Here is a 103222-nt window from a genome sequence, read left to right on the forward strand (position 1 = left end):
GCACAGCGCCCCGACATAGACCGGCTCTTTGCCGCCAGCCGCTATGAAGACATCCTCGCCGCCTTGCGCGCGGACGGATCGCAATGGGCGGCCGAGCAACTGGCGGTGCTCGCAACCAAATCGCCGCAGACGATCAAGGTCGCCCTGCGGCAAATGGCCGAGGGCGCTGGCTTCACGGACTTTGCAGCGAACATGCGCAATGAATATCGCATCGCCTGCCATGTCGTCCGCCGCCCCGATTTCATCGAAGGTGTCCGCGCCGTCATATTCGACAAGGACAATGCCCCGCGATGGAACCCAGCAACGCCCGAAGAGGTCACGGATACACTCCTCGACAGCCTCTTTGCGCCCCTGCCTGCGGACAGGGAGTGGACGCCGCTTCCCGAACTGAATACGGGCGTCTAAGGTGCAATCGCACGCGTCCATGCGATTGATACAAAATAGATGGAGAGGAGACCCATTCGATGAAGCGTCTTGCCCTGATCACCCTGGCCCTGGCGATTGCCGCCCCCGCCGCTGCCCAGATGCAGATCACGCCGATCGCCAAGCCGAAGCTCGCCGAAATCCCGCTCTATCCAGCCTCAAAGGACGCGGACAACGAACAATGGGAGCATTACAGCATCCATTATGGTCAGCTGAACATGGAAAATGACATTGTCCGCAATGTCACGCGGCCGACGATCACGCCCTATCTCCCCGATCCGGCAAAGGCGACAGGCGCGGGCGTCGTGGTGGCGCCCGGCGGCGCCTTCCTTCAGCTTTCCATGGTCAGCGAAGGCGAAGAGATCGCTCGCTGGCTCGCCAGCCAGGGCATCGCCGCCTTCGTCCTCAAATATCGCCTGAATGAATCGCCGCGCGATGCGAAGGCGTACAGCAAATTCATGGGCCAGCGCATGGCACAGGCGACCCAGCCGGGCGCCGTCGACAAGATCAAGGAGCCCCGCGCGACGCAGGACGCATTGACGGCGCTCGCAATGATCCGCAACCGCGCCAACGAATTTCGCGTCGATCCCGCCCGCCTCGGCATGATCGGATTTTCCGCCGGAGCCATGACGGCGCTCAGCGCCGCGCTGGAGGGCCAAGGGGACGCGCGTCCCGCCTTCATCGGCTATATCTACGGCCCCATGACCGCCGTCACCGTTCCCGCCGACGCCCCGCCGATGTTCGCCGCCATCGCCATGGATGACAGCCTTTTCAAGAAGCAGGGCTTCGCCATTGCCGACGCATGGCGCAACGCCCGCCGCCCTGTCGAACTGCACGCTTATGAACGCGGCGAGCACGGCTTCGGTGCGGGACGCCCCGGCACCACCACAACCGGGCTGCTGCCCCAGTTCGCCGACTGGATGCGCATGCATGGCTGGCTGAAATCCTCCGCGACGCCAACGCATTGATCCAAACCGATGAAGATAGGCGCCTCGATTTCGCACTACATTCCCTCTCCCCTTCAGGGGTCGGCCAGAGGCGCGTGACTCTGGCCGAGGTGCCGAGCGCAGCGAAGGCGGGAGAGGGGACCGCCTTCATCTCCCTCGCAAACGTTCAAACAAGGCACGTAACTCGTCTGAAGGACCAGAGCGGCGAGCTTAATCAAACCGCCCAAACCCCACTTGCCGCTGCATCCCGCGCATAATCAACGAACCGCCGCGGCTTTCGTCCCAGCACCCGTTCGACGTCATCGGTCAAATAGGCAAGCTTGCCATCCGCGATCCCGGAGTAGGTATAGGCATATTCCTCGGGCAACCCGCTCGCCACTATGCCCTCGCGATAGGCATCCAGGCTGATCGGGACAAAGCTGATCTTCCGCCCCGTTGCTTCTGAAAGCGCCCTCGCAGCCTCCTCAAAGCCCAGCAGCTCAGGGCCGGTCAGCTCATAAATCTGCCCGGCATGCCGCCCGTCCAACAAAGCCGCCACCGCCACGGCGGCGACATCTTCGACATCGATGAACGGCTCCGTCGCGTCCCCCACGGGCAAAACCAGTTCGCCCGCCAACACGCCGTCGACAAAGAACATCTCGGAAAAATTCTGCATGAACCAGGCCGGGCGCAGGATGGTCCAGTCAGCCCCGCTGGCCCTGAACCCAGCCTCGACCGTATCCATGAAGCCTACATCGGCGCGCCCGGACAGCAGCACCTGCCGCTTCGCACCGCCATCCCGCGCCACCTTCGCCAACCGGCCGATCTGCGCGCCCGCGTCAGGATGCGTGTTGTCGGGATGGGCGATATAGACGCCATCCACACCGTCCAGCAGGGGTTGCCAGCTGGCCTCTTCCTCCCAGACGAAAGGCGGCTCCGCCTGCCGCGATCCGATGCGGACCTCATGACCCAGCCCCGTCAGCCGATCCGCCACGCGGCGGCCCGTCTTACCGGTCGCGCCGATGACGGCAATGGTCGATTTCTGGCTCATTCCTGTCCCCTTGTCCAACGTCAGCGCTCAGCAGAGCCGCTGATCTTTCGATGGGGATATTCTGTCCAAGCCAACCCCGCGTCACAAGGGCAGTCCCACATAATTCTCCGCGATCGCCGTCTGCGCCGCTCGCGAGGCGACTGGCGCGCTACGCGGTGACAGGCTATCAGTCCGCCATGAGCGAGGATATCCGCCACATTCTCGATCGCCTGCGCACGCCGCTTGACAACCCCGTCGCCCGCGCCCGCCGCATGGTCGAGGCCTATGTGCCCGAGCATCGCCGCGGCCCAGGCTGGGACCGCCACTGGCGCGAGCTAGAAGCCTATATCGAACTGCCAGGCCGCTGGATCGGCGGAGAAAAAGCCGAAGATGACGTCTGACAAGATCATCGACCTGCTGGTCGCCCGACTGGTCCGCGACCATGGCCGCAGCAAGCATCACTGGCGCAAGGTGCTGGGCGCGGTCCGCCTTTACAGCCGCCACACCCACCCCCATTGCAACTGGACGATCACTCCCACCGGCACCAGTCACGAAATCTCGGTAATCGAAGGTCTGATGGACGACCTGCGGATGAGGCATCCTACGCTCAGCAGCTAAGCTTGGCCCGTTTCGAGCGAAGTCCTGCCTCAGCTTCCAGCTTGCGTATTCACCGGTGGCGCGAGCGGATTGGCGTCATCGACCTCGCCTTTCTCGATCTTTTCCTCAGCCTCGCCGCTTTGCTGATCGCTGCCGTCCTCGGGCGATCCCCGTTCGGGCGGCGGGATGTCGTTGCTGCCCTCTGCCGGTTCATCTGGCGATTGGCCGCGTTGCCTGTCCTGCTGCATGAAAATTTCCTCTGTTGCTATCTTGGTCCAACGCTGCCGTGGCCGCAGGTTTCCCTGCGTCGAGCCTACCGCTAACATGGATGAGCCCGTCGACATGGCACCCCCGGCCATCAGGAGCGTTCAGCTCCAATGGCACGCGCGCTAAAGGTTTATCGCACTCCGATCGGGTTCCATGACGCCTATGTCGCGGCCCCCAGCCAAAAGGCCGCGCTCGAAGCCTGGGGCACCGACGCCAATCTTTTCGCTCGAGGGTCAGCAGAACAGGTCACCCAGCCGGACCTGATCCGGGAGCCGATGGCGCACCCCGGCACCGTCATCAAACGGCCACGGGGTAGCGAAGCGGAACATCTCGCCTCCCTTTCCAAATCTCAGCAGGCGCAAGGACGCAAGGCGCCCCGCAGCAAGACGCCCGCCCAAACCAGGCAGCAAGCGCAGAAGCGCACCCCTCCCCCTCGCCCTCGGCCCAGTCGCGACGCCCTGAACGCAGCAGAAGAGGCGCTCGCCCGGCAGGCGGCCGAGGCCAAGGCCGAACTGAAACCGCTCGAGGAGGAACAGGCCCGCCTGCGCGCGCAGATCGAAAGCCTGCGTAAAAGGCAGCAGAAAGCGAATGACCAGCTCGAACGCCGCGCCGCCGCCGAACGCCGCAAATATGATGCAGCCCTCGAACGCTGGCGCGCCTCATGACCAGTCATCTTTCAGTGGGATGTGACGGATTTTTGCCATTCCGGCACAATAGCTTGGCACCAGATCCGCTTTGCATCGTTATCGACAGTCAGGAGGGGTCTTGAATGGACACCCGTGACGACATTGTCGCAATAGGCCTTTTGACGCAGAATGATATTCAGCGGCTCGGTGACAGTTTTTCCCGCCTCTTTCCGCTACCGCGCGATGGCGCGTTCGAGGATTTGATCAAGGCGATCGACGAAGCGGATCGCGAGCGGGAGCAGCGTTCAAAACCCTGATCGGTCACCAGCATCTCATGATCACATCGCGGCCGAATTGGGCCCGGCTGTAAATCGTCGACCTTCATCATGGTCGGGGCAGCCGGGCCCGGTTCCGCAAGCTTGGGGGTATCTTGCGGACGCCGCAGGCTCCCCGAGCACCAGCGACTGAGGGCATTGTACCGTTGAGAAGACCCGCAGGCACTGACGCTTAATGCTGCCCGGCCGACGATTAGGGACGAAGCCGCGTCTCCTTTAGGAGAATTGAACAGGAGCCGCGCTATCCCCATGGAATCGTGACTAGCTATCCGGATAGCCGCCGCGCTTGAGATCGCCTCCGCAGTGGCATTATGACGATAAAATGTTATCTCTTCATCGTGCCATAGCAGTGCTGCCTCTGCTCCTGACCGGTTGCGCATCCTACCAACCCGTATCCGACACCCCGGTCCGCATCGGACCACCCTACACGGTGCGCGGCGTCACCTACGTCCCGGCTCCGCAGCCAGGCTATGACGAGGTCGGCTATGCCAGCTGGTATGGCAATGAATCCGGCAACCGGACCGCGCGGGGAGAGAAATTCCGGGCCAAGGGGATCAGCGCTGCTCACGCCACATTGCCGCTGCCCTCCTATGTCGAAGTGACGGAGCTTGGCAGTGGACGCACCCTGCTGGTCCGCGTCAATGATCGCGGGCCTTTCTCACGGGGGCGGATCATCGACCTGTCTCGCGGGGCGGCCCAAGCACTGGGGATACGCGCTGCGGGCCAAAGCGCCGTGCGCGTGCGCCTGGTCGATCCGAGCGAGAAAGATCGCAAGCGCTTGCGCAAGGGCAAGGTCGCCAGCGAACGGCGGCCGCTGACGGGCGACGCACTCGAAGCGCAGCGCAACCGGCTTCCCCTGCCCCGCTGATCCGACTCCAGGCACGTACAACTCCAATTTCCCCATCGCCATGGCTGGGAAGCGCTGTATAGCGGCATATATATCTCCGGCTTTGGACAGCATATGCGTCGCCTCCTCTTTTTCCTTCTCATTCTGTCGGTTTTTGCAGGCCGATCCGCTGAAGCCCGTGAGCGCGGCCCTCTTGTTCTGGCTGCGGCCAGCCTTCAGGATTCCTTGACCGCTGCGGCCGACGCATGGACCGCACAGGGGCATGAGAGGCCAATTCTGTCCTTCGCCGCGTCTTCGGCCTTGGCCCGGCAAATCGAAGCAGGAGCGCCCGCCGACCTGTTTCTGTCAGCCGACGAACCCTGGATGGATGCAGTCGCCAAAAAGGGGCTACTACGCCGAGGGACACGTGCCACTCTTCTCACCAACAAGCTCGTCCTGATCGCACCCGCGGAGACCATGAAAGCGATGCCGATCCGGCGCGGCTTCCCGCTCGCCCGCGCGCTCGGCAATGGCCGTTTGGCAATGGCCGACCCCGGCAGCGTTCCCGCTGGCAAATATGGCAAGGCATCGCTCACCGCACTCGGCCTCTGGCCTGCGGTAGCCGCGAAGATCGCTGCGGCGGAAAATGTGCGGGCGGCGCTCGCAATGGTGGAGCGGCGGCAGGTGCCCTTGGGCATCGTCTACGCAACCGATGCGCGCGCCAGCAAGGCGGTGAGGATCGTCGGCGTTTTTTCTGCGGCCAGTCACCCGCCGATCACCTATCCCTTAGCGTTGCTCAGCCGATCGACCCACAGGGAAGCGGCAGGATTTCATCGCTTCCTTCTTTCCGCGCGCGGCAAGGCGATCTTCCGCCGCTATGGCTTCGGCGCGCGGTGACGGCAGCAGCGCTCGGCCCGGAAGAATGGGAGATCGTGATGCTCTCCCTGAAGGTCAGCCTTGCGGCCATGCTCATAACCCTGCCCCTCGCCTTCGCCCTCGCCTGGGTTCTCGCGCGTTGGCGCTTTCCCGGCAAGCTTCTGCTGGATGCGGCCGTGCATCTGCCGCTGGTACTGCCTCCCGTAGTCATCGGATGGATGTTGCTCCTGACCTTCGGGCCAGCCGGTCCAGTGGGCGGCATGTTGGAGCGCTGGCTCGGCCTGTCCGTCATGTTCCGCTGGACGGGCGCTGCCATCGCTGCCGGGATCATGGCGCTCCCCCTGATGGTGCGCGCGATCCGGCTTTCGATCGAAGCCGTCGATCACCGGTTGGAAGAAGCGGCCCAGACCCTCGGCGCCAGTCCTGCCCGGTGCTTTTTCACGATCCTCCTGCCTCTGTCGCTGCCAGGCGTCGCAGCTGCCTTCATCCTCGGCTTTGCCCGATCGCTGGGGGAATTTGGCGCGACCATCACCTTCGTCTCCAACATCCCGGGGGAAACGCGCACCCTGTCTCTCGCCATCTATAGCGCCCTTCAGGTGCCGGGCGCGGACGAGGCCGTCTGGCGATTGGCGCTGATTTCGATCGGCCTTTCCTTGGGCGCGCTTCTCCTCTCGGAAGCTCTGGCCCGACGGACGAGCGCAACGGGAACGCGCCATGTCCTTTGACGTCGATGTCCGTAAAGCCCTTGGCGATCATGTCGTGACCGCGCGCTTCGTGGCGTCCGACGGCATCACGCTGCTCTGGGGTCCATCTGGCGTCGGGAAAACGTCGGTCCTGAACATGATCGCGGGCTTGATGCGCCCCGATCAAGGCCATGTCAGCATCGATGGACAGATGCTGTTCGATGACAGCGCCGCCATAAACCTTCTTCCCCATCGCCGCCGCATCGGCTATGTCTTTCAGGACGGACGTCTTTTCCCCCATCTTCGGGTGCGCGCGAACCTGCTCTATGGCCATCGCCTCGCGGCTCCGGAAAACCGGTGGATGTCATTGCAGGCGGTCATCGACTTCCTCGGCATCGAACATCTGCTCGGTCGCTGGCCTGGCACCCTGTCGGGCGGCGAGGTGCAGCGGGTAGCCATCGGCCGGGCGCTTCTGTCCGGTGCCAGGGCCCTCCTCATGGACGAGCCCCTGGCGTCGATCGACCCCGCCCGCCGGGAAGGCATCATGGACGTCATCCTGCGCATTCGCGACGAGCTTGTGCTCCCGATCGTCTATGTCACGCATAATCCAGCGGAGGCGGACCGGTTGGCGACGCGGAAGATCGAGCTTATGCCTTCATCTCGATAGTCGCGATCAAGCCCCCACCTTCGGCATTCATCAGCCGAACCGACGCATCGAAAGTCATAGCCAGCGACCGGGCGATGGTGAGGCCAATGCCCGTTCCCGGCCGCCCCCCCGGTTGTCCTGAAGCACCACGGGTGAAAGGTTCGAACATCTGGTCGAGTTGATCCGGCGGAATGCCGGGGCCCTTGTCCCTGATGTGGATAAGGACGCGCCCGCCTTGCCGGGAACAGCCGACCTCTGCCTCGCCGCCATATTTGATGGCGTTGCTGACCAGATTGCTGATGCACCGGCTCAGGGCATTGGGCTTCACACGAATGGTGCCCCCGCATCCGCCTGAGAACCGCAAGGGAGCGCCCAGATCCTGCGCATCCTCAACCATGCTCTCCAGCAGGGAGTCGATATCGACGACTGACCATTCCTCCTGTGCTTCCGTGCTGGCAGCCAGGTCCAGCCCTTCCTTGACCAGCGTCTGCATCGCCTGATGGTCCTGCAACAGCCGCGCGCGAAGGTCGTCATTCTCGACAAGTTCGAGCCGCAGCCTCAACCGGGTAAGCGGCGTCTGCAGATCATGGCTGATCGCCGCCAGCAACTGCGTACGCTCGGCAAAACCGGCGCGGGCGCGCCTTTGCATGACATTGAATGTCGATAGCGCCGCCCGCACTTCCTCGGGACCGCTTTCGGGAATTTCCTCAGGATCGAGCGACAATGAAAAGGACTCGGCTGCATGTTTGAGCCGGCGCAAGGGCTCGGCCACGATCCGCGCCACGATGATGGCGAGGCCAGCAGAGGCGATGACGATCAGCAGCATGTAGAGCGGGTTGGCCATCATGCTGGCTGGCCGCTCCATTCGCGGCAGGTTGAGCGCCATGGACCTTCGCGCACCTGTCCTGTCGGTGAAGCGCACGATCCAGCAGGAAGGGCGTGGCGCGTCCACGACGCCTGCCGCACCTACCGAAGGATCATAGCGTTGGCGGGGGAAGCAAAGGCCCGCGGGGACCTGACTGGCCTCCGGGTTAGATCCGCGTCCAAACCTTACCCTGAGCGCTTTGGCCAGCGCCGCGTCCGGTTCGGCTACGGCGATCCCTTCGGGCGCCAGAGCTGCACCCATGATCTGCTGGGACGCCAGCATGGCCTCCACCCTTTTGGGATCGCGTTGCAGGCGATGCGCGATGTCCTCGGCGCTCGCGACGACGCGCTGGATGCGCCAGCTTTGAAAATCCCGGCTGCGGCTATGTTCGGCGACCAGCAAGGCGAGCATCGCGGCCAGGGACATGCCGATCGTCAACAACAGGAATATGCGCCCGGTCAGCGACCGCAAAAAGCTCCGGACGCGATGCCACAGCGGCCGGATCATTCGAAGGATACCGGACGGGCAAGCACATAGCCTTCACCCCGCACCGTCAGGATGAGCTCTTCGCCCCCCGGCATCGCCGCGAGCTTCTGCCTCAACCGGCTGACCTGAAGATCGATGGACCGATCGAAGGCGGCCGTGGCGCGGCGCTCGGGGACGAGGTTCTCGCGGGAGAGCACGACATTGGGTTCATCGATGAAGCGCGACAGAAGACGGAATTCAGCGGACGACAGCATGACGAGGCGGCCATCCTCCGCGATCAACCTGCGCTGAAACAGATCAAGCCGCCAAGGCCCGAAGCTGGCCGTTCGCGCGCTCTTGTCGCGCTGCCGTTCCGGATCGTCGATTTGGGCGCGGCGAAGCAGGTTGCGTATCCTCACCAGCAATTCGCGCGGCTCGAACGGTTTGGTGAGATAGTCATCGGCCCCCAGTTCAAGCCCAAGCACCCGATCGATCGCGCTGCCGCGCGCCGACACCATGATGATGCGAACGTCGCTGCCCTGTGCACGTAATTCCCGGCACAGGTTCAGGCCATCTCCATCGGGCAGGTTGAGGTCCAGCACGATAAGGTCGGCAGAGTGCACGGCAAGCGCGTCCTGAAGCTCCGCCAGGCTACCGGCAGGCACGACATCATAATGTTCCTGCTGAAGCTGCCGGACGATCAGGTCGCGAATATCAGGGTCATCATCAACAACGATCAGGCGTGCTGGGCGGCTGTTCATCTGGTCAGGCATGGCCGCCTTCTAAGGCTTTAGGCAGGAAAAGTCTGCCCATCTCAAAGGGGCTGATACGTGCTGATACATTCCGACATATTGCGATGCACAATGGAACATCATCGGCCTTTTAATGGACCTGCCGAAGAGCGAATAGGAAGCGTCGGAGCATGGCCCGTGACGCTCGTCATCAAGGTCGGCCCGTCCTTCACCCGGCGCTCCCCCCTCCCCCTGCGCCGGGTGAAGTTCTCGCAATTGTTGATTTCCTTATTGGATTTGCCCGCCGCCATGCCGCTGCGCTTCGCTCCCTCATCATTCCCCGGCGTTCAATTGAGCCTAGCACTATGCATGCTCGCGGCCGCCTGCAGCCAGAACAAGCCGCCGGAGAAGAAACAGGTCGAGGTCGGCGTGGTCACGCTCCGCGCTCAGGATGTGACCGTATCAACCGAACTTCCCGGCCGCACAGTTTCAACGATGATGTCGGAAGTACGCCCACAGGTGGCAGGTGTCGTCCAAAAGCGCCTTTTCACCGAAGGCTCATACGTCCGCGCCGGTCAGCCGCTCTATCAGATCGATCCGTCGCTCTATCGCGCGTCCCGCGACGAGGCGCAGGCCGCCCTCGCCAACGCACAGGCTACGGCGGTTGCGGCTCAAGCCAAAGCGCGCCGCTATCAGGCTCTCGGGAAAACCGAGGCTGTAAGCGCTCAGGAACGTGACGATGTGGTCGCCGCTGCCCGGCAAGCGGGAGCGGCGATCCAGCAGGCCCGTGCTTCGCTTCAGACCGCAAACATCAACTTGCGTTTCACGGAAGTCAGGGCGCCGATCAGCGGTCGGATCGGCCGATCCTTGTTCACGCCAGGCGCGCTAGTGACTGCCAGCCAGGCGAGCCCGCTCGCCACCATCCAGCAACTCGACCCCATTTTCGTCGACATCACGCAATCCAGCGCTCAACTGCTCGCGCTGCGGCGTAGCTTGGCTGCCGGCAAGACCCTTCCGGCGAGCGCGACCATCCGTCTGAAGCTGGACGATGGCAGCGAATACCCGCTCGAAGGGCGCGTCGAATTTGCAGAGCCCATCGTGGACCCGAACAGCGGCACGATCACCCTGCGCGCGCGCTTCCCCAATCCCGACAGCCTTCTTCTTCCCGGCATGTTCGTGCGCGTCGTGGCGCCTCAAGCCGTTATCCCGGGAGGCATACTTGCGCCCCAGCAAGGCATCAGCCGTGATCCGAAGGGGAATGCCACGGCATTGATCGTGACCCGCGCGAACAAGGTCGAGCGCCGGACAGTCACCGCGACTCAAGCCATAGGCGACAAGTGGCTGATCACCTCAGGCCTCAAGGCTGGTGAGCGGCTGATCGTCGAGGGGACCGACAAGGTAAAGCCGGGCGACACAGTCCGCGCCGCCACGATCAACCAGGGGCGCTAGGACCTCGAAATGATCAGCCGCTTCTTCATCGATCGCCCGATTTTCGCATGGGTTATCGCCATCGGCATCATGCTCGCCGGTCTGGGCGCCATGCTGTCACTGCCGATCGCACAATATCCCGACATTGCCCCGCCCGCCGTCAATATCCGAGCGAATTACCCGGGCGCTTCGGCGGATACTGTCGAGACCAGCGTTACCCAGGTTATCGAGCAGCAGCTGACCGGCATCGATGGCCTGATGTATTTCTCCTCGACCTCCACGGCCAACGGCCAGTCGCGCATCAACGTCACCTTCAACAAGGGAATGGACCCCGACACCGCGCAGGTGCAAGTTCAGAACAAGGTGCAGCAGGCGCTAAGCCGCTTGCCGAATGCGGTTCAACAGCAAGGCCTGACGGTCACCAAGTCGCAAACCGACTTCCTGATGCTGGTCGCGCTGTACGACCGCACTGATCGATCCACTCAGGCCGACATTTCGGATTACCTCGTCAATAATTTCCAGGATCCCATTTCCCGCCTGGAAGGCATTGGCGACGTTCAGATCTTTGGTTCGCAATATGCCATGCGCATATGGCTGGACCCCTATAAGCTCGCCACCGTCAAATTGATGCCGTCGGACGTGGAAAGCGCCATCCGGTCGCAGAATATCGAGGTCTCCGCTGGGCAGATCGGCGCTGATCCAGCGCCTGCCGGGCAGCAGCTCAATGCTACCGTGCGGGCCCGTTCCCGCCTCCAGACACCAGAGCAATTTCGCAACATCATCGTCAAGACGCAGAATGACGGTTCGGTCGTTCATCTCTCCGATGTCGCCCGGGTTGAACTTGGCAATGAAAGCTACACGTCTTCCGCGACGCTGAATGGGCATCCGGGTTCAGGCATCGCGCTGCAGCTCGCCCCCGGCGCGGATGCGCTGAAAACTGCCGAACTTGTAAAGGCCAAGGTGGAAGAATTGTCCGCCGGACTGCCCTATGGCTACAGCATCGCATTTCCCCGCGACACGACACCTTTCATCCGGCTTTCGGTGAACGAGGTCATCAAGACGCTCATCGAAGCGGTCGGGCTGGTCGTCGTCGTCATGTTCGTCTTTCTGCAAAGCTGGCGCGCGACCCTCATCCCCGCAGTCGCAGTGCCCGTGGTCCTGCTCGGGACCTTCGGTGTGCTTGCGCTCTTCGGCTATTCCATAAACACGCTCACCCTGTTCGGAATGGTGCTGTCGATCGGCCTGTTGGTCGATGATGCCATCGTCGTCGTCGAAAATGTCGAACGCTTGATGCACGACGAGGGGCTGGACGCGCGATCCGCGACGATCAAGTCGATGGAAGAGATTGGCAGCGCCCTGGTCGGCATTGCGCTCGTCCTGTCGGCCGTCCTGTTGCCGATGGCGTTCTTTGGCGGATCGACCGGCGTGATCTACCGGCAATTCTCCATCACCATCGTCTCTTCCATGCTCTTGTCCGTGGTCGTGGCGCTCATTCTTTCGCCTGCCCTGTGCGCCACGCTATTGAAACCGACGAGCGAGGAGCGCCGCCAGCAGGGCTGGGCTGGCAAATTCAACCGCTGGTTCGAACGTGTAACCGGCGGCTACATGCGCCGGTTGGAAAAGGTCATGCATCGGCGTGCCCTCTTCTGGGGTGTTTATGTGCTGATCCTTGGCATCCTTGCCCTGTTGTTCGTTCGCCTTCCGACCAGCTTCCTGCCTGTCGAGGACCAGGGACAGGTCATGGTGCAGATGACGCTTCCCGCAGGCGCTAAGTCAACCCGGACAAGGCAGGCGATCGACAGCGTCCGCAACTATTTTCAAAGCGAGGAAAGCGAAAATGTCGGGAGCGTCTTCATCGCACAAGGTTTCAGTTTCGCTGGGCAAGGCGAGAATACCGCACAAGGCTTCATCAATCTGAAGCCTTGGGAAGATCGATCGGGCAAGGCGAACAGTGCGAGCGAGATTGCGAGCCGCGCCACTAAGCAACTGGCAGCGGTGCGTGACGCAAAAATCCTCGCGATGACGCCGCCTGCCATCCGCGGCCTGGGGCAATCAAATGGCTTCACCTTCGAGTTGCTCAACACGGGCGGTCTCAGCCGCGACGAGTTCCTGGCCTTGAGGAATCAATTGCTTGCTGCGGCTGAGGAAAGCTCCCTTCTTGCCGGTGTCCGCGCAGCAACGCTGGAGGACACGCCACAACTCAAGGTCGATATCGATAGTGAGAAGCTTGCGGTACTCGGACTTACGCAGAGTGATGTCGATGACGTGCTGAGTTCTGCCTGGGGAAGCACCTATATCAACGACTTTATCGATCGCGGCCGTGTGAAGCGGGTCTACATGCAGGCTGATGCGCCATACAGAGCTTTGCCGACCGACATCGACAACTGGCAGGTCCGTTCGGCGGCGACAGGAGAAATGGTTCCTTTCTCAGCCTTCGCGACAACGCATTGGGAGATGGGTCCCACGACCGTGGCTCGCTTCAATGGTCAGTCCTCTTATGAAATACAGGGTCAGGCCGCGCCTGGCGCAAGTTCCGGCGAAGCCATGGACGAAATGGTGAGGTTGCAAAAGCAACTGCCCGCCGGCACGAGCTACGCGTGGAGCGGCCTTTCCTATCAGGAACAATTGTCGGGTGGGCAGGCGCCATTGCTCTATTCCCTTTCGGTGCTCGTCGTGTTTCTCTGCCTCGCCGCGCTGTACGAAAGCTGGTCAGTGCCGCTCGCCGTGCTGTTCGTTATCCCGCTGGGTCTCATCGGTGCAGTCGTTGCGGTATGGGCGCGCGGTCTGGAGAATAATGTGTTTTTCCAGGTTGGGCTGCTCACCACCATGGGGCTCGCCGCGAAAAATGCGATCCTGATCGTCGAGTTCGCCGAATTCGCCTATCGGGGGGGCAAGGACGCCATGAGCGCCGCGATCGAGGCCGCCAAGCTTCGTTTCCGCCCGATCATCATGACGTCACTTGCGTTCATCGCGGGCGTTCTCCCGTTGGCGCTTGCCCATGGCGCTGGCGCACAGAGCCGGGTCGCTATCGGCACGGCAGTGGCGGGGGGCATGCTGACCGGCACGGTGCTGGCCATCTTCTATGTGCCTTTGTTCTTCTTCACCATCGTGCGCCTGTTCACCCGCAAGCGTGCCTCGCCTGCGACCGGTTCGGAGGTGCCAGCATGAAGCGCGTCGTCCTCCTTGGCATTACCGCTGCCCTGACTGCCTGCAATCTCGCGCCAACCTATGAGCGGCCTGCCGCGCCCGTCTCGCCAACCTGGCCTGCTGGAGCAGCCTATCCTGCGGCGATATCCACGGAAGCAGCAGGGCTGCCATGGACGGCGCTGCTGGGCGATCAGCGGCTGCGAACCATCATCGGGCGAGCGCTCGCGAACAACCGCGATCTGCGCATCACGCTAGCAAATCTACTCGCCGCAAGAGCGCAATATCGCATCCAGAGAGCGACGCAGCTGCCCACGGTTACGGCGGATGCAGGCGCTACCTTCTCGCGCCGCAATGATCAACGGCAGGATAGCTACAGCGCCGACATCGGGTTCAGCGCTTTCGAAATCGATCTGTTCGGCCGATTGCGCAACTTGAGTGAATCCGCGCTCCAATCCTATCTGGCGACCGAAGAGGGAGCGAGGGCGGCCCGCATCGCACTCGTCGCGGAAACGGCCAGTGCCTATGCGGTGCTCGCTGCTGATCAACAATTGCTTGCTGTCGCGCGCGACACCCTTGCCAGTGCAGAACGAACGCTGGCGCTCACCAGATCGCTCAACGGCGTAGGCCTTTCCGGTAAGCTCGACGTTCACCAGGCCGAGACCGTTGTCGAGCAGTCGCGTTCCGATGTCGCGGCCGCTGTCACGCAGGTGGCGCAGGACCGCAATGCACTGGACTTGCTCGCCGGAGCCCCGGTCGAAGAAGCACTCCTGCCCCTCTCCCTCTCGTCATTGATCGGAACGACCGCGCAGGTGCCCGCAGGGACTTCATCGGAAGTCCTGCTGCGACGGCCGGATGTGCTCCAGGCTGAGCACCAACTGCAAGCTGCCAATGCCGACATCGGCGCGGCGCGCGCCGCGATGTTCCCCCGGATCAGCCTGACCTCAGCAATCGGCGTGGCGAGTTCTGCCCTATCGTCTCTTTTTACAGGCAATGCCTTCACCTGGTCAGCAGCGCCCTCCGCCAGCCTTCCCATATTCGGTGGCGGCGTCAGGGCCAATGTCGAGTTCAGCAAGGCGCAGCAGCGGGCAGCGGTCGCCAATTATGAAAATGCCATCCAGAGCGCTTTTCGCGAAGTAGCCGATGCCTTGGCCCGCGCTGGCACCATAGGTGAACAACAGCGGGCCCAGCGGGCCTTGGTTGTTTCCAATGAGAACGCCTATGCTCTATCCGAGCAGCGATATCGCGCGGGCATCGACCCGTTCCTGACGACGCTCGTCAATCAGCGATCGCTCTATTCGGCGCGGCGAAGCGCGATCGCCACGGATCTTGAACTGCTGCAAAACCGGATCACCCTCTATCGCGTGATCGGGGCCGATTTTTAGGGTTATTGATAGTCTGCCTCCGGCCTAAAAGCTGAAGTCACTTAATTGCTAATGACTTGCATCATACCTCCATCGCAGTATGAAGGGGGCATGAAAGCGAAGGCTGGACCCCCTGCTCCGAAGCGCTGGAGCCGTATCCTCTTGGCAGGCCCCGGAGCGATCTGCGTCACCGTCATTGTGATGGCGGGCATGACCTTGTGGTTGCCCGGAGGACGGGCGGGGATCGACAATCTGGTCTTGCCGCTTGTGCTCGCGCCATTGATCTGGGCTGTGCTTTTCTTTCACGCATGCCTTGATCGCAGCGTCGGCCGTGTCGCACTCATTGCGCTAGCGCTGCTGCTGACACATGGCGGGCTGCTCGCGCATAAATGGGCCAATTGGCCATCCACAGCCAAGGAGGGAGGCAGATGATCCATCTCCCGAAGAATGAAACCAAGCTGATGGTGGCCGTTCATGGCTGGTCGGGAATATTGCTCGGCCTTGTCCTCTATGCCGTGGTCCTGACTGGCACGGCTGCCGTGTTCGCGGAGGAAATTGGCATTTGGTCTTCGGGCCATATGTCCAGCACATCAGCGTTCGAGCGGCCAGTCGGGCAGAATGTCCAGGCACTAGGAAGCCAGACCCCAACCAAATATCATGAAGGCGTCGATCTCTTTGAGGTTGGCGACCATGATCTTGGCGCCTTCTTCCACCGGCATGAGATTGACCCGGACGGTGAACTGGTAAGCAGGGGCATCTTCTACAGGGTCAACAGCAATGGCCAAGTCATCGATCGTCAAGCCGGCACCAGCGAGGAAGTATTTGGTCCACGCAACGACGATGCGCTCAGCCATTTTCTGGTCGACACCCATGTCCGTTTACATTTGCCCAATCCTTGGGGCCTGCTGCTGACCGGCATACTCGGACTGGCGATGCTGGTGGCGGCGGTGTCTGGCCTGATGATACACCGCCACCTGTTCAAGGACATATTCACCCTGCGGCGAAAGGCAAATCCGGTGCTTTTCAATCGCGACCGGCACAGTGTCGCAGGCACATGGAGCTTGCCCTTCGCCTTCATCCTCGCTTTCACGGGAAGCTTCTTCTCCTTCTTTGGCACGGTAGGCGTTCCGATCGTCGCCATGGCAGCGTTTGGCGGCGACGTTCAGGCTCTCAACAGCAGCGTATTCGGCAATCCGGGGCAAGCGGACCCCCGCCCGGCCCCCACCAGCGGCATTGATAGGATCACGCGCGACGCCATCCAGCGGACCGGCGAAATCCCCACCTTCGTGACGATAGAGAATTTCGGCCGCGCAGATGCCAAGGTCACGACTTTTCACCCGCCGGAGAAAGGCGGCGTCCTGCCCATCAGCCTGCTATATGACGGTGCGGACGGCCGTTTCGAACAGGTGAAGCCGCTGATTGGGACAAAGCCGTCAGCCGGTGGCGCCCTGGCAGGGATCATGTCGCCACTGCACTTTGGCAATTTTGCTGGCATATTGTCGAAAGCGGTCTGGTTCGGGCTTGGCTTTGCGATGTGCTATGTGACCTTGACCGGCCTGCGCCTTTGGGTCGTTCGCCGCGCAAACGAGACTAGGTCATTGGGCTGGCTCGATCGGATGGTTACGATCGTCGGTCTCGGGTTGCCCTTTGCACTGCTTTGTACCGCTGTCGCATTCCTGTGCACCACCTCGTCCGGAAGCGCCCTTTTCTGGACACCGGCTGGTTTCCTGATGGCGTCCGCTCTGGTAATCATAGGCGGAGCATTCATCAGGGACCGGATAAAGCTCAGTATCCTTCTTGAATGCGGCATGGGCATATTGATGCTCATCCTGCCTTCCCTCCGCCTGTTCATGGGCGGTCCGGGATGGGTCATCGCCATGAAAGCAGGTCAGCCCATTATAGCCGCGGTCGATATCGCACTTCTGATCGCAGGCCTCTGGATGCTTGCCCGCCATTTCCCGCAGCGCGCCCCGCGTTCAGGCGAACTTACACTTCAGGCGGCCGAATGATGATCTGGCTTGTCCTCGCCGCAACGGCATTTTCCGTTGGCCTGCTGACCATGCTGGGCCTTGGTGATCCCAAGCGGAGGCGGGCTGCGGGATTGCACGGTGGCCATGGTCAGCCAATGCGCCATCTCTATGTAGTTGGCGCTGTCGTGCCCGGAGTGGTCATCGCCTACACGGGCGATGCCGCGATGTGGTTGATCTGGTTCGGCGGCTCTGCCGTCGCGGGATGGATCGTGGCGCTTTGGCTCGCCCAGTCTGGTGCGGAGCGTCAGGACAAGAGCGCGCGGTAATCGCGGCGCCGGATGCCTTAGATCGTTGGGACGGCTTATGCTGCTAAGGCCTTCGCGGGGTGACGACACGCAGCCGCCGGTATCGGGCTTCCACCAAACTGAACAACCCAAATAGCGCGAGTCCGGCGGCCACGATCAGCAGCAGGATCGGACCCTGATCCTGTTCGCGCACTTGCCTGAGCGCCGCGCCTAGTCCGCCAGCCTCATCAGGATTGCGATGAAGCACGACATTGATCAGAAACCACCCGATCATCGCAAAGACCAATGCGCGCGCAGCATATCCGACCCGGCCGAGCCAGCGCACTTGCACCGGGGCTGGTACGTCGCCTGCCAAGTCATCGAAGCTTGCCTTATAGGCCTTGAGCGCCTGAGCGGCCGCTGTCGCGAAGAATGCTATCGCCACCAGAGCCAGCAAAACCGGCCCGGCGGGCTGTTCGAGCAGCCAGGCGGACCAGCTTTGCGCTGCCTGGTCGCCGGGGCTTCCGCTCGCAGGCGCGGCCTGTCGCATGGCAAGCTTTGCAGCTGCGGCAGCCAGCCCGACATGGATGATCCCGCTCACGGCATAGCCCGCGCGCTCAAACCGGCCTTTCATGTTCTCGCCCCTATGTTCGGGGTCCAAGGCAGCCTCTGTAAGCCGCCAGATAGCATAGCCAGCAAAGCCCAGGGCGCAAAGAACAAGGAGAAGTCGTCCCATCGGCGCTTCCGCGATCGTGCCCATCACCCCCTGATTGTCGCTGGGACGACCTCCATTGAGCGCAGCGTCCATGGCGAACACGCCGATCAACAGATACACAATACCGCGCGCGGCAAAGCCAAGCCGCGCCAACATGGTCAGCCAGTCAGCGGGATCTTCTCTCATCATTTTCATCAGCATCTCCTTCCGCCGCAACGCAGGGGAGCCGCCGAAGTTGCTGCGTTCATGACATCGATCATGCAACCGGATGCTCGAACATACGTTGCGCTAAAGCAACGGATCAGGAGATGCCGATGAAATACCTTGCCTTTCTGATCGCCGTGGCGGGAGGAGCTTCGGTGGTGCAGGCTCAACTTCCAGCGGCAACGCCGGTTCTTACACCGGATGAAACGCTACTCGTCGTAAGCGGCGAAGGGCAGAGCCGGCAGGTGCCCGATCTTGCCGTTTTTTCGGCAGGCGTGGTCACGCAGGGAAAGACTGGAGGCGAGGCTCTGGCGGCCAATGCCACGCGGATGGATGAGGTGATCAAAGCGCTCAAACGTGCGGGTATCGGAGACAGGGATATTCAAACCTCGGCGCTCTCGCTTCAGCCGCAATATTCCAATCCTGAACAGGAGGCGCAGCTGAGGGCGCGAATGGCGCGGGAACCCTATGTCGCGCCCGTTCAGCCAGAGGCTCCGCGCATAATCGGCTATGAAGCGCGCAACAATGTTCAGGTGCGTGTGCGCAAACTGGGCGAGATGGGGCGCATCATCGACACGCTGGTATCGGCAGGCGCCAACCAGGTGGATGGTCCTTCCTTCACGCTGAACGATCCAAAGGCCGCATTGGACGAAGCACGGGTCGCCGCTGTCAAGGATGCTCGCGCTCGCGGCGAGCTGTACGCCCGCGCGGCAGGCCTCAGGATTTCGCGAACCATCTCCATCAGCGAGGGCGGCGGCTACTATCCGGTTCAACCCATCATGGTGACGGGTCGCATGGCAGGAGCGCCTCCTCCCCCGCCTCCACCCAGTCCTGTAGCGCCTGGCGAATTGACTTTGGGTGCGACCGTCTCGGTCCAGTTCGCCTTAACCAGATGAAGTTTGAGCCACGCTGCGCGCTCGCGGCGTGGCTCAATTCAGTTCATGCAGATATCAGGCGCTGACCTGTACTTCGCTTATCAGGGTCAGCACCTGCTCGGCATGTTCCTTCCGGCAGATCAGCAGGTCGGGCAAATACACATCTTCCTGATTATAGATCAGCGGACTGCCGTCGATGCGCGAGCAGTGCAGGCCGTGCGCCTGCGCCACCGCGACCGGGGCCATGCTGTCCCATTCATATTGGCCGCCGGAATGGAGGTAGATGTCCGCCTGACCCAGGATCACGGCCATCGCCTTGGCGCCTGCCGATCCCATCGGCACCAGCTCAGCGTCGAGCCGTTCGGCGACCGCCACCGCTTCCTTCGCGGGGCGGGTGCGCGACACGACCATGCGCAGCTTTTCGGGCGCGGGCGGCAGCGGGCGCGGCTGATCGGACCGCAACACGGTGCCGCCACCGGCGCCGGTGAGGTCGAGGCCCGGCAGCGCGACCGCGCCCAGCACGGCCTCGCCGTCGACAGCCATGCCGACATGAACCGCCCAGTCGGACCGCTCTTCGCCATATTCGCGGGTGCCATCGACCGGATCGACGATCCAGACGCGGCTCTTGGCGAGCCGTTCGGGATTGTCCTTTTCCTCCTCCGACAGGAGGCCGTCTTCGGGACGGACCTCCCGCAGGGCGTGGACGAGGAACTGGTTGGCGGTCTGATCGCCCGCCTTGCCCAGCGCCTTGGGGCTGAACAGCCCCGAAGCCCGCACGTTGATCAGGATCCGGCCCGCGACCTCGGCGAGGTGCGCGGCAAGATCGCCATCGCTCATCGCCTCGCTCATGGGATCAGCCTCGCGATGATGAGGTCGGCCGCCTCGTCCGCCGTCAGCGACGTGGTGTCGATGCGGATTTCCGGATCCTCTGGCGGCTCATAGGGGCTGTCGATGCCGGTGAAGTTCTTGAGTTCACCCGACCGCGCCTTCTTGTAGAGACCCTTGACGTCGCGCGCCTCTGCTTCGGCGAGTGGCGTGTCGATATGCACTTCGACAAACTCGCCCGGCTGCATCATCTGGCGCACCATTTCGCGTTCCGAACGGAAGGGCGAGATGAAGGCGGTGATGACGATCAGACCCGCGTCGGTCATGAGCTTCGCAACCTCGCCAACGCGGCGGATATTTTCCACACGGTCGGCATCGGTGAAGCCCAGGTCCTTGTTGAGGCCATGGCGGACATTGTCCCCGTCGAGCAGGAAGGTGTGGCGGTTCATCCGCGCCAGCTTCTTTTCGACAAGGTTGGCGATGGTCGACTTGCCCGCGCCAGACAGGCCCGTGAACCACAGCACCGCAGGCTTCTGGTTCTTGAGGCCCGCATGGAATTCGCGGGTCACATCGGTCGCCTGCCAGTGGACATTCTGCGCCCGCCGCAGCGAGAAGTGCAGCATGCCGGCAGCCACGGTGGCGTTGGTGATCTTGTCGATCAGGATGAAGCCGCCGAGCGTGCGGTTCTGCTCATAAGGCTCGAACACGATCTGCTTGTCGGTCGACAGGTTCGCGACACCGATGGCGTTCAGGTCCAGCGTCTTGGCCGCCAGATGCTCCATCGTGTTGACGTTCACCTGATATTTGGGTTGCTGCACCGTCGCGGTGACGGTCTGCGTCCCCACCTTCAGCCAATAGGGACGGCCGGGCAGCATTTCCTCGTCCGCCATCCAGACGATGGTCGCTTCGAACTGGTCGGCGGCCTGGGGCGGATTGTCGGCGAGCGCGATGACGTCGCCGCGCGAGCAGTCGATCTCATCGGCGAAGCAGATGGTGACGGACTGACCCGCGACGGCCTGCTCCAGATCGCCATCCAGCGTGACGATGCGGGTGACGGTGCTGGTCTTGCCCGAAGGCAGCACGCGCACGGCGTCGCCCGGCTTCACCGTGCCGGTCGCGATCAGGCCGGAAAAGCCGCGGAAGTCGAGGTTCGGGCGGTTCACCCACTGCACCGGCATGCGGAATGGCTTTTCCGCGTCGGTCGCGCTGTTGACCTCAACGGTCTCCAGATGCGTGATGAGCGACGGACCTTTGTACCAGGGCGTGTTTTCCGAGGGGCCAGTGATATTGTCGCCCTTGAAGCCAGAAATCGGCATGGGCACGAAATGCTGGATGCCGATGGAGCGCGCGAATTCGGTATAGTCCTTGACGATGCCGTCGAAGACCGCCTGGTCATAATCGACCAGATCCATCTTGTTCACCGCCAGCACGATATTCCGGATGCCGATCAGGTGCGCCAGATAGCTGTGACGCTTGGTCTGCGTCAGCACGCCCTTGCGCGCGTCGATCAGGATGACGGCGAGATCAGCGGTCGAAGCGCCGGTGACCATGTTGCGCGTATATTGTTCATGGCCAGGGGTGTCGGCGACGATGAACTTGCGCTTTTCGGTGGCGAAGAAGCGATAGGCGACGTCGATCGTGATGCCCTGTTCACGCTCGGCGGCGAGGCCGTCGACGAGAAGGGCGAAGTCGATCTCCTGCCCCTGCGTGCCTACGCGCTTGCTGTCCGCCTCCAGCGCTGCCAGCTGATCCTCGAAGATCATCTTGCTGTCATAAAGCAGACGGCCGATCAGCGTGGACTTGCCATCGTCCACCGATCCGCAGGTGATGAAACGCAGCATCGTCTTGTGCTCATGCACCTTCAGATATTCGTCGATATCCTCGGCAATGAGGGCGTCGGTCTTGTAAATGGGTTCGTCGAGAGTGTCGGTCATGTCATCTGTCCCGTCATCCCAGTGCAAGCTGGGATCTCGTTGATCTGGTTAAGAGGGTTCACGCGGAGCCGCAGAGACGCAGAGAGGCCGCGCACGCGGCGAAGCCGCATTGCCGGACAAGTCGCAGCATCAGGCCGCACCATGGTCAAAAGGAAAACGCCTGCGGCTTGATGCAGCCCCTCCGCGTCTTCGCGTCTCCGCGTGAGCAAAGATGGGCGCACCGCCGCCATCAGAAGTAGCCTTCCTGCTTCTTCTTCTCCATGCCCGCGCCACCCGCGTCCTTGTCGATGGCGCGGCCCTGGCGTTCGGATGTGGTGGTCAGCAGCGTTTCCTGAATGACTTCCGGCAGCGTCTGCGCGTTGCTCTCCACCGCGCCGGTCAGCGGATAGCAGCCGAGCGTCCGGAAGCGGATCGAGCGCATCACCGGCTCTTCGCCCGGCTTCAGCGGGAAGCGCTCGTCGTCCACCATCAGCAGCATGCCGTCACGCTCGACCGTGGGCCGTTCCTGCGCGAAGTAAAGCGGCACGATCGGCACATTGTTGAGGTGGATATATTGCCAGATATCCAGCTCGGTCCAGTTGCTGATCGGGAAGACGCGGATGCTCTCACCCTTGTTCTTCTTGGCGTTGTAGAGGTTCCACAGTTCAGGACGCTGGTTCTTCGGGTCCCAGCCGTGCGAAGCAGTGCGGAAGGAGAAGATGCGCTCCTTGGCGCGGCTCTTTTCCTCGTCGCGGCGCGCGCCGCCGAAAGCTGCGTCGAAGCCATAGAGGTCGAGCGCCTGCTTCAGACCTTCGGTCTTCCACATGTCGGTGTGCAGCGGGCCGTGGTCGAACGGGTTGATCCCCCGCTCCTTCGCCTCAGGATTTTGATAGACCAGCAGTTCCATGCCGCTCTCCCGCGCCATGCGGTCGCGCAGGTCGTACATCGCCTTGAACTTCCAGGTCGTGTCGACGTGGAGCAAGGGAAATGGCGGCGGCGAAGGATAAAATGCCTTGCGGGCGAGATGCAGCATCACGGCGCTGTCCTTGCCCACGGAATATAGCATGACCGGCTTTTCAGCCTCAGCCACAACCTCTCTCAAAATATGAATGCTCTCCGCTTCCAGGCGCGCCAGGTGGGTGAGCGTGTTATTGTCTGTCATCGTCTTTTCCAGCCTTTCGCCGATCCAGATGACAGAAGGTGCGAATCATCAAACCTCCCAAATGGGAGAGCTTCATTTTCTCTCGCAAAAGTCAGGCCCGGCGCGCTTTTGGCCCCAGGGATTGCAGATCCGCCTCGTAGCCCGAAATGATACGTTCCAATGTAACCCGGTAATCACCGAGGATCGCTGGCAGCGGATCCCATTCATTCTCGTCTTCGGCGATCAGTTGAGCGAGTCCTTCTCTCCGCATCATGCTGATTGCAGCGCCAATCACGACCTGGTTGACTTCGATATATGCGTTAACTGCCAAATTCGCAGGAAGGCCTCTGTTTTCCAGCATCATGAGCACCCTTGCAGAATAGTCGAACGAATGCTGCTCAGGTTCTTTGGCCATCAAATTGGTGATGAGTTGAGGCAGGGATTGAAACAGCCGATAGGTAATCGTGGCATGCTCGCGCAATATTTCTTGCCAACTCTGCCCTTCATCCTTGATCAGTGCCTGCCCGACAAGGCGCTGCGCCACGAGTTCAAGCAGATGCTCGCGGCCACGGACATAGCCATATAATGTTGCGACGCCGGTATTCAGCTTTTCGGCGACCAGACTCATTTCCAGCTTGGCGATGCCCACTTCGCAAGCGGCATCGACAATCGCTTCCAGCGTCAGTCTTCGGGGACGCCCTACCGTCCGTTTCGACTGCCTAGGCATGCCGCTCTCCAACTCCATTTCAGAGCGATTCTAACGCTCCTGCCGATATTGACAACGCTTCCCGTCGGCCCAGACCGAACCGGTTGATCTAAGGATAGATTATATCGATTGCTTCATCCCGCCGGTCTGGCGTGTCTGCACGCCATCGCACAGAACCGGTCGGCCGTTCAAGCCGCCGCCGCACCCGACCTTCATTGCTGCCCTCATGAAATATGTTGACCGCGTCTTCCACCTGCCGGTCGCTAATGGTCATGCGGTCGCGCTGGCGCAGATAGTCGCCCCAAGTCGGACAGTGATAATGTTCCGTCCAAAGCGCAGGATCGGCGATGTCGCGCGCCACTGACCAGCCAAAGGCACCGCTACGCAGGCGAGCACTGCGCAGCTTCTGCACGGCCGCGTAGAAATCGCGAGCCTTGTCAATATCGACCCTGTAATCGATCTCCACGATGATCGGCCCACTTCGCGGCGTCAGCGCCAACCCGACCTGCGGTTGATGGGTGAGGATGCTTTCTTCCAGGCCGTCAGGCAGCGATGGGGCAAGTGGAATGATGAGGCCCAGCAGCGCGCTCAACATCATAGCCGCTCCCGACAACATCATCGCTTCACCAGTGCCGAATGCACTGGCGACCGATCCCCAAATCCACGCCCCCAGCGCGAGCCCGCCCGTCAATGCCGAGCCGTAGCAGGCAAGCGCGCGCGCCGTGACCCAGCGAGGTGCAGACATTTGAACCGCGACGTTGAACTGCGCGACCAGGATCATCCAGGCTGCTCCGGCGATCATCAATGCAGTGCAGGTGAGAAGCGTATTGCCGCTGACTCCCGCGAGGAGGATCATGGCGCCGAGCAGCAGGGACAGAGACCGGGCAGCCTTTTCCGGCCGCAATCTTTGACGGACAAAATCAAGTCCGGCAGCCCCCAACACAGCGCCTACGCCATAGGCGCCCAGCAGCAGTCCATAGGTGCTCGCCGTGCCCTGCAGCAGGTCCTTTGCGATGAGCGGCGTCAGAGCCGACACGGATGCCCCGGCAAGCCCTACGACATGGGTGCGGATGAGCACCACGCGGATGGATGGTGCGTGAAGTGCGTAGCGGACGCCCGATATGATCGCCCGGTCGATCCGCTCCGGCGGCAAGCGCGAAGGCTTATGCTCTCGCTGCCAAAGCAGGAAGGCGATGATCAAGGGGAGGTAGAAGACGGCATTGGCCGCGAAGGCGGCCATCGCTCCAAAGGCAGCCACGATGATGCCGCCGATCGCCGGACCGAAGCTGCGGGCAACATTGTAGCTGATCGTTCCCAGGGCAATGGCTGCAGGAAGATGTTCGCCGCTCACCTGCTCGCCGATCGATGCCTGCCATGCAGGCCCGAACAGAGCGACCCCTGCCCCGATCAGAAAACAGAAGAGCAGCAATGTCCAAGGAGAGAGCAACCCGGCGCCCGCAAGCAGCGTCAGTCCCACGGCCATCAAGGACGCGAATATGAGCCCGGCCAGCGCCACCTTGCGCCGGTCGAACATATCCGCGATCGCCCCAGCGGGGAGCGCCACCAGCATCAGGGGCAGCATGAGGGCGGTCTGCACCAGCGCCACCATCTGTGGCGATGCACTGAGCCGCGTCATCAGCCAGGCAGCACCGACGCCTTGGATCAACTGGCCGAAATTCGAAAAGAGGCTGGCGATCCAGATGGTGCGATAGGTCCGCTGCCGCAGTGGTTCCAGCAGGGTGAAGCGCCCTGCCGGGGTTGGCACTGTATCAGCCATGGTTCCGGCCTTGTCGCTCATCCCTATTCCCGTTTCCTGTGCTGAACCCGGTTCGCATGGCTGCTTGAACGAAATCGCGCTGACCGTCCTGGACTTTTCTAGCGCGGCGCGCGTCCTGCATCTTCGCTATCAGGTCCGGCGGAACTTGGGTGGGCGTTTTTCGAAGAAAGCGGCGAAGGCTTCCTGAGCTTCTTCCGACTCCAGCATCTGCTCGAAAAGCCGCGCTTCCTCGTCGATGCGATCAAGCAACAGCGCCTGATCACCCTTCAACAGACGCCGAGTGGCGGCCAAGGCCAAAGGCGGCTTTTGCATGAGAGCGGATGCCTTTGCGCGAGCATGCTCGACCAGTTCGCTGCCGTTTATGACAGCCGTTACCAAGCCCGCGCGATCTGCCGTTTCGGCGTCCATCGGTTCGCCCAACAACAACATCGCCGCCGCCTTCGCATAGCCCAGGGTGGCAGGCGCGAGCAGGCTTGAGCCTGCTTCCGGCACGATGCCGAGATTGACGAAAGGCATGATGAAACGAGCGTCGGGCGCTGCATAGACAAGGTCGCAGTGGAACAGCATCGTCGTGCCCACGCCCACCGCCAGTCCCTGGACGGCGGCGACCAGCGGCTTGTCGAAGCTTGCGATCGCGCGGATGAAGGCGAATGCCGCGGCGCCGCCCTGCGGGCCTTGCGTGAAGTCTTTAAGGTCATTGCCCGCGCAGAAGGCGTCTCCCTTTCCCGCGATCAGGACCGCGCCGATATCCTTCCGCGCCGACGCATCGGCAAGGGCGGCTGTCATGCTGTTGTACATGGCCGCGGTCAGCGCATTCTTCTTGTCCGGGCGATCGATATGGATTTCCAGGACGCCGTCCCGTTCGATGATACCGATCTCGTCGCTCATGTCAGTCTCCATTTCCAGACTGTCCACTAATCGGCGAATTGGCCCGGCGTCTATTCTTTTCCCGCCAGACTGCCTACAGCCACAGGGATGAGCCGTCTTCGGGAAATTGCCGACCCATTCCTCATGCTGCTGATTGCGATGGTGGCGCTTGCCTCCTTCATGCCCGCGCGGGGAGAGGGCGCGCATGTCGTCGGGATATTTGCGGACGCGGGTATCGTACTCCTGTTCTTCCTGCACGGCGCGAAGCTGTCACGTGACGCGATCTGGAACGGCGCGAAGGCGTGGAAGCTGCATCTGGCGACGCTGGGAACGACATTTGCGCTGTTCCCGCTGATCGGGCTGGCGACGCAGCAGGTGGAGGCGATCCCAGTTCAGATGCGGGCGGGATTGCTGTTCCTGACGCTGCTGCCATCGACGGTGCAGTCGTCGATCGCTTTCACGGCGATTGCCCGCGGGAATGTCGCGGCGGCGGTGGTGAGTGCGTCCTTTTCCAACCTTTTGGGCATCGTGCTGACGCCGTTGCTGGTGGCGCTGTTGATGCAGAAGGCGGCGGGAGGCGCAGGCAGTCTGATTTCCCTGTCGGCGATCGAGGGGATCGTGCTGCAATTGCTCCTGCCCTTCCTGCTCGGTCATCTGGCGCGGCCGTGGATTGGCGGCTTCGTGTCGCGGCACAAGGCTATGCTGGGACGGGTGGATCGGGGATCGATCCTGCTGATCGTCTACTCCGCATTCAGCGCGGCCGTGGTCGAGGGACTGTGGCACAAGGTTTCGCGTGGTGAATTGATGCTGATGGCGCTGTTGTCGATCGCTATTCTGGCAGTGGTGCTGCTGTTTACCTGGGGACTGGGAAAACTGCTGGGACTGTCGCGGGAAGATGCGGTGGTGTTGCAGTTTTGCGGGTCGAAGAAGAGTCTGGCGACGGGGGTGCCAATTGCGGGGGTTCTTTTTCCGGCAAGTGCGGTGGGACCGATATTATTGCCGGTCATGCTGTTCCATCAGATTCAGTTGATGGTTTGCGCGGGATTGGCGCGGCGGTATGGAAGTCGTGAAGGAAGTAGTGAATTAAAAGAGTTTTGAGGAGAACCCTCCCCCCGCCAACCGAGTTGTTGTACATATGTATAAATATGACGCGGTCATTATCGGGGGTGGGCATAACGGGCTGGTCTGCGCATTCTACCTGGCGCGGGCGGGGTACAAGGTGCGGATACTGGAGCGGCGCGGCATAATCGGCGGCGCTGCGGTGACGGAAGAGTTCCACCCCGGCTTCCGCAATTCCGTCGCGAGCTACACCGTCAGCTTGCTGCATCCCAAGGTGATCAAGGACATGGCGCTCGCCGATCACGGCTATCGCGTGATCGAGCGGCCGATCGCCAATTTCCTGCCGCTGCCCGACGGACGCTATCTGAAAGTGGGCGGCGGGCTGGAAAGGACGCAAGGAGAGTTCGCCAAGTTCAGCAAGAAGGATGCGGCCGCCCTTCCCCATTACCAGGCAACGCTGGAGAGGATCGCGGACGTGCTGCGCGGGCTGATGCTGGAGACGCCGCCCAATGCGGGCGACGGGCTGCCGATGCTGATCGCGGCCCTGTCGCAGGGCAAGCGGGTGGCGGCACTGCCGCTGGAGGCACGGCGCGACCTGCTGGACCTGTTCCTGAAATCCGCCCGCGCGTTCCTGGATGGCTGGTTCGAAAGCGATCCGGTCAAGGCGGTCTTCGCCTTCGACGCCGTGGTCGGCAACTACGCGTCCCCCGACACGCCCGGCAGTGCCTATGTCCTGCTGCACCATGTCATGGGACAGGTGAACGGCAAGAAGGGTGCGTGGGGCCATAGCGTCGGCGGCATGGGCGCGATCACGCAGGCGATGGCGCGGGTCGTAAGAGCGATGGGCGTCGAGATCAGCCTGGAAGCGCCGGTCGAGCATGTGCTGGTGGACGGCGGGCGCGCCGTGGGCGTGCGCCTGGAAAGCGGCGAAGAGGTCATGGGCGCGGCGGTGATCGCCAATGTCGGACCCAAGCTGTTGTACGAACAGATGATGAATCCCGCCGACCTGCCGCAAGACTTCCGCAAGCGCATGCGCAACTTTAAAGTGGGGTCGGGCAGTTTCCGCATGAATGTCGCCCTGTCGGCACTGCCCGATTTTTCCTGCCTGCCCGGCAAGGGCGAACATCTGGAAGCCGGGATCATCATCGCGCCGGACATGGACTATATGGACCGCGCCTTTTCGGACGCGAAGACAGACGGATGGTCTCGCGCGCCGATCGTCGAAATGCTGATCCCGTCGATCATCGACGACAACCTTGCCCCGCCGGGATGCCATGTCGCAAGCCTGTTCTGCCAGCAATTTGCGCCGCAATTGCCCTATGGACGAAGCTGGGACGATGCTGGGCAAGCAGCGGCGGACGATGTCATCGCCACGATCGATGATTATGCGCCGGGCTTTGCCGCGTCGGTGATCGCGCGAGACATATTGTCGCCGCTCGACCTTGAGCGGAAGTTCGGCATGGTCGGCGGCGACATCATGCACGGCGCCATGACGCTGGACCAGTTGTGGGCGGCAAGGCCCGTGCTGGGCCAGGGCGCATATCGCGGACCTGTCGAGGGTCTTTACATGTGCGGCGCGGGCACGCATCCGGGCGGAGGCGTGAGCGGCGCGCCGGGACATAATGCGGCGCGCGCCGTGCTGAAGGACAAGGCGCTGGGTGGCCGGCTGTGGCAGCGGCGGAGCATTTGACGCGGCTTGAGGCGATCAGGAGTCGTCCGGGACGCCCGGGAATCACCGTGGCGGAGAGAGGATCGGAAGGTCCGAACGGGCCAGGAGCGCTCTTTAACCCCCGGATTAGGTCGAATCCGGCATGAAAATGTCGGTTAATCGGCAAAAACCCCTCTAGTTGCGGGCGATAAGACAGGTTAAGACCCGTCGTCCACGAAAGGGAGACGATCGATGAACAATACCGAACTCGCCGAAGCAGTTGCAGCCGAGCATGGCCTGACCAAGGCCGACGCCCGCAAATATGTGGACGGCGTGTTTGCCGCTATCGCTGGCGCCGCTGCCAAGGGTGACGAAGTTTCGCTGAGCGGCTTTGGGAAGTTCAAGGTCAAGGACCAGCCGGCTCGTGAAGGCCGCAATCCTTCGACTGGCGCGACCATCCAGATCGCAGCGTCGAAGAAGCTGACCTTCACCCCCGCCAAGGCGGTCAAGGATCAGCTGAACGGCTAATAGGCCAGGCACTCGTCCGGACAGGATGCGTGCCGGATATGTTACGATTGCATGACTTGCAATCGAACTGCCGATCTAAACAATTGTCAGGAGGGGGCCGCGGCGGCAAATGCCGCCCTGCCTTTCAGGCATCCTCTCCTAAAAACTCATTAGGCCGGTCCTTCGGGATCGGCCCTTTTTTTTGCCGTCTTCGGGAAAAGCGGGATCATTGTCCCGCCAATAGGGTTTAGCCGCGATAGACCGAACGGCACCGCGTAATGCTTCCGCTGTTCGATCCTGGGGGATGCTCGCCCAAGTTATTGCAGGCCGTAAACCATTCCGCGCAGCCGGAAATCAGAGGCGCTTCCCGTGCAGCAATGCATAGGATGATTACAGGCCCAATTCTAAGCTGAAGCATGTTCAATCACTATGCTTGCTTGCCGCGTCAACAATTCGGCGGGCAAGATGAGCAGTCTTGTGAGGCGGCCATGGGCGCAAAACATCTGAATCGTCCATCATAGGGACAGATATCGTGAGACTAAAAGAGCAAAGCTTATTTACATTTGAATTGAAAGCGCGCAGAAGGTCGCCCCAGTTATTCGGTGTGGAGAAGCGTACCAATGTCTGAAGAATCGCAGCCCGACATCACGACGCTCACAGTTCAGCTTTTGAGTGCGTTTGTCTCCAACAATTCGGTTACGAGCGAAGGGCTGGCCGAGCTTATCCGTACGACGCGGATCGCCTTGACTGAAGATCCGGCGGCGGATGCTAACGAAGCGCAGGCGGCGACTTACACGCCCGCGGTTTCCGTCCGCAAAAGCCTGTCTTCGCCTGATCACATCCTGAGCATGATCGATGGCAAGCCTTACAAGACGCTGAAGCGTCATCTGGCGACGCATGGCCTGTCGCCCGATGAATATCGCGAGCGCTATAACCTGCCCAAATCCTACCCGCTGGTCGCGCCGAGCTATTCCGAAGCCCGCCGCGCGGTTGCCACGCGTCTGGGCCTTGGCCGCAAGCCTGCCGCCGCCAACGGTGGAGAGAAGGCCGCAGCACCCAAGCAGGCAGACGCCGCAAAGGCCGCTCCCAAGGCTGCAGCCGCAGACGCTGGCGACAAGGCTCCCGCGCGCAAGCCTGCCAAGCCCGCAAAGGCAGCGGCAAAGCCCGCCGCCAAGGCTTCGCCCGCTAAGGCTGCCGACGCGGCCGGTGGCGCAGAGCCCAAGGCCGCCAAGGCGCCGCGCAAGGCACGTGCCAAGGCAGCTCCGGCTCCGGCCGAAACCAACAGCTGAGATAGCGTCGTTCAAATCTTCCGGCATGTGCCTTTTAAGGTGCTGCCGGGAGGTTGAAAGAAATGGATATGAGGCGCGGTGCTGATGAGCATCGCGCCTTTTTTCTTGGCTATCGATGGTGGTGGGTCAGCGTTGTTCGAATTTTGGTAGCGACGGGCTCGGCAGGCGCGGCGAGGAACTGGCATTAGAGCGTTTGCACGTGCCCCTTCTCCCCTCTGGGAAGAAGGATATGGAGCCTTGGCGGCGGAGCCGCTTAGGTGGAGTTGGATGAGGGGGAAGGAGCCGCATATCCTCTCTTCTTCGCTCCCCCCTCTCCAAGTTCGCCTAGCTGCTGGCGCAGCAAGGCTTCCTATCCTCTCCCCTGAAGGGGAGAGGAGAAGTGAGGTGCTCTGCCGTCATTCATGTTGCTCGTATAATTGAACATCATGATAAATATTGAGCAGTGCAATTTATTGCTGAAGGAACTTAGGCCTTTGGCTGAACTCAACCCAGTTCAAGTGATTTGTCCGCGACGATCGTGATGCCGACAATTATTCTCTTGGCTTGAAGACCTATGATCGCAGCTAATGCCGCAGTCCTGATCTGCTTTTCCGGGACTTAACTCTGCGTAGCGGTAACGTGCGCGGTGATATGGCCGACGCGATGGATCAGTTCGGCGGGATCGGTCAACTGGAGCCGACCCGCGCGCAGGACGACCTCACCACGGCGGCGTAATTGCTGAAGCGTGCGGTTGACATGGACCGGGGTGAGGCCGAGCGTGTCGGCAAGGGCGCTTTGCGTCAGGGGCCATGCGAAGCCGCCGTCGCTCACAAGACCGCACAGCGTCAGACGGTCACGCAGTTCCAGCATGAGATCGACCACCCGCTCTTCCGCGCTGAAGCGGCCGAGGCGCGTGATCTGTGCCAGCAGATAGGCCTCGTCGAGCGCGTGGCTGACATGATAGGCTTCTTCGAGCGACGGGGAGCCCGGGGACGGCGCCGCGCAAACGGTCAGCGGGCTCAGCGCCACGATGGTCGATACCGACAAGGGGCGGCTGTGGCGGCAATTGCCGATGAGGTCTCCGGGCAGCAGGAGGCTCATGATCTGCCGCCGCCCGTCGGTGAGGAAGCGGACGCGCGCGGCCCAACCGCTAAGGATCAGCAGCGGATTGGCGATCGGCGCACCTTCGGCGAGCAGTTCGCGCGCAGGCCTGAGCGCGCGGCTGCGCAGGGCGGCATCGGCAAGGGCAGCTCGCGCGGACGGATCGAGTGGAGCCAGCGCGGCCAGCCTGCGGATCGCCGGATGCGCTGGGTCGGCAAGGCGGGAGAAGGCGGTCATGTCTGATCGGCCGGACTGAGGGCCGTCAATTCATTGATCAACTGCGCCATTGCAAACGGCTTCCCGAGCCGGGGCACTTCCCGATAGGCGGGCGGGAGAGCCCATTCGTCATAGCCGGTCAGAAAGGCGAAGGGCACCGAGCGATCGCGCAGCCTGTTTGCCAGCGGATAGCTGTGTTCGCCGTCCAGATTGACGTCCAGCAGGGCAAGATCGAAATCTTCCTCGACCAGCATCTGCGCGGCTTCCAGCGTGCCCGCCGGGCCGACGACGATCGCTCCCACATCAGTAAGCGCGCGCTTGAGATCGGCAGCGATCAAATATTCATCCTCGATGACAAGGATGCGTTTGCCAGCGAGATTTTGGGTCATCGGCCGTCCTCCCCTGCCAGGATGTTGGAGCCGCTGTCATCGTCATGGATGACGAGCGGCATGGTGATGCGGCAGCAAATGCTGCCGTTTATCAATTGCGTGCTGGTGGGGCCCCCGAGCTGGCGGGGCAAAGCTTCCTCGATCAATTCCCGTCCGAACCCTTCTAGCGCTGGTCTGACCGGAACTGCCGGTATTCCCCGTTCCCGCCATCTAAGGTCGAGAATGGGATCGGCACTATCATCCATGTTAACAAGCCAAGGAATATCGCGCCTTGGCGAAGAGTCAGCGCCGCAGATGCGCGGCAAAGGCCCGGGCAGGCCGCTTTCCGCCTGCAACGGATGAGCGCGTCTTTCGGAAATGCCGGTCCGCATGCCGCTGACCTCCAATAGTGCCCGCCGCCTTTCCTCCCCGAACGAGAAACACGGATAGTGCCTTAAGCTATGCGTGAGCAGAAGGGAAACAATGGGGAAGAGGATTGGCTCCCGCCCGTCGCGGCATAATCGACGGGTTAACCCAAAGCAGGGCCAGACAGGTGAAGGGCCGATTTGTGCAGCGCAAAAATTTTGCTTGCAGCCTGGGATGATCGATGACAGCTTCATCCCAGTCGGAGCAGGGACGCTTCAACACGAAGGCCGGACCGCCAATGATGGTAGGGACCAGCCAAGATCCAGCAGGATCGATATCGGCAAGGACGCCGCCCGAACTGGTCAACAGGCCAGCTCAGGCGGCTTTTTTTGTTTCTGACGCGGACGCGAAGGCACGCTGCGAGCTTCCGGAGTCAGGCAAGCTACAGAGGGGGAAGAATGGGTGGATTGAAGATTTTGCTCGGGGCGTCCGCGTTGGCGGCGGGTGGAGCGCCAGCCCTGGCGCAGGATATGGTGCTCAAGCCGATCGTCGAAGCGCGGTTGCGTTACGAGACGGTTGATCAGGACGGCCCACTGCCGTTGACCAGCAGCCGGGACGCTGATGCCGTCACCATGCGCTTGCGGGCTGGCGGGGAATTGTCCAGGGGGCCCTTCGCCTTTCTGGCTGAAGGCGAAGGGACGCTGGCGATTGACGAGCATTATAACAGCGGGGTGAACGGCAAGACACTCTACCCGCTGGTGCCCGACCCCCAGACCGTCGAGTTGAACCGGCTGCAACTGCAATATCGCACCAAGCCGTTGGTCGTGACGCTTGGCCGCCAGCGCATCAACCTCGATGACCAGCGCTTCGTAGGCTCTGTCGCATGGCGCCAGAATGAGCAGACATTCGATGCCCTGCGTGTCGAATATATGGGGATAAAGAACCTGAAGGTCGACATGACCTATGCCATAGCCGCGAGAACCATCTGGGGCATCGACGGCGGCAAGTTCGGGGCGGTCAACCGGCCTACCGAAATTGAGGGCGACGATGTCTTCCTGAACGTCTCCTACAAAACGAAGTTCGGAACGCTGACCGGGTTCGCCTATCTTATCGATGAAGATGAGCCCGTGGCGGCGCTGCTGCGCAACAGCAGCCAGACCTATGGCGCGCGCTTTACAGGAGCGGTGCCCATCGCACCGAAGGTGAAGCTCAACTATTTAGCCAGCTACGCGCGGCAGAGCGATTATAGCAAGAACCCGATAGACTATAAGGCCGATTATTTCGCGGCAGAAATGGCGGTGGACGTCGCTTCATTGCGGCTGACCGGCGGATATGAACTGCTGGGTGCCGACGGCGGGGCAAAGGGAGTAGCGGGCGGCTTTGCCTTTCAGACGCCCTTTGCGACCCTGCACAAGTTCAACGGATGGGCCGATAAATTCCTGACCACTCCGGGAAGCGGCATTCAGGATTATTATGGCGGGATCGCCTATACCGTGCCGAAGATCGGGACATCAGGACCGCTGGTCGCGTCCTTCATCTATCATCATTTCAGCAGTGACCGGTTTTCGATCCATTATGGCGACGAATATAATGCCCAGCTTGCGTTGAAGATCGACAAGCATCTCAGCGCACTCGTCAAATATGCAGATTATCAGAGGAAGGGGATCAGCAGCTTTGCCGGTGATGCTGACACCAGGAAGTTCTGGGCACAGCTGGATTATGCCCTCTGAACAGCTTGCATATGCAGGGCGGCCCGGTGAAATTCACCGGGCCGCCCATGGCCATGATCAGAAGCTGACCTTGACGTCACCGCCAAACGTGCGCGGCTTCTTGTAGGAGCCCGCGCCGAAGCCGAGCCCGCCGAAATCGATGCCGAAATCAAGGTTGCGTTGATTGGTCAGGTTTGCGCCCCAGAGACCAACATCGATTTTGGCGTTTCCGGCCTGAATATCAGACAGCGAGATGCGAGCGCTCAGATCATAGTCGGGCCGCGAGCTGACTTCGCGGTTGAAGGGATTGACCCGGTCGAGCGCAAAGAAATAGATGCGGCTGCGATAGGCAAGGTCGCTGCGCAGCATCAACGTGCCGATGCCCACATCTACCGAATATTGGCCGCCGATGCGCGCGTTCCACTTGGGCGTTTGCGACAAGTGCGCTTCATCCCCCACGTTGATCAGCTGGTTGAACGTCGGGGATGTGAAGTCCGGATCGCGGTACAGATATTCCTTGAAATCCGGGTGGACATAGCCGACCGAACCGTCGATTTGCAGCCCGGCGAAGGGAATGGCCGTCGCTTCCGCCTCGAACCCGCGGAACCGCGCTGAACCAGCATTTGAAACGACCGACGTGGCGCCACCGCTTCCGCTCTGGAACTGCTGGATTTGCAGGTTGGAATAGTCGGTCTGGTAGACGGACAGGTTGAGTCTGAGATGACGGTCGAACAGTTCCGACTTCAGGCCAAGTTCGTAGGCCGTCACCTTTTCCGGCTTGTAGGTCGTCAACTGTCCTTGAGGGTTTTGCGGATCGATGCCGCCTGAACGATACCCTGTCGATACGCGCGCATAAGCCATGATGTCCGGCGTGAAGCGATAGTTGACCGAACCCAGCCAGGAAATATTGTCGTTGTTGACCACAGTGGCCGCGGTCAACGTCGGCAGGTCCGTGCGCTGCAACGTCTTGCGATCCTGCGTGTAGCGTGCGCCACCCGTGATTTCTAGCTTGCCGTCGAGCGCCGAGGGTTTCCAGCTCGCCTGGCCGAATATGGCGGCGGACTCCGACGTCGCCCGGAAGCCCAGGGTGGGCGTCAGGTTGATGCCGATGAGGCCGCCGGGCGTGAGTTGCGGGTTGGCCAGGATGTTGGCAGCCGTCGTCGCAGGAACACCGAAGGCTTCCAGGAAGGCCGTCGGCGCGACAAGCGTCAGTGCCTGGCGGTTGTTCTGCGACGCCTTTTCGTAGAAATAATAGACGCCTGCCACATAATTCAGGTCGCCCGATGAGCCGAGCGCCTGAAATTCCTGGCTGAACTGCCATTGTTTCTGCGGCGCGTTGTTGCCGTTGTAGAGGCCGACATCGGCCACGGTCACGCCAGTGGGCGAAGCCGGATCGAAATCAACGACCGGCCCGCGCAGATAGCCGTTGCCATCAAGCGTCAGGATGGTGTCCTGCCAGAAGCGGCGGTAGCCGGTGATCGACTTCAGCGTCAGTTCGTCGATCGGCTCATAGGCTATGGTAAGCGAATGGCCGTAAATGCGCGACTTGGCACCATAGCGCAAATTGCCAAAGCGATCGACGAAGCCGTCCTGCAGCCCCGGATTGATCCGGTCCGGGCTGATGAGAAATGGATCGCCTCCGAAATTGGGGGACTGGCTGAAATAGTTGAAGACATTGGGCGTCGCGGCCAGCAACTGGAAATAGGGCGCGGTGCCGGACCGGTAGTTGAAGTCGAAATTGTAATTAACCGTCACATTGCCGAGATCGGCTTCGACGCCTGCATATATAGCATCGCTGCGCAGTGCGCCGGGATCACGGCTGTCCGGGGTGTAAAGATTGTCGATATAACCGTCACGTTCACGATGCATGGCCGCGAGCGAAATCTTGATCGGCGACCCGCCGATGAAGCCGGTATCGACACGGCCACGGACAAACCAGTCGTCATAGCTCGCATAGCCGGCCTTTGCTTCCAGATGCATCTCATCTGTTGGCTTTTTGGTGACAAGCTGGATAGCACCGCCGATGGTGTTGCGGCCGAACAATGTGCCCTGAGGGCCGCGCAACACTTCGATCCGCTCCAGATCGACAAGGTCGAAGATCGCGCCCGCGGCGCGCGCAATGTAGACGCCGTCCAGATAGACGCCCACCGCCTGGTCGGTCGCCGCATCAGGCTGCTGATTGCCGACGCCACGGATGAACAAAGAAACGGCCGTCAGGCTGGTTGATTGTTGCAGAAGCGAAAGGTTGGGCGTGAAGCGCGGGACGCTTGTGACGTCGAGCACATTCTGCTGCTCCAAGAATTCGCCGGATAGAGCCGTAACCGAAACCGGGACCGTTTGCAGTCTTTCCTGGGTGCGACGCGCCGTAACGATGATGTCGGAAAGCCCGGTCCCATTTGGCTGCGCCTGGGCTTCCGCGCCCTGATTACCAGGAACTGCCGTTTCCTGGGCAAGAGCCGGTGAAGCCAGCACCATCGCCAGCACGCCGGATACAAATGATCGATTGATACCGCCCATTTCCTCATCCTCCCTGTCATGACACGCTATTTTATAGCTTTTTTGCCCTGCACATTGGCAGGCCATGTCTGATTATGGTTGCAGATTCGTACCAAATGCGGTTTTCGTCAACTATCTTCGTGGGTGATGCCGATTATTTCCCTGGGTGTGACAACTAGGCCAATCTGATCTCTTCAGTGTCGTCTGTGGATAACGCGGTCGGCAAAGCGGCTGATCGCGTCCTTTTTCACGGAAAGCTGGCTGATGTCCGATCCTTCCGCGACATAGCTCTCCATTTCCCACGGCGTCGGCATCCACGGGATCACGACCATATCGTTGATCCCATGCCCGGCGAGACGCTCTTCGCTACTTTCCAGCAGTGGTTCGATGAGGGATATGACAGGCGAAAAGCCGGATGCCGGCAATCCCATCTCTGTCCGAAGCGCCTGGAGATGTTGTACAATGGCGATCGTGTCGTCCACCGTGGCGGGCAATCCCAGCCAACCGTCATTGGCCGCCGCTCGCCGCAGTGCGGGTGCCGACTTTCCTCCGACCCAGATAGGCACCGGGCCGGGAGGCAAGGGGCGGAGCAGCACAGCGTCGAACCGGAAGAATTCGCCGTCATGGCTGACCGTTTCGCCCACCCAAAGCCTGCGGCAAATTGCCAGTATTTCGTCCAGGCGCCGACCACGCGATTTGAAGTCGACACCCGCGGCGTCATATTCTTCCTTCAGCCAGCCGGCGGATACGCCGCAGATCACGCGGCCGGACGTGTAGGCGGACGCGGTGGCGACCGCACGGGCGACCGTGAACGGGTCTCGTAAAGCGGCCAGGTAGATGTTCGTCGCCAGCCTCAACTCGCGCGTTTCAGCCCCCAGCAGCGTCAGCGTGATCCAGGGGTCGGGCCATGGCGCATCCATGGGCCAGAAGATCTCACCGGACTCGGTATAAGGATATGGCGTCTTGATCGAGGCTGGCATGATCAGATGATCGGCATAGGTAACACCGTGAAATCCGCAACTTTCCGCGTGTTGCGCCAGTGCGATCATCTGATCAAGCTCAGGCACCGCCATTATCGAGAGCCAGAAACGCATGCTTGCCTCCCCTTAAGTCAACAAAGCTTCGCCTGCCCTTGATGAACATAGGCGGTCAAAAGACCCTATACGCCATCTGGCGCATATTTTCGATTAGAAGCTTGGTTTAATATTCAAATGTCAGTTCAAGACCATAGGTGCGGGGGTCGCCAAAGATCGCGCTTGGCAGCCCTCCATTGAAATGGGCGATATAATATTCCTTGTCGGTCAGGTTTTTGCCGAAAGCCGACAGGCGCCAGCTACCGAAGCCAACCGGTATGTCCGACAATGTAAGCCGGGCATTAAGCAGGCCATAGTCGCCGATGACATAGCGGGGATCGGCGGTTGACGTCGACACCTTGCTCTTGAGGAAATAGTCGATGTTGGCGGTGAGCACGCCAATTGGCGTGTCAGGGAAGCGATATTCAAGAGATGTGGTCAGCGTATGTTTTGGAGCCTCCACGAAGGTGTAGCGCGACGTGATGTCATTGCCAGCTTGATCGAGGATTTGCTGGAACTTGGCGTCCAGATAGGCATAGTTGACCGAAAGGGTGAGTGCATCGATCGGCTGGGCGATCAAATCCAGTTCAAAGCCTTGGATGCGCGCCTTGCCCGCATTGAAGACATCGGTGATTGCGACGTTCGTCGGGTCCGACTGGATATTCGTTTGAATATCCTTGTAGTTCGACCGGAACAGGGCAAGGTTGGCCTGCAAGTGATTGTCGAGCCAGCTTGATTTGATACCCAGCTCGAAGGAATCGAGTGTTTCAGGGCCGAATCCTTCGTTGAAGCGTGCGATGCTGCTTGCGCGGATATTGTAGCCGCCCGTCTTATATCCTCGCGCATATTTGGCGTAGATATTGAGGTTTGCATTGGCGTTGTAGCCGATGACGAGGCTGGGGCTGATGTTCGAGAAATGATTGTCGCCTGCTCCGCGAGGCAGCACGGTGGGTGAACCCGTCGCAGGGACGATAGTCTGGTCGAGCGTCGCCTTGCGTTCGTCACGAGACCAACGCAGGCCGCCAGTCAGATACAGCCCCTCCATGAAGGCCGGACGCAATGTAGCCTGGCCGTACAGCGCATAAGCCCGGTTGTGGATCGTTGCGACCCGATCCATGCGGGGACGCCCGGTGATTGCGGAATAATCCGAGCTTTCGCCGTCCTCATCGAAATAATAGGCGCCGAGGACATAGTCCAGGCGGCGGTCAAAGGCGGAGCCGACAAGTTGCAGTTCCTCGCTCCACTGATCCTGCTTCTGGTCAAAACCAGTCAGGATCAAGGGAAATGGACCCGCCACCCCGGTCAGATAATTCTGATTGGTGATGCTGGCGAGCTTCCGGTAGCCGGTCAGCGACCTGAGCGTTACATCGTCAGCGACTTCCCAGCTGATGGTCAGATTATGCCCCTGCGAGGTGGCATCATTGGGCATGAGGTTTCGGACGAGCGGCGACCCTGCTGTCGGCCGATCCGCCATGCGGGGGTAGAAGGGCGCGGCAACCATGAAGACGGGCGTGTCGTTGATGTCGGAACGATCATAGGTGTACCGCAATTGCAGGGCGTCTGTCGGTTGCCACAGCACGGCCGCGCGATATGCGTCGCGGCGCTGATCACCCCAGCGGTCGACGCCAGTGCCGGGGTTGTCGACGAAGCCGTTTTTCTGGCTGTGCAGATAGCCCAGCTCCACCGCAAGCGTTTCTCCGACGGGAATATTGACGCGTGTGCGGGATCGGAACTGGTCGTAATTGCCGATGGCAAGAGTCTGCTTTGCAGAGAACTCCCCCAGCTCGGGCGCGCGCGTGATATAATTGATGGCGCCGCCTGTCGCGTTGCGTCCATAGAGCGAGCCTTGCGGTCCGCGCAGCACTTCGATCCTTTCGACCTCGGCGACTTCTGCGGACAGTCCCTGGTTGCGGGCGATGTAGATGCCGTCGAGATAGACGGCGACGCTGGGATCGACGGTGATCTGGTCGTCATTGTTGCCGATCCCGCGAATGAATACGCGAGCCGTTGTCGCGCTGTTCGGATGGGGGGTGACGGCAAGGCTGGGGACAAGGGTCCGCAGGTCGGTGATGTCGGCAATGCCCTTCTTTTCAATGTCGGCGCCGGTCATTGCCATCATCGAGATGGGCGTTTTCTGGAGGGATTCAGATCGTTTCTGTGCAGTAACGACGATCTCCTCGATACCCCCGCTTTGGACGGAGGCATCGTCCTGCGCGAAGGCGGGTGACGTGGCTGCGGCGAGGCACATTGCCAAAGCGCCGCGTGAGATGAAGCTGTTCATGTTAATTACTCCCCTTTAACGCGTAAAAGCGCGTATTTGTACGAAGTTGTTTCGTACTATCTAGCGTATGACGAGATTGATCGGTTGGAGGGTCAGGTCGAGAGCGCTGAAAATCTGCTTCAGCGCTGCCAAGCCTGGGCCCGTGATTGCGCCTGCTTTCACCAGTGCGTCCACCGTCTGATTGCCGGAAACCAGTTCCCCCAACGCATTCCGATCGAGCCGGACGACCGGCGCGCCGTCCGCCTTACCGCGGCGGAATTTCAGTGTGCTGTTGCGCAGTTCAAGCAGCCATGGGTCGCTTTCCCCGGCGATGGTCAGGGCGACGGTATGAGCGGCAGCTCCGGCGCGCTTGGGATCAACTTTGTAGCGGATTTGCTCAAGCATCAGCGCGACTGGCATCTTGCGGATATTATCCGGGTTCATGTAGCGCGCGGTCAGGCCTGCCTGTTGCAGCTTTCCTTCCAGTTCCAGTGCGCCCATCAGGTAGAAGCCGCGCCGGTTGCTATTATAGGTAGCGTAGCCGAGTTTGCGAAAGGCGGCTGCCTTCAGCCGTCGTGCCTCCATATCCTGATGATCAATGGCGATCAGCAGCGTCGCAAGCTCCGCCGCCCATTGCGCGTCCCCCTGTTCGAAAGCGCGGTTGGCGGCGGCGAGCACGGGTGTCCGCCCACCCATTAACGTCACCTCCCGCCGGGCCCGCTCCACACGTGGCGTGGGCGCAAGGTCGGTCGCATCGCCGGAGAACCAACTGATATAGCCGACATAATAACTGCGCGCCGCATCGGCGGCAGTGCCATAATATTCGGTGGTATAGGGCTCCGAGCGCAGCCAGTCGGGCAACGGCCCGAGAGCATCAGGCAAGTCGTCCTGCGTCATGCCTTTGTTGATCAGACGGATCGTCTGGTCATGGGTATATTGGATCGCATCTTCATAACGGGTCAGGAGCGCCTTGATCTGCGGCGCACCTTCCACGACCGGGCCGTGCATCGGCACCATCCAGGCCGCGCCATAGCGTTCCATCCTGCGCAACGCCTCGATCCAGCGGTTGGCGTCGCGCATCTTCGTGCCGCGCATCGAATGGAGATTGGGGAATGTCGGTCCCTGCACCTCATCGCCCGAAATCAGCACCTGATAGTCGGGAAGCCATGCCGCGATGTGCGACGCGGCCTCTCCCCCGGTGTGGAACAGGTGCAGCTTCACCCCGGCGATTTCAATGTCGCGCCCGCCATCCACATCGACGAACTGAGTGGGCGGGATGTAGGCGGACTCATTCTTCCCCGCCTTACCCAAAGCGCCGCAGCAGCCGACGTGAAAATCCTCTGCTTCCTTTCCTGCAAGGCTGAAGCCGAACATGTAGGCCGAGCGCGCGGCGACGATGGGCAGCGTGGCGACTCCTTCGTCGGAAAGCTCCTTCAGGAAATTCGAGGCCGCAAAGATCGGCACCTTTCCGCTGGCGACGTCGGCTGGCGGTACGAACACCCCCGCCCCGTTCACATGATCAGGATGATGGTGGGTGTAGATGATGGCCTTGATCGGCTTGGTGGAAATCTGCGCCCTGATCTTGGCCAGAGCGGCAGTCGCAACATCGCGATTCATGCCGGTATCGAGCAGGACGAGCCCATCGCTACCCTCTACCACGACGAGGTTCATGCCCTGAAATTCGATTTGCCAGACCGGCGTCTTTCCTACGCGGGTGACGCGTTCCTGGAACAGCCGGGCATGGGCGGTATAGTTGGATGGAGCGGAAAAGGGCACAGTGAGATCCGGCGCATGAGCGATCACCGGTGCGGCCATGCCCGCTAGCATGAGCGCCGAGAGCCCGCGCATGAGAGCTGCGCCACCCATCAAATGCAGCCTGCGAGCGACGCGCCGACGCGCGCCGCGGTCAAGGACCTCCACGGTCATATTCTCTCCTACACAGATATATTTGTTCGTTATGGCTGCTTGTACTGTACGAAACGCATCCGTACAAGATGCCAAAGCATAGGGAGTGGATGAAGGATGAGAAAGCGGTCAGGACTGAACTATAAAGCTGGATTTCTGGCACTTATGATGGGGGGCGCGGCGCCGCTCACGGCACAGAATGTGCTCCCGCGAGCGCCAGAACCCTTTCGGGGCAAGATCGGCGAAACCTATGCCGATTCGGCCCCGGCCTTTCCCAAAGCGGTCACCGCCCCTGCTGGCGCACCCAATGTGCTGCTGATCCTGACGGACGACGTCGGTTTCGGCGCGGCGTCTACGTTCGGCGGTCCGATACCCACGCCCAATCTGGACCGGCTGGCAGCGCGCGGGCTGGTCTACAACCGTTTCCACACGACGGCTATGTGTTCGCCGACCCGCGCCTCTCTGCTGACCGGGCGAAATCATCATGCGGTCGGCAACGGCATCGTCGCGAACCTGTCCACGGGCTTTCCCGGCTATACCAATATCCTGCCCAAGAGCGCGGCGACGGTAGCGGAAGTGTTGCGCCAGAGCGGCTACAATACGGCGATGGTGGGCAAGCATCATAATGCGCCCGAAGCCGATGTATCGCCGGCCGGTCCATTCGACATGTGGCCGACCGGACTGGGTTTCGAACATTTCTACGGCTTCATGGCGGCCGAAACCAACCAGTTCACCCCCGCCCTCTATCGCGGCACCACCGCCATTCCGACCCTCAAGGAAGGAGTGCTGGACAAGGCGCTGGCCGACGAGGCCATCCAGTGGATCCACAATCAGAAAGCAGCTGCGCCCGACAAACCCTTCTTCCTCTATTATGCGACCGGATCGGCGCATGCCCCGCTGCAGGCGCCCGCAGACTGGATCGCCAAGTTCAAGGGCCAGTTCGACAAGGGATGGGACGCTGTTCGCGCCGACACGGTGAAGCGGCAGAAGCGGCTGGGCATCATTCCTTCTGCCACCAATGACTCAGCACGGCCCGAAGGCTTGACTGCCTGGAGCGCGCTCACCCCCGATCAGCGCCGGATCAATGCGCGCTTCATGGAAGTCTATGCAGCCATGCTCGCCTATCAGGACGCACAGATCGGCCGTGTCCTCGACGAACTCGACCGTATGGGCGAGAGCGGCAACACGTTGATCATGTTCATCGAAGGGGACAATGGCGCGGCGGCCGAGGGCGGAGAGAATGGCAGTTCGAACCCCATGTCATCCTTCGCCAATGCGATGCAGGAGGATGACAGGATGCTGCTCGCCAATCTTGACAAGATCGGCGGGCCCGATGCGGTGGGCAATTGGGGCTATGGCTGGGCATGGGCGACCAACGCGCCCTTTCCCTGGTTCAAGCAATATGCCTCTCACCTGGGCGGGACGCGCAACGGGCTGGTTGTATCCTGGCCGGATCATATCAAGGAACGCGGCATCCGGTCACAATTTACCCATGTGGTCGATGTGATGCCGACCATATTGGAGGCTGCGGGCCTGCCAGCGCCCGACAGCGTCAATGGCGTCGCACAGCAGCGAATGGACGGCGTCAGCTTCGCCTACAGCTTTGCCGCGCCCCGCGCGCCAGAGCGGCACGACACCCAATATTTCGAGATGATGGGCAATCACGCCATTTATCATCAAGGCTGGCTGGCAAGCACCACGCCAGTCAACCTGCCATGGAAGCGTGGCGACGGCTCCATCCTGCCCAATCAGTATAAGTGGGAGCTATATGACCTGCGCAAGGACTTTTCCCAGTCGCGCGACCTGGCCGCCAGCCAAGGCGCGAAGCTGAAGGAGATGCAGGCCCTTTTCCGCAAGGAGGCCGAGCGGAACCAGGTGCTGCCGCTGGACGACCGCCTGACGCTTGCCCGGTTCCGTGCGGCCGAAGGGCAACGGCCCCATCGTTCGACCTACAGCTATTGGGGCGGAGGGATCAGCATACCGTCGGTCAGTGCCGCGCCACTGCTGGCGCGCAGTTTCCGCATCACCGCTGATGTCGACATGCCGAAGGAGCCCGCGACCGGCGCGCTCGTCGCGCTGGGCAGCAAGTTCGGGGGCTGGAGCTTCTATCTGGAGGATGGACGACCTGTTGCGATGATCGCTGCATCGCAACTGGCGGGCGACCAGTCACAGGTGGCGGCGGCCCAGCCTCTCCCAGCGGGGAAGAACAGGCTGGTCTTTGACTTTCACTATGATGGCGGCGTGAATGCCGGGGGTGACATGATCATCAGCGCCAACGGCACCAAGTTGGCACAGGGCCGCATCGCGCGGACCATATCTAAACTGCCGGAAATGAGCGACACGCTGGACATCGGTTTCGACGCCGATACGCCGGTCACGTCCGACTATAGGGATGGCGGTCACTTCCCTGGTGGGATTGAGAAAGTCGACATTTCGGTGGGTAAGCCGGGGGCGCCCGGCAAAGCGCCCTGAACGGAACAATCCTGACGCCTGCGGACATGCGCCGCAGGCATCAGGAGACGCTTTTCGGCTTTGCCCGTTGACGGCGCGCCCCGTCCGGCGGTTAAGATAGGCCCAGATGGTCGAAATCACTTCTCAACCCGTGCATGCCGAGCGCGATAACCGGACCCAGATCCTGAACGCCGCGGGCCAAGTATTCCTGGCCGATGGCTTTGAGCGAACGAGCGTCGATCGGATCGCCGCCGTCGCCCATATGAGCAAGCAGAGCATCTACGAGCTTTATCCAAGCAAGCTCGCTTTGTTCGAGGCCGCCGTCCGCAGCAAATTGAACGGTGCGTGGCTCAACCTCAGGGCCATCGATCGCGGGGCAAATGCGGAAGACACGCTGACGCGCTATGCCATGCGGCTGTTCGAGGGTTTTGCCGAGCCCGTGAATTTCGGCCTGTTCCGCGCCAATATCGCGGCTGCTAACCATGTTCCGGAATTGGCCGCGGAGCTGCACGAGAAGCGTCTGGCATCGTCGCAGCCACTCGCCGATCATCTCGACCAGCTTATCGCCGATGGCGTCATCATAGCCTGCGACACGATGGCCATGGCCATCCGCTTTGGCGGCATGGCGGTGGAAGGCGCGCGCTATTTTCTGGGCACCGAACTGCCCGGCAAGGCCGCGCAGAAACGCATCGTGGATTGTGCGGTGCATCTGTTCCTGGACGGCTATCGCAGCGTGACGGATGTTACGCGCGACGCTGTCCCTGCTCCCGCGATCGAGCCGCCTGCACGCGAGGGTGGTCCGGCGATGCGCCTTTCTGCCGACAAGCTGCTGGCGCTGCTGGATGCGGCGACGAGCGAATTTCTGGAACATGGCTATCGCCGGGCCAGCATCGACCGGATCGCCGCTGCGGTGCGGGTGAGCAAGGCTACGATCTACCGGCAGTTCGGCAACAAGGAAAATCTGCTGCGCTATATCGTGCAGCGCGACATTTTCGAGGCGAGCCAGCGCCCGTTTACGCAGATCCCCGTGAGTGACGAGCCCGAAGCGGCGCTTGCCGCGCTCGCGCGGGAGGCGTTGGACCGGCATCTTGAACCGGCGAACTTGCGCATGCACCGGCTGTTGGTGGTGGAGGCTGATTTCCTTCCCGATCTCGCTCAGCTATTTTATGAAGGCCGCGTGCGGCGGCTGGGCGATGCGCTGGAGACGCAGCTTCATGCCTTGGGGCTGCCACGCCCGAGCCATATGGCGACGCGCATCTTCTACACCCTCGCGACATTCGCGGTCCGTTTCTTCACGGCGAGCACGCCGCCTGCGGAGAAGGATCGCCAGATTTACGCCCGGGAATGTGCGCTCCTGTTTCTAGAAGGTCTGCGGACGGACGGGCGCAGTTAGTTGCCCTATGAGGAGGCGCTAGCGCCAACCTCTTGTGTTGCAAGATTAATCTTGAAGACCTAGCCTTCCTCCCGCTCCATTGCGGCCAGCAAGGGGGCGTTGGAATCGACCCGAGAAGCCGGAAGGACGCCCGTGGATTTCTATTTCAATCGCTTTGAGGATCGACGACCGCCAGAGCCGCTGCCTCATTCGCGATTGATCGAGTTGATCTGGCAGACATTGGCGCTGATGATGCTGTTGCTGGGCGCGCGCTATCTGTTGTGGCGCTGGACAGATTCGCTGAACTGGGACGCGTTGTGGTTCGCTATCCCTTTGGTGATCGCGGAGACTTGCGCCTATTTCGGGCTCATTCTCTTCACGCTCAACCTGTGGAAGGTGAAGGACTATCCGCTGCGCGCACCCCCAGCGCGGACCAGCGAATGCGTGGGATCGGCGGGCAGCGAGGATGATCGGCCCATCTCGGTCGATATCTTCATCGCCACCTATAATGAGGATGAGGAATTGGTGCGGCTGAGCATCCGCGACGCCAAGGCCGTGCGCTACCCTCATCCCATCGACGTGAAGGTGCATATTCTCGACGATGGACGCCGCGACACGATGCGGGCTGTCGCGGAGGAGGAAGGCGTCAACTATATCAGCCGCGACAATAATGTCGGCTTCAAGGCGGGCAATCTGCGCAACGCCATGGAGCAGACGAGCGGCGACTTCATCGTGATCTGCGATGCTGACACGCGGCCATTTCCGACGATGCTGGAGCGGACGCTCGGCTATTTCCGCGATCCTGACGTAGCTTTCGTGCAGACGCCGCACTGGTTTTATGATCTGCCCGAAGGCGAGCGGCTGAAGGACTGGATGGGCCGCAAATTTGGAGGGGTGGGCAGCGCGGTCGGCGGAGCGGTCGAACGGATCTTTGGCGAGATACGCATCGGCGAGGACCCGTTCGTCAATGACCCACAGCTATTCTTCGACGTGATCCAGCGCCGCCGCAACGCCTATAACGCCGCCTTCTGCTGCGGGGCGGGATCGATCCACCGGCGCGAGGCCGTAATGTTCGTCGCGCTGCGTGCCTATGCCGATGCCATCGCCCACGCTACGGGCGATGCGAAATCGCGCATCGCCAAGCTCGTCCGCCGCCGCGCCGATCCGGCGGCGCAAGCGCTCGCCCGCTGGCAAGCCGCGCAGGCCGAGGAGCTGACGCCCTATAAATTCCATGTGTCGGAAGACATCTACACCACGATCGTGCTGCATCAGGACCGCGAACGGCGGTGGAAATCCGTGCTTCACCCGCATGTGGAATCGAAGATGCTCTCGCCGCAGGACCTGCTCAGCTGGAGCATCCAGCGGTTCAAATATGCAGGCGGGAGCCTGGACATTTTCTTCCACGACAATCCCGTGACGGCCAAGGGTTTGTCGCTCGGCCAGCGGCTCATGTATTTGACGACATTCTGGTCCTATATGGGCGCGCTCTGGAACCTTGTGTTCCTGCTGGCGCCGATCGTCTATCTAATGACGTCGGTCGCGCCGGTTTCCGCCTATACGGGCGACTTTTTCGATCGGGCGCTGCCGTTCCTGATCGTGACCGAGCTTGCCATCATGTTCGGGACCTGGGGCATTTCGGGCTATAAGGGGAAGGTCAGCTATATGGCGTCCTTCCCGATCTCGCTCCAGGCGCTCTGGGCGGTGGTGCGAAAGCAGAAGATCAAGTTCCCGGTCACGCCCAAGGATCGGCAGGACGGCCATTATCTGCACCTGGTCTGGCCGCAGCTGGCTTTAATGATCGGAACCTTTGCCGCATTCTGCTGGGCGGCGACAGCGCTATGGCTGGGCTTTGGCAATTACACGCTCGGCGGCCTGATCGCCAACGGCCTGTGGGGTCTCAACAACATTCTGGGCATGTCGATCATGGTCCGTGCGGCCCTGTGGCGACCCACCGAGGAAGAGGCAGGATGAACTGGAAAGAAGGTTTTAGAAGAGGGCGGAGCCATTTGCTGATGGCAGCCATTCTGGCCATCGCCGGAAGCATCGTCGTCAGGATGGAGGATGATGCGCTTCGCCAGGAGACCGGGAAGGCTCCGCCTCAATCCATCACGGACAAGTTGCCTGCCAGTTTGAAGTGACGGCGGGCGATTGCCGCGGGAGCGCTTCGAAAAGCTCAGGGCGAGCGGTGTTAGAGGATGGCGCGCCGGTCAGCGGCTGAGGCGCTTTGTGAGACGCAGCCGGTTCGTGCCGCCTTCGCTCCGATAATCGATCTGGTCGATGCACGACTGGATGATCCCGACACCGCGGCCGCTCTCCGCATCAGCGGAGATGGTGCGGCATCTGGAAAACAGTCCTTCGGGAACCGCTTCGCCCTGATCCCGGAGTTCGAGCGATACGGAGCCGGGCACGATCTGCACGTCCACGCCGATCATGCCGTCGCTCCGGCCGCGATAGCCATGGATGATGATGTTGTTGGCGGCCTCTGCAAGCGCCAACTCGATGTCGATCATCGCTTCGGGTGGAACAGCGGCGGCTTCGCAGAGGGCGCGGACATGCTCGCTCAACTGACCGACCTCTTCCAGCCGGGCGGGGTACAGGCGGACAGCGCCCTCCTCAGCCACGCACGAGCGCTCTTGCATCCGGGACCGTCTCGGCAAGCCGGAACACAGCGTCGAGGCGCGTCAGTTCGAACAGGCGGCGCACCGCAGGCTGCGCCCCCGCGATGGCGAGCGAGCCGTCCTTGCCCAGCATCTTGAGGAGCGACACCAGCGCGCCGAGCGCCGTGCTGTCCATGAAAGCGACGCGCGTGAGGTCCAGCACGACCTTGCGCGGACCACCATCGATGCCCTTGGCGAGGTCCGCCTTGAATGCCGGGGCTTCGGCGGCATCGAACCGCGTCGCCTGCACCTCTACCAGGGCCACATCCCCATCCATAGTGATGATCGCCGTCATTCCTTCACCCTTGTCTATCTATGCCATTTCAATCGCGAGAAGCGAGATATCATCGTCAAAACCGCGCGTGCCCCGCCGCATCGCGACGGCGGCCTTCACCCGTTCGACCATCAGTTCCAGCGGCTCGTCGGCCCCCTCGCGCAGCAACTCGCTGAGCCCCGCGACCTCCAATTGCGTGCCTTCGCGGTCGGCGCATTCGGTGACGCCGTCGGAAAAGAGTATCAGCCGCGTCCGGGGTTCCAACGTGACTTCTTCAGGGATGAACGTAGCATCACTGAACCAGCCGAGCGGAAAACCACCGTCCAGGCGCAGGGTGGACACGCCGCCTGACCCGACGATCAGCGGATCTGGATGGCCAGCACGGATGATCCAGGCGCGCCCTTCATGCGGCGAGAGCAGGCCGCAGATCAGCGTCGCATAATTTTCATTGGGCTGCCCCTCGATCTCCCGATTGAGCTGCTCGATCGCGGACGCCAGCGCCGCCGGATCGCCGGGTGCAAGCTGGACCAGCCGGTGATGCAGGTGAAAGGATGCGAGCGCGGCGGGCACGCCATGCCCCTGAACATCGGCGAGGAAAAAGAGAATCTTGTCGTCCTGCCGCGACACGCCCAGCGTATCGCCGCTCATGTTCATCGCTGGCTGATGCGCCCACGCGATGCGCACGCCGTTCATTTCCTTGTCATTGGGCAACAGCTTGTGATGCAGCGCAGCCGCCGCATCGAGGTCAGCCCGCACATGGCGATAGGCCGCCCGGATACGATCATGCGCCTGCGCCAAATGGCGGTTCCGCCGCTCCAGGCTGCGATGCAGGCGCACATTGCGCCGGGCCGAGGCGACCGTCAGTTCCAGTTGCAGCGGATCGAGCGGCTTGAACAGGAAATCGTCGACGCCCGCAAGCGTGGCGGCCCGGATCGTGTTGTTGTCGCCGCGCGCGGTCATCATGACGATGTGGAGAAAGCGGTTCTGCACCGCCGCCGCCCTCACCTGCCGCACGAGCTCAAGGCCATCCATGCCCGGCATCTGCCAATCGGTGATGAGGACATCGACCGGCGCCAATTGCACATGCGCAAGAGCGGCCGCCCCATCGCCTGCGACCTGCACCGAGCAGCCGAGCGCCTCCATCTCCAGCGCCAGCACCTCAAGAAACAGGTCATCGTCGTCGACGATGAGTATGTTGAGGCTGGTAATGGGGAGCGGCTCCGCGGTCATGAGATTCCTGCGTTTCTCCAAAAACAAGCCTGCCCCACCCTCCCCATCTAACGGCCAAGCCGCCGGACAGGAAGGCTTTGAATGGCAAAGATTTTCCGAAAATACGGTAAATCGAGCGTTAACGCCGTTTTTGGGCTGTCCCTTCCACCCCATCGCACGTTATGCAGCGGCAACAATCCGCCGTCGGGAAACAATCGAATGATTTCACTTCGCTTTCTGGCCCTCCTCGCCGTTTCAGCGCTTTCGGGGCAGGCGGCGCTGGCGCAGGACCGGGGCGTGATCTACGCGGGCGGTTCTGTCGGCGACGGCGCGGGAGGATATGGCGGCGGGTTGATCTCTCTTCCCGGCAACTCGCTCGGCCACGGCCTTGCCGTCCGCGCCGGGGTAAATGGCGGGACGTATCGCTATCGCACCACCGAACGGATCGAGGCCACCTATATCGGCGCGGAAGCCGCCCTCGTCTATCAGACGTCCGGGTCCTGGGGCTGGGCGAATATCGGTGCGGGGCCGCGCTTCACGAAAACCGATCTCGACCCCAATGATCCGGGCAATAAGCTGCAGGGTTCACGATGGGACGTGGGCGTCCAGACGGATGGCGTGTTGGGTGATCGCCTGCGCCTCGGCTGGTTCGGAAGCTGGGGCATCCGCAATGAAAGCTACATGGCGCAGCTCCGCCTCACCCAAGCGGTCAACCGGCAGAGCGATACGCGGCTGGGCTTGGAAGCGACTTTGCAGGGCGATCCCACCTATAAGCGCGGCGGTCTGGGCGCCTATATTTCGACCGCGATCGGCGGCGGCTGGACGGGGCAGCTTTCAGCCGGCGCGACCGAACAGAAGGGCCGCAATGCGCGGCCTTATCTATCCATAGGGCTCAGCCAGGTCTTTTAAGCGCTGTTTGCCGGAGAACGCCGCCGATGACCATGCCTGGTCTTCGACAAACCATGCTGTGGGTGGTGGCGGTCGCCATTCCGGTCATCATATTGGCTGTCGGCCTCATCCTTGTGGCGCAGGCGGACAATGCGGCCCAGCTGCGCCTTGAGGTCATCCGCTCCTATGACCGCCGGTCGCTGATGCAGGACATGCTGTCCGAGCATCAGGATGCGGAGACAGGGCAGCGCGGCTATCTGATGACCAATCGGCGTGAGTTTCTCGAGCCCTACGAAGCCGCTCTCCACGCAATTCCGGACAGCTTCAATCGGATGCAGGCGCTTTCGGTGTCGGCGGAGCAGCAGAAGGGCCTCGACACGCTCCGCACGCTGTCGCGTGAAAAGCTGGCCTTCGTGCAGGAGGCGATATCCTCCAACGCCCGTGGCGGCAGGGATCGGGCGCTGGCCATGGTGGTCAGCGGGCGCGGCAAGCTGCTGATGGATCGCCTTCGCGCCGAGATTGGTCGGCAGCAAGCGGTCGAGGCCAAGCAGCTGGCGCACACATCCGCACTGGCAGACAAGGCGCAGAAGCAGCTGCGTGGCCGTGCCTTTTCCCTCCTCAGCTTTCTGGCCATCCTGCTCTGTGCGGCAGGAATCGTCATTCTCCGGACGCTGAAAGCCAGGGGGGCCGCCCTCGCGCGCCTGGACGATGTGTCCCGTCGCCGCAAAGCCATTCTCGACGCGGCGATGGACGGCATCCTCATCCTCAATCCGAGCGGCAGCATCGAGGGCGTGAACCGGGCGGGTGCGAGGATTTTCGGCTATGAAGATAGCGACATGCTGCGGCGGGACGTCGGCATGCTGTTCGCCAACCAGCCTCCGCGAGGACAGGTCGCAGCCTATCTGCGCAGCATGAATCTGAGCGAAGGGCATCCGGGGCATATTCAGGAGATACCTGGCCGCCGCAAGGACGGCACGGTTTTCCCTTCCGACGTTGCGATAACCGCTGTCGAACTGAATGACGGCACTCATTATGTGGCGGTGGTTCGCGACATCAGCGAGCGCAAGCGGGTCGAGCGGATCAAGTCGGAATTCGTCGCAAGCGTCAGCCATGAATTGCGGACGCCGCTCACATCCATCGCAGGGTCCCTCAGCCTTCTGGCCGGGGGCGCGGGCGGGGAGCTGGGGGACCGCGCACAGCGGCTGATCACGATCGCGCATAGCAACGCCGAGCGGCTCGTCCGCCTGATCAATGACATATTGGACCTGGAGAAGATCGACAGCGGGCGGATGGTCTTCAAGAACCAGCTGATCGACCTTTCGGATTTTCTGCAACAGGCGATCGAGGCCAATCGCGGCTTTGCCGACCGGTATCAGATCAGCCTGGAACTGCAAATCGACGGACCGCGCGCCTATGTGTGGGCTGATCCGGACCGGCTGATGCAGATCATCACCAACCTGATTTCAAACGCGGTCAAATTCTCTCCGGCGGGCGCGGCGGTAGAGGTCGTTCTGCAACCTTCAGGCGCGGCGCACAGGATCAGCATCTGCGATCATGGCCCCGGCATCGACGAAGATTTCCGGGAACGGGTTTTCAGCCGTTTCGCGCAGGCCGACAGTTCAGACAGTCGGGCCAAGGGCGGCACCGGGCTGGGGCTCAGCATCGTTCGGGAGATGGTGACCCGGCTCGGCGGCAGCGTCAGCTTCGACACGGAGACGGGCGTCGGCACCCGCTTCCACATCGACCTGCCAGCGACGGCGCCGGACAAGGCGGAGGAAGAAGGCCGTATCCTCATCTGCGAAGGGGATCGGCAGACCTCCGCCGACATGCAGGAGATATTGGCGAATGCCGGATTCCCCTGCGACGTGGTGCATGACGGGTCCGCTGCATTGGCGGCGGCGCGCGCGCGCAGCTACCGCCTGATCCTCATCGACTCCGACCTGCCGGAGGGCGGCGGCATCTCGCTCGTCCGTTCGCTGCGGGCGTTGGAGGACGGGTCCCACCCGCCGATCCTGATGATCTCCGCCGACAGCCGGGCGGGCTCTGTAGAAGCAGAGGCGCTGCCGATCATCGATTGGCTGCAAAAGCCCTTGCCTACGGACCAGATGCTGGATGCGGTCAAGCACACGCTGTTCGGCGGGCAGCGCGACGGGAAGCCGCGCATCCTGCATGTCGATGATGATCCGGACGTACTCCGCCTGATCGCCACGGCGCTGGAGGATCAGGTCGAACTGACATCGGTTGCGACACTGCGCGAGGCGCGAGCGGCGCTTGGCCGCCAGCCATTCGACCTCGCGATATTGGACCTGGGCCTGACGGATGGGCCGGGATCGCTCCTGCTTCCCGACCTGAAGGCGGCGGGACAGATACCGGTCATCATCTTTTCCGCACAGGATGCCGACAATGAGGCTGCGGCCAGCGTGCAGGCCTTCCTCACCAAATCGCGGACGTCGATCGATCATCTGGTGGCGACGGTCGAGCGTTTGTGGCGGCAGACCAGCCCCGAAGGAGGGAAGTGACCATGGTCCGCATCCTTTATGTGGATGATGAAGAGGATATCCGCGAAGTCGTGGATATAGCGCTGAGCCTCGACCCTGAGCTGGAGGTACGGCTGTGCGACGGCGGTCAGGCCGCCTTGGAAGCGGCGGCAAGCTGGCGGCCCGCGCTCATCCTGCTCGACTTCATGATGCCGGGCATGGACGGGCCAGCCACCTTGGCGCGGTTGCGGGAGGACCCCGAGACCGCCAATATTCCCGTGGTATTCGTCACCGCCCGGAGCGCGCGCGCGGACGTGGACCATCTGATCTCGTTGGGCGCGGCGGGCGTGATCGCGAAGCCGTTCGATTCGATGGCGCTCAGCGCCACGGTTCGGGACTATCTGCCGTGACGACGGACGCAGGCGCGCGAATGATGGCGGTGCGGGACAAGTTCGTGGCCCGCTGCCGCGAGGAACGCGCGCAGCTTCCGGCCCCTGAGAGCGTGCGCGAAAGCGATCTCGAACGGATAGGAGCGGCCGCCCACAAGATTGCGGGCCTGGCGGGCACCTTGGGCTTCAGCAACCTGGGCGAAGCCGCCGCGCAAGTGGACCAACACATCGCGAGCCATGGGGAGATTGGGCCCGCCTATCAGCTCTACATCGAGGAATTGGACCGCCTTTTGGACATATAATGGTGATCAGCACCACTGCGCCGATGCGGTGGCGGTATCGGCCATTCGTACGCCCCTCACCCCCAGCTGTTCGCGGGCTTGATCCGGCGTCAGATCGAACACGTCTTCGTAGCGCATCATGTAAAGCGGGTCGGATTCCCGGCCGACCTTCGCGCCCCTTTCCACCGCGTCCTGAACCACCAGCCAGGTCTGGGGGTAATGGAGAACCGCGCGGGTAATGATGCGCGTGGAGCCGAGAATGGAGAAGGCGGAAAGCTCCCCCGCCAGTTCCGGGCTCATATGCACGAATAAATTGGTGAGCCGCATATAATAGGGCACCAGTTCGCCGATGAAGTCAAAGCCGCCGCCGCCCAGAATATGTTCAAGATCGTGCGTCTGCCCGGCGCGCAGCTGGAAATATTCGAAGTCGTTGCGCGGTGTGAATGGCGGGACAATATCGACCTGAAGATCATTGCCGGTCAACTGCGCATAGAAGATGCCCCCAACCGTGTCCGGGCCATAATGTTTGAGGTCATCGCGTCCGAAGGTCGAGACGAAACCTTCGCTAAACCATGCATCGAGTGCCGGATTCTTCTGCCGTTCCGCGGCAAACAGGGCGTTGATATGATCGATGTCCTGAACCTCGCGAAGTATCTGCACGAGCTGGATCGAATCCGAAGGGGTGGGCACGTCAGGTCCGTTTCGCCGGAGCAAATGAGTCGCCACCCAATTCCGGACGCGTGCGTTATTCAGATAGCGGGAGGAACTGACGAGCACGCTGCTGTCGGTTTCCACCGTCTTGATGCCCCTCATCAGATAGGAATAATCGGCCATCTCAACGATCTCCGTTAGCGAAGTCATGCCCGCCGATCGTGGCAGCCAGATCGGGAGGAACAAGGACTGGAAAGCGAAGCAGCATTTGCGCCATCCCCTTGGCGGCGGGGTCGAGCCGGGTACTGGCATTGATGCCGCCAGCAAGGGCGTCGCAGACCACCAAATTGAGAGCGTGCAGCCCCGGCGCTTCATAGCGATCGACCCGAGGAAGGTCGTCGCCCGACGCCAAATGACGATACCAGTCCGCCACCGCTTGAGGGGTTAGAGACAGGCGGAGCCAAGGCAGATATTGCGGGTGACGCGCGATGACGGCGACGTTGAACAAGTGCCCCTTGTCGCCGCTGCGCGCCCATGCGAGCCGGATCAGGTCGACGGCGACCGCTCCGGGTGGCGTATCGGGAACTGGTTGCGGTGCCCTCGGCAGGACAGATGCAGGCTGGCCCACAGGCACTGGCACCGGCCAGGTTTCACCAAGAACGGTCACCTGTGGCACGATGCCGCTCTTGCTGACCAGGAACAGGAATATCTCGGTCTTGGGCAGCACCGTGGTGGCGAGGTTGATCGTGGTGCCGACCGCCATGCCGCTGATGCCCGCCCATTGTTCGCGGGCAAATAGATCCGCTCCCCGGCGGTCGGGATGATCCACGACCATCTTGCAGATGACTTCCCGTGCGCCCGCCCCGCCGCCATGCGGTCCAAAGCTTGCATCTTCACCAATGATGACGGTGTCGGTTTCGGTGAAGTCGGCCAGATTATGGGCGCGCAGCAGCGCCCGGCTGCGCGCATAGAGCGCTTCGGACTGCCGCCTCGCTTTTTCTGCGGCCTGCTCACCGATGATCGGCTGGTAGGCGACGGCGCGCCATCCGCCGTCCGAGGTGACGCAAACCTTGTAGCTTTCGGTCGGCGGGCGGCCCTTCGCGCCGGAAACCCTCACCCGGTCCTTGCCTTGCTGCTCCAGCCTGACCTCACTGAAGTCGCAGCAGACGTCGGCGACGATATAGTCCGCCGGATCGCTGACTTCGTAGAGCAGCTGCTCGGCAACAGTGCCGATCGAAACGAGGCCACCCGTCCCTTCGGGCTTGGTCAGGATCATGGTCCCGTCCGCATGACATTCCCCGATCGGAAAACCGATATTTGCCCAATCCAGCACATCGCGCCAGTCGGTGAAGGTGCCGCCCGTGACCTGAGCGCCGCACTCCAGCAAGTGTCCCGCCAGCGTCCCCGCCGCCAGCAAGTCGAAATCCCCTTCGCCCCAGCCAAATTCGTGGATCAGCGGCCCCAGGACGATGGCGCTATCCACCACCCGCCCGGTGACGACGATGTCGGCGCCCTTCTCCAGCGCCACCGCAATGGGAAAGGCGCCGAGATAGGCGTTGGCGCTAATGACATTGTCAGGGAAAGCCGCGCCCGTGAACATGTCGCGGTGGCCAGCGGCCCTCAGCTGCTCGACTTGCGAGCGCAGATCGTCGCCCTCGACATAAGCGACGGTAAGAGAGAGCCCTGCCTCCGCGATCATGCGGTCGAGCGCGGCCGCCAGTCCTGCCGGATTGACGCCCCCGGCATTGGCGACGACCTTCACGCCTTGGGCCGCGATCTGGCGCAGATGAGGTCCGACATGGACGGCCAGAAAATCGGTGCCATATCCCGCTGATGGATCAGCGGCTTGCATCCGCCCGAAAAGGCCCATGGATCCTTCGGCCAGATAATCGAAGACAAGATAGTCAAGCCTGCCGCCGTCCAGCAGCTGCGGCACCGACAATGCCGTGTCGGAAAAGGATGCGGTAGCCCCACCGATCCTCACGACCTTCCCTGTTGCGGCGGTCATGGCACTCTCTCCATATTTTTGCCGCAGAGGCTAGAGAAGTTTTTGGCGGAAGAATGTCACCCCTGTTACATTCGGCCGGGTGAAAATCAGTGAGCGCACATCGGCGCTGCGTCTCTTGCGCAGCACGGACTGGCTGCGGGATTATCCCGCCGCGCTGGCGGAAGAACTCCTTGCGCACGGGCGGCTGATCCATCTTGGAACGGGCCAATGGGCGCAGACGCAGGGGGATGAGCGGGGCGGGCTTTTCATCGTGATCGACGGCCTGTTCCATTCCTACTGCACCGCGCCGGGCGACAGGCAGGTGATGATCGGGCTTTCCGGTCCTGGATCGGTCCTGGGCCACGCAACGAAGTTCAGCGGCGGTCCCCGATTGGTGACGGCCATATCGGTGCGGCCGAGTATCCTGCTGGAGATCAGCGAGGCGGCGCTGGAACTGATTGCCGAGAACCGGCCGGAAATATGGCGAGCCATTGCCGACTTTGCCTACACGAACATGCGCAGAACCCTGCACATGCTGGCGGAACTGATGGCCCTGCCGCCCCGACAAAGGATCGCTGCACGCCTACTGGCTTCGGCTACTTCGTCGGAGCGCGGGCTGATCGTCAGTCTGAGCCAACAGACATTCGCGGAAATGATCGGCTTCAGCCGCAAGACCGTGAACCTGCACCTTACCGCATTTGAACGAGCCGGGCTGATCCGGCTTGGTTATGGCTGGATCGAACTTACCGACAGCGGTCGTTTACGCGAGGTGGCGGATCGGGAGTGACGCGAGACGCCGCCGTCAGTCCTGCGGAGCCACTGCCACCCGGGCGAGGCGGTGCATCATCGAGCGGAACTGCGCCAGTTGGGCGGGATCCGCCGGGTCATAGGAACGTGAGGGACCAAGCTGATGCGCGTTGCAGACATAATGCAATGCGCTGCCCGCGACGGTGTTGAGTAGAACCATCGCCGAGACAGGGTGGAACTGCCCGCTGGCGACGCCTGCCGCGACGACATCCTCCAGATCCTGAAGCGCGGATTCCGAGAAGCGCACCGGATTGTTGCCGTAGGCCGCCGAGTCCGCGATGAGGCGCTGGATTATCCGCGCGGCGGTGGGGCGGCTGACGAGGAAATCCAGCCAGGCGTCCAGCAGGGCGAGCAGTCGCTCCATCGGTTCGGTGACGTCTTCGGTCCGGTTGAGGACGAAGGCGTGCATCGACGCGAAGATGTCCGCTTCGACTTCGTCGTAAAGCTGCTGCTTGCCGGGGAAATAATAGAGGATCGACGGGCGGCGGATGCCGACGCTTTCCGCGACATGATCGAGGCGTGCGGCGGCGAAGCCGATTTCGGCGAAAATACGTTCGGCGGCGTCGAGTATCTGTTGCCGGGTGGCGTCGCCCTTGGCCTGGCGGACTGTCTGTCTGGTTGCTGTCATGATCATGTTCTTATGCGGTGGAGCGGGACGGTGGCAACGCGGATTGCATGAATGAAGTAGCGACAAGAATGGAGTTGCACAACTATCTACGAACTAGTAGGTAGATTCGCACATGCTCGATGAGAATGCGGCCGGATGGCCCACCGAAGCATGGAGTTTCCCGGGGAGGATATATGCCGAATCACCTGATTGCCCGTTCCGTCGTCACGCTGCTCATGAGTTCGACCGCCCTGCCCGCACTGGCACAGGATCAGGCAGGCAACGCGATCGAGGAGATCGTCGTCACCGCGCAAAAGCGCGAGGAATCACTGCAGGATACGCCGATTTCGATCGCCGCATTCAGCGCGCAGGACCTGGAAAATAAGGGCATAAGCGGGCTGACAGACCTGCGCGCCCAAGTCCCCAACCTTCAGCTGACCCCCTTCCCCAACAATGCCGCGACGACGCAGATCTTCATGCGCGGCGTGGGCCTGTCCGATGACCAGATCACCCAGGATGGCGGCGTCGCGGTCTATATGGACGGCGTCTATGTCGCGCGCAGCCAGGGCCTGGCGATGGAAGTCGCGGATCTGGAGCGCATCGAAGTGCTGCGCGGCCCGCAAGGCACGCTTTATGGCCGCAATGCGACCGGCGGCGCGATCAACTTCATCACCCGCAAGCCCGACCTTGGCGACTTCGGCTTCAAGGGTCAGGTGACGATCGGCAATTATGACAACCGGCGCTTCAAGGCGGCGGTCAACATCCCGCTGGGCGAGACCTTCGCGGCCCGGCTGTCCTATGTGAACCAGCGGCAGGATGGCTTCATCCGCAATCCTGGCACGGGCATCGAACGGTGGGGCGACAAGGATCGGGAAGCGATGCGCGCTGACCTGCTGTGGCAGCCTTCGGACCAGTTCAGCCTGCGCTACAGTTATGATCGCACGGAGATCGGCGACACGCCCTATTATGTCGCGCTCTCGCCGCTTCATCCGCGGGTGCTCGAACGGCCCGAAGCGGGAAGCCCGCTGGTGCGCGACGTCCTGCCCAACGACATCACCGCGCAAGGCCACAGCCTGACGGCGGAATGGGAAGCCAGCGACGCGCTGACTCTGCGGTCGATCACCGGCTATCGCAAGCTCGATAATTTCCAGAACCAGGATTATCTGACAGGCGCCCTTGGCCCCAATCCGCTGCAAAAGAACAGCAGCCGCGCAAAGCAGGAGCAGTGGAGCGAGGAAGTGCAGCTGATCGGCGACGCGCTGGACGGCGGACTGCAATATGTCGCGGGCTTCTATTACTTCACCGAAAGCGGCGACAATTTCAGCAACAGCTACAGCCCGCCGACACTGACGCGCAGCTTCACCACCGCGACCATCGAAAACCGTTCCTACGCGCTGTTCGGCCAGGCGACCTATACGCCGCAATGGCTGGACAACCGGCTGCACCTGACTGTCGGGCTGCGGCAAAGCTGGGACAAGCGCGAAGCGACGCTGTCGCGCCAGACGCAGGTCAATGGCGGCCCGATCACGACGGTGCCGGGCTTTGGCGATGGCAGCCAGACGTTCAAGGATTTCAGCCCCAGCTTCGTCGTCGCATTCGACGCGTCGGAGGACGTCAATGTCTATGCCAAGGCGGTGAAGGGCTACAAGAGCGGCGGCTTCAACGTCCGCGCCAGTTCCATCGGGCGGTTCAACGAAGGCTTCGGGCCAGAGACGCTCTGGTCCTACGAAGCAGGCATCAAGAGCCAGTGGCTGGACAACCGGCTGCGCTTCAATGCGGCGGCGTTCATTTCAAAATATTCGGACATTCAGGTCAATGTTCAGTCGGACCCGACCAATATCCGCCTGACCGACGTGCTGAATGCGGGCAAGGCGACCGTGAAGGGCGTGGAGGTCGACCTGACCCTGGCGCCGGTGCGCAACCTGCGCCTGTCGGTGAACTATGGGTATCTGGACGCGCGCTATGACGAGATCCTGGACGCGACCGGCACGAATATCGCGGACAATTACCGCTTCACCAACGCGCCCAAGCACACAATCGCGCTGGACCTGACCTATGACCTGCCCCGCCTGCCGATCGGTCAGCTGAGCGCCAACGTCAACTACACCGCGCAAAGCGACAAGTTCACCAACAGCACGATCAGCAGCGGCAAATATATCATCGGCGACTATGGCCTGCTGAACGCCCGCCTGACGCTGGGCGACATTCCCGGCGTGAAGGGCGTCCGCGCGAGCCTGTGGGGCCGCAATCTGACGGACAAGAATTATTACATCATGCAGTTCAATGTCGGCCGCCCCGGCGCATTGTTCGGGGAACCGCGCACCTATGGCATCGACCTGAACGTCGAATTTTAAGGGGGGGAGGGACAGTGAAGCTGATCCGCCTTGCTCTGCCCGTCCTGGCGCTTGCCTGTTCGGCGGCGGGTGTCGCTGCCGGAGATTATCAGCCGGGAGTGAAGGATGTCGCGCGGACAGCGCGCCCCTTTGCCGGGGCGGACAGCCTGCGCTTCGTCGTCATCGGCGATCGGACGGGACAGCACCGGCCCGGCATATTCGAGAAAGCGCTGGCGCAGGTGGATCGGCTTCACCCCGACTTCGTCATCAATATCGGCGACCTGATCGAGGGGAATACGGAAGACCGGGCGCAGATCGAAACGGAGTGGAAGGAGGTGAACGGTGCGATCGACCAGCTCCACACCCCATTCTTCTATGTGCCGGGCAATCACGATCTGACCAACGACGTGCAGCGGCAGATCTGGCGCGCGAAGCTGGGCGCGGACTATTACCATTTCCGCTACAAGGGCGCGTTGTTCATCATCCTCAACACCGAGGATCCACCACAGCCCAAGATAGCGCGCAAGAAATTGCTGGAAGCCTATGGCGCTGAGGCGATGGGCAAAGTGATGGGCGCGTTACAGGGCGATGCTGCACAGGCCGAGGCGCTGTTTGCCCGCGAGCCCAGGCTAGGCGAACTCGCCACCAAGCTGCGCGCGTCCGAAAGTGTCGCGATCAGCACGACACAGATCGAAATGGTGCGAAAGGCGCTGGCGGACAACCCGCGCCCGCGTTGGACATTCGTGTTGATGCACCGGCCCGCGTGGAAGGTCGCGTCGCCCGCCTTCGAACGCATAGAGGCGATGCTGAAAGGCCGTCCCTATACCATGCTGGCCGGGCATTTTCACAAATATGCCTATGAGCGCCGGAAGGAGCAGGATTATATCCAGCTGGGCGTCACCGGCGGAATGCCCGGAGCCAAGGCGGACGATCCAGCAGCTCTGGATCATATCATGTGGGTGTCACTGGCAGATGGCGCACCGCAGATCAGCAACATCCGCCTCGACGGCTTTTTCGACAAACAAGGCCCATCGCCCAAGTGAAGGAACAGTTTCCCATGTCGCTCAACCCTGCTCTTGCATCGCCGTCTTCGCCCGTCATCATAACCGGGGGTGCATCTGGCATAGGCCTGGCGTCCGCCCATGCGCTGGCCGCCGTGGGACGCCCGGTCGCCCTATGGGACATCGATGACAGCAAGGGCGCTGAAGCGGCCCGCGCCATCACGGCGGAGCATGGCACGACGGCGACTAACATAGCTATCGACCTGCGAGACCTGGGCGGCATCGAAGCGGCGCTTGCGGCAACGCGCGAGGCGATCGGCGCGCCGGGTGGGCTGGTCCATGCCGCAGGCGTCGTGGATACGGCGTCGATCGACGGGCTGACGGCCGAAAGCTGGGACAGCGGGATCGCGATCCATCTCCGTTCGCTTGCCTTCATCGTGCAGGCGATCCGGCAGGACCTCGCCGCGCAGCCGGGTTCGGCCATCGTCGCGATCGCGTCGATCAATGCAACGCTCGGCAATGCGCTCAATCCGATCTACAGCGCCGCCAAGGGCGGGATATTGTCGCTGGTCCGGTCAATGGCCGACCGGCTGTCGGCAGATGGCATCCGCATCAATTCGGTATCGCCCGGCCAGATCCTGACACCCATGATGCGCCCGGCGGTCGAGGCCATGCCCGAAGGCTATTTCGAAAAGCGCATCCTGCTTGGCCGCCTGGGCGAGCCGGAAGAAGTGGGACGGGTCGTGCGCTTCCTCCTGTCCGATGAGGCAAGCTATATCACCGCGTCGGAAATCGTCGTAGATGGCGGCAATATTTCTTCCCAGAGAGGGTGATCGCAGGATGACCGCTTTGCTGCTCGACCGCCGTGCCTTCGTCACTGCTGCTCTGGCCGTTTCTGTTGCCGGATTGGCGGGTTGCGCCACCCCTGCTTCCGAAGCGCGCAGCGGGCCGATACCGTTCCTGACCGCGACGGCGGCGAAGGTTGGGACGAGCGACGACTATCAGATCGCGTGGGACGCAGCGGGGGTGGACCATGTCGTCATTTATGCGGGGTCAACGCCCTCCCCCGTGCTGACAGGCGAGCCAGTGGCCCGTGGGCGCGGGAAGGACAGCATCACGGTCAGCATGCCAGCGGTGGGCGCGCGGCCTTATTTCACTTTGGTGCCAGACCGTGGCGCACCGCTCGTCATCGCGGATCGGGCGCTGCATTTGCCGAGCATCGCCAATCTGCGGGATATTGGCGGCTATCGCACCACCGATGGACGGTGGGTGAAGATGGGGCTGCTGTTTCGGTCGGACCAACTCGATCGGGTGAGCGATGCCGACCTCAAGGCCATGGAAGAGCTGAGGCTGCGGCTGGTCGCGGACCTGCGGACCCAGAGCGAGAGGACGAGGGAGCCCGACCGGCTGCCGCGCGGAAGCCAGCCCCTGATCCTGGATGTTGCAGGGGACAGCGAGGGATCGCTGGGCGGTGACATGCGCAAGGCGATGGCTGCGATCGCGGCGGGCAAGGGCGCGGAGCTGCTGACGGCGGCGAACCGCGATTTCGTGTCGCTGGGAAGCGCGCGGCGGGCCTATGCCGGCTTGCTGGATGAGCTGAATGGCGCGCCTATCCTCTACCACTGCACAGCGGGGAAGGACAGGACCGGCTGGGCAAGCGCGGTCATATTGACGCTGCTTGGCGTGCCGCGCGAAACGGTTATGGCGGATTATCTGGCGAGCAATGTCTATCTCCAGGCGAAGAATGAGCGGGCGAAGGAGATGCTGGCCAAGTCGAACAGCCCGATCGATCCTGCCCATCTGGACCCGGTGATGACTGTGCGCGCCAGCTATCTGGAGGCCGCGTTCGATGAAGTGGCGAAGCGTTATGGTAGCTTTGACGCTTATGTTCGCGAGGGGCTGGGCTTGGGAGATGCGGAGATGGAAGCGCTTAGGTCGACCTATCTTCAGGGATAAGCCAGGCAAAAAGAGTGCATCTGCGTAATTCTTTGTGGCCGCATCGACCTTGCTCGTCTACGAGTGATTCATAAGCGAATTTTCGAAAGAAGGACCGGGCTGGGGCACCCAGACTGCGGCCTCTATCCAGGAGAGAGCTATGGTCACATTATCACATCGCGGCATTTGCGTGAGCGACATCGAAACCTCTGCGCGCTTCTATCAGGATGCGCTTGGTTTCGAACCCTATCAGGACCATGGCGTCATCGAAGGCCCCGACATGGAAAAGACCATGCAGTTGCCGGGCGTGCGGTTGCGGGCGGTGATGCTGAAGCGGGCCGACGGGCCGGTGATCGAACTGCTCCAGTTTCTGGCACCTGCAGCGACCGGCCCGCGGGAAAAGCGGTCGACGCTGCAATATGGGCTGGTGCACATTTCCTTTTACGTGGACGACATCGATGCCTGGGCCGCGCGGATCCGTGAGGCGGGAGGCAAGGTTTATGAAGAAACGCGCGCCTATTTCGCCGGGAACGACACGACGATGCTTTATTGCACCGACCCCGATGGGGTGCGTGTCGAGTTGATGAAAGCACCGGGCGAGGCGGAACGCTTCTCGCACAGCGGCATCTGCGTGCAGGATATCGACGTGTCGCTCCGCTATTATGAGGCGCTGGGCTTCACGGCGGCGGAGAATTATGTTCTGGATCAGGGACTTGATTGGCTGGGCGTGATCAACGAGGTGCCCGGCATCAAGCTGCGCGCGCAGATGGTCCGTGATTCAATGGGGAACACGGTCGAGCTTTTGAAAGTGTTCGAACCGGACAGCTTCGGATCGCGTGAGCGCCAGCCGCTCAATCGCTTTGGCCTGACGCATCTGGCCTTCTGGGATGATGAGCCGGAAAAGACATCAGCAGCGCTCAGCGAGCGGGGCGGCTATTTCGTCAAAGAGGCGCATGTGAAGACGCCGCAGATCGAATTGCTGCATGGCGCCGACCCCGATGGCGTGCGGATCGAGCTGATGCGGCCGGTATCGGGCTGAATTACAAGGTTTCGGGGAAGCTGGTGTGGATCAGGTGAACCAGCTGCAACTGCCGGTTTATCCCGAGCTTGGAGAAGATCGAGCGTAGATGCGAACGGGGAATCGAGCAGGATCGTGCCGACGGCGAACTGCTCGACAGCCTCGATCTTCACGGCCCGTTCCGGCCTTGATTGTTCGAGCCGCTGATAGAGTTCCAGCGCCTGGCGCAGATGCCTTCGCTGCCGCACCGATCCGCGATTAGTCCAAATGGGGGAGGCGGCATGGATCCCATCCTGCTTTGGCTATCCGCCTGATACGACGGAGAACATGATGGCAGAGCTGCCCGGCATCGCGAGTGACATGGCCCCGCAGGAGAGCAAAGGGCCGCCTGCCGACCATATAAGGTCCGTTTTCGCAGCTTATGCGGAACGGCAAAGCGCGGGCGATGTCGAGGGCATCCTTGCGCTGTTCGCGGAGGAGGCGGTGGTGCGCGATCCGGCCAATGCGCCTTCCCATCACGGCAAGGCTGCATTGCGGTCCTTCTTCGAGGCCGGCTTTGCCGCATCGGGCGGCGCGAATGACATGAAGCTGGAAGGCGCCGTGCGCATCACGGGCAATCAGGCAGCGGCGGCCTTCATCGTCCGCACCCTTCGCAGCCGCCCTGTGTACCGTGTCGAAACGCTCGACGTCATGACCTTTGACGACGCGGGACTGATCACGGAAATGGTCGCCTATTGGGGGCCGGACAACTTCACGCGCGAAGATTGAAGCAACACATCACCCCGTCTTTGCCGACGGGGCGATGCCTTGGTCATGAACTTATCGCCTGAGGTCGCTCAGCTTCACGACCTTTGCCGTCGGCAAGGGATGATTGGTCGCTCCCGCCCAGCGAAGCAGTGCCGTTCCTTCCTCATGCCCGGCAGTGTCGAGCCAGTTGCCAAAGCCCGGATCCTGCGCAGCGACGACCATGATGAGGCGTCCGTTCGGCTCCAGACGCGCGCTGCTCTGGTTCACCGTGACTTTGAGGAAACGATAGTCGAGCGATTCCATCCACCAATTGTCGATCTGGAAATTCCAGTAATAGCAGTCCGGCGGCGTGACTTCGATCACCCAGGCTTCATCGGGTGCGAGTTTCCAATAGGCATGAGCATAAAAGATATCCTTGGCCCCGCCGCCCTTCTGGAACATCGATTGGTCGATGTCGGGAAACTGATTAGGCGTCTCGCGGAACAGCTTCGACCAGTCGATGAAGGTGCTGACGATGCCACGGATGAACGCGGTCGTTTCCTTCAGCCCCGCGCCCAGCGCAGTAGCGTCGAGCGGTGCGGGCGTCGCGGGGCCATCGATGCGTTCGATCCTGAATTCGCCGGGTTTCTCCCTGGTACGGTCCAGATAGCTTTGCCGGACGATGATCATGCTCGCATCGGGCTCCAGTCGCAGCCAGTTCTTCGGCTGGGGCGTCGTGCTGGCGATGATCTCGGCGACGCCATTCTCATCCCATATGATCTCGCTGTCGACGAGCGCGCCCGTCGCCTTGTTCGTGCCATCCTCATGATAGCGGAAGGCGTTGGCGACGATCGAAAGGTAAGCCATCGTGCCGCGCTTCACCGTCAGCCGATAGTCGAACCGGCCGTCGATCCGGGCATTCCAATAGACATTGTCGGGATTGTCCGCGCCAATTTTCCCGGTCGTATGGCTGAGCTGGTAGAAGAAGGGAAAGCTGGTATCGCGCGCCTCCACATGCTGCTCCAGCCCTAGGCGCAGGAGGCGTGTGAGGTAGCGGTAGCCCTCCGCCCGGTCGAGCGGCGAGGCGGGATTGCAGGGATCGAGGACAAGGTCCCCCAGGTCCGCCAGTTCGTTGCAAAAGGCGCGCCACGCATGGCCGTTTGTCACCGGATCGTCGCTCATCATGTCTCTCCTTTTTATGGCGACGATTCTAGCAGCCGCCTTGGCGCTACCGCTTCCCAGATGGGAGGTTGGCCAAGAGTTTCTGCTGCATCTAGTCAATTTGTAGGTGTCCCGGATGCTCGCCGTGGCCGCACTCTCTCCCACGCAATACAGAAGGAGAGCCAGGATGAATGTAGCCGACATGCCCGTGGCATCTTTAAGCACAGTCAGAGCACAAGCCGCGAGGTTGGCTGTTCTCCTTGGGGAGTGAAGGCGGCGCTGCGCTATTCTGACAGCGGCCGCGCGCCATTTGCGCGCGTCGGCTGGATGATGCCGAAGTCGCGTCCGTGACGGGACAGGTCGCCGATCAGGTCATTGCCCATGGTCCGTTCGACAATGCGCCACCGCCCGTCGATCTTTTCCAGCCGGTCGAGATAGTCGCCGCCGATGACCGGCTGAAGCGGGCCGCCATCCGCCTGTTGGAAGACCATGACGTAGGAACTGACTTTCGCCCTCCCCTCGCCTTCAAGCACGATCATCACATTGGCCAGCATGTGGCGCGTACGCGGCGATCCGTCGGCATAGGTCAGCACCCAGTCGCGAAATGACTTTGCCACCGCTGCGGCATCGCGGTCCGCCATGATCGCGCCACCACTGCGCACCACGGCATCGCCCAGCAATTCACCCACCGCATCGAAATCACCGGCATCGAGCGCAAAGGGATAGCTGAACAGCACATTCTGAATGGCGAAATAATCGTCGGCGGTCATCGTCTCTCCTTAACGGCCGTTGAGAGGGCCCATACCCCCACTTATGCGGGTGGCGAGCGGCATTATTCCCTGCCAGCTTCGTGGCGACCACCCACAAATGGACTAAGCCCGACATGATGAGTGCGCGAACGCCCTGAACGCATCAAGCGCATGTCGACGCGCATCCATCCGGCGCACGAGACGCTCCAATGGCCGAACATGTAAGGGCAAGAATAGGCTGTTCATGTAAGAGAAAGGTTGGCAAGAACAGGCAAGGCGCACGTGGCGCTATTTCTGGCGCCATGCGGCATATCTTGTGAAGTAATGGAGGGGGTTCTGACAGCTGAATACGCCATCACGCGATCGGCGGTCGGACGAAAAGCTGCAATGAAGCAGGCCCGACTGTCCGGATCTTAAAAGGAGTAGCGTGATGACTGTCTTTTCAAAGGGATATAATTGTCTCTTAATGCTGACCCTGCTTGGCGGGGTGTCTTCGGCCAGCCTGGCGCAGACCCAGGAACAGCCTGCGGCGGATGTCTCGGCGACCGCCTATGTTCCTTCGGCCGAGGCCGTCAAGGGCCCCGAGGTCAAGGGAATCATCTCCGCGCGCAGCGGTGACAGGATGCAGGTGACGGCGGAAGACGGCACCAAGTCGGTGATCACCATCAACGACGCGACGAAGATCAGCGCCGTCAAGGGCTTCCTGGGCCTTGGTCGCGCGCGGCTGGCTGCAACCTCGCTGCTGAACGGCGTGCCGGTGACCGTCCAGACGCTTCAGTCGGGCGATGGCCTGGTGGCGAGCGCGATCAAGCTTCAGAACAAGGATCTGAAGACCGCGTCGATGATCTACAACGGCACGGACCAGCGCTTCGCCGAGCAGACCGCAGCCACCGATGCGCTGCGCGGACGCATGAGCGAGATCGACCAGTATAATGTCAAAGCCACGACCAACGTGAATTTCGACACTGGCAAGGCCGTGCTGTCGCCGCAGGCGAAGAATGACCTGTGCGCAGCGGCGAGTACCGCCGAGGGCATGAACAATGCCCTGCTGCTGGTCGTTGGCTACACCGATTCCGTGGGTGACGAGGAATATAACCAGGAGCTTAGCGAGAAGCGTGCTGGCCGGGTCGTCAACTATCTGCAGCAGGCCTGCAAGTGGAAGCCCTACCGCATGCTGACGCCGACCGGCATGTCCGAAGCCGATCCGGTCGCGAGCAACGATACGCCTGAAGGCAAGGCCCAGAATCGCCGCGTTGCGGTGAACATTCTGGTCAGCAAGGGTCTGGACGGCCTATAAGATGTGCGGGGTGGGCTGCGGCCCACCCCCTCATCACTGGACGCTGCTGGCCGCTTGAGCCACCTGAGCCGCATCCGTCTGCCAACCGCCGCCCAGCGCCCGGAACAGGTCGATCTGGCTGGCGGCAACCTGCGCATCGGCATTGGCAAGGTCAGCCTCCGCTCCGGCCAGAGTCCGCTCCGCATCGAGGACGGTGAGCGAGTCCGCCCGTCCTTCGCGAAGCTGCGCCCGGCTGATCCGCGCCGCAACGCGCGCCTGCTCTACCGCAGATTGCAGTGCCTGCCGCTGTTCCAGCCTGTGCGCATAGGCAGACAGCGCCGTTTCCGTTTCCTGAAGCGCCTTCAACACCGCCCCGTCGAAAGTCGCGAGCGCCGATCGGGTGGCCGCTTCCGCCTGCGCCACGCGCGCGCGGCCTCCTTCCATATTGGGGAAGGCCCAGCTGAGCAGTGGCCCGGCAAGCCAGCGCAGCGGTCCGGCCCCGAACATGTCGCTTATCGTGTTGCTGGTCGATCCGATCGACCCGCCCAGGGTGATGCGCGGATACAGATCAGCCGTTGCCACGCCGATCCGGGCGGTCTCAGCCGCAAGTCTGCGCTCCGCCTCCCGCACGTCCGGCCGCCGGGCAAGTAGCGCGCGGCCATCCCCGACCGGAATGGGGCGATCCAGTCTGAGGGTGACCGCGCGCTGGCCGACCTCGGGGGGGAGGTCAGCCGGCGCTCTTCCGGTGAGGAGGGCCAACCGGAACAGCGCTGCGTCGCGCTGGGCGCGAAGGGGTGGAATGGTCGCCTGCTGCTGGCTCCGCAGCGCAGTCACGCGCGCGACGTCGAGGCGGCTGGTGCGCCCGGCGGCGAAGCGCTTGGCGCTGAGATCGACGGTGCGATCGAGCAGGTCCAGCGTGCGCTCTGCCACCGCGATCCGCTCGGCCGCCGACGATGCGTCGGCATAGGCCCTGACCGTCTCGGCAACCACGGTGACGCGCACGGCATCGGCGGCGGCGACAGCGGCACCCACATCGGCGCGTGACGCTTCGAGCGCGCGGCGAACGCGGCCGAACAGATCGACCTCATAATTGACGTTCAGGCCCGCATCGATGCGCCAGTCTTCCGCTGGCAAGCCGGGCGCCCGCTGGAGCGCGGAGGTGCGGCCATAGGTAGGCTGTGCCGAAACGGTGGTCTGGGGCAGCAATTGCGTGCGGCTTTCCCGCAGCGACGCCTGCGCTCGTTCCAGATTGGCGATCGCTACCCGCAGGTCGGTATTGGCGGCCAGGGCGTTGCCGACGAGGCCGTCAAGCACCGGGTCCTGATACAGGCGCCACCAGCCGTCCTGCGGCGCATCAGGCGTGGTGATCGCGGGGCGTGCGGCGACGAACTGGCCCTGCGCGCTGGCCCCCGGCTGCGGACGGACATAGTCTGGCCCCGCAGCACAGGCGGCGAGCGTCAGGGAGGCTGCGCCGATCAGCAGATATCGTGTCGTCATCATTTTTCTCATTCCGCTGGGCCCAGCACGGGCACCGCATGACGTGGCCCCTTCCGCTCCCGCCAACGCTGCATCCGTTCCGACAGCGCGCGGGTGACCACGTAGAAGGCTGGTGTGAAGACAAGGCCGAAGAAGGTGACGCCGAGCATGCCGGAGAAGACCGCCGTTCCCAGCGCCTGCCGCAACTCCGCACCGGGACCGCTTGCGATGACGAGCGGCACAACGCCAAGGATGAAGGCGAAGCTGGTCATCAGGATCGGCCGCAGCCGGTTTTGCGCCGCGCGAACCACGGCGTCGATCGGACCCATGCCTTCTTCTTCCGCCTGCTTGGCGAACTCGACGATCAGGATCGCATTTTTGGCGGCGAGGCCGATCAACACGACAAGCCCGATCTGCGTCAGGATATTATTGTCCATGCCGCGCAGATTGACCCCGATCATGGCAGCGAGCAGCGTCATCGGCACGATCAGGATGATCGCCAGCGGCAGCATCAGGCTTTCAAACTGCGCCGCCAGCACCAGGAAGACGAAGAGCGTTGCCGCGGCGAACACCAGTATCGCCGCATTGCCCGCCACCTTCTGAAGATAGGCGACCTCCGTCCATTCGGTGGTGACCCCGGTCGGAAGCTTGGCCGCCAGACGCTCCATCGCCGCCATCGCCTGACCCGAGGAATGGCCGGGCGCGACATCGCCCTCCACATCGATCGCGGGATAGAGATTGTAGCGAACGGCGCGATAGGGGCCCGTCTTGTCATGCAGGGTGGCGACGGCGCCCACCGGCACCATCTCGCCCGAGGCCGAGCGCGTCTTCAGCTGCGCGACGTCGCCCGCATCATCCCGGAACGGCAGGTCGGCCTGCGCGATCACGCGATAGGTGCGGCCGAGCAGGTTGAAGTCGTTCACATAAGCCGAGCCCAGATAGACCTGCATCGCTTCGAACACGCGGGCGGGCGACACGCCGATCATGTCCGCCTTGGCACGATCGACATCGGCGAAGATGCGGGGAGCCGACGCCTCGAACTTCGTATGCACGAAGAAGAGGTTGGGGTCCTTGTTCGCTTCGGCGAGCAGCCCGCCGATGATCTTGTTCAGTTCCGCATAGCCGCGCCCGGAACGGTCCTGGATCATCATCTTGAAGCCGCCGCCGGTGCTGATGCCGCGGATCAGCGGCGGCGGGATGACGAATACCCGGCCTTCATTGACTTGCGCCGCGATCTTGCGCGCCTCGGCCATGATGGACTGTTCTGTCCAGCCATGCTTGCCGCGCTCTTCAAAGCTGTCGAAGACGAGGAAGGCCGCTGCGGCGTTGGGGGCGACGGTGCCGCTCGGCGCATGATAGCCGGTCAGCATGACGGTTCCCTTGACGCCGGGGATCTTGCCCATCTTGGCCGCTGTTTCGCGCAGCACCTTGTCGGTCTGGGCGAGCGACGTGCCGGACGGCGTGAACACCGCCGTCACGGCGTAGCCCTGGTCCTGCGCGGGCACGAACCCTGCCGGGGTGGACATGAACACCAGCGCGGTCAGGCCGACCAGCCCGACATAGATGAGCAGCACCAGCTTCAACCGCCCCAGCATCGCGCGGGTGACGGCGGCATACCAATGGCTTAGGCGATCGAAGGCGGCGTTGAACCGCTTGCCCCCGCGATAGGCCATGCGCTTCCACCGGCCTTCGGGCTCATCCTCCGCCTTCGGACGCAGCAGCAAGGCGGCGAGCGCGGGCGACAAGGTCAGCGACAGGATGAGCGAGATGATCGTCGCCGCCGAGATGGTGACGGCGAACTGGCGGTAGAATTCACCCGTCAGGCCCGTCAGGAACATCGTCGGGATGAACACCGCGCACAGCACCAGCACGATCGCGACCAGCGCGGTCGACACTTCGTCCATCGACCGATGCGACGCCTCGCGCGGGGTCATGCCATGTTCCAGATTGCGCTCGACATTTTCGACCACGACGATGGCGTCGTCGACGACGATGCCGATGGCGAGCACCAGCCCGAACAGCGACAGGTTGTTGAGCGAATAGCCAAGTCCCGCCAGCACCGCGAAGGTGCCGACCAGCGACACTGGGATGGCAAGCACGGGAATGATCGCAGCGCGCCAGCTTTGCAGGAAGACGAGGATGACGATGACGACCAGCACCACCGCCTCCAGCAGCGTGTGCTGAACCGCGCTCACCGATTCCCGGATGAAGTCGGTGGGATTGTAGATGACGCGATATTCCATGCCCGCAGGGAATTTGGCGGACATCGTCTTCAGCTCGGCAAGTACGGCGTCCGCCGAGGCCAGGGCATTGCTGCCCGGACGCTGGAAGATGCCGATGCCGACCGAAGGCTGGCCGGACAAATAGGTGTTGATGCCGTAATCCTCCGCGCCAAGCTCCACGCGGGCAACGTCGGACAGACGGGTCAGGCGGCCTTCGCCATCGCTCTTGATGACGATGTTGGCGAACTGATCGGGCGCGGTGAAGCGGCCCTGCGTTTCCAGGTTCACCTCATAGGCGGGCGCGCTGCTTTCCGGCGGCTTGCCGATGGCGCCGGCGGCGACCTGCACATTCTGGGACCGAAGCGCCTCGACAATCTCGCCCGCCGTCATGTTGCGCGCGGCCGCCCGGCCGGGATCGATCCACACGCGCATCGCATAGTCGCGCGCGCCGAAGATGCGAACCTCACCCACGCCGTCGATGCGCGCCAGGCGGTCCTTCATCTGGGTCAGCGCATAGTTGGAGAGGTAAGCGCGATCGAGCGTGTTGCCGGGCGAGACCAGGTTGGCGACCAGCAGGAAGTCCGGCGTCGTCTTGCGTGTCACGACGCCCTGCCGCCGCACATCCTCGGGCAGCCGGGGTTCGGCGAGCGCCACCCGGTTCTGCACCAGCACCTGCGCTTCATCCAGGTCGGTGCCCTGCTTGAAGGTGACGGTGATGGTCAGCCGTCCGTCGCCGGTCGATTGGCTCGACATGTAGAGCATGTCGTCGACGCCATTGATTTCCTGCTCCAGCGGCGCGGCCACGGTGTCGGCGATCGTTTCCGACGACGCGCCGGGATAGTTGGCGCTGACCGTGACCGTGGGGGGCACGACGTCGGGATATTGCGCGACGGGCAAGCCGAAATAGGCAAGCGCGCCGACGATGGTGATGATCACCGCGATGACGCCAGCGAAGATCGGCCGTTTGATGAAGACGTGGCTGAGACGCATGATCTCTTCCCTTATTCCCTTTCCCGGGCAGGGGCCGCCGTGGCGCCGTTAAGGCGCTGCGGCTCCCATGCCGGCCCTATGGTCAGTCGGCCAGCGTGGCCTGCGACGCGACCGGCGCGGAAACCGGTTCGCTGGTCGATGACGGTGCTGCTTCGATACGCCCCGCGACGGGTTTGACCTTCGCGCCGGGCTGGATGAACTGGCTGCCTTGGATGACTACCTGATCGGATGGCGACAGGCCCGACCGGATGACCCGCAGGCCATTGGCGAGCGCGCCGATTTGGACCGGCTTGGCCGTGGTGCTGCCATCCTTGTTGACGACATATACCAGCTTGCGCGCCTGATCGGTCATGACGGCCCCATCCGGGACCAGCAACGCGCGATGCGGCGCGCCAGAGCCCAGGCGCATATTGCCGAACATGCCGGGCACCAGGAAGGATTCAGGATTGGAAACGACCGCCCTGCCCCGGATGGTGCCCGATCCGCGATCGATCGCATTGTCGGTGAAGTCGACCCTGCCCTTCCATTTGTAGCCGGTTTCGTCCTGGAGCCGGATCTCCACCTGCTGGCTCGCATCCGCCTGGCGGCGATGCTTCAGGTAGAGCGCTTCGGAACCATTAAAGGAGAAGTAGATCGGGTCGAGCGCGTTGATCGTCGTCAGCACCGTTGCGCCAGCGGCCGTATCACCCGCCACCAGATTGCCGACATCCACCTGCCGGTCGGAAATCCGCCCGGTGATCGGCGCGCGAATATAGGCGAACTCGACATTGAGGCGGCGCGCCCGTACGCCGGCCTGGGCGGCGGCAAGCTGCGCCTGCGCCGATCGCACCCGGGCGCGAAGGGAATCGACTTCCTCCGCGCTGACGGCTTCGTCAGCGATCAGCCGCGTGGCACGGCCAAGCTCAGCCCGGGCAAGCCCCAATGCGGTCGATGCACTGGCGACCTGTGCCTGCGATTCCTGCAACGCGGCTGTGAAGGGTCGCGGGTCAATGGTGAAGAGCAGCTGCCCCTTCTTCACCACATCGCCATCGCGAAAGTGAATGCCGACAAGCTGGCCTGAGACGCGCGGGCGGACCTCCACTGCCTTGCTTGCCTCGAACCGGCCGACATAATCGTCCCAATCGACGACCATCCGGGACAGAGGCGTGGCCACGGTGACCACCGCCGGAGGCGGTGCGGCGGGTGCGGGCGTGCCGTTCCACCAGCTCATGCCCGCCCATATGGCGAGCACCCCCGCCGCCGGAAGCAGAAGGTAGGCAGGCTTCCAACGCCGTCCTTCAGGCGCATCCTGTTGGATTTCCGAGTCGGCTTTGACTTTGGAAAGATACATCGTCTGCCCCACACTTATCTTACGGTTATGTTACTGACCGGTACGTCTCTTGCGCGGTACGTACCGATCTGTTACATGGCCGTCAAGCGAGAGGATGCGGAATTTTTGTTTATGGGCCTGACATTTGGTTCCGATTGCGGCTGCGCGGAAGGAACGCCAAAGAAAACAGCAGCTTCGAAGATATTCGAGACCGCCAAGGACCTCTTCTACAGGCGCGGAATCAGGGCCGTGGGGGTGGATGAGATCGTCTGCGAGGCAGGCGTCACCAAACCCAGCCTGTACCGCGCATACCGGTCAAAGGACGAACTTGTCGCCGCCTGCCTGCGGGAAGATGTGGAGGCGGGCCGGGCGAGTATTTACGCGGCGCTGGACGCGGCCGGTCCGGACCCGCGCGATCGGTTGGACGCCGTTATCCGGCACAAGGCGGAAAAGATGCGCCGGGCCGATTTTCGCGGCTGCCTGATCAGCAATGTCGCGGTCGAACTGCCCGAGCCCGGTCATCCGGGCCGCCTGATCGTGGAAAGCTGCAAGTCCGATTTCCGTGCGCTGTTTTGCGACCTTAGCCGGGATCTGGGCGTGGCCGAGCCGGAGAAGCTGGCTGACGGGCTGATCCTCGTCATCGAGGGCGCGATGGCGACGCATCATGTCTTCGGCAGCCAGGGTCCGGCACAGGCGCTGGAAGACACCTGCGCGGCGTTGATCGACTTCCATCTGGAACATGCGCGGGCCAAGGCCTGAAGGCCGCATTACACGCCATTGGGCTGCATTGAGGCGGGATCGATTTCCTACCCACAAGGTTGAGCCTGCAAACCGCTTGGGAGACGCGCATGAACTCGATCGCCGCTGGCCAACCGCATGTCTATCGCGACGGCGATGTCGAATTGATCGGCGAAATCTACTGCCCTTCGGGTCAGCCTAATGGCAGGGCGATGCTGGTCGTCCATGAAGCAGATGGAATCGGCGGCAATGTCCGGCGTCATTGCGCCATGCTCGCAGAGGACGGCTATTTCGTGCTGGCGGCGGACATGCATGGCGGCGGCCATGTGCTGCAAGGCGAGGCGATGTTCGCGGCTCTTCAGCGGTTCAAGGACGATCCTCCGCTGCTGCGGCAACGAGTGCGGTCGGGGTTTGACGAGCTGCTCGCGATCTCCGGCGTGGATGCTACGCAATGCGCGGCGATCGGCTTCTGCTTTGGCGGATTTACCGTGCTGGAACTGGCGCGGTCGGGTGCGCCGGTCGCCGCTGTCGGCAGCTTCCACGGCCTCTTGACGACGAACGCACCGGCACGCCCTGATCAGAAGATGGCGCGGATAGCTGTATTCACCGGTGATCGTGACCCGCTCGTGCCGCCGGAAGATGTGGCCGCTTTCGAGGAAGAGATGCGGCATGCGGAGGCGGACTGGCAGCTGACGAACTACGGCCCAGCCTTCCACAGCTTCACCAATGAAGATGTCGATTCGCTCGGCGACCCCCGCATGCGCTATGATCGCGCCGCGCATATCCTGTCATGGAAGGCGCTGAAGGACTTTCTGGGCGTCAGTCTCGCGCCTTCCTTGCCGGGATGAACGGCCCAAATCCTGGCGGTTATTGGTAGCCGCCTTCGTCCTTGCGCTTTTGAGCGGCATTCTCCTGCGCTTGCATCTGCTTGTCCTTGCCCTTCGAAGCGGACTGCGATCCGCGCGCGTTGTTGCCGCCGCCGCGTCCCGTGCCCGTGCTTCCGCTGGCGCCATCGCCGCCCTTCTTCGTGATCGCCCCTGGATTACCGCCTGCACCTTTTTGAGCCATGAGAACCTCCTTGCCAGCGCGCATGATGCGCCAGGTCTACAAGCGACTCCTTTCATGGGGGCCGGGTTCCGCCGATCGAAACAGCCGCCATCTCAGGTTAGGAAATGGCGTCGTCTAAGAGGGCATGCATCCTCCTTTACGGCAACCGAACAGTTGAGTACCACTCCTCCACAAGAGGCATGAGCATCGAGAGGAAGAGACGCTCCTCCGCTGCATCAATGCCCGGCGGGAGAGACGTGGCCAGTGGCGCGAAAGCATTTTGACATCATCATCGTCGGCGCCGGGTCAGCCGGTTGCGTTTTGGCCAATCGCCTGACGGATGGCACGGGATTGCACGTGCTGCTGCTGGAGGCTGGCCCTGTCGATCGCAGCCCCCTGATCCATATGCCCGGCTTCTTCACCGCCATGTACCGGCCCGGCAAGTTCGCCTGGGTCTATCCCACCGCCCCGCAGGCCCATGTCGATGGCCGGGTCATGCGCGATGTGCGCGGCAAGGTGCTGGGCGGGTCAAGCTCCACCAACGGCATGCTTTACTGCCGTGGCGCGGCGCAGGACTATGATGGTTGGGCCGCGATGGGGAATGATGGCTGGAGCTATCGGGAGGTGCTGCCCTACTTCAAGCGCGCGGAAGATCATGCATGCGGGGAGGACGCCTATCATGGCACGGGAGGACCTCTGCATGTGCAGCGGTCGCCAGTGAACAATCCGCTGGCAAAGGCCTTCATTCAGGCGGGGGTACAGGCGGGCTATCCCTATAATGAAGATATAAACGGGGCGCGCAGGGAAGGCTTCGGGCCTGCCGAGTCCACGATCTGGCGGGGGCGGCGCTGGAGTACGGCGTCGGCCTATCTCCGTCCTGCCCGCCATCGGCCGAACCTGACGGTGATGACGGGTGCGCACGTCACCCGCATCATATTGGAGAAGCAAAGGGCCACCGGCATCGAACTGCGGCAAGGCAGGAACCGGCATCGCTTCGCGGCGGGCGAAGTGATCCTGTCCGCCGGTGCGTTCCAGTCTCCACATCTGCTTCTGCTTTCCGGCATCGGCGATGGCAACCAACTGGCCTCCCACGGCATTCCCGCTCATGCGGACCTGAAGGGCGTGGGCCGCAATCTGCACGATCATGCCAGCATCACTGCCCACGCGACCTGCACCGCGCCCTTGTCGCAAGCTAGGCTGCTGAGCCCGCTTTATGCCGGAAAAGAGTTGATGCGCGGGGTCTTTGGGCGACGAGGGTTCATGGCGGAATGTTCGATTGAGGCGGTTGGCATGATCCGATCGCTGCCGGAACAGGCGGTGCCGGACATCAAATATCAGTTCGTCCCCATCAGGCTCGATCATATGACGGGCGATCCTTTGCCCGAACATGGCATGGTCAACCGGATGGAGCTTACCGTGCCGGAAAGCCGGGGCGAGTTGCGCCTCGCCTCCACAGATCCGTCGGCCTTGCCGATCCTGGACGCAAATTATCTGGGGGAAAAAGGGGACAGGAAGCGTTTGCGTGCGGCCTTGCGTACGGCGATCGAGATTTACCGCCAGCCAGCCTTCCAGGAATTTGGCGTGAAAGCAGACATTCCCGTTCGCGACTTGGACGATGATACGGCGCTCGACGCTTATATCCGCGCGACCCTGACCAACGATCATCATGCTGCCGGAACGTGCAAGATGGGCAGCGGGGATGACGCGGTCGTGGACGCCACCCTGCGGGTGCACGGGACCGAGAAACTGCGCGTCGTGGACGCTTCCATCATGCCTCAGGTGGTTTCCGGCAACACCAATGCGCCGACGATCATGATTGCCGAGAAGGCTTCCGACATGATCCTGGGGAGAGCCCCTTTGCCCGCCGCTCCAGTCTAGCTGACAGGATCGATAACCATTGGATTATGTCCCATGGGGCACATAGTCGAAGCCCACGACATGCGCATCTCGCCTCAGCGCGCTGGTCAGGAGCTCCATCTTCTCCTCATTATCACCCGCGACCGTCGTGCTGAATTCCAGATAATCATCCTTCAGCTGCTGCCGTATCGAACTGGGATGCAGATGAGCGTCGGCGAGAAGAGAGCGGAACGCCGTCTGCGAAACCGGCGAACCACGATCATAGCGCACCTTGACGAGGGCATGGCGGCGCTGCGGCAGGAAGCGGTCGGATATGGTCACCGCCGTCAGGACGAGCAAAGTCGCCACTGTTCCCCCGATGGCGAGGCTGTAAAAGCCGACGCCGAACAGCACGCCTAGCGAGGATGTCGACCATAGCGATGCAGCGGTGGTGAGGCCCCGGACGTTGAACCCTTCGCGAAATATCACGCCGCCACACAGAAAGCCGATACCGGTCAGCACGCCATGCGCCATCCGCACGGGATCGATCCGGATGATATCGTCCGGCGTGTCGCTGAGCCACCGAACCTGGTGCACAGCCGCCAGCATCAGCAACGCGCAGGACAGGCTGACCAGAATATGCGTGCGAAAACCGGCAGGGCTGGCGCGATATTCCCGCTCGGCGCCAACGATACCACCGGCGACGATAGCGCCAAGGATTGGCAGAGCAAGGTCGAGGTCGAACAGGTTCATTTTATGCGTTCAGGACAAGGCAGAGACCGGAACAGCGGCTCCGTGCAGGCTGCCGCTGCCGGACCGTTATTTATCGGTCTTCGCCTCCAGATCACGCGCCATCTTCAAATGGCCTTCAACAACCGGCGCGATCTCGCCCGCTACCGCCTTCAACGCAGCATGCGTGCCGCCGGATGCGTAGGATCGCATCAGCGCCAGCGCATCCTCATGCGCATCCACCTGCCCATCGACATATTCCTCGTCGAAGGCCGCGCCCTTCTTTTGCCGCAGCTCGTCCAGCTCTTCTTTCTGATCAGCCGTCAGCGCCGGGTCGGGCGTCACGGTCGGGCGTGACTTGCCAGCAGCAGCCTTGATCTTCGCGGTAGAGTCCGAATGCGCCTTGATCATCTGCTGCGCGAACGCCTTGACCTCGGGCGACGCGGCATTGGTCGCAGCCAGTTTCGCAGCGGCGATTTCGAACGCATCGCTCTTGGCGGCAAGGTTCACGAATTCCTGCGCGTTCGGCGCTGGTTTCAAGGAGTTAAGCGCATTGTCGGCCACATTTTCAATACGATCGCCCGCGCGCTCTGCTGTATTCGAAGCGGAGTCCAATGCGTCGGCGGTGCGTTGTTCACTCGCCTGATTACAGGCCGCGAGCGTGAGCCCGGCGCCGACGATCATCAATGTGATGCGCATTTTTCATCTCCCTGTATTTCAAGACCGCAAACGCGCCTTTGATGAAGCCGTTCCTTGGACTTGCTCGCACATGAGCAGGCAGATCGCCGGTGCGCCGCCAGCACGGGAGTGTCAGGCGATAATCTGTTGCCGGTATTTGTTGGGGCTGGTCCCCGCCTCACGCCTGAACGCGGCGGAAAAGGCGCTTGCGTTGGCAAAGCCCAGACGGTGAGCAATCCCCTTCAGCGGCAGCGTCCGGTCGGCAAGCATCGCCTTTGCGCGTTCCAGCCGAATGCCTTCGACATAGGTGCTGACGGACGTCCCCATAGTTGCCCTGAACAGGCGGCGCAGATGGGGGGCGCTGATGCCGCATTCCTCGGCCAGTCGGCACACGGTCAGTGGACGGCCCTCGACGGTTTCGACAAGATCGCGGATGCGGCGCAGTTGCCATGCGGCAAGCTTGCCCTTTCCGCCTCCGCCTGCATCGGGACCCGCGCTGTCGAGTTGCCGCGCCAGTTCCACCAGGATCAACCGGCACAAGGAATCCACCTTCACGGCATGGGAAAAGCCCGGCGTGCGAAGCTCATCCGCCAGCAACCTCAAAGCCTGTTGAGACACATCGCCATTTTCGCACGCCATCAACTGCTCAGTGCAATGATGTGGATCTATGCCGGTGGTCTCGTGAATATAGTCATTTTCAAAGTCGCAGAAGATCGCGGGCTTTAGCGGCCCTGACTCCTCGACTTCGGCGACCCAGTCGATTTCGGCAGGGACGAACGTCGCCTGCTTCATTTCATGATAATCGCGCTGGTTGGCGTAACGGAAACGCCCGCGTGGCCGGTGGATGCTCGACGTCCAAAGCCCCACCTGATGAGTTGCTACGCGCCCGGCCAAATGGTGCGGCAGATGCCCGCCATGAGGAAGGTTGAGCCGGACGAGCACACCGGGAAGGCGCGATGTCGCAAGCCGTTCCTCCGTCCAGCTGACATAATCGTGCACTGCCGCGCTCTCCATCCGCCGCGCCTTATGCGGGCTGAGTCTTTCCCCTCTCTTATTGGAAAGACGCGGCGGCGGCGACAAGATTGATCAGCCGCCGCCGGGCAGGTCATTTGGGCAAGGCGTAGGCGACCACTGAGTCCCCAAGCTTGGTGCCAAGGAATTTGTGCCCGCCCGCAGCGATCACCACATATTGGCGGCCATCCTTTTTCAGGCGGTAGGTCATGGGCGTAGCCTGTCCCCCGGCAGGAAGGCGAACGCGCCAGACGACCTTGCCTGAGGCAATGTCATAGGCCCGCAGATAATTGTCCGTAGTCGCGCCAAGGAAGACCAGCCCCGAAGCCGTGGCGATACTGCCGCCAAGGTTCGGCACGCCAAGCTTCAACCACATGGGCGGCGGCGCCTGGTCGCGCGTGGTGCCGAGCGGTACATTCCAGAGCGTCTTGCCTGCTTTCAAATCGATCGCGGTCAGGCGGCCCCAGGGCGGCCGGTTGCATGGCGCACCGAATGGCGACAGCATCGGCTTCATCTGCAGACCGTAGGGCGCACCCTTGGTGGGAAGGATGGGCTCGCCGGCGGCGGTGCGGGACGCGATCTCTGCCTGCGGGATCAGCTTCATGATCGCGCCGACTTGCGTCGTATTGGCGATCAGGATACCGCGCTGCGGATCGATCGTCACCCCGCCCCAGTTGGAAGCGCCCTCGAAGCTTGGCCACTGCAGCCACCCTCTTGTCGAGGGAGGCGTGAAGACGCCCTTATAGTTCACCGATCGGAACAGTTCCCGGCACTTATATTTGTCATAGGGGGTGAAGCCCCACATATCCTCTTCGCGCAAATCCGGGTCACGAATGATGAACGCGGGATTGGCGGGGAATGGCTGGGTGGCCGACAGCTTTTCGCCCGGCACCTTGCCCTCTTGCGGGACGGGCCGTTCGACCACGGGGAAGATCGGCTTGCCGGTGCGCCGGTCGAGAATGAAGATATGCCCGACCTTCGTGGTCTGCGCGAGCGCGGGGATGGACCCCTTGCGCGTGGGCAAGTCGAACAGCACCGGCTGCGCGGGAAGATCATAGTCCCACACATCGTTATGGACCGTCTGGAACCGCCATTTGACTTCGCCGGTCGTTCCGTCAAGCGCCACGACCGAACTTGCATAATAGTCCAGGCCACGCCGGTTGGCGGCATAATGGTCGGGCGGTGCGTTGCCCATCGGCACATAGACGAGGTTCAGCTTCGGATCGACCGCCATCGGTGCCCAGCTATTGGGCGTGCGCCGGACGAACTGCTCACCCTCGGGCGCATCCTTGGCATCGCTCATCCCCGGCGGCAGGCCGTTCCATGACCATAAGGGCTTGCCGGAATGGATGTCGAAGGCACGGATTGCACCCGCGGGCATGTCGACCCGCATATTGTCGGTAAGTCGGCCATTCACAACAATGGCATTGCCGATGACGACGGGCGGCGAAGAGATGGACAGGTCGCCCCGCTCCATCTTGCCAAGGCCCGGTTTCAGATCGACCACGGCGTTGCGGCCGAAGGAGCGGCACTCGCGGCCCGTGGCGGAATCGAGCGCCACCAGCCGCCCGTCCAGCGTCCCGGCGAAGATCCGCCCCGCGCATTCCGCACCGGCTGGCACGCTTTCGTCACGGGCATAGGTGACGCCACGGCAGTTCAGCAGATAGGTGCTGAAATTGTCCGAGCTTGGCTGCTTGGCCCAGATTTCCTTGCCCGTCTCCGGGTCCACCGCAGCGATGCGGCCGTTACCCGAGCAGAGATACAGCCGGTTTTCCGCGATGATCGGCGTCGCCTGGAATGTCGGGGAAAGCGGCTCAGGGGCCGTCACCATCCCGATATGATAGGTCCATGCAGGCTTCAGCGCCCAGACATTTTCAGGCGTAATCTGGGTCAGCGGTGAATAGCGCGTCCCGCCCGCATCCCCGCCATAATAGCTCCAGCCCGCCGTCGGCCCGCTATAGTCGATCGCGGGAGTCGGCCGGAACAGGTTCTCACTATAGGCCCAATATGCGCCGCCCAGGACGGCAATGGCGCCAGCACCGATCAGGACAGCGCGGCGCCAGCCACGGCGGCCCTTCTTCCCCCGCGTCCCATTGCCGCCGCCCGCCGCCGCAGGCTCCACATCCTGAAAGGAAAGGCGTGTATCAGTCCGGTTCATATGGCCTCGATCATCGACATTTCCGGACCGCAGCGCACATTCCCCCGCTGGTTCCGCATGAATATGGGCCGGGCATTCACCCGGCTATTGCGTCCACCGCCTCCGCCGCGCCGCGCATCGCCCCTTCGATATAACCAACCCCCTTGGCATCGCCGACGACGTGAACGGCAAAGCCCTGTCCCTGCAATTGGTTGGCGAGCGTCAGGTCCCCCGTTGCGCCCTTCGCGACAATCACATGATCGGCAGCGGCCGACTGCTCCACCCCATCCTTGTCCATGAAGCGGACGGCATCCCGCTCGATCCGGATTGCGCTCGATCCGGGATGGAGATCAACGCCATGCTCCTTCAGTTCCGCGAGCAACCGCATCCGGCGGACGATCGTCAGACCGGCGCCAAGGCGCGGGGCATCATCGACCACGACCACCTCGCGGCCACGTTCATTCAGGAACTCTGCCAGTTCAAGGCCGACCAGTTCTCCACCGATAATGACTATCCGCTTGCCCAGCGGCATCCATTGGTGCGTCGCCTTGCGCACGAAATCGAGGTTGGCGGTTATGCCCGTCATGGAGCCGAGCTTCGTCGCGGCCCGCGTCAGCAGCCCGGTCTTGCGCTTGAGTTCGTCGGAACTTTGGCCAAGCACCATTCGGCGCATGTCATCGCCCGAGAACACATGGGGCATATCATTGCCCGGTATGTCCGGCATCCCGCGCACCGCGCCCGTCGCGACCACGACCGCGTCAGGCTGAAGCGTACGCAGAAGCTCTGGCGTCGCGGGGGTGCGCAGCCGCACATCGACCTGCGAAGACGCGATCTGCCGTTGCAGCCAGTCAAGCAACCGCTCATTTGCCGGATAGGCAAGGGCCGCGAAGCGCAACGTGCCGCCCAGATATTCGCCCTGTTCAAGCAGGATGACCTGATGCCCCAGGCCATCCAGCCTGCGCGCGGCTTCCATGCCGCCCGGCCCGCCGCCAATGACCACTATCCGTTTGGGCGCGGATGATGGCGCGTCCGAACGCAGATATTCAAATCCCGTTTCCGGATTGACCGCGCAGCGCAGCGGATCGCAGACATAGATGGCGCTGATGCAGGTATAGCAATAGATGCAGGGCAAGACATCTGCCGCCCGGCCTTCCGTCAGCTTGCGCGGCAAGTGCGGATCAGCCAGCAACTTGCGGCCCATTGAAACAAAGTCGATCTGACGGCTGGCAATCGCCTTGTCGCCGACCTCGGGCTCGATCCGGCCGGATGCGATGACGGGAATGGTGACCGCAGCCTTGATCTGCGCCGCATAGGGAAGGTTCACGGCGGGTTCGTGGGGCGTGTGCGATCCTGAGTGCAGCTTTCCCTGCGCCGTGTCGTGATAGGCGGTCACCGTGATCGCGTCGGCGCCTGCGGCTTCCGCCATGCGGGCGACCTGCGCGGCGTCTTCGATCGTCAGGCCGCCCTTTTTCCCGACCTCGCGAGAGTCCAGCTTGCACCAGACGGGGAAGTCAGGACCTACAGCCTGCCGAACGGCCTGAATGACATCGACCAGGATGCGGACGCGGTTCTCCAGCGGCCCGCCATAGCCATCCGTCCGCCGGTTCGATTTCGGCGAGATGAAGGACGACAGGAGATATCCATGCCCACCATGAATTTCCACGCCATCGAACCCGGCGCGCTTCGCCCGGTCTGCGGCGGCGGCGAACTGGCCGACGACCGTCTGGATGTCTTCAAGCGTCATTTCCTTGAAGCTGACAGCCTGGATCTTGCTGAACGGCGCGACGGCGAGTTCTTCGAGCAGGAACGCCTCTGTAAAGTCGCCTTCGGGTGCTTCAGGCAGCGACGGGCACCAGACCGGTCGGCCACCCAGCATATCCTCCATCGCGACAAGGCCGCCATGATGGATTTGCGGCGCGATCTTCGCGCCATGCTTGTGGACCGCTTCCACGAGCGCCGTCAGGCCCGGCAGGAAGCGATCGTCGGAAATCGCGATCTGGTTGACCTGATTGCCTCCGACCGGCCACGCCACACCGGCAACGCCCGTTATGATGAGCCCGACGCCGCCCTTCGCCTGCTCCTCATGATAACGAATGATCCGCTCGCCGCAGTGGCCATCGGCTTCGGCAAGGCTCGCCCCCATGGCCGTCACGGCGATCCGGTTGCGCAATTCCATGCCGCCGATCCGGCCGGGGGAAAGAAGATGTTGCAAAGAATTGGAAGCCATTGAAGTCGTCGCCTGTCTGGAGAAAGTCCTAATGTACGTCGTTCATATCTGTTGAGGATCGGGCGAGATCGGCTCCATCTCATCCCAGATGGGGCCGGTCAGCGTCCGGAACAGCGCTTCGTCCGAATACATCCGCTCTCCGGTCAGCCCCTGTTCTCCAAAGACCAGGATCGCCATGATGCGATGCCAGCTGAGCTCTGTTTCCCCGATCAACCTGATCTGGATATCATATTCCTGCACTACGCCCTGCGGGCCAACGGACTCACTGATCACATGGTAGTTCGCGATACGCGGCTGCACGTCATCGATGAAATGGCGGTAGAGGCGGCGCGTCTTTTCGTATCCCGTAAAGCTTCGGCCGACAGGAAAATATTGGTAGGTCGGCTCGCCCTCCATCGTCGCCAGGATCGCATCGAGGTCCTGCCCGCTTTCCGTCAGCGCATGCCGGCTCGCCACTCCAATGAGATGGACCAGGCTTGTCCCCACCGGATTTTCTCCCCTGCCTCTCCAACAGCCTTATACCATGCCCGCTCTCGGCCGCCGATGCCTACCGCATGCTCTGGCGCGTCATCAGCCCCAATTTATGTCGCGAAGCGCGCATAATCGTCCGGATCGATCATCCTTCGCCAGCTTCCTTGACCCATCGCATCGGATCGACGCCTGATGCTTCCATCGTTATGGGTCGGCCGATGAGCAGCGAAAATCTTGAATCTTCCCCTGTCGAGGCGGAAGGGCCGCCACCTGCTGCCCGCTCTGTCGGACGGCCGCGGCGATTGACCTTGGCGCAGATTCTGGACGCCGCGATCGAGATGGGGCTGGATGGCCTGAGGATCGCGGCGCTCGCCGATCGGCTCGGCGTCCGCCCGGCGGTGCTCTACACCTATGTCACCGGGCGAAAGGAACTGGTCCGGCTCGCGGCGCAGCGCGCTTCGGGGGCCGCCACCTTCCCTGAGGACGAAGGCCAATCCTGGCGCGAATATGCCACCCAATATGCACAAGCGCTCCACAAGCTGGTGGAGGAGGGGCAGCTTGTCTCCACCCTCGTCAGCGGCAATCTGGGGCCTGCGGTCGAAATCGACAGTTCGGAACAATGGCTGCAAGTCATGCTGGCGCGCGGGTTCGACCTGCCGGAAGCGCTCGACCTGTTACGCTCCATCGACCTGATCGTGCTGGGCGGCGCGTTCCTCTCTTCCTACGCCCGCGCGGTGGCAGGCGGCGAAGCGGAATATCGCGACGCCGTGCGCGCTTCGATCGATCAGCGTTCGGCGGAAGATGTGCCGGTCATCGCCGCGCATCCTGACCGTTATGCCGACACTGCCCTCCCCCGCTGGCGCACCACATTGGCACTGGTGCTCGACGGAGTGGCGGCGCGACGCGGCGAATAGTCGAACATCTTTTCGGAAATTATTGCAGGCTGGGCGACGATGGGATATTCCCACCTTCGACCCTGCCGTTCACGTGGGGAAATCGATCGCTGGAGAGAGCATATGCCTGCCGATGTCGCTTCCACTTTCCTGCCCGTCGCGCCGCCCAGGATCGTCGACGATCTCTACACCGAAGACCAGCATCAGCGAGTCTTGGATGTCATTCGCCGCGAAGGCCCCTGGTCCCTCATTCTCGCGCAATATTTCTCTTCGCCCGAAGAAGTGATCGCGACCTCCACCGGCTCCATTCCGGAAGGGTTCACGCCGACCTGGGACATGTTCATGAACCCGGTGTTTCGCGGCTACATCGCCGACAACGGCGTCAATCGCTTTCCCGAACTCGACGACTGCTTCTACAACAAGAAGTTCCTGGACATGGCGCGCAGCTATTGGAACACGCCCTATGTCGAATGCGACCAGCTGATGTTCAACATTCAGGGTCCAAGCTCGGCAGGCGGTTCACCGCATGTCGATGGCACGCAGTTTCGCGGCCTGTACGAAGTCAACTGCCCGATCTGGCTGCTGAACATCATGGCGAAGTCCGGCCTCTTCAAACGCTGGCAGGCGAAGAAGGCGCAGGTCATCGCCTGGTATTATCAGGGTTCGATCGGCGGCGGATTCCACTATTGGCCGAACGGGCCGCAAAATGACCCTGCCTGCCTGGAAGCGCCGATGTGGGGACGCGGCGTCGTCGTGGAAAATGAGATGATGTTCCACACCGCGCAGGGCTGCGGCCCGGTGGATCAGCGCAAACCGGCGGGCCTCGCGATCAATTCGACCATGTCGGCTGATCCTGATGTGGCTGGCGGCTGGCGGATCATGACCGGCGACGATGTGGTGGCGAAGATCCCGGAGCAGGAGTTCCGCCTGCTCCTTCACTGGAACGCCCAGGTTTACACTGACCTTAACGACCTGCGGATTTCGCGCGACCATACAGACGACATCACGACAGACATGGCGTTCGAGATTTTCGTGAAGGACCTTCGGGCGCGCGGCGAAATCTTCGAGATGCCGAGCGATCCGCTGCATGACACCAATTTCATCGGCCTGCTGACCCGCGTCTATGATGTCGGCAAGCCCAAGGGCGTACCGCAGGACCCGGTCGAACCGCGTCTGGTCGCCTGACCTCGCTACCTCCGCCGGGGTGCTTCAACTGACTGAAGCGCCCCGGCCCAGCAGTGCTTCCGATCGTTCTCGCAGCATGTCGGACACCGCCAAGATGCGGGCGAGCTTCGCCATTTCCGGGTGCGTCACCAGCCAGAAGGAGCGTGCAATCTCCACCTCCTCCGGGAAAAGGCGCACCAGCGTCTCATCATCGGCCACGATGAAATCCGGCAGCACGCCGATGCCTGCGCCGTCCAGGATCAGTTGGCGCTGCATGCCGATGCTGCTGGACCTTAGCGAGGCTTCCAACCCCGCTTGCACCTCGTCCAGATAATCCAGTTCCGGCGAATAGAGGAACTCGGGGACATAGCCGATCAGCATATGCTCATGCAGCTGTTCCCGGGCTGCCGGAGCGCCGCGCGCCGCGAGATAGGCGGGCGAGGCATAGAGATGCAGCGTGTAATCAGCGAGCTTGCGCACCGCCAGATGCCCGCGCTGCGGCCGCGCCAGCATCACCGCCATGTCCGCCTCCCGCTTTGACGGATTAAGGAAACCGGAAGCGGTGATGACGTCCAGCCGGATGCCGGGATGACGCGCATGAAAGCCGGGAATCGCAGGCGCCAATATCCATCGGCCAAAGCCTTCCGCCACGGACAAGCGCACCTGTCCGTTCAGACTGTGCCGTTCCCCCTTCACATCGACGATGGCCGACATTGCCGCGCTCTCGATGCTTTCTGCATGGCGGAGCAAGGCCGCACCATGCTCCGTCAGCGCCCTTTCCGCCCCCGTCTGCTCGAACAATTGCGCATCGAGCGCCTGTGACAGGCGCGACAATCGGCGGGAAATCGTCGTCGCATCAATGCCGAGCATCCGCGCCGCCGGAGCCACTCGCTTCAACCGCGCGACCGTCAGGAATATCCGCAAATCGTCCCAATCGAACATCAACCGCACCCATGCAAAAATGCAGATCAACTCTGCAATAAAGGGGAATTGAATGCATTATCGCCTTTCGGCATGATAAGGCAAATCTCATCGAGAGGATGCCATGCGCGATATTTCCCACAAGCTCGCCTTTGCCCATGACGGCGAAGCTGCGCGTTACAGTGATGTGTTCAATCCCAATGACGGGCAGGTTCAGGCCCGCGTCGCCCTGGGCGACCGTGCGCTGCTCGACCGGGCGGTCGAAGCGGCGAAGGCGGCGCAGCCTGCCTGGGCAGCGGTCAATCCGCAGCGGCGCGCCCGCGTCATGTTCAACTTCAAGGCGCTGGTCGAAAAGAACATGGACGAACTCGCCCATCTGCTCTCGTCCGAACATGGCAAGGTGATCGCCGATTCCAGGGGCGACATTCAGCGCGGCCTGGAAGTCATCGAATTTTGCTGCGGCATCCCCCATGCGCTGAAGGGCGAATATACCCAGGGCGCGGGCCCCGGCATCGATGTCTATTCCATGCGCCAGCCGATCGGCATCGGCGCTGGCATCACGCCGTTCAACTTCCCGGCGATGATCCCGCTGTGGATGTCGGGCGTCGCGATCGCCACCGGCAACGCCTTCATCCTGAAGCCATCCGAGCGCGATCCGTCCGTCCCCGTGCGCCTTGGCGAACTCTTTCTGGAAGCTGGCCTGCCCGAGGGCATTTTCCAGGTCATCCAGGGGGACAAGGAAATGGTCGACGCCATCCTTGACCACCCGGATATCGGCGCGATCAGCTTCGTCGGATCGTCCGACATCGCCCACTATGTCTACAAGCGCGGCGTCGACAACGGCAAGCGCGTGCAGGCAATGGGCGGCGCGAAGAACCACGGCATCGTCATGCCGGACGCCGATCTCGACCAGGTCGTCAACGATCTGTCCGGTGCGGCCTTTGGTTCGGCTGGCGAACGCTGCATGGCGCTGCCCGTCGTCGTGCCGGTGGGTGAAAAGACCGCGCTTGCCCTGCGCGAAAAGCTGATCCCCGCGATCCAGGCGCTGCGCGTCGGCGTTTCGACCGATCCCGAAGCCCATTATGGTCCGGTGATCAACGCCGCGCACAAGGCGAAGATCGAAGACTATATCCAGATGGGCGTCGATGAAGGGGCTGAACTGGTCGTCGATGGCCGTGGCTTCACGCTGCAGGGGCATGAGCAGGGCTTCTTCGTCGGCCCGACGCTGTTCGACCAAGTAAAGCCCACGATGCGCACCTACCAAGAAGAAATCTTCGGCCCCGTGCTGCAAATGGTGCGCGCCGAAAGCTTCGAGGACGCGCTCGCCCTGCCCAGCCAGCATCAATATGGCAATGGCGTCGCCATCTTCACCCGCAACGGCCATGCCGCGCGCGAATTCGCCGCGCGGGTGAATGTCGGCATGGTCGGCATCAACGTGCCGATCCCGGTGCCGGTCGCCTACCACACATTCGGCGGCTGGAAGCGGTCGGCCTTTGGCGACACCAACCAGCATGGCATGGAAGGCGTCAAATTCTGGACCAAGGTGAAGACCATCACCCAGCGTTGGCCCGATGGCGGCGCGTCCGGCGACAGCGCCTTCGTCATCCCCACCATGGGGTGACAGCCGCGAGGGGAGAGCGCATGCTCTCCCATCACTCCACAGGATGCATGATGACCCAGTTCGACCTTACCGACGACCAACGCCAGATCCAGGACATGGCGCGGCGCTTCACCGCCGACGCGATCACGCCCCATGCGGCTGAATGGGATGAAAGCCATATCTTCCCGCGCGACACGATCCGCGCGGCGGCAGAGCTTGGCTTCGGCGGCATCTATGTGTCGGAAGAATCCGGCGGCATTGGCCTTGGGCGGCTGGAATCCGCGCTCATCATGGAAGCCATGGCCTATGGCTGTCCATCGACCAGCGCGTTCATATCGATCCACAACATGGCCGCCTGGATGATCGACCGCTTCGGCGCGCAGCCGGTCAAAGACAAATATCTGCCCTCTATGGTGCCGATGGATCGGATGGGCAGCTATTGCCTGACCGAAGCGGGATCAGGTTCGGACGCGGCGGCGCTCAAGACGCGCGCCGTGAAGGACGGCAGCGACTATCTCGTCACCGGTTCCAAGCAATTCATTTCCGGCGGCGGTGAAAACGACATCTATGTCACCATGGTCCGCACGGGCGAGGACGGGCCCAAGGGCATCAGTTGCCTCGTCATCGAAAAGGACATGCCGGGCGTCAGCTTCGGCGCGCAGGAGCGCAAGCTTGGCTGGCATTCGCAGCCTACCGCGCAGGTCAATTTCGACAATGTCCGCGTGCCTGCTGAAAATCTCGTCGGCGCCGAAGGGGAAGGTTTCCGGATCGCGATGATGGGGCTTGATGGCGGGCGGCTCAACATCGGCGCCTGCTCGCTGGGCGGGGCGCAGCGCTGCCTGGACGAAGCCATCGCCTACACCAAGGACCGCAAGCAGTTCGGGCAGGCCATCGCCGACTTCCAGAACACGCAATTCACCCTGGCCGACATGGAGACGGAGCTTCAAGCCGCGCGCGCGCTGCTCTACATGGCGGCGGTCAAGGTGACGGAAAACGCGCCCGACAAGACCCGCTTCGCCGCCATGGCCAAGCGTCTCGCCACCGACGCCGGGTCCGCCATCGCCGACCGCGCGCTGCAACTGCATGGCGGCTACGGCTATCTGATGGACTATCCGGTCGAACGCTTCTGGCGCGACCTGCGGGTGCATTCGATCCTGGAAGGCACGAACCAAGTGATGCGCATGATCGTCGCGCGCGATCTGCTGCGTCAGTGAAGGGGCCGACCATGACTGACCAACTGCTGATATCGGCAAGCAACGGAGTCGGGCGCATCCGCCTCAATCGCCCCCGAGCCCTCCATGCGCTGACGCTGGAGATGTGCGATGCGATCAATGCCGCGCTTCTCGAATGGCGCAGCGATCCGGCCATCAAGGCGGTGATGATCGACCATGCCGAGGGGCGCGGCTTCTGCGCCGGCGGCGACATCGCCCTCATCGCCAGCAGCGCCAAGGCTGACGGGGTCGAAGCGGAGCATTTCTTCCGTCACGAATATCGGATGAACCATCTGCTGTTCACCTATGAAAAGCCGATCGTCGCCTTCATCGACGGCATCGTGATGGGTGGGGGCGTCGGCCTGTCGCTCCCCTGCCGCTATCGCGTCGCGACCGAGCGGACGACCTTCGCCATGCCCGAAACCGGCATCGGCCTTTTCCCTGACGTGGGCGGCGGATGGTTCCTCCCCCGCCTTCCCGGCCGGATCGGCACATGGCTCGCCGTCACAGGCGCGCGGATCAATGGAGCGGACTGCACCGCGATTGGCATCGCCACCCAATATATCGCTTCGGACAAGCTGGATGCCATCAAGGAAGCCATCCTCGACCGTCCAGATGATCTGGCCGCCATTCTCGACCAAGCGAACGAGACCGCGCCCGCATCCTCGCTGACGGAGCAACGGGCCGACATCGATCGCCTCTTCGCCGCCGACAGGATCGAAGACATCATGGCCGCCCTGCGCGACGATGGGTCCGACTGGGCGCAACAGCAGCTGGCAACGATCGCCACCAAGTCGCCGCAAACCGTGAAGGTCGCCCTGCGCCAACTGCGCGAGGGCGCGGCCTTCACCGATTTCGCCGACAATATGCGCAACGAATATCGCATCGCCTGCCGGGTCATCCGCCGCCCCGACTTCATCGAGGGTGTGCGCGCGGTGATCGTCGATAAGGACAATGCGCCCAAGTGGAATCCGGCCACGGCGCAAGAGGTGGATGACGCCGTGATCGACAGCTTTTTCGCGCCCCTGCCCGCTGACAAGGAATGGACGCCGCTGCCCGAAACGCAACGGTGATGACGCTGTGCATCAAGATAAGGACGAAGCAGGATGACTGAAACGATCGCCTTCATTGGCCTGGGCAATATGGGCGGCGGAATGGCCGCCAATCTTGCCAGGAACGGCTTCACCGTCCGCGCCTTCGACCTGTCCGACGACGCGCTTGCCAAGGCGGAGGCAGCAGGCGCGATCCGCACGGGCAGCGCTGCCGAAGCAGTCACCGGCGCGGATGCCGTCGTCACCATGCTTCCGGCGGGCAAGCATGTGGAAGCCGTCTATACCGGCGAAGTGTTCGGCGCAGCCAAGCCCGGTGCGCTATTCCTCGATTGCTCGACCATCGACGTGGCAACCGCCCGTCGCGTCATCGCAGCCGCGAAGGCGAAGGGCTTCCAGATGGCCGACGCACCCGTTTCCGGCGGCATCGCGGCGGCCAGTGCCGGGTCGCTCACCTTCATGGTCGGCGGCGACGATGACACTTTCGCCAAGGCAAAGCCCATCCTGTCCGCCATGGGCAAGGCGGTGATCCACGCCGGCAGCGACGGCAATGGCCAAGCGGCGAAAATCTGCAACAACATGCTGCTCGGCGCGACCATGGTGGCGACCTGCGAAGCCTTCGCCATGGCGGAGAAGATCGGGCTCGACGCGCAGACCTTCTACGATATCTCCAGCGTCTCGTCAGGGCAAAGCTGGTCCATGACCAGCTACTGCCCCGTCCCCGGCGTCGGCCCCCAATCACCCGCCGACAATGGCTATAGCGGCGGTTTTGCCGTCGCCCTTATGCTGAAGGACCTCAAACTCGCACTAGAAGCGGCAGCATCGGTCAACGCCAGCGTGCCCATGGGGGCGCAGGCGGAAAGCCTCTACCAGTTGCTCGCGAACAAGGGGGAAGCGGGTCAGGATTTCTCCTCGATCATCAAATTGCTGTCCTAAGCCGGATCAACATACAGGCTGCTTAGCTGCATGATCTGCAGCAAGGCCCATGCAACTGAACGTCGCGCCTTCCGTTACATTGATAGGTCGTCAAAAAAATGAGGCAAATCAATGCGGATGGAAAGCGCGACAGGCTGGTCGGCAACATATAGCTATTCACCCCTCTATCGGGAAGATGAGCCAAACCATTGTCCCGGATGTGACCGGCAACAATGGATCATCGGGCGGATGACTGCCGAATGCACTTTTTGCGGCTCTGCCATGCCGCTTGAACATTTCAGCACCTATAGCGCTTCGCCCCGGATCGAGTGCCGCGATTATACGGCCGACGATCTGCCTGACCATCTGCGGCCAGTGGCCTGAGCTGTTCCAGACACAAAGAGCCCCACCTCCTGATCAGAAGGCAGGGCAGTTTGGGTCGCACTGCAGGATAACCTGCGGGCAGCCAACCAGCATCTCGGCCCTCGGGTTCCGAGGTCGAAGTGAAGGCAACATCACCGCATCGATGGTTAATATGTTGAAACGTCCCGGAAACAGGGGCCTTTCGCGCCAGCTATAACCAAGGCTATAATCAACAATATCACCCGGCCAGGGCACGAAATCGGGCCACTCAGCCGCGCGCCACCGCCTCGCTCGTCACCGCATAGCTGCGCAGCCCGGACCATGCGGCCAGAGCAGCGAAGAGCGAAGCACAGAAGCCCACCGTCGCCAGCGCCGGGCCGATCTGCCCCTGCCCGCCAAACAAGGCGCTGTCGATCAGCGGCACGATGGCGGTCCCGAGCGACAATCCCACCAGACTGTTGGCAAGCAGGAACAGCGCAGCGCCCGTCGCCCGCATGCTCGGCGGCGTTGCAAGCTGGATCGCGGCCAGCGAGCAGCCGAAATAGCCGTTGAAGCAAAAGGTCAGCAGGGAAAAGAACAGCAGCAACAGCGTCGCCGACGGCATGATCGGCGCAAGGGCGGCCGGGACCAGGCACAGGAAGGCGAGGATCATCGTCATCCGCAAATTGGCATCGCGAACGCCCTTCAGCGACAGCCTCTCCGCCGCGAACCCGCCAGCCAGCGACCCGAGGCTCCCGAGGACGAGATAGATCAAGCCGAGACGGAGGGACGCCTGACCCGCTGTCATGCCAAATGTGCGGATCAGCAGCGTCGGATACCAGGCCATCAGACCATAACCCATGATCCCCAGCAATGTGGAATTGCCGTAGATCGCGGCGAACGTCCGCCAGTGCGCGCGCAGATGCGACAGCGCGGCGCGCAACGGCATGCCCGCGCTTACCCATCCCGCCCGGCGCGCCGGTTCACGCGCGAGGAAAACAAGCGCCGTCACCACCAGGCCGGGCAGCGCCACCAGAATGAAGGCCGCGCGCCATGTCGGCATCGGCCCGACTCCGGGAACCATCAAGGCCCCCTGCTCGGCGACCATGTCAACCACAGCGCCCCCCACCAGCAACGCCAGTCCGCCGCCGATCGTGATGCCGAGATTGTAGATCGCCATCGCCCGTGAAAGCTGCGCGGGCGGATAGGCATCGCTCAGCCAGCTATGGGCGGATGGAGAAAGCGACGCTTCGCCCAATCCCACGCCCATCCGCGCGGCGAACAGATGGGCATAGCTTCCCGCAAAGCCGCAAAGGGCCGTGCAGGCGCTCCAGAATAATACGCCCACCGCGATGATCCGGCGGCGGCTGATCCTGTCGGCCAGCATGCCGATGGGGATCCCAACGACCGCGTACAGCATGGCGAAGGCCAGCCCCTGCAACAAGCCGACCTGCAAATCGCTGAGGCCCAGATCCTGTTTGATCGGCTCGACCATCAGGCTCAAAATCTGTCGGTCGACGAAGGACAATATGTAGGCAAGAAGGAATATGCCAAGCGCGACATGGGCCCGCCGCAAACTGGTCCTGCCGCCGGCTTCGACAGATTCTTCCCTGCTCACTCGCTCATCCCCTCGCGCCACGGCTTTTGATTCCGCCCTGAATTGTCGTGCGTCTCTGCAGATTTTAGGGGGGAAAGGTCAAGCTTGGACATCGACGCACTTAGGCGTGACGCTAAATCATTGCCATGGCCATCTGTACTATATAGTATCGTACATAGATGATGGAGGAGGTTGGCGAGATGAAGAATGTGCGGCGGCTTTTAAGAACCCTGGCTCTCTCAGCGGCTGGAGTGACCGCAATGGCCCAAGCCCAGCCTCCCGCCACGACCTCAGCCCCCACGGCCGCCCCTTCGTCACCTCGATATGTGCGCCAAGCGCCGAAGGGAGCACCCAACATCGTTCTCGTGCTGCTCGATGATGTCGGCTTTGGCGCCACCTCGACGTTCGGCGGCCCGGCGCAAACGACGACGCTCGACCGGCTGGCCCGCGATGGGCTGCGCTACAATCGTTTCCACACGACCGCGATCTGCTCGCCGACGCGCGCATCCCTGCTGACGGGCCGTAATCCGCATGCCACCGGGATCGGCTCCGTCATGAATTCAGCCGACGGACGGCCGGGCTATAGCGGGTTCCAGGGCAAGGATACCGCAACGATCGCCCGTATCCTGCGTGAGAATGGCTATGCGACCGGGGCCTTTGGCAAATGGCACCAGACGCCCGATTGGGAACTGAGCCAGGCGGGCCCGTTCGACCGCTGGCCTACGGGAGAGGGCTTCGACACCTTCTACGGCTTTCAGGGTGGAGAGACCGATCAGTTCAACCCGACACTCTATCAGGGCACCACGCCAGTCATGCGGCCAGCGGGCGACAATTATCACCTGACGGAAGATCTCGCTGCCCGCGCGGCGGATTGGGTTCACACCATCGGCTCCTCAGCGCCCGGCCGACCCTTCTTCCTCTATTTTGCGCCGGGCGGCATCCATGCGCCGATTCAGGTGCCCAAGGAATGGATCGACAAATATCGCGGCAAGTTCGACCAGGGCTGGGACAAGATGCGCGAAGAGATTTTCGCGCGTCAAAAGAAGCTGGGCGTGATCCCCGCGAACACCAAATTGACGCCGCGCCCGGCGGAAATGCCCGCCTGGGACAGCCTGACCCCCGAACAGAAGCGCTTCTCCTCGCGCCTGATGGAAAGCTACGCCGCTTTTCTCGCGCACACGGACGCGCAAGTCGGCAAGCTGGTGGACGAACTCAAGGCGAACGGCCAGTTCGACAACACGCTCTTCATCTATGTCGTCGGCGACAATGGCGCGAGCGCGGAAGGCGGGCTGGAAGGCAGCCTCGATTATATGGGCAGGCTGACCGGCGTGTCGCCCTCGCCTGACGCAAAGTCATTCGCCCGCATCGATGAAATCGGCGGCCCTTCGACCTATGCCCATGTCAACTCCGCCTGGGCCTGGGCGTCGGACACGCCCTTCCAATGGACGAAGACGGTCGCCTCCCATCTTGGCGGAACGCGTAACGCCATGGTGCTCAGCTGGCCCAACCGGATCGAGCAGAAGGGCGGCATCCGCAGCCAGTTCGGCCATGTGAACGACATCGTCCCCACCATATTGGAAGTCACCGGCATCCCGACACCAGCCGAAGTCGATGGTGTACGGCAAAAGCCGATGAACGGCGTCAGCCTCGCCTACAGCTTCAACGATCCCAAGGCGCGCGAGCGGCACACAACCCAATATTTCGAAGTCTTCGGCAATCGCTCCATCTATCATGATGGCTGGATGGCCTCGGCCTTCCATGGCCGCTATCCCTGGATGGCCTATGCCCCCAGGGAGCGCCCGCTGGAAGAAGACAAGTGGGAACTGTACGACCTTCGCACCGACTTCTCCCAATCCAATGATCTTGCCGCGAAGAACCCTAAGAAGCTGGAAGAGTTGAAGGCGCTCTTCATGACGGTAGCTGCGGCCAATCAGCTCCTGCCGCTGGGCGGCCAGGTGCTCGACAAGAGCAAGCTTCCCGATCCAACCGGCGGCCGCCGCTCTGCGGACTACCGCCAGGGCGACATCGGCGTTCCAGAGGTATCGCTGCCTCGCCTGTTCAGCCGTTCCTGGACCATGCGAGCCACCATCGATGCGACGCCAGGCGCGCGGGGCGTAGTTGCGGCGCTGGGCGGAACGGACTCCGGCATGGCGCTCTATCTCGATGGCGAAGGACGGCCCAAATTCACCTATCGTCTCTACGATGTGAAGACCGTCGATCTGCTCGCCCCTGCTCCCCTGTCATCGGGCAAGCACAGCATCCAGGTGGATTTCGACTATGCGGGCGGCGGCTTTGGCAAGGGCGGCACGTTGAAGATGACGGTGGACGATCAGCCGATCGCTTCCGATACCATCCCGGCCAACCCCGTCTTCTTCAGCATCCACGAAACGTTCGGCGTGGGCCTCGACACGGGAGCGCCCGTGGGCAGCTATTCGTCCGATGCTCCGCTCGGCTACCCCATCAGCGGCGCGAAGGTCGACAAGGTGACCATCCGCACCCGGTAACCGACCCTGCGCAGGGCGGCCCATCGAAAGGGCTCGCCCTGTGCAGCCATGGCCAGCTATTTGGACGTCGTCGTCTGACGATCGATCACGGGCTTTTCGCCACGTTCCTTGTAGATCGACATGGAGCGGGATCGAACCTGCCCATCCTTGCGCACATGGGTGTTGGTCATTGACCGCGCCCGCTCGTCATCATCGCGCGCGGTGGCGACGGAACGCTGCCGAGCCATATTGTCATTGAACTTGGCACGCGAGTCCGTGGTCGCCGTGCCGCCATCCGCGGCCGTGGCGGTGCCGCCACCCGATACGCCGACGCTGTTCGCGTCCGTGGTGCCGGAACCATAGGTGCCAGCGGACACGTCGCCGGTCGTCGGGGTGGAGGATTGGGAAGCCGCGCTGTTGGTCTGCGCGGAAACACCGCCCGCGCCAGCCAGACAGGCCGACGCCAGGATTATAGCTATTGCTCGCTTCATCATTCGTTCCTTTCCGGTCGCTCGTCGATGATGATCCGGCATCCTTCCGGCCCCCGCGTCACTGTCATGGATCGCCCGGAACCATCGGACGAGCTGGACGCACTGGACGATGCCCTGGACCCGCCTGCCGATGAGGAAGAGGCACTGACATGCGACGAAGCATGCGCGCCATGCGAACTGCTCGACGCAGCCGAAGCGCCTTGTCCTTCATCCGCTATGACAGACGTTTCGACACGGCCATCAGCGAAAATATGGGTGCGACGGCACGTTCCGTCCGGCGACTGAACGCCTGCCGCCGCCGCGATCATCATGATGATGGGTCCCATGGTGACACCTTTCTTGGGGACAAGCATGCTTGTCCCCAAAAGGTGGGAGTAAAATCAGCGAGACGGGTTGGTGGAATTCGCCGTGGAATCACCATAGACCTCGCCGGTCGAGCCATTGCGATCCGTCGATCCATAGGCGTCGATCGACGTCGAAGTGCTCTGCGATCCCGTACCGCTGGCCGAACCGCCAGCCGTCACACCGCCCGTCGCGCGATCACGATCGGTATAGATGGTGCCCGAACCATAGGTGGACGCCGAATTGGATGTCGCGCCGTCGCGGCGGCTCTCACGGTCATGGCGCTTTGCCTTGTGCTTGCCGTGGGCGCGGTCGTTGCTGCCTGCGGTCGCCCCGCCAGCCACCGAACCTTCAGGAGTGGACGCCGATACGCCACCGCCTGCCGTCGTTTGAGCGATCGCGCTCGTTCCAAGCAGGCCCGCGGCGGCCAGAGTAGCGATAATCATTCCGTTGCGCATAATGCTCTCCTTCCATGATTGTCCTGATGCAGCGCATGAGGTCAGTGCACAGCGCAAGGGGAGTGAATTAGTTCAACGACTTGCCGCAGCTTTTCTGTCGCCCTGTCGTGTCTAAACCCAGGATGAACAGAGATCATGCAGTGAAAGTGCGGCGATCCGGCAATCATGCTAAATTAAATGCACCCCTAGAACCAATATCCTTTCCGCGCATTTCTACGAACAACAATGGACTTGTGCCCGGTGCTACCGGTCATATCCATGGCGGTTCCAGGAGAATGCAATGAGCACGAAGATAGAATATAGTTTTTCGACCCGCCGCGAGGCTGAACTGGCGGTGGAGCATCTGGTGCAGGAACATGGGTTCGAACGCACCGACATCTTCATCGAACCCAAGGGATCGAACAACAGTGTCGGCGAGGAGATCAGCGGAAGCGACGCCGCCGCTCCTCTGGAAGAAGAACGGGACGACGCACCGCTGGAAACGCCGATCCTCGTATCGATCGACCTGAACGACGACAGCCGCGCCACTCTTGTCAATGACGTTTTCAGCGAAGCGGGCGGCAACAGGTCCTGAGGATAGAGCCTGCGACTATTCCGAACCGGCGCGGCCCGCAATCGCGCGAGCAGCGCGTCGGCCGGAATAGATGCAGTCGGCATAGGAAAGGCCGCTGACATACAGGTTGGAACAGATGCCGACCGCGTTGCGCCCGGCGGCGTATAGCCCCGGAACCAAGCCGCCATCGCGGCGCACCTGCCCCGTCCGCTCGTCAACCGCCAGGCCGCCCACCGTCATGCAGGCGATGGGAAAAAGCTGCGCATCGACCGATGCATCGATGGCATAATAGGGGCCCTGCTCCAACGGCAGCATCTCATCCGCCGCCTTGTGGAACCGGTCCTTGGCTTCTCCTTTTGCCGCGCGGTTGTAAGCAGCGACCTCCGCCGCGAATGTCGCGGGATCGAAACCCATCTTCCGCGCCAGATCTTCGGGCGTCCGTCCCTTCTTGGCGGCGAAGAAGCAGTTGACGATCGTGATGTCCCGCTGAAAGCCCAATGTGCCACGGCGGAAAGCATCGCGCAGCGCTTTCCGGAACAATCTGCGGTCCAATATGATGTAGCCCCGCCCGCCATTGCGTTCGACCATCTCGTCGCCGATCCGCGCGCCATACCAGGTCTCGTTGACGAAGCGTTCGCCACGGCCATTGACCAGCATCCCCTGCCCCCATGCTTCGGGCGGAGAGAGGAAGCGCCATGCGGACACGCGCCCCATCAACTCGGTCGCGGCGCCAGCCGTCACGCCCAGCATGATCCCGCTGCCATTGTCGCCCAGCGTGCCATTGGGCAGTCCGGGCGCATATTCGGGTGCGAAATGTTGGACCATCGGCGGATTGCAGATGAAGCCTCCAGCGCTCAGCACCAATCCCTTGCGCGCCCGGATCCAGCTGCTCTTGCGCACGCTGCTCTCCAGGCTCCGCGCCTTGGCGAGATAGCGATAGCCTACGGCAATGGTGATGCGTGATCCCGGAAAAGTGCCGGGCAGCATCGACATCCATTTGCCGGCAAGGGCGATGTAGCGCGAATGTTTGCGCCGCGTCTCGGGCTCGGCAAACTCCTCGATCCGCACGCCGATGACGCGGCCTTCGCTGTCCAGCGCCAGTTGCCGGGCTTCCGCCCCGGATCGGAACATCATGCCCTTGGCGAGGGCGCTCGCCCGCAAGGCATTGTACATGCCCGCACCCACGCCCCAGGGCTTGTTGCCATTGCGGAAATGAACCCGGTGGCCACGCGCGGCGGGCTGCGTCAGGTCGCGATAAGGCCCCGCCAGGCTGCTGTCAGGATGATAGAGGAATTTGTCGATGGGCGGATAAGAGGTCTTGCCGGGATGATAGCTTGCCTGGAACGGCGCGCCGTGGCTGCGCAGCCATTCGAACGTGCCTGCGCTGCTCTCGCAGAAATCGCGCAGCGTCTCGTCGGAAACGATGCCGCCCGTCTCCATCTTCAGATAGGCGAACATGCGCTCCGGATCATCCGTGATCCCCGCTTCGTGCTGGATCGACGTGCCGCCACCGGCATAATAGACGCCGCCATTGGCCGCCGACGATCCCCCGCCATCATATTGATCGACGGCAATGACGCTCAGGCCCTCTTCCAGTCCGTGCAAGGCAGCCGCGATCCCCGCGCCGCCAAGGCCCACGACCACCATATCCGCTTCCTCGTCCCACGAATGAGCGTCCGGATCAGCGACATGCAGCGGCGCTTCGATCGCGAGGCCCCAATCCTTTATCGCCTTCCCACCAGGCGGAACGGGTGCGTGATCCGGCTTCTTGCGCGGGTCATGATCCAGGGCAGCCATTGCGACGTCGGACATTCATCTCTCCCCCAGGCGAGAGTCGCCCGCCAGCTCTGATTCAATTTGACATGAAGTTGACGATAACTTGTCTATCCGTCAAGTTAAGCTGGAGCGAAAGACATCAACCTCCGGCCGGAAAGGAAAATTGCAGATGGGAACGGTCAGGCAAGCGAGGGAAAAAGGCGGACGACCGGACACCGCCACCGCGTTACGCCTGAGCCACGCGATCCTGGACGCCGCCGAACGGACTTTCCTCGCCCAGGGATTTACCGGAGCCAGCATCGAAGCGATCGCCACTGCGGCTGGCACGAGCAAGCAGACCATCTATGCGCGGTTCGGCAGCAAGGAAAAACTGTTCCTGGCTGTCAGCGAAAGACTGCTCAAACCCAAATTCCCGGTACAGCCCTCGGGCGACGCCAGCCTCGCCGCCCGGCTCGGCACAGCGGCGCGCCAGATATTGGCAGCCATGCTCGACCCGAAGATGGTGCGGATGTACACCATCATCACGGCCGAAGCCCACCGCTTCCCGGAACTCGCCCACGCCGCCGATGACAACCAATCCTTCCCCGCCCGCCTGCTCGTCCTGCACATCATCGAGCGAGCTTTGGAACGCGGAGAGATTTGCTGCGATGATCCCGCAAGCGCCATGCTGATGTTCCAGGACATGGTCCTCGCCGCCCCCCTCCGCTCCACCGCACTCGGGATCAGAAAGTGGAGCCCGCAAGATCTGGAACGTTGGGCCGACAGCGCCGTGGCGATTTTCCTCAACGGGGTGCGATCATCACCGCTTTAAGCCACGCGCAACCCTATGCTATGGGGCTCCCTCGAAAGCCATGAATGGCAGGCTATCGTTTCTGGCAGAGGATCAAGCGGCACGATGAGGGCGGGCATGCGCCACGTTCCCGGCGGGACTTTCCGCATGGGATCGGACAATTTCTATCCCGAGGAAGCGCCCTCGCGCCAGGTGCGCGTCGATCCTTTCTGGATCGATGAAACGCCTGTCACCAACGCCGATTTCGCGCGCTTTGTCGAAGCGACCGGATATCGCACGCTGGCTGAGATAGCGCCCGATCCCCGTGACTATCCCGGCATGGACCCCGCCATGGCCAATGCAGGCTCCTTGCTGTTCCAACGGACGCGGGGTCCGGTCGACCTCGTGGATTACAGCCAGTGGTGGACGTTCAGCTTCGGCACCGATTGGCGTCATCCCCACGGGCCGGACACAAGCATAGCGGGGTTGGAGGACCATCCGGTCGTGCACGTCGCCTTCCCCGATGCGGAAGCCTACGCCAAATGGGCGGGGAAGCTTTTGCCGACCGAGGCGGAATGGGAATTTGCGGCCAGGGGCGGCCTCGATAACAGCGAATATGCCTGGGGTGACGAGCTCGCGCCCGGTGGCAAGATGCTGGCCAATTATTGGCAGGGCGCCTTCCCCTATGGCAACACGCTTGAGGACGGCTATGAACGGACCTCGCCCGTCAAAAGCTATCCGGCGAACGGCTTCGATCTCTACGACATGATCGGCAATGTCTGGGAATGGACGACCGACTGGTACGCCCAGCCGCGCATCGAGCGCAAGGCGAAGGGAAGCTGCTGCGTCCCCGCCAACCCAAGGGGCGGCACGAAGCGGGAAAGCCTGGACCCGGCCATGCCGCACACGCCGATCCCGCGAAAGGTGCTGAAGGGCGGATCGCATCTTTGCGCCGCCAACTATTGCCAGCGCTACCGCCCCGCCGCCCGCCACGCGCAGGCGATCGACAGCTCCACCAGCCATATCGGCTTCCGCTGCATCGTCAGGGGCGAC

Annotated in this window: 94 protein-coding genes (1 of these 94 only partly in view); 52 read left to right on the plus strand and 42 right to left on the minus strand. The window is 62.2% G+C overall.

Annotated features, from left to right (window positions below; genetic code table 11):
* Positions 1-405, plus strand: partial view of an enoyl-CoA hydratase/isomerase family protein gene (locus NCHOL11_RS15935; RefSeq protein WP_097093557.1) — the final stretch only. The gene continues 684 nt to the left of window position 1, outside the view; 405 of the gene's 1089 nt are visible here — the last part of the coding sequence; its start codon lies beyond the left edge, outside the window; the stop codon is at positions 403-405.
* 59 nt (positions 406-464) lie between these two features.
* The gene (locus NCHOL11_RS15940; RefSeq protein WP_097093558.1) at positions 465-1391 is read left to right on the plus strand and encodes an alpha/beta hydrolase; all 927 of its coding nucleotides are present in this window, start codon (positions 465-467) and stop codon (positions 1389-1391) included.
* Positions 1392-1584: 193 nt separating this feature from the next.
* Here the strand turns inward: NCHOL11_RS15940 and NCHOL11_RS15945 are convergent, their stop codons facing one another.
* Positions 1585-2400, minus strand: coding sequence for an NmrA family NAD(P)-binding protein (locus tag NCHOL11_RS15945; RefSeq protein WP_097093559.1), 816 nt, complete (start codon positions 2398-2400; stop codon positions 1585-1587).
* 176 nt (positions 2401-2576) lie between these two features.
* Between NCHOL11_RS15945 and NCHOL11_RS15950 the strand changes: the two genes are divergently transcribed.
* A complete protein-coding gene (locus NCHOL11_RS15950) occupies positions 2577-2780 on the plus strand; it encodes a hypothetical protein (RefSeq protein ID WP_097093560.1) in 204 nt (67 codons plus the stop codon).
* On the plus strand, positions 2770-2997 hold the full coding sequence (locus NCHOL11_RS15955; protein ID WP_097093561.1) for a hypothetical protein: 228 nt from the start codon (positions 2770-2772) through the stop codon (positions 2995-2997). Before NCHOL11_RS15950 ends, NCHOL11_RS15955 begins: the two co-directional genes overlap by 11 nt.
* Positions 2998-3026: 29 nt before the next feature.
* Here NCHOL11_RS15955 and NCHOL11_RS15960 read toward each other — a convergent pair whose 3' ends face one another.
* Entirely contained in the window at positions 3027-3224 is a 198-nt protein-coding gene (locus NCHOL11_RS15960; RefSeq protein WP_097093669.1) for a hypothetical protein, read from the minus strand.
* A 129-nt stretch (positions 3225-3353) separates the two neighbouring features.
* Here NCHOL11_RS15960 and NCHOL11_RS15965 point away from each other — a divergent pair, with 129 nt between their 5' ends.
* The 6 genes from NCHOL11_RS15965 (at position 3354) to NCHOL11_RS15985 (ending at position 7256) form a co-directional block, all read left to right on the plus strand.
* The gene (locus NCHOL11_RS15965) at positions 3354-3908 is read left to right on the plus strand and encodes a hypothetical protein (RefSeq protein WP_097093562.1); all 555 of its coding nucleotides are present in this window, start codon (positions 3354-3356) and stop codon (positions 3906-3908) included.
* Positions 3909-4012: 104 nt separating this feature from the next.
* Positions 4013-4186 (plus strand): hypothetical protein, encoded by a 174-nt coding sequence (locus tag NCHOL11_RS18260; protein WP_176502327.1) that lies wholly within the window; start codon positions 4013-4015, stop codon positions 4184-4186.
* A gap of 340 nt (positions 4187-4526) precedes the next feature.
* Positions 4527-5072 (plus strand): septal ring lytic transglycosylase RlpA family protein, encoded by a 546-nt coding sequence (locus NCHOL11_RS15970; protein WP_097093563.1) that lies wholly within the window; start codon positions 4527-4529, stop codon positions 5070-5072.
* A gap of 93 nt (positions 5073-5165) precedes the next feature.
* Entirely contained in the window at positions 5166-5927 is a 762-nt protein-coding gene (gene modA, locus NCHOL11_RS15975) for a molybdate ABC transporter substrate-binding protein (protein ID WP_097093564.1), read from the plus strand.
* Between the two features lie 38 nt (positions 5928-5965).
* Positions 5966-6631, plus strand: coding sequence for a molybdate ABC transporter permease subunit (modB, locus tag NCHOL11_RS15980; RefSeq protein ID WP_097093670.1), 666 nt, complete (start codon positions 5966-5968; stop codon positions 6629-6631).
* The gene (locus NCHOL11_RS15985) at positions 6621-7256 is read left to right on the plus strand and encodes an ATP-binding cassette domain-containing protein (RefSeq protein WP_097093565.1); all 636 of its coding nucleotides are present in this window, start codon (positions 6621-6623) and stop codon (positions 7254-7256) included. The genes modB and NCHOL11_RS15985 overlap by 11 nt, the downstream gene beginning before the upstream one ends.
* On the opposite strand, the gene NCHOL11_RS15990 is transcribed toward NCHOL11_RS15985, so the two are convergent.
* Together NCHOL11_RS15990 and NCHOL11_RS15995 are read right to left on the minus strand one after the other, a co-directional pair.
* Positions 7237-8607, minus strand: a complete 1371-nt coding sequence (locus NCHOL11_RS15990; protein WP_097093566.1) for an ATP-binding protein — start codon at positions 8605-8607, stop codon at positions 7237-7239. The genes NCHOL11_RS15985 and NCHOL11_RS15990 overlap by 20 nt on opposite strands.
* A complete protein-coding gene (locus NCHOL11_RS15995) occupies positions 8604-9338 on the minus strand; it encodes a response regulator (protein WP_097093567.1) in 735 nt (244 codons plus the stop codon). Before NCHOL11_RS15995 ends, NCHOL11_RS15990 begins: the two co-directional genes overlap by 4 nt.
* Positions 9339-9665: 327 nt before the next feature.
* On the opposite strand from NCHOL11_RS15995, the gene NCHOL11_RS16000 reads away from it, so the two are divergent.
* The 6 genes from NCHOL11_RS16000 (at position 9666) to NCHOL11_RS16025 (ending at position 17528) form a co-directional block, all read left to right on the plus strand.
* Positions 9666-10745, plus strand: coding sequence for an efflux RND transporter periplasmic adaptor subunit (locus NCHOL11_RS16000; RefSeq protein ID WP_141397901.1), 1080 nt, complete (start codon positions 9666-9668; stop codon positions 10743-10745).
* Between the two features lie 9 nt (positions 10746-10754).
* The gene (locus NCHOL11_RS16005; protein ID WP_097093568.1) at positions 10755-13892 is read left to right on the plus strand and encodes an efflux RND transporter permease subunit; all 3138 of its coding nucleotides are present in this window, start codon (positions 10755-10757) and stop codon (positions 13890-13892) included.
* The gene (locus NCHOL11_RS16010) at positions 13889-15253 is read left to right on the plus strand and encodes an efflux transporter outer membrane subunit (RefSeq protein ID WP_097093569.1); all 1365 of its coding nucleotides are present in this window, start codon (positions 13889-13891) and stop codon (positions 15251-15253) included. The genes NCHOL11_RS16005 and NCHOL11_RS16010 overlap by 4 nt, the downstream gene beginning before the upstream one ends.
* Before the next feature lie 90 nt (positions 15254-15343).
* Entirely contained in the window at positions 15344-15664 is a 321-nt protein-coding gene (locus tag NCHOL11_RS16015) for a hypothetical protein (protein WP_097093570.1), read from the plus strand.
* Positions 15661-17241: a PepSY-associated TM helix domain-containing protein gene (locus tag NCHOL11_RS16020; RefSeq protein WP_097093571.1), complete on the plus strand. Its 1581-nt coding sequence runs from the start codon at positions 15661-15663 to the stop codon at positions 17239-17241. Before NCHOL11_RS16015 ends, NCHOL11_RS16020 begins: the two co-directional genes overlap by 4 nt.
* Positions 17238-17528 (plus strand): hypothetical protein, encoded by a 291-nt coding sequence (locus NCHOL11_RS16025; RefSeq protein WP_255254877.1) that lies wholly within the window; start codon positions 17238-17240, stop codon positions 17526-17528. The genes NCHOL11_RS16020 and NCHOL11_RS16025 overlap by 4 nt, the downstream gene beginning before the upstream one ends.
* 43 nt (positions 17529-17571) lie before the next feature.
* On the opposite strand, the gene NCHOL11_RS16030 is transcribed toward NCHOL11_RS16025, so the two are convergent.
* Entirely contained in the window at positions 17572-18396 is an 825-nt protein-coding gene (locus NCHOL11_RS16030; RefSeq protein ID WP_176502328.1) for a DUF1206 domain-containing protein, read from the minus strand.
* A gap of 119 nt (positions 18397-18515) precedes the next feature.
* Here NCHOL11_RS16030 and NCHOL11_RS16035 point away from each other — a divergent pair, with 119 nt between their 5' ends.
* Entirely contained in the window at positions 18516-19301 is a 786-nt protein-coding gene (locus NCHOL11_RS16035; protein WP_097093673.1) for an SIMPL domain-containing protein, read from the plus strand.
* Positions 19302-19355: 54 nt separating this feature from the next.
* Here NCHOL11_RS16035 and NCHOL11_RS16040 read toward each other — a convergent pair whose 3' ends face one another.
* The 6 genes from NCHOL11_RS16040 to NCHOL11_RS16065 all read right to left on the minus strand — a co-directional run bounded on the left by NCHOL11_RS16040 (position 19356) and on the right by NCHOL11_RS16065 (position 26530).
* Positions 19356-20129: a 3'(2'),5'-bisphosphate nucleotidase CysQ gene (locus NCHOL11_RS16040; RefSeq protein ID WP_097093573.1), complete on the minus strand. Its 774-nt coding sequence runs from the start codon at positions 20127-20129 to the stop codon at positions 19356-19358.
* Positions 20126-22039, minus strand: a complete 1914-nt coding sequence (cysN, locus tag NCHOL11_RS16045) for a sulfate adenylyltransferase subunit CysN (RefSeq protein ID WP_097093574.1) — start codon at positions 22037-22039, stop codon at positions 20126-20128. The genes NCHOL11_RS16040 and cysN overlap by 4 nt, the downstream gene beginning before the upstream one ends.
* Before the next feature lie 229 nt (positions 22040-22268).
* Entirely contained in the window at positions 22269-23180 is a 912-nt protein-coding gene (gene cysD, locus NCHOL11_RS16050) for a sulfate adenylyltransferase subunit CysD (RefSeq protein WP_097093575.1), read from the minus strand.
* Between the two features lie 91 nt (positions 23181-23271).
* Positions 23272-23904 carry a TetR/AcrR family transcriptional regulator C-terminal domain-containing protein gene (locus NCHOL11_RS16055; protein WP_097093576.1) on the minus strand — a complete coding sequence of 211 codons (633 nt, stop codon included), beginning with the start codon at positions 23902-23904 and terminating at the stop codon, positions 23272-23274.
* 70 nt (positions 23905-23974) lie between these two features.
* Complete coding sequence (locus NCHOL11_RS16060; RefSeq protein WP_097093674.1) at positions 23975-25642, minus strand: MFS transporter; 1668 nt, start codon at positions 25640-25642, stop codon at positions 23975-23977.
* A gap of 129 nt (positions 25643-25771) precedes the next feature.
* The gene (locus NCHOL11_RS16065; protein WP_097093675.1) at positions 25772-26530 is read right to left on the minus strand and encodes an enoyl-CoA hydratase; all 759 of its coding nucleotides are present in this window, start codon (positions 26528-26530) and stop codon (positions 25772-25774) included.
* An 87-nt stretch (positions 26531-26617) separates the two neighbouring features.
* Between NCHOL11_RS16065 and NCHOL11_RS16070 the strand changes: the two genes are divergently transcribed.
* From NCHOL11_RS16070 to NCHOL11_RS16085, 4 genes are all read left to right on the plus strand, one after another.
* Entirely contained in the window at positions 26618-27607 is a 990-nt protein-coding gene (locus NCHOL11_RS16070) for a bile acid:sodium symporter family protein (protein WP_097093577.1), read from the plus strand.
* Positions 27608-27644: 37 nt separating this feature from the next.
* Complete coding sequence (locus NCHOL11_RS16075) at positions 27645-29258, plus strand: phytoene desaturase family protein (protein WP_097093578.1); 1614 nt, start codon at positions 27645-27647, stop codon at positions 29256-29258.
* A gap of 210 nt (positions 29259-29468) precedes the next feature.
* Positions 29469-29744 (plus strand): HU family DNA-binding protein, encoded by a 276-nt coding sequence (locus tag NCHOL11_RS16080; RefSeq protein ID WP_097093579.1) that lies wholly within the window; start codon positions 29469-29471, stop codon positions 29742-29744.
* A gap of 599 nt (positions 29745-30343) precedes the next feature.
* Positions 30344-31012 (plus strand): MucR family transcriptional regulator, encoded by a 669-nt coding sequence (locus tag NCHOL11_RS16085; RefSeq protein WP_097093580.1) that lies wholly within the window; start codon positions 30344-30346, stop codon positions 31010-31012.
* A gap of 597 nt (positions 31013-31609) precedes the next feature.
* On the opposite strand, the gene NCHOL11_RS16090 is transcribed toward NCHOL11_RS16085, so the two are convergent.
* From NCHOL11_RS16090 to NCHOL11_RS18100, 3 genes are read right to left on the minus strand one after another with little or no spacing between them, the layout of a single operon-like run.
* Positions 31610-32329 (minus strand): Crp/Fnr family transcriptional regulator, encoded by a 720-nt coding sequence (locus NCHOL11_RS16090; protein WP_097093581.1) that lies wholly within the window; start codon positions 32327-32329, stop codon positions 31610-31612.
* Positions 32326-32697, minus strand: a complete 372-nt coding sequence (locus NCHOL11_RS16095; protein ID WP_097093582.1) for a response regulator — start codon at positions 32695-32697, stop codon at positions 32326-32328. The genes NCHOL11_RS16090 and NCHOL11_RS16095 overlap by 4 nt, the downstream gene beginning before the upstream one ends.
* Positions 32694-32942 carry a hypothetical protein gene (locus NCHOL11_RS18100; protein ID WP_141397894.1) on the minus strand — a complete coding sequence of 83 codons (249 nt, stop codon included), beginning with the start codon at positions 32940-32942 and terminating at the stop codon, positions 32694-32696. Before NCHOL11_RS18100 ends, NCHOL11_RS16095 begins: the two co-directional genes overlap by 4 nt.
* A 558-nt stretch (positions 32943-33500) precedes the next feature.
* On the opposite strand from NCHOL11_RS18100, the gene NCHOL11_RS16100 reads away from it, so the two are divergent.
* Positions 33501-34772, plus strand: coding sequence for an alginate export family protein (locus NCHOL11_RS16100; protein ID WP_097093583.1), 1272 nt, complete (start codon positions 33501-33503; stop codon positions 34770-34772).
* 57 nt (positions 34773-34829) lie between these two features.
* Here the strand turns inward: NCHOL11_RS16100 and NCHOL11_RS16105 are convergent, their stop codons facing one another.
* From NCHOL11_RS16105 to NCHOL11_RS16120, 4 genes are all read right to left on the minus strand, one after another.
* Positions 34830-37268 (minus strand): TonB-dependent receptor, encoded by a 2439-nt coding sequence (locus tag NCHOL11_RS16105; protein ID WP_255254878.1) that lies wholly within the window; start codon positions 37266-37268, stop codon positions 34830-34832.
* Between the two features lie 173 nt (positions 37269-37441).
* Positions 37442-38341: a TIGR03619 family F420-dependent LLM class oxidoreductase gene (locus NCHOL11_RS16110; protein ID WP_097093584.1), complete on the minus strand. Its 900-nt coding sequence runs from the start codon at positions 38339-38341 to the stop codon at positions 37442-37444.
* Between the two features lie 106 nt (positions 38342-38447).
* A complete protein-coding gene (locus tag NCHOL11_RS16115; protein WP_097093585.1) occupies positions 38448-40601 on the minus strand; it encodes a TonB-dependent receptor in 2154 nt (717 codons plus the stop codon).
* A gap of 60 nt (positions 40602-40661) precedes the next feature.
* Positions 40662-42506 (minus strand): alkyl sulfatase dimerization domain-containing protein, encoded by a 1845-nt coding sequence (locus NCHOL11_RS16120; protein WP_097093586.1) that lies wholly within the window; start codon positions 42504-42506, stop codon positions 40662-40664.
* Between the two features lie 96 nt (positions 42507-42602).
* On the opposite strand from NCHOL11_RS16120, the gene NCHOL11_RS16125 reads away from it, so the two are divergent.
* The 4 genes from NCHOL11_RS16125 (at position 42603) to NCHOL11_RS18680 (ending at position 48446) form a co-directional block, all read left to right on the plus strand.
* Entirely contained in the window at positions 42603-44957 is a 2355-nt protein-coding gene (locus tag NCHOL11_RS16125) for an arylsulfatase (protein WP_097093587.1), read from the plus strand.
* 106 nt (positions 44958-45063) lie between these two features.
* On the plus strand, positions 45064-46329 hold the full coding sequence (locus NCHOL11_RS16130) for a TetR/AcrR family transcriptional regulator (protein WP_097093588.1): 1266 nt from the start codon (positions 45064-45066) through the stop codon (positions 46327-46329).
* Between the two features lie 195 nt (positions 46330-46524).
* Positions 46525-48279 (plus strand): glycosyltransferase family 2 protein, encoded by a 1755-nt coding sequence (locus NCHOL11_RS16135; RefSeq protein WP_255254879.1) that lies wholly within the window; start codon positions 46525-46527, stop codon positions 48277-48279.
* A gap of 41 nt (positions 48280-48320) precedes the next feature.
* Positions 48321-48446 (plus strand): hypothetical protein, encoded by a 126-nt coding sequence (locus NCHOL11_RS18680; protein ID WP_255254880.1) that lies wholly within the window; start codon positions 48321-48323, stop codon positions 48444-48446.
* Between the two features lie 69 nt (positions 48447-48515).
* On the opposite strand, the gene NCHOL11_RS16140 is transcribed toward NCHOL11_RS18680, so the two are convergent.
* The 3 genes from NCHOL11_RS16140 to NCHOL11_RS16150 are packed head-to-tail and all read right to left on the minus strand — an operon-like array spanning position 48516 to position 50469.
* A complete protein-coding gene (locus tag NCHOL11_RS16140) occupies positions 48516-48929 on the minus strand; it encodes an ATP-binding protein (protein WP_176502330.1) in 414 nt (137 codons plus the stop codon).
* Positions 48922-49260, minus strand: a complete 339-nt coding sequence (locus NCHOL11_RS16145) for an STAS domain-containing protein (protein WP_097093590.1) — start codon at positions 49258-49260, stop codon at positions 48922-48924. Before NCHOL11_RS16145 ends, NCHOL11_RS16140 begins: the two co-directional genes overlap by 8 nt.
* Before the next feature lie 18 nt (positions 49261-49278).
* Positions 49279-50469: a PP2C family protein-serine/threonine phosphatase gene (locus NCHOL11_RS16150; RefSeq protein ID WP_176502331.1), complete on the minus strand. Its 1191-nt coding sequence runs from the start codon at positions 50467-50469 to the stop codon at positions 49279-49281.
* Between the two features lie 198 nt (positions 50470-50667).
* Here NCHOL11_RS16150 and bcsS point away from each other — a divergent pair, with 198 nt between their 5' ends.
* The 4 genes from bcsS to NCHOL11_RS16170 are packed head-to-tail and all read left to right on the plus strand — an operon-like array spanning position 50668 to position 54504.
* Positions 50668-51357: a cellulose biosynthesis protein BcsS gene (gene bcsS / locus NCHOL11_RS16155; RefSeq protein ID WP_176502332.1), complete on the plus strand. Its 690-nt coding sequence runs from the start codon at positions 50668-50670 to the stop codon at positions 51355-51357.
* A 26-nt stretch (positions 51358-51383) separates the two neighbouring features.
* Complete coding sequence (locus NCHOL11_RS16160; RefSeq protein WP_097093592.1) at positions 51384-53855, plus strand: ATP-binding protein; 2472 nt, start codon at positions 51384-51386, stop codon at positions 53853-53855.
* A gap of 2 nt (positions 53856-53857) precedes the next feature.
* The gene (locus NCHOL11_RS16165) at positions 53858-54223 is read left to right on the plus strand and encodes a response regulator (RefSeq protein ID WP_097093593.1); all 366 of its coding nucleotides are present in this window, start codon (positions 53858-53860) and stop codon (positions 54221-54223) included.
* Positions 54220-54504, plus strand: coding sequence for an Hpt domain-containing protein (locus NCHOL11_RS16170; RefSeq protein ID WP_097093594.1), 285 nt, complete (start codon positions 54220-54222; stop codon positions 54502-54504). Before NCHOL11_RS16165 ends, NCHOL11_RS16170 begins: the two co-directional genes overlap by 4 nt.
* A gap of 6 nt (positions 54505-54510) precedes the next feature.
* Here the strand turns inward: NCHOL11_RS16170 and NCHOL11_RS16175 are convergent, their stop codons facing one another.
* Together NCHOL11_RS16175 and NCHOL11_RS16180 are read right to left on the minus strand one after the other, a co-directional pair.
* The gene (locus NCHOL11_RS16175) at positions 54511-55344 is read right to left on the minus strand and encodes a hypothetical protein (protein ID WP_255254881.1); all 834 of its coding nucleotides are present in this window, start codon (positions 55342-55344) and stop codon (positions 54511-54513) included.
* Entirely contained in the window at positions 55319-57142 is a 1824-nt protein-coding gene (locus NCHOL11_RS16180) for an acyclic terpene utilization AtuA family protein (protein WP_097093596.1), read from the minus strand. The genes NCHOL11_RS16175 and NCHOL11_RS16180 overlap by 26 nt, the downstream gene beginning before the upstream one ends.
* Before the next feature lie 79 nt (positions 57143-57221).
* Here NCHOL11_RS16180 and NCHOL11_RS16185 point away from each other — a divergent pair, with 79 nt between their 5' ends.
* Positions 57222-57908, plus strand: a complete 687-nt coding sequence (locus NCHOL11_RS16185; RefSeq protein ID WP_097093597.1) for a Crp/Fnr family transcriptional regulator — start codon at positions 57222-57224, stop codon at positions 57906-57908.
* A gap of 15 nt (positions 57909-57923) precedes the next feature.
* Here NCHOL11_RS16185 and NCHOL11_RS16190 read toward each other — a convergent pair whose 3' ends face one another.
* The gene (locus tag NCHOL11_RS16190; protein WP_097093679.1) at positions 57924-58556 is read right to left on the minus strand and encodes a TetR/AcrR family transcriptional regulator; all 633 of its coding nucleotides are present in this window, start codon (positions 58554-58556) and stop codon (positions 57924-57926) included.
* A 173-nt stretch (positions 58557-58729) separates the two neighbouring features.
* On the opposite strand from NCHOL11_RS16190, the gene NCHOL11_RS16195 reads away from it, so the two are divergent.
* The 6 genes from NCHOL11_RS16195 to NCHOL11_RS16220 all read left to right on the plus strand — a co-directional run bounded on the left by NCHOL11_RS16195 (position 58730) and on the right by NCHOL11_RS16220 (position 65590).
* Entirely contained in the window at positions 58730-60889 is a 2160-nt protein-coding gene (locus tag NCHOL11_RS16195; RefSeq protein ID WP_097093598.1) for a TonB-dependent receptor, read from the plus strand.
* A gap of 14 nt (positions 60890-60903) precedes the next feature.
* Positions 60904-61911 (plus strand): metallophosphoesterase family protein, encoded by a 1008-nt coding sequence (locus NCHOL11_RS16200; protein ID WP_176502333.1) that lies wholly within the window; start codon positions 60904-60906, stop codon positions 61909-61911.
* Positions 61912-61925: 14 nt separating this feature from the next.
* Positions 61926-62702, plus strand: a complete 777-nt coding sequence (locus NCHOL11_RS16205) for an SDR family NAD(P)-dependent oxidoreductase (protein WP_097093681.1) — start codon at positions 61926-61928, stop codon at positions 62700-62702.
* Positions 62703-62709: 7 nt separating this feature from the next.
* Positions 62710-63825 carry a tyrosine-protein phosphatase gene (locus NCHOL11_RS16210; protein ID WP_097093599.1) on the plus strand — a complete coding sequence of 372 codons (1116 nt, stop codon included), beginning with the start codon at positions 62710-62712 and terminating at the stop codon, positions 63823-63825.
* A 139-nt stretch (positions 63826-63964) separates the two neighbouring features.
* Positions 63965-64843 (plus strand): VOC family protein, encoded by an 879-nt coding sequence (locus tag NCHOL11_RS16215; protein ID WP_097093600.1) that lies wholly within the window; start codon positions 63965-63967, stop codon positions 64841-64843.
* 309 nt (positions 64844-65152) lie between these two features.
* Complete coding sequence (locus NCHOL11_RS16220) at positions 65153-65590, plus strand: nuclear transport factor 2 family protein (protein ID WP_176502334.1); 438 nt, start codon at positions 65153-65155, stop codon at positions 65588-65590.
* Positions 65591-65641: 51 nt separating this feature from the next.
* Here the strand turns inward: NCHOL11_RS16220 and NCHOL11_RS16225 are convergent, their stop codons facing one another.
* Positions 65642-66730, minus strand: a complete 1089-nt coding sequence (locus NCHOL11_RS16225; RefSeq protein WP_097093682.1) for a DUF1214 domain-containing protein — start codon at positions 66728-66730, stop codon at positions 65642-65644.
* Positions 66731-66993: 263 nt separating this feature from the next.
* Complete coding sequence (locus NCHOL11_RS16230) at positions 66994-67479, minus strand: nuclear transport factor 2 family protein (protein ID WP_097093602.1); 486 nt, start codon at positions 67477-67479, stop codon at positions 66994-66996.
* 409 nt (positions 67480-67888) lie between these two features.
* Here NCHOL11_RS16230 and NCHOL11_RS16235 point away from each other — a divergent pair, with 409 nt between their 5' ends.
* Positions 67889-68755: an OmpA family protein gene (locus tag NCHOL11_RS16235; RefSeq protein WP_097093603.1), complete on the plus strand. Its 867-nt coding sequence runs from the start codon at positions 67889-67891 to the stop codon at positions 68753-68755.
* Between the two features lie 33 nt (positions 68756-68788).
* Here NCHOL11_RS16235 and NCHOL11_RS16240 read toward each other — a convergent pair whose 3' ends face one another.
* From NCHOL11_RS16240 to NCHOL11_RS16250, 3 genes are all read right to left on the minus strand, one after another.
* A complete protein-coding gene (locus NCHOL11_RS16240; protein WP_097093683.1) occupies positions 68789-70231 on the minus strand; it encodes an efflux transporter outer membrane subunit in 1443 nt (480 codons plus the stop codon).
* Positions 70232-70239: 8 nt separating this feature from the next.
* Positions 70240-73422, minus strand: coding sequence for an efflux RND transporter permease subunit (locus tag NCHOL11_RS16245; protein WP_097093604.1), 3183 nt, complete (start codon positions 73420-73422; stop codon positions 70240-70242).
* An 82-nt stretch (positions 73423-73504) separates the two neighbouring features.
* Positions 73505-74752 carry an efflux RND transporter periplasmic adaptor subunit gene (locus NCHOL11_RS16250; RefSeq protein ID WP_097093605.1) on the minus strand — a complete coding sequence of 416 codons (1248 nt, stop codon included), beginning with the start codon at positions 74750-74752 and terminating at the stop codon, positions 73505-73507.
* Between the two features lie 111 nt (positions 74753-74863).
* Between NCHOL11_RS16250 and NCHOL11_RS16255 the strand changes: the two genes are divergently transcribed.
* Together NCHOL11_RS16255 and NCHOL11_RS16260 are read left to right on the plus strand one after the other, a co-directional pair.
* Positions 74864-75490 (plus strand): TetR/AcrR family transcriptional regulator, encoded by a 627-nt coding sequence (locus NCHOL11_RS16255; protein WP_097093684.1) that lies wholly within the window; start codon positions 74864-74866, stop codon positions 75488-75490.
* 89 nt (positions 75491-75579) lie between these two features.
* Positions 75580-76317 (plus strand): dienelactone hydrolase family protein, encoded by a 738-nt coding sequence (locus tag NCHOL11_RS16260; protein ID WP_097093606.1) that lies wholly within the window; start codon positions 75580-75582, stop codon positions 76315-76317.
* A 19-nt stretch (positions 76318-76336) separates the two neighbouring features.
* Here the strand turns inward: NCHOL11_RS16260 and NCHOL11_RS16265 are convergent, their stop codons facing one another.
* A complete protein-coding gene (locus NCHOL11_RS16265; protein WP_141397896.1) occupies positions 76337-76537 on the minus strand; it encodes a hypothetical protein in 201 nt (66 codons plus the stop codon).
* A 243-nt stretch (positions 76538-76780) separates the two neighbouring features.
* Between NCHOL11_RS16265 and NCHOL11_RS16270 the strand changes: the two genes are divergently transcribed.
* Positions 76781-78394, plus strand: a complete 1614-nt coding sequence (locus tag NCHOL11_RS16270) for a GMC family oxidoreductase (protein ID WP_097093608.1) — start codon at positions 76781-76783, stop codon at positions 78392-78394.
* Positions 78395-78418: 24 nt separating this feature from the next.
* On the opposite strand, the gene NCHOL11_RS16275 is transcribed toward NCHOL11_RS16270, so the two are convergent.
* From NCHOL11_RS16275 to NCHOL11_RS16300, 6 genes are all read right to left on the minus strand, one after another.
* Positions 78419-79105: an MgtC/SapB family protein gene (locus tag NCHOL11_RS16275; protein WP_097093609.1), complete on the minus strand. Its 687-nt coding sequence runs from the start codon at positions 79103-79105 to the stop codon at positions 78419-78421.
* A 66-nt stretch (positions 79106-79171) separates the two neighbouring features.
* The gene (locus NCHOL11_RS16280; RefSeq protein ID WP_097093610.1) at positions 79172-79780 is read right to left on the minus strand and encodes a DUF4142 domain-containing protein; all 609 of its coding nucleotides are present in this window, start codon (positions 79778-79780) and stop codon (positions 79172-79174) included.
* A 111-nt stretch (positions 79781-79891) separates the two neighbouring features.
* A complete protein-coding gene (locus tag NCHOL11_RS16285) occupies positions 79892-80773 on the minus strand; it encodes a helix-turn-helix transcriptional regulator (protein WP_097093611.1) in 882 nt (293 codons plus the stop codon).
* A 91-nt stretch (positions 80774-80864) separates the two neighbouring features.
* Positions 80865-82928 carry a pyrroloquinoline quinone-dependent dehydrogenase gene (locus NCHOL11_RS16290; protein ID WP_097093612.1) on the minus strand — a complete coding sequence of 688 codons (2064 nt, stop codon included), beginning with the start codon at positions 82926-82928 and terminating at the stop codon, positions 80865-80867.
* A 76-nt stretch (positions 82929-83004) separates the two neighbouring features.
* Positions 83005-85134, minus strand: coding sequence for an oxidoreductase (locus tag NCHOL11_RS16295; protein WP_097093613.1), 2130 nt, complete (start codon positions 85132-85134; stop codon positions 83005-83007).
* A 42-nt stretch (positions 85135-85176) separates the two neighbouring features.
* Complete coding sequence (locus tag NCHOL11_RS16300; protein ID WP_141397897.1) at positions 85177-85620, minus strand: hypothetical protein; 444 nt, start codon at positions 85618-85620, stop codon at positions 85177-85179.
* Between the two features lie 203 nt (positions 85621-85823).
* Between NCHOL11_RS16300 and NCHOL11_RS16305 the strand changes: the two genes are divergently transcribed.
* A complete protein-coding gene (locus tag NCHOL11_RS16305) occupies positions 85824-86519 on the plus strand; it encodes a TetR/AcrR family transcriptional regulator C-terminal domain-containing protein (RefSeq protein WP_141397898.1) in 696 nt (231 codons plus the stop codon).
* 102 nt (positions 86520-86621) lie between these two features.
* The gene (locus NCHOL11_RS16310) at positions 86622-87683 is read left to right on the plus strand and encodes a hypothetical protein (protein WP_097093616.1); all 1062 of its coding nucleotides are present in this window, start codon (positions 86622-86624) and stop codon (positions 87681-87683) included.
* Between the two features lie 24 nt (positions 87684-87707).
* Here the strand turns inward: NCHOL11_RS16310 and NCHOL11_RS16315 are convergent, their stop codons facing one another.
* Positions 87708-88604 (minus strand): LysR family transcriptional regulator, encoded by an 897-nt coding sequence (locus NCHOL11_RS16315; protein ID WP_097093617.1) that lies wholly within the window; start codon positions 88602-88604, stop codon positions 87708-87710.
* Between the two features lie 103 nt (positions 88605-88707).
* Between NCHOL11_RS16315 and NCHOL11_RS16320 the strand changes: the two genes are divergently transcribed.
* The 5 genes from NCHOL11_RS16320 to NCHOL11_RS16340 all read left to right on the plus strand — a co-directional run bounded on the left by NCHOL11_RS16320 (position 88708) and on the right by NCHOL11_RS16340 (position 93742).
* Positions 88708-90204, plus strand: a complete 1497-nt coding sequence (locus tag NCHOL11_RS16320; RefSeq protein ID WP_097093618.1) for a CoA-acylating methylmalonate-semialdehyde dehydrogenase — start codon at positions 88708-88710, stop codon at positions 90202-90204.
* Positions 90205-90251: 47 nt separating this feature from the next.
* On the plus strand, positions 90252-91397 hold the full coding sequence (locus NCHOL11_RS16325; protein WP_097093619.1) for an acyl-CoA dehydrogenase family protein: 1146 nt from the start codon (positions 90252-90254) through the stop codon (positions 91395-91397).
* A gap of 11 nt (positions 91398-91408) precedes the next feature.
* Positions 91409-92467, plus strand: a complete 1059-nt coding sequence (locus NCHOL11_RS16330) for an enoyl-CoA hydratase/isomerase family protein (RefSeq protein ID WP_097093685.1) — start codon at positions 91409-91411, stop codon at positions 92465-92467.
* 33 nt (positions 92468-92500) lie between these two features.
* Positions 92501-93379, plus strand: coding sequence for a 3-hydroxyisobutyrate dehydrogenase (gene mmsB / locus NCHOL11_RS16335; RefSeq protein WP_097093620.1), 879 nt, complete (start codon positions 92501-92503; stop codon positions 93377-93379).
* Between the two features lie 111 nt (positions 93380-93490).
* Positions 93491-93742, plus strand: a complete 252-nt coding sequence (locus tag NCHOL11_RS16340; RefSeq protein WP_097093621.1) for a hypothetical protein — start codon at positions 93491-93493, stop codon at positions 93740-93742.
* A gap of 247 nt (positions 93743-93989) precedes the next feature.
* On the opposite strand, the gene NCHOL11_RS16345 is transcribed toward NCHOL11_RS16340, so the two are convergent.
* Entirely contained in the window at positions 93990-95318 is a 1329-nt protein-coding gene (locus NCHOL11_RS16345) for an MFS transporter (RefSeq protein WP_176502336.1), read from the minus strand.
* A 305-nt stretch (positions 95319-95623) separates the two neighbouring features.
* Here NCHOL11_RS16345 and NCHOL11_RS16350 point away from each other — a divergent pair, with 305 nt between their 5' ends.
* Positions 95624-97801, plus strand: a complete 2178-nt coding sequence (locus NCHOL11_RS16350) for an arylsulfatase (RefSeq protein ID WP_255254882.1) — start codon at positions 95624-95626, stop codon at positions 97799-97801.
* A gap of 56 nt (positions 97802-97857) precedes the next feature.
* Here NCHOL11_RS16350 and NCHOL11_RS16355 read toward each other — a convergent pair whose 3' ends face one another.
* The 3 genes from NCHOL11_RS16355 to NCHOL11_RS16365 are packed head-to-tail and all read right to left on the minus strand — an operon-like array spanning position 97858 to position 99071.
* The gene (locus NCHOL11_RS16355) at positions 97858-98271 is read right to left on the minus strand and encodes a hypothetical protein (RefSeq protein ID WP_141397899.1); all 414 of its coding nucleotides are present in this window, start codon (positions 98269-98271) and stop codon (positions 97858-97860) included.
* Positions 98271-98597 carry a hypothetical protein gene (locus NCHOL11_RS16360; protein WP_141397900.1) on the minus strand — a complete coding sequence of 109 codons (327 nt, stop codon included), beginning with the start codon at positions 98595-98597 and terminating at the stop codon, positions 98271-98273. Before NCHOL11_RS16360 ends, NCHOL11_RS16355 begins: the two co-directional genes overlap by 1 nt.
* Positions 98598-98651: 54 nt before the next feature.
* On the minus strand, positions 98652-99071 hold the full coding sequence (locus NCHOL11_RS16365) for a hypothetical protein (protein ID WP_097093625.1): 420 nt from the start codon (positions 99069-99071) through the stop codon (positions 98652-98654).
* Between the two features lie 280 nt (positions 99072-99351).
* Between NCHOL11_RS16365 and NCHOL11_RS16370 the strand changes: the two genes are divergently transcribed.
* Positions 99352-99645 carry a hypothetical protein gene (locus NCHOL11_RS16370; protein ID WP_097093626.1) on the plus strand — a complete coding sequence of 98 codons (294 nt, stop codon included), beginning with the start codon at positions 99352-99354 and terminating at the stop codon, positions 99643-99645.
* Positions 99646-99660: 15 nt separating this feature from the next.
* Here NCHOL11_RS16370 and NCHOL11_RS16375 read toward each other — a convergent pair whose 3' ends face one another.
* Positions 99661-101436: an FAD-binding protein gene (locus tag NCHOL11_RS16375; protein WP_255254883.1), complete on the minus strand. Its 1776-nt coding sequence runs from the start codon at positions 101434-101436 to the stop codon at positions 99661-99663.
* Positions 101437-101569: 133 nt separating this feature from the next.
* Here NCHOL11_RS16375 and NCHOL11_RS16380 point away from each other — a divergent pair, with 133 nt between their 5' ends.
* Both NCHOL11_RS16380 and NCHOL11_RS16385 read left to right on the plus strand, forming a co-directional pair.
* Positions 101570-102211 (plus strand): TetR/AcrR family transcriptional regulator, encoded by a 642-nt coding sequence (locus NCHOL11_RS16380; RefSeq protein WP_097093628.1) that lies wholly within the window; start codon positions 101570-101572, stop codon positions 102209-102211.
* Positions 102212-102307: 96 nt separating this feature from the next.
* The coding region (locus NCHOL11_RS16385) for a formylglycine-generating enzyme family protein (protein ID WP_097093629.1) at positions 102308-103222 on the plus strand (915 nt) is incomplete at its 3' end.

Source organism: Novosphingobium sp. Chol11, assembly GCF_900218065.1.
Taxonomy (GTDB): Bacteria; Pseudomonadota; Alphaproteobacteria; order Sphingomonadales; family Sphingomonadaceae; genus Sphingobium; species Sphingobium agri.

Bases quoted from the DNA above. Each gene is read 5' to 3' on its own strand.
- NCHOL11_RS15940 (WP_097093558.1), top strand. From the start codon at position 465: ATGAAGCGTCTTGCCCTGATCACCCTGGCCCTGGCGATTGCCGCCCCC.
- NCHOL11_RS15945 (WP_097093559.1), bottom strand. From the start codon at position 2,400: ATGAGCCAGAAATCGACCATTGCCGTCATCGGCGCGACCGGTAAGACG.
- NCHOL11_RS15950 (WP_097093560.1), top strand. From the start codon at position 2,577: ATGAGCGAGGATATCCGCCACATTCTCGATCGCCTGCGCACGCCGCTT.
- NCHOL11_RS15955 (WP_097093561.1), top strand. From the start codon at position 2,770: ATGACGTCTGACAAGATCATCGACCTGCTGGTCGCCCGACTGGTCCGC.
- NCHOL11_RS15960 (WP_097093669.1), bottom strand. From the start codon at position 3,224: ATGCAGCAGGACAGGCAACGCGGCCAATCGCCAGATGAACCGGCAGAG.
- NCHOL11_RS15965 (WP_097093562.1), top strand. From the start codon at position 3,354: ATGGCACGCGCGCTAAAGGTTTATCGCACTCCGATCGGGTTCCATGAC.
- NCHOL11_RS18260 (WP_176502327.1), top strand. From the start codon at position 4,013: ATGGACACCCGTGACGACATTGTCGCAATAGGCCTTTTGACGCAGAAT.
- NCHOL11_RS15970 (WP_097093563.1), top strand. From the start codon at position 4,527: ATGTTATCTCTTCATCGTGCCATAGCAGTGCTGCCTCTGCTCCTGACC.
- modA (WP_097093564.1), top strand. From the start codon at position 5,166: ATGCGTCGCCTCCTCTTTTTCCTTCTCATTCTGTCGGTTTTTGCAGGC.
- modB (WP_097093670.1), top strand. From the start codon at position 5,966: ATGCTCTCCCTGAAGGTCAGCCTTGCGGCCATGCTCATAACCCTGCCC.
- NCHOL11_RS15985 (WP_097093565.1), top strand. From the start codon at position 6,621: ATGTCCTTTGACGTCGATGTCCGTAAAGCCCTTGGCGATCATGTCGTG.
- NCHOL11_RS15990 (WP_097093566.1), bottom strand. From the start codon at position 8,607: ATGATCCGGCCGCTGTGGCATCGCGTCCGGAGCTTTTTGCGGTCGCTG.
- NCHOL11_RS15995 (WP_097093567.1), bottom strand. From the start codon at position 9,338: ATGCCTGACCAGATGAACAGCCGCCCAGCACGCCTGATCGTTGTTGAT.
- NCHOL11_RS16000 (WP_141397901.1), top strand. From the start codon at position 9,666: ATGCTCGCGGCCGCCTGCAGCCAGAACAAGCCGCCGGAGAAGAAACAG.
- NCHOL11_RS16005 (WP_097093568.1), top strand. From the start codon at position 10,755: ATGATCAGCCGCTTCTTCATCGATCGCCCGATTTTCGCATGGGTTATC.
- NCHOL11_RS16010 (WP_097093569.1), top strand. From the start codon at position 13,889: ATGAAGCGCGTCGTCCTCCTTGGCATTACCGCTGCCCTGACTGCCTGC.
- NCHOL11_RS16015 (WP_097093570.1), top strand. From the start codon at position 15,344: ATGAAAGCGAAGGCTGGACCCCCTGCTCCGAAGCGCTGGAGCCGTATC.
- NCHOL11_RS16020 (WP_097093571.1), top strand. From the start codon at position 15,661: ATGATCCATCTCCCGAAGAATGAAACCAAGCTGATGGTGGCCGTTCAT.
- NCHOL11_RS16025 (WP_255254877.1), top strand. From the start codon at position 17,238: ATGATGATCTGGCTTGTCCTCGCCGCAACGGCATTTTCCGTTGGCCTG.
- NCHOL11_RS16030 (WP_176502328.1), bottom strand. From the start codon at position 18,396: ATGAAAATGATGAGAGAAGATCCCGCTGACTGGCTGACCATGTTGGCG.
- NCHOL11_RS16035 (WP_097093673.1), top strand. From the start codon at position 18,516: ATGAAATACCTTGCCTTTCTGATCGCCGTGGCGGGAGGAGCTTCGGTG.
- NCHOL11_RS16040 (WP_097093573.1), bottom strand. From the start codon at position 20,129: ATGAGCGAGGCGATGAGCGATGGCGATCTTGCCGCGCACCTCGCCGAG.
- cysN (WP_097093574.1), bottom strand. From the start codon at position 22,039: ATGACCGACACTCTCGACGAACCCATTTACAAGACCGACGCCCTCATT.
- cysD (WP_097093575.1), bottom strand. From the start codon at position 23,180: ATGACAGACAATAACACGCTCACCCACCTGGCGCGCCTGGAAGCGGAG.
- NCHOL11_RS16055 (WP_097093576.1), bottom strand. From the start codon at position 23,904: ATGGAGTTGGAGAGCGGCATGCCTAGGCAGTCGAAACGGACGGTAGGG.
- NCHOL11_RS16060 (WP_097093674.1), bottom strand. From the start codon at position 25,642: ATGGCTGATACAGTGCCAACCCCGGCAGGGCGCTTCACCCTGCTGGAA.
- NCHOL11_RS16065 (WP_097093675.1), bottom strand. From the start codon at position 26,530: ATGAGCGACGAGATCGGTATCATCGAACGGGACGGCGTCCTGGAAATC.
- NCHOL11_RS16070 (WP_097093577.1), top strand. From the start codon at position 26,618: ATGAGCCGTCTTCGGGAAATTGCCGACCCATTCCTCATGCTGCTGATT.
- NCHOL11_RS16075 (WP_097093578.1), top strand. From the start codon at position 27,645: ATGTATAAATATGACGCGGTCATTATCGGGGGTGGGCATAACGGGCTG.
- NCHOL11_RS16080 (WP_097093579.1), top strand. From the start codon at position 29,469: ATGAACAATACCGAACTCGCCGAAGCAGTTGCAGCCGAGCATGGCCTG.
- NCHOL11_RS16085 (WP_097093580.1), top strand. From the start codon at position 30,344: ATGTCTGAAGAATCGCAGCCCGACATCACGACGCTCACAGTTCAGCTT.
- NCHOL11_RS16090 (WP_097093581.1), bottom strand. From the start codon at position 32,329: ATGACCGCCTTCTCCCGCCTTGCCGACCCAGCGCATCCGGCGATCCGC.
- NCHOL11_RS16095 (WP_097093582.1), bottom strand. From the start codon at position 32,697: ATGACCCAAAATCTCGCTGGCAAACGCATCCTTGTCATCGAGGATGAA.
- NCHOL11_RS18100 (WP_141397894.1), bottom strand. From the start codon at position 32,942: ATGGATGATAGTGCCGATCCCATTCTCGACCTTAGATGGCGGGAACGG.
- NCHOL11_RS16100 (WP_097093583.1), top strand. From the start codon at position 33,501: ATGGGTGGATTGAAGATTTTGCTCGGGGCGTCCGCGTTGGCGGCGGGT.
- NCHOL11_RS16105 (WP_255254878.1), bottom strand. From the start codon at position 37,268: ATGGGCGGTATCAATCGATCATTTGTATCCGGCGTGCTGGCGATGGTG.
- NCHOL11_RS16110 (WP_097093584.1), bottom strand. From the start codon at position 38,341: ATGCGTTTCTGGCTCTCGATAATGGCGGTGCCTGAGCTTGATCAGATG.
- NCHOL11_RS16115 (WP_097093585.1), bottom strand. From the start codon at position 40,601: ATGAACAGCTTCATCTCACGCGGCGCTTTGGCAATGTGCCTCGCCGCA.
- NCHOL11_RS16120 (WP_097093586.1), bottom strand. From the start codon at position 42,506: ATGACCGTGGAGGTCCTTGACCGCGGCGCGCGTCGGCGCGTCGCTCGC.
- NCHOL11_RS16125 (WP_097093587.1), top strand. From the start codon at position 42,603: ATGAGAAAGCGGTCAGGACTGAACTATAAAGCTGGATTTCTGGCACTT.
- NCHOL11_RS16130 (WP_097093588.1), top strand. From the start codon at position 45,064: ATGGTCGAAATCACTTCTCAACCCGTGCATGCCGAGCGCGATAACCGG.
- NCHOL11_RS18680 (WP_255254880.1), top strand. From the start codon at position 48,321: ATGGCAGCCATTCTGGCCATCGCCGGAAGCATCGTCGTCAGGATGGAG.
- NCHOL11_RS16145 (WP_097093590.1), bottom strand. From the start codon at position 49,260: ATGACGGCGATCATCACTATGGATGGGGATGTGGCCCTGGTAGAGGTG.
- NCHOL11_RS16150 (WP_176502331.1), bottom strand. From the start codon at position 50,469: ATGACCGCGGAGCCGCTCCCCATTACCAGCCTCAACATACTCATCGTC.
- bcsS (WP_176502332.1), top strand. From the start codon at position 50,668: ATGATTTCACTTCGCTTTCTGGCCCTCCTCGCCGTTTCAGCGCTTTCG.
- NCHOL11_RS16160 (WP_097093592.1), top strand. From the start codon at position 51,384: ATGACCATGCCTGGTCTTCGACAAACCATGCTGTGGGTGGTGGCGGTC.
- NCHOL11_RS16165 (WP_097093593.1), top strand. From the start codon at position 53,858: ATGGTCCGCATCCTTTATGTGGATGATGAAGAGGATATCCGCGAAGTC.
- NCHOL11_RS16175 (WP_255254881.1), bottom strand. From the start codon at position 55,344: ATGACTTCGCTAACGGAGATCGTTGAGATGGCCGATTATTCCTATCTG.
- NCHOL11_RS16180 (WP_097093596.1), bottom strand. From the start codon at position 57,142: ATGACCGCCGCAACAGGGAAGGTCGTGAGGATCGGTGGGGCTACCGCA.
- NCHOL11_RS16190 (WP_097093679.1), bottom strand. From the start codon at position 58,556: ATGACAGCAACCAGACAGACAGTCCGCCAGGCCAAGGGCGACGCCACC.
- NCHOL11_RS16195 (WP_097093598.1), top strand. From the start codon at position 58,730: ATGCCGAATCACCTGATTGCCCGTTCCGTCGTCACGCTGCTCATGAGT.
- NCHOL11_RS16205 (WP_097093681.1), top strand. From the start codon at position 61,926: ATGTCGCTCAACCCTGCTCTTGCATCGCCGTCTTCGCCCGTCATCATA.
- NCHOL11_RS16210 (WP_097093599.1), top strand. From the start codon at position 62,710: ATGACCGCTTTGCTGCTCGACCGCCGTGCCTTCGTCACTGCTGCTCTG.
- NCHOL11_RS16215 (WP_097093600.1), top strand. From the start codon at position 63,965: ATGGTCACATTATCACATCGCGGCATTTGCGTGAGCGACATCGAAACC.
- NCHOL11_RS16220 (WP_176502334.1), top strand. From the start codon at position 65,153: ATGGCAGAGCTGCCCGGCATCGCGAGTGACATGGCCCCGCAGGAGAGC.
- NCHOL11_RS16225 (WP_097093682.1), bottom strand. From the start codon at position 66,730: ATGAGCGACGATCCGGTGACAAACGGCCATGCGTGGCGCGCCTTTTGC.
- NCHOL11_RS16230 (WP_097093602.1), bottom strand. From the start codon at position 67,479: ATGACCGCCGACGATTATTTCGCCATTCAGAATGTGCTGTTCAGCTAT.
- NCHOL11_RS16235 (WP_097093603.1), top strand. From the start codon at position 67,889: ATGACTGTCTTTTCAAAGGGATATAATTGTCTCTTAATGCTGACCCTG.
- NCHOL11_RS16240 (WP_097093683.1), bottom strand. From the start codon at position 70,231: ATGACGACACGATATCTGCTGATCGGCGCAGCCTCCCTGACGCTCGCC.
- NCHOL11_RS16245 (WP_097093604.1), bottom strand. From the start codon at position 73,422: ATGCGTCTCAGCCACGTCTTCATCAAACGGCCGATCTTCGCTGGCGTC.
- NCHOL11_RS16250 (WP_097093605.1), bottom strand. From the start codon at position 74,752: ATGTATCTTTCCAAAGTCAAAGCCGACTCGGAAATCCAACAGGATGCG.
- NCHOL11_RS16255 (WP_097093684.1), top strand. From the start codon at position 74,864: ATGGGCCTGACATTTGGTTCCGATTGCGGCTGCGCGGAAGGAACGCCA.
- NCHOL11_RS16260 (WP_097093606.1), top strand. From the start codon at position 75,580: ATGAACTCGATCGCCGCTGGCCAACCGCATGTCTATCGCGACGGCGAT.
- NCHOL11_RS16265 (WP_141397896.1), bottom strand. From the start codon at position 76,537: ATGGCTCAAAAAGGTGCAGGCGGTAATCCAGGGGCGATCACGAAGAAG.
- NCHOL11_RS16275 (WP_097093609.1), bottom strand. From the start codon at position 79,105: ATGAACCTGTTCGACCTCGACCTTGCTCTGCCAATCCTTGGCGCTATC.
- NCHOL11_RS16280 (WP_097093610.1), bottom strand. From the start codon at position 79,780: ATGCGCATCACATTGATGATCGTCGGCGCCGGGCTCACGCTCGCGGCC.
- NCHOL11_RS16285 (WP_097093611.1), bottom strand. From the start codon at position 80,773: ATGGAGAGCGCGGCAGTGCACGATTATGTCAGCTGGACGGAGGAACGG.
- NCHOL11_RS16290 (WP_097093612.1), bottom strand. From the start codon at position 82,928: ATGAACCGGACTGATACACGCCTTTCCTTTCAGGATGTGGAGCCTGCG.
- NCHOL11_RS16295 (WP_097093613.1), bottom strand. From the start codon at position 85,134: ATGGCTTCCAATTCTTTGCAACATCTTCTTTCCCCCGGCCGGATCGGC.
- NCHOL11_RS16305 (WP_141397898.1), top strand. From the start codon at position 85,824: ATGAGCAGCGAAAATCTTGAATCTTCCCCTGTCGAGGCGGAAGGGCCG.
- NCHOL11_RS16310 (WP_097093616.1), top strand. From the start codon at position 86,622: ATGCCTGCCGATGTCGCTTCCACTTTCCTGCCCGTCGCGCCGCCCAGG.
- NCHOL11_RS16315 (WP_097093617.1), bottom strand. From the start codon at position 88,604: ATGTTCGATTGGGACGATTTGCGGATATTCCTGACGGTCGCGCGGTTG.
- NCHOL11_RS16320 (WP_097093618.1), top strand. From the start codon at position 88,708: ATGCGCGATATTTCCCACAAGCTCGCCTTTGCCCATGACGGCGAAGCT.
- NCHOL11_RS16325 (WP_097093619.1), top strand. From the start codon at position 90,252: ATGATGACCCAGTTCGACCTTACCGACGACCAACGCCAGATCCAGGAC.
- NCHOL11_RS16330 (WP_097093685.1), top strand. From the start codon at position 91,409: ATGACTGACCAACTGCTGATATCGGCAAGCAACGGAGTCGGGCGCATC.
- mmsB (WP_097093620.1), top strand. From the start codon at position 92,501: ATGACTGAAACGATCGCCTTCATTGGCCTGGGCAATATGGGCGGCGGA.
- NCHOL11_RS16340 (WP_097093621.1), top strand. From the start codon at position 93,491: ATGCGGATGGAAAGCGCGACAGGCTGGTCGGCAACATATAGCTATTCA.
- NCHOL11_RS16355 (WP_141397899.1), bottom strand. From the start codon at position 98,271: ATGAAGCGAGCAATAGCTATAATCCTGGCGTCGGCCTGTCTGGCTGGC.
- NCHOL11_RS16360 (WP_141397900.1), bottom strand. From the start codon at position 98,597: ATGGGACCCATCATCATGATGATCGCGGCGGCGGCAGGCGTTCAGTCG.
- NCHOL11_RS16365 (WP_097093625.1), bottom strand. From the start codon at position 99,071: ATGCGCAACGGAATGATTATCGCTACTCTGGCCGCCGCGGGCCTGCTT.
- NCHOL11_RS16370 (WP_097093626.1), top strand. From the start codon at position 99,352: ATGAGCACGAAGATAGAATATAGTTTTTCGACCCGCCGCGAGGCTGAA.
- NCHOL11_RS16375 (WP_255254883.1), bottom strand. From the start codon at position 101,436: ATGTCCGACGTCGCAATGGCTGCCCTGGATCATGACCCGCGCAAGAAG.
- NCHOL11_RS16380 (WP_097093628.1), top strand. From the start codon at position 101,570: ATGGGAACGGTCAGGCAAGCGAGGGAAAAAGGCGGACGACCGGACACC.